At 54.5% G+C, this 115,343-nt stretch carries 112 protein-coding genes, 1 tRNA gene and 1 pseudogene (2 of these 114 running past the window's edge); 69 read left to right on the top strand and 45 right to left on the bottom strand.

Annotated features, from left to right (window positions below; all coding sequences use genetic code 11):
• The 3 genes in view from V8G57_RS09260 to V8G57_RS09250 are tightly spaced (at most 52 nt apart) and all read right to left on the bottom strand, a layout consistent with a single transcriptional unit that may run on beyond the window.
• Positions 1-1,098, bottom strand: partial view of a PhoH family protein gene (locus V8G57_RS09260; RefSeq protein ID WP_342829123.1) — the 5' portion only. It extends 54 nt beyond the left edge of the window; the window shows 1,098 of its 1,152 coding nt (coding positions 1-1,098); the start codon lies at positions 1,096-1,098; its stop codon lies off the left edge, out of view.
• 52 nt (positions 1,099-1,150) lie between these two features.
• The gene (miaB, locus tag V8G57_RS09255; RefSeq protein ID WP_342829122.1) at positions 1,151-2,491 is read right to left on the bottom strand and encodes a tRNA (N6-isopentenyl adenosine(37)-C2)-methylthiotransferase MiaB; all 1,341 of its coding nucleotides are present in this window, start codon (positions 2,489-2,491) and stop codon (positions 1,151-1,153) included.
• A 33-nt stretch (positions 2,492-2,524) separates the two neighbouring features.
• Positions 2,525-2,875, bottom strand: coding sequence for a hypothetical protein (locus V8G57_RS09250; RefSeq protein ID WP_342829121.1), 351 nt, complete (start codon positions 2,873-2,875; stop codon positions 2,525-2,527).
• A gap of 330 nt (positions 2,876-3,205) precedes the next feature.
• Between V8G57_RS09250 and V8G57_RS09245 the strand changes: the two genes are divergently transcribed.
• From V8G57_RS09245 to V8G57_RS09220, 6 genes are read left to right on the top strand one after another with little or no spacing between them, the layout of a single operon-like run.
• The gene (locus V8G57_RS09245; protein ID WP_342829120.1) at positions 3,206-3,838 is read left to right on the top strand and encodes a GspH/FimT family pseudopilin; all 633 of its coding nucleotides are present in this window, start codon (positions 3,206-3,208) and stop codon (positions 3,836-3,838) included.
• Between the two features lie 23 nt (positions 3,839-3,861).
• The gene (gene pilV / locus V8G57_RS09240) at positions 3,862-4,401 is read left to right on the top strand and encodes a type IV pilus modification protein PilV (RefSeq protein WP_342829119.1); all 540 of its coding nucleotides are present in this window, start codon (positions 3,862-3,864) and stop codon (positions 4,399-4,401) included.
• Positions 4,398-5,264: a PilW family protein gene (locus tag V8G57_RS09235; protein WP_342829118.1), complete on the top strand. Its 867-nt coding sequence runs from the start codon at positions 4,398-4,400 to the stop codon at positions 5,262-5,264. Before pilV ends, V8G57_RS09235 begins: the two co-directional genes overlap by 4 nt.
• Before the next feature lie 28 nt (positions 5,265-5,292).
• Positions 5,293-5,781 carry a pilus assembly PilX family protein gene (locus V8G57_RS09230; RefSeq protein WP_342829117.1) on the top strand — a complete coding sequence of 163 codons (489 nt, stop codon included), beginning with the start codon at positions 5,293-5,295 and terminating at the stop codon, positions 5,779-5,781.
• Positions 5,782-5,801: 20 nt separating this feature from the next.
• Positions 5,802-9,221: a pilus assembly protein gene (locus V8G57_RS09225; protein ID WP_342829116.1), complete on the top strand. Its 3,420-nt coding sequence runs from the start codon at positions 5,802-5,804 to the stop codon at positions 9,219-9,221.
• A gap of 36 nt (positions 9,222-9,257) precedes the next feature.
• Positions 9,258-9,680: a type IV pilin protein gene (locus V8G57_RS09220; RefSeq protein ID WP_342829115.1), complete on the top strand. Its 423-nt coding sequence runs from the start codon at positions 9,258-9,260 to the stop codon at positions 9,678-9,680.
• 196 nt (positions 9,681-9,876) lie between these two features.
• On the opposite strand, the gene V8G57_RS09215 is transcribed toward V8G57_RS09220, so the two are convergent.
• The 3 genes from V8G57_RS09215 to V8G57_RS09205 all read right to left on the bottom strand — a co-directional run bounded on the left by V8G57_RS09215 (position 9,877) and on the right by V8G57_RS09205 (position 11,802).
• Positions 9,877-10,110: an alpha/beta fold hydrolase gene (locus tag V8G57_RS09215; RefSeq protein WP_342829114.1), complete on the bottom strand. Its 234-nt coding sequence runs from the start codon at positions 10,108-10,110 to the stop codon at positions 9,877-9,879.
• Positions 10,111-10,221: 111 nt separating this feature from the next.
• The gene (locus V8G57_RS09210) at positions 10,222-10,638 is read right to left on the bottom strand and encodes an organic hydroperoxide resistance protein (protein WP_342829113.1); all 417 of its coding nucleotides are present in this window, start codon (positions 10,636-10,638) and stop codon (positions 10,222-10,224) included.
• A 114-nt stretch (positions 10,639-10,752) separates the two neighbouring features.
• Positions 10,753-11,802, bottom strand: a complete 1,050-nt coding sequence (locus tag V8G57_RS09205) for an alpha/beta fold hydrolase (protein WP_342829112.1) — start codon at positions 11,800-11,802, stop codon at positions 10,753-10,755.
• Positions 11,803-11,980: 178 nt separating this feature from the next.
• On the opposite strand from V8G57_RS09205, the gene V8G57_RS09200 reads away from it, so the two are divergent.
• Both V8G57_RS09200 and V8G57_RS09195 read left to right on the top strand, forming a co-directional pair.
• Positions 11,981-12,451, top strand: a complete 471-nt coding sequence (locus V8G57_RS09200; RefSeq protein ID WP_342829111.1) for a MarR family winged helix-turn-helix transcriptional regulator — start codon at positions 11,981-11,983, stop codon at positions 12,449-12,451.
• A 170-nt stretch (positions 12,452-12,621) separates the two neighbouring features.
• On the top strand, positions 12,622-13,074 hold the full coding sequence (locus V8G57_RS09195; protein ID WP_342829110.1) for a YagK/YfjJ domain-containing protein: 453 nt from the start codon (positions 12,622-12,624) through the stop codon (positions 13,072-13,074).
• Between the two features lie 43 nt (positions 13,075-13,117).
• Here the strand turns inward: V8G57_RS09195 and V8G57_RS09190 are convergent, their stop codons facing one another.
• The 6 genes from V8G57_RS09190 to V8G57_RS09165 all read right to left on the bottom strand — a co-directional run bounded on the left by V8G57_RS09190 (position 13,118) and on the right by V8G57_RS09165 (position 18,228).
• Positions 13,118-13,336 carry a hypothetical protein gene (locus V8G57_RS09190; RefSeq protein ID WP_342829109.1) on the bottom strand — a complete coding sequence of 73 codons (219 nt, stop codon included), beginning with the start codon at positions 13,334-13,336 and terminating at the stop codon, positions 13,118-13,120.
• Between the two features lie 170 nt (positions 13,337-13,506).
• Positions 13,507-14,100, bottom strand: coding sequence for a DUF308 domain-containing protein (locus V8G57_RS09185; RefSeq protein ID WP_342829108.1), 594 nt, complete (start codon positions 14,098-14,100; stop codon positions 13,507-13,509).
• Between the two features lie 237 nt (positions 14,101-14,337).
• Positions 14,338-15,114, bottom strand: coding sequence for a molybdopterin-binding protein (locus V8G57_RS09180; protein ID WP_342829107.1), 777 nt, complete (start codon positions 15,112-15,114; stop codon positions 14,338-14,340).
• Positions 15,111-15,971, bottom strand: coding sequence for a cytochrome b/b6 domain-containing protein (locus V8G57_RS09175; protein ID WP_342829105.1), 861 nt, complete (start codon positions 15,969-15,971; stop codon positions 15,111-15,113). The genes V8G57_RS09180 and V8G57_RS09175 overlap by 4 nt, the downstream gene beginning before the upstream one ends.
• Before the next feature lie 46 nt (positions 15,972-16,017).
• Positions 16,018-16,659, bottom strand: a complete 642-nt coding sequence (locus tag V8G57_RS09170) for a hypothetical protein (RefSeq protein WP_342829104.1) — start codon at positions 16,657-16,659, stop codon at positions 16,018-16,020.
• Positions 16,660-17,412: 753 nt separating this feature from the next.
• Positions 17,413-18,228 (bottom strand): SDR family NAD(P)-dependent oxidoreductase, encoded by an 816-nt coding sequence (locus V8G57_RS09165; protein WP_342829103.1) that lies wholly within the window; start codon positions 18,226-18,228, stop codon positions 17,413-17,415.
• 224 nt (positions 18,229-18,452) lie between these two features.
• On the opposite strand from V8G57_RS09165, the gene V8G57_RS09160 reads away from it, so the two are divergent.
• Entirely contained in the window at positions 18,453-18,614 is a 162-nt protein-coding gene (locus V8G57_RS09160; protein WP_342829102.1) for a hypothetical protein, read from the top strand.
• A gap of 138 nt (positions 18,615-18,752) precedes the next feature.
• The gene (locus V8G57_RS09155; protein WP_342829101.1) at positions 18,753-19,721 is read left to right on the top strand and encodes a LysR family transcriptional regulator; all 969 of its coding nucleotides are present in this window, start codon (positions 18,753-18,755) and stop codon (positions 19,719-19,721) included.
• A 162-nt stretch (positions 19,722-19,883) separates the two neighbouring features.
• Here the strand turns inward: V8G57_RS09155 and V8G57_RS09150 are convergent.
• The 3 genes and pseudogenes from V8G57_RS09150 to V8G57_RS09140 all read right to left on the bottom strand — a co-directional run.
• Positions 19,884-20,186: pseudogene (locus tag V8G57_RS09150) on the bottom strand (ATP-binding protein); the annotation flags it as partial.
• A 13-nt stretch (positions 20,187-20,199) separates the two neighbouring features.
• Entirely contained in the window at positions 20,200-21,009 is an 810-nt protein-coding gene (locus tag V8G57_RS09145; protein ID WP_342829100.1) for an SDR family oxidoreductase, read from the bottom strand.
• A complete protein-coding gene (locus V8G57_RS09140) occupies positions 21,006-21,335 on the bottom strand; it encodes a nuclear transport factor 2 family protein (RefSeq protein WP_342829098.1) in 330 nt (109 codons plus the stop codon). The genes V8G57_RS09145 and V8G57_RS09140 overlap by 4 nt, the downstream gene beginning before the upstream one ends.
• Positions 21,336-21,442: 107 nt before the next feature.
• Here V8G57_RS09140 and V8G57_RS09135 point away from each other — a divergent pair, with 107 nt between their 5' ends.
• On the top strand, positions 21,443-21,937 hold the full coding sequence (locus V8G57_RS09135; RefSeq protein WP_342829097.1) for a LysR family transcriptional regulator: 495 nt from the start codon (positions 21,443-21,445) through the stop codon (positions 21,935-21,937).
• A gap of 173 nt (positions 21,938-22,110) precedes the next feature.
• Here V8G57_RS09135 and V8G57_RS26245 read toward each other — a convergent pair whose 3' ends face one another.
• Positions 22,111-22,236, bottom strand: coding sequence for a helix-turn-helix domain-containing protein (locus V8G57_RS26245; protein WP_425458259.1), 126 nt, complete (start codon positions 22,234-22,236; stop codon positions 22,111-22,113).
• A gap of 67 nt (positions 22,237-22,303) precedes the next feature.
• On the opposite strand from V8G57_RS26245, the gene V8G57_RS09130 reads away from it, so the two are divergent.
• From V8G57_RS09130 to V8G57_RS09105, 6 genes are all read left to right on the top strand, one after another.
• A complete protein-coding gene (locus V8G57_RS09130) occupies positions 22,304-22,627 on the top strand; it encodes a hypothetical protein (protein WP_342829096.1) in 324 nt (107 codons plus the stop codon).
• 10 nt (positions 22,628-22,637) lie between these two features.
• Positions 22,638-22,823 (top strand): hypothetical protein, encoded by a 186-nt coding sequence (locus V8G57_RS09125; RefSeq protein WP_342829094.1) that lies wholly within the window; start codon positions 22,638-22,640, stop codon positions 22,821-22,823.
• Positions 22,824-23,072: 249 nt separating this feature from the next.
• Positions 23,073-23,954, top strand: a complete 882-nt coding sequence (locus V8G57_RS09120) for a restriction endonuclease (protein ID WP_342829227.1) — start codon at positions 23,073-23,075, stop codon at positions 23,952-23,954.
• Positions 23,955-23,992: 38 nt separating this feature from the next.
• Positions 23,993-24,376: a Rap1a/Tai family immunity protein gene (locus V8G57_RS09115; protein ID WP_342829093.1), complete on the top strand. Its 384-nt coding sequence runs from the start codon at positions 23,993-23,995 to the stop codon at positions 24,374-24,376.
• 31 nt (positions 24,377-24,407) lie between these two features.
• The gene (locus V8G57_RS09110; RefSeq protein WP_342829092.1) at positions 24,408-24,611 is read left to right on the top strand and encodes a hypothetical protein; all 204 of its coding nucleotides are present in this window, start codon (positions 24,408-24,410) and stop codon (positions 24,609-24,611) included.
• 88 nt (positions 24,612-24,699) lie between these two features.
• Positions 24,700-25,278 carry a hypothetical protein gene (locus V8G57_RS09105; protein WP_342829091.1) on the top strand — a complete coding sequence of 193 codons (579 nt, stop codon included), beginning with the start codon at positions 24,700-24,702 and terminating at the stop codon, positions 25,276-25,278.
• 44 nt (positions 25,279-25,322) lie between these two features.
• Here the strand turns inward: V8G57_RS09105 and V8G57_RS09100 are convergent, their stop codons facing one another.
• Both V8G57_RS09100 and V8G57_RS09095 read right to left on the bottom strand, forming a co-directional pair.
• Positions 25,323-25,529, bottom strand: coding sequence for a hypothetical protein (locus tag V8G57_RS09100; RefSeq protein ID WP_342829090.1), 207 nt, complete (start codon positions 25,527-25,529; stop codon positions 25,323-25,325).
• Between the two features lie 6 nt (positions 25,530-25,535).
• Positions 25,536-26,585: a tyrosine-type recombinase/integrase gene (locus V8G57_RS09095; protein WP_342829089.1), complete on the bottom strand. Its 1,050-nt coding sequence runs from the start codon at positions 26,583-26,585 to the stop codon at positions 25,536-25,538.
• Between the two features lie 535 nt (positions 26,586-27,120).
• Between V8G57_RS09095 and V8G57_RS09090 the strand changes: the two genes are divergently transcribed.
• A complete protein-coding gene (locus V8G57_RS09090; protein ID WP_342829088.1) occupies positions 27,121-28,434 on the top strand; it encodes an ankyrin repeat domain-containing protein in 1,314 nt (437 codons plus the stop codon).
• Between the two features lie 650 nt (positions 28,435-29,084).
• Here V8G57_RS09090 and V8G57_RS09085 read toward each other — a convergent pair.
• From V8G57_RS09085 to V8G57_RS09040, 10 genes are all read right to left on the bottom strand, one after another.
• The gene (locus V8G57_RS09085) at positions 29,085-30,110 is read right to left on the bottom strand and encodes an AraC family transcriptional regulator (RefSeq protein ID WP_342829087.1); all 1,026 of its coding nucleotides are present in this window, start codon (positions 30,108-30,110) and stop codon (positions 29,085-29,087) included.
• 9 nt (positions 30,111-30,119) lie between these two features.
• The gene (locus tag V8G57_RS09080) at positions 30,120-30,956 is read right to left on the bottom strand and encodes an oxidoreductase (RefSeq protein ID WP_342829086.1); all 837 of its coding nucleotides are present in this window, start codon (positions 30,954-30,956) and stop codon (positions 30,120-30,122) included.
• Between the two features lie 1,149 nt (positions 30,957-32,105).
• A complete protein-coding gene (locus V8G57_RS09075) occupies positions 32,106-33,062 on the bottom strand; it encodes a hypothetical protein (RefSeq protein WP_342829085.1) in 957 nt (318 codons plus the stop codon).
• A 281-nt stretch (positions 33,063-33,343) separates the two neighbouring features.
• Entirely contained in the window at positions 33,344-33,916 is a 573-nt protein-coding gene (locus V8G57_RS09070) for a hypothetical protein (protein WP_342829084.1), read from the bottom strand.
• A 119-nt stretch (positions 33,917-34,035) separates the two neighbouring features.
• Positions 34,036-34,254 carry a DUF6434 domain-containing protein gene (locus V8G57_RS09065; protein WP_342829083.1) on the bottom strand — a complete coding sequence of 73 codons (219 nt, stop codon included), beginning with the start codon at positions 34,252-34,254 and terminating at the stop codon, positions 34,036-34,038.
• Positions 34,255-34,339: 85 nt separating this feature from the next.
• Positions 34,340-34,744 (bottom strand): hypothetical protein, encoded by a 405-nt coding sequence (locus tag V8G57_RS09060; protein ID WP_342829082.1) that lies wholly within the window; start codon positions 34,742-34,744, stop codon positions 34,340-34,342.
• Between the two features lie 76 nt (positions 34,745-34,820).
• Positions 34,821-35,204, bottom strand: a complete 384-nt coding sequence (locus V8G57_RS09055; protein ID WP_342829081.1) for a VOC family protein — start codon at positions 35,202-35,204, stop codon at positions 34,821-34,823.
• Between the two features lie 66 nt (positions 35,205-35,270).
• Complete coding sequence (locus V8G57_RS09050; protein WP_342829080.1) at positions 35,271-35,759, bottom strand: YcxB family protein; 489 nt, start codon at positions 35,757-35,759, stop codon at positions 35,271-35,273.
• A gap of 286 nt (positions 35,760-36,045) precedes the next feature.
• Complete coding sequence (locus tag V8G57_RS09045; protein WP_342829078.1) at positions 36,046-36,399, bottom strand: hypothetical protein; 354 nt, start codon at positions 36,397-36,399, stop codon at positions 36,046-36,048.
• A gap of 148 nt (positions 36,400-36,547) precedes the next feature.
• Positions 36,548-37,021 (bottom strand): DUF6985 domain-containing protein, encoded by a 474-nt coding sequence (locus V8G57_RS09040; RefSeq protein ID WP_342829077.1) that lies wholly within the window; start codon positions 37,019-37,021, stop codon positions 36,548-36,550.
• Between the two features lie 241 nt (positions 37,022-37,262).
• On the opposite strand from V8G57_RS09040, the gene V8G57_RS09035 reads away from it, so the two are divergent.
• The 30 genes from V8G57_RS09035 to V8G57_RS08890 all read left to right on the top strand — a co-directional run bounded on the left by V8G57_RS09035 (position 37,263) and on the right by V8G57_RS08890 (position 71,661).
• Positions 37,263-37,877, top strand: coding sequence for a tyrosine-type recombinase/integrase (locus V8G57_RS09035; RefSeq protein WP_342829076.1), 615 nt, complete (start codon positions 37,263-37,265; stop codon positions 37,875-37,877).
• A gap of 47 nt (positions 37,878-37,924) precedes the next feature.
• Entirely contained in the window at positions 37,925-38,464 is a 540-nt protein-coding gene (locus V8G57_RS09030) for a hypothetical protein (RefSeq protein ID WP_342829075.1), read from the top strand.
• Positions 38,465-39,174: 710 nt separating this feature from the next.
• Positions 39,175-39,579: a hypothetical protein gene (locus tag V8G57_RS09025; protein WP_342829074.1), complete on the top strand. Its 405-nt coding sequence runs from the start codon at positions 39,175-39,177 to the stop codon at positions 39,577-39,579.
• Positions 39,580-39,722: 143 nt separating this feature from the next.
• Positions 39,723-40,118: a hypothetical protein gene (locus tag V8G57_RS09020; protein ID WP_342829072.1), complete on the top strand. Its 396-nt coding sequence runs from the start codon at positions 39,723-39,725 to the stop codon at positions 40,116-40,118.
• Between the two features lie 988 nt (positions 40,119-41,106).
• Positions 41,107-41,757, top strand: a complete 651-nt coding sequence (locus tag V8G57_RS09015; protein WP_342829071.1) for a lysozyme inhibitor LprI family protein — start codon at positions 41,107-41,109, stop codon at positions 41,755-41,757.
• A gap of 118 nt (positions 41,758-41,875) precedes the next feature.
• The gene (locus V8G57_RS09010; RefSeq protein ID WP_342829070.1) at positions 41,876-42,940 is read left to right on the top strand and encodes an alpha/beta hydrolase; all 1,065 of its coding nucleotides are present in this window, start codon (positions 41,876-41,878) and stop codon (positions 42,938-42,940) included.
• 236 nt (positions 42,941-43,176) lie between these two features.
• Positions 43,177-43,611, top strand: a complete 435-nt coding sequence (locus V8G57_RS09005) for an SgcJ/EcaC family oxidoreductase (protein WP_342829069.1) — start codon at positions 43,177-43,179, stop codon at positions 43,609-43,611.
• 230 nt (positions 43,612-43,841) lie between these two features.
• Complete coding sequence (locus V8G57_RS09000) at positions 43,842-44,204, top strand: hypothetical protein (RefSeq protein WP_342829068.1); 363 nt, start codon at positions 43,842-43,844, stop codon at positions 44,202-44,204.
• Between the two features lie 55 nt (positions 44,205-44,259).
• The gene (locus V8G57_RS08995) at positions 44,260-44,718 is read left to right on the top strand and encodes a hypothetical protein (protein ID WP_342829067.1); all 459 of its coding nucleotides are present in this window, start codon (positions 44,260-44,262) and stop codon (positions 44,716-44,718) included.
• A gap of 228 nt (positions 44,719-44,946) precedes the next feature.
• Positions 44,947-45,231 (top strand): hypothetical protein, encoded by a 285-nt coding sequence (locus V8G57_RS08990; RefSeq protein ID WP_342829065.1) that lies wholly within the window; start codon positions 44,947-44,949, stop codon positions 45,229-45,231.
• Between the two features lie 71 nt (positions 45,232-45,302).
• A complete protein-coding gene (locus V8G57_RS08985) occupies positions 45,303-46,127 on the top strand; it encodes a hypothetical protein (RefSeq protein ID WP_342829064.1) in 825 nt (274 codons plus the stop codon).
• Positions 46,128-46,181: 54 nt separating this feature from the next.
• Complete coding sequence (locus V8G57_RS08980) at positions 46,182-46,475, top strand: hypothetical protein (protein ID WP_342829063.1); 294 nt, start codon at positions 46,182-46,184, stop codon at positions 46,473-46,475.
• A 137-nt stretch (positions 46,476-46,612) separates the two neighbouring features.
• A complete protein-coding gene (locus V8G57_RS08975; RefSeq protein ID WP_342829062.1) occupies positions 46,613-47,119 on the top strand; it encodes a hypothetical protein in 507 nt (168 codons plus the stop codon).
• A 59-nt stretch (positions 47,120-47,178) separates the two neighbouring features.
• Complete coding sequence (locus tag V8G57_RS08970; protein ID WP_342829061.1) at positions 47,179-47,649, top strand: hypothetical protein; 471 nt, start codon at positions 47,179-47,181, stop codon at positions 47,647-47,649.
• A gap of 5 nt (positions 47,650-47,654) precedes the next feature.
• On the top strand, positions 47,655-47,993 hold the full coding sequence (locus tag V8G57_RS08965; RefSeq protein ID WP_342829060.1) for a hypothetical protein: 339 nt from the start codon (positions 47,655-47,657) through the stop codon (positions 47,991-47,993).
• 46 nt (positions 47,994-48,039) lie between these two features.
• Entirely contained in the window at positions 48,040-48,453 is a 414-nt protein-coding gene (locus V8G57_RS08960; protein ID WP_342829059.1) for a DUF5071 domain-containing protein, read from the top strand.
• Positions 48,454-48,701: 248 nt separating this feature from the next.
• Positions 48,702-49,001 carry a hypothetical protein gene (locus V8G57_RS08955; RefSeq protein WP_342829058.1) on the top strand — a complete coding sequence of 100 codons (300 nt, stop codon included), beginning with the start codon at positions 48,702-48,704 and terminating at the stop codon, positions 48,999-49,001.
• A 122-nt stretch (positions 49,002-49,123) separates the two neighbouring features.
• Positions 49,124-49,534 carry a DUF4279 domain-containing protein gene (locus tag V8G57_RS08950; protein WP_342829057.1) on the top strand — a complete coding sequence of 137 codons (411 nt, stop codon included), beginning with the start codon at positions 49,124-49,126 and terminating at the stop codon, positions 49,532-49,534.
• 144 nt (positions 49,535-49,678) lie between these two features.
• Positions 49,679-50,188 carry a hypothetical protein gene (locus tag V8G57_RS08945; protein WP_342829056.1) on the top strand — a complete coding sequence of 170 codons (510 nt, stop codon included), beginning with the start codon at positions 49,679-49,681 and terminating at the stop codon, positions 50,186-50,188.
• The gene (locus V8G57_RS08940; protein ID WP_342829055.1) at positions 50,157-50,681 is read left to right on the top strand and encodes a hypothetical protein; all 525 of its coding nucleotides are present in this window, start codon (positions 50,157-50,159) and stop codon (positions 50,679-50,681) included. The genes V8G57_RS08945 and V8G57_RS08940 overlap by 32 nt, the downstream gene beginning before the upstream one ends.
• Positions 50,682-50,919: 238 nt before the next feature.
• Positions 50,920-51,699: a hypothetical protein gene (locus V8G57_RS08935; RefSeq protein WP_342829054.1), complete on the top strand. Its 780-nt coding sequence runs from the start codon at positions 50,920-50,922 to the stop codon at positions 51,697-51,699.
• A 255-nt stretch (positions 51,700-51,954) separates the two neighbouring features.
• A complete protein-coding gene (locus V8G57_RS08930; protein WP_342829053.1) occupies positions 51,955-52,296 on the top strand; it encodes an EF-Tu C-terminal domain-related protein in 342 nt (113 codons plus the stop codon).
• A gap of 123 nt (positions 52,297-52,419) precedes the next feature.
• Complete coding sequence (locus V8G57_RS08925; RefSeq protein WP_342829052.1) at positions 52,420-53,247, top strand: hypothetical protein; 828 nt, start codon at positions 52,420-52,422, stop codon at positions 53,245-53,247.
• A gap of 767 nt (positions 53,248-54,014) precedes the next feature.
• Positions 54,015-54,443 carry a hypothetical protein gene (locus V8G57_RS08920; protein WP_342829051.1) on the top strand — a complete coding sequence of 143 codons (429 nt, stop codon included), beginning with the start codon at positions 54,015-54,017 and terminating at the stop codon, positions 54,441-54,443.
• A 1,057-nt stretch (positions 54,444-55,500) separates the two neighbouring features.
• Positions 55,501-56,058: a hypothetical protein gene (locus V8G57_RS08915; protein ID WP_342829050.1), complete on the top strand. Its 558-nt coding sequence runs from the start codon at positions 55,501-55,503 to the stop codon at positions 56,056-56,058.
• A gap of 546 nt (positions 56,059-56,604) precedes the next feature.
• A complete protein-coding gene (locus tag V8G57_RS08910) occupies positions 56,605-57,072 on the top strand; it encodes a GNAT family N-acetyltransferase (protein WP_342829049.1) in 468 nt (155 codons plus the stop codon).
• A 604-nt stretch (positions 57,073-57,676) separates the two neighbouring features.
• Positions 57,677-59,488 (top strand): ShlB/FhaC/HecB family hemolysin secretion/activation protein, encoded by a 1,812-nt coding sequence (locus V8G57_RS08905; protein WP_342829048.1) that lies wholly within the window; start codon positions 57,677-57,679, stop codon positions 59,486-59,488.
• Between the two features lie 37 nt (positions 59,489-59,525).
• Positions 59,526-69,062 (top strand): hemagglutinin repeat-containing protein, encoded by a 9,537-nt coding sequence (locus V8G57_RS08900; RefSeq protein WP_342829047.1) that lies wholly within the window; start codon positions 59,526-59,528, stop codon positions 69,060-69,062.
• Between the two features lie 444 nt (positions 69,063-69,506).
• The gene (locus tag V8G57_RS08895; protein ID WP_342829045.1) at positions 69,507-70,430 is read left to right on the top strand and encodes an FkbM family methyltransferase; all 924 of its coding nucleotides are present in this window, start codon (positions 69,507-69,509) and stop codon (positions 70,428-70,430) included.
• A 637-nt stretch (positions 70,431-71,067) separates the two neighbouring features.
• Positions 71,068-71,661: a hypothetical protein gene (locus tag V8G57_RS08890; protein WP_342829044.1), complete on the top strand. Its 594-nt coding sequence runs from the start codon at positions 71,068-71,070 to the stop codon at positions 71,659-71,661.
• Positions 71,662-72,145: 484 nt separating this feature from the next.
• Here the strand turns inward: V8G57_RS08890 and V8G57_RS08885 are convergent, their stop codons facing one another.
• Both V8G57_RS08885 and V8G57_RS08880 read right to left on the bottom strand, forming a co-directional pair.
• Positions 72,146-74,641, bottom strand: coding sequence for a hypothetical protein (locus V8G57_RS08885; protein ID WP_342829043.1), 2,496 nt, complete (start codon positions 74,639-74,641; stop codon positions 72,146-72,148).
• Between the two features lie 60 nt (positions 74,642-74,701).
• A complete protein-coding gene (locus V8G57_RS08880; RefSeq protein ID WP_342829042.1) occupies positions 74,702-75,001 on the bottom strand; it encodes a hypothetical protein in 300 nt (99 codons plus the stop codon).
• 652 nt (positions 75,002-75,653) lie between these two features.
• Here V8G57_RS08880 and V8G57_RS08875 point away from each other — a divergent pair.
• Entirely contained in the window at positions 75,654-75,944 is a 291-nt protein-coding gene (locus V8G57_RS08875; protein WP_342829041.1) for a hypothetical protein, read from the top strand.
• Between the two features lie 278 nt (positions 75,945-76,222).
• Positions 76,223-77,260, top strand: a complete 1,038-nt coding sequence (locus V8G57_RS08870) for a hypothetical protein (protein WP_342829040.1) — start codon at positions 76,223-76,225, stop codon at positions 77,258-77,260.
• A 209-nt stretch (positions 77,261-77,469) separates the two neighbouring features.
• On the opposite strand, the gene V8G57_RS08865 is transcribed toward V8G57_RS08870, so the two are convergent.
• From V8G57_RS08865 to V8G57_RS08855, 3 genes are all read right to left on the bottom strand, one after another.
• Entirely contained in the window at positions 77,470-78,090 is a 621-nt protein-coding gene (locus V8G57_RS08865) for a hypothetical protein (RefSeq protein WP_342829039.1), read from the bottom strand.
• A gap of 510 nt (positions 78,091-78,600) precedes the next feature.
• Complete coding sequence (locus V8G57_RS08860; protein ID WP_342829038.1) at positions 78,601-79,401, bottom strand: phage antirepressor KilAC domain-containing protein; 801 nt, start codon at positions 79,399-79,401, stop codon at positions 78,601-78,603.
• Position 79,402: 1 nt separating this feature from the next.
• Entirely contained in the window at positions 79,403-79,591 is a 189-nt protein-coding gene (locus V8G57_RS08855; RefSeq protein ID WP_342829037.1) for a helix-turn-helix transcriptional regulator, read from the bottom strand.
• A 327-nt stretch (positions 79,592-79,918) separates the two neighbouring features.
• On the opposite strand from V8G57_RS08855, the gene V8G57_RS08850 reads away from it, so the two are divergent.
• Entirely contained in the window at positions 79,919-84,988 is a 5,070-nt protein-coding gene (locus V8G57_RS08850; protein WP_342829036.1) for a HEAT repeat domain-containing protein, read from the top strand.
• Between the two features lie 324 nt (positions 84,989-85,312).
• Here V8G57_RS08850 and V8G57_RS08845 read toward each other — a convergent pair whose 3' ends face one another.
• The 6 genes from V8G57_RS08845 to mutL all read right to left on the bottom strand — a co-directional run bounded on the left by V8G57_RS08845 (position 85,313) and on the right by mutL (position 90,786).
• On the bottom strand, positions 85,313-85,900 hold the full coding sequence (locus V8G57_RS08845) for a hypothetical protein (RefSeq protein ID WP_342829035.1): 588 nt from the start codon (positions 85,898-85,900) through the stop codon (positions 85,313-85,315).
• On the bottom strand, positions 85,900-87,159 hold the full coding sequence (locus tag V8G57_RS08840) for a tyrosine-type recombinase/integrase (protein ID WP_342829034.1): 1,260 nt from the start codon (positions 87,157-87,159) through the stop codon (positions 85,900-85,902). Before V8G57_RS08840 ends, V8G57_RS08845 begins: the two co-directional genes overlap by 1 nt.
• Positions 87,160-87,161: 2 nt before the next feature.
• The gene (locus V8G57_RS08835) at positions 87,162-87,614 is read right to left on the bottom strand and encodes an Arm DNA-binding domain-containing protein (protein WP_342829033.1); all 453 of its coding nucleotides are present in this window, start codon (positions 87,612-87,614) and stop codon (positions 87,162-87,164) included.
• A gap of 166 nt (positions 87,615-87,780) precedes the next feature.
• Positions 87,781-87,857, bottom strand: a tRNA-Met gene (locus V8G57_RS08830).
• Between the two features lie 86 nt (positions 87,858-87,943).
• On the bottom strand, positions 87,944-88,915 hold the full coding sequence (gene miaA / locus V8G57_RS08825) for a tRNA (adenosine(37)-N6)-dimethylallyltransferase MiaA (RefSeq protein ID WP_342829032.1): 972 nt from the start codon (positions 88,913-88,915) through the stop codon (positions 87,944-87,946).
• A 5-nt stretch (positions 88,916-88,920) separates the two neighbouring features.
• A complete protein-coding gene (gene mutL / locus V8G57_RS08820; protein WP_342829031.1) occupies positions 88,921-90,786 on the bottom strand; it encodes a DNA mismatch repair endonuclease MutL in 1,866 nt (621 codons plus the stop codon).
• 238 nt (positions 90,787-91,024) lie between these two features.
• On the opposite strand from mutL, the gene V8G57_RS08815 reads away from it, so the two are divergent.
• A complete protein-coding gene (locus V8G57_RS08815) occupies positions 91,025-91,669 on the top strand; it encodes a VTT domain-containing protein (protein WP_092397336.1) in 645 nt (214 codons plus the stop codon).
• A gap of 79 nt (positions 91,670-91,748) precedes the next feature.
• Here V8G57_RS08815 and V8G57_RS08810 read toward each other — a convergent pair whose 3' ends face one another.
• Positions 91,749-93,095 carry an N-acetylmuramoyl-L-alanine amidase gene (locus tag V8G57_RS08810; RefSeq protein WP_342829030.1) on the bottom strand — a complete coding sequence of 449 codons (1,347 nt, stop codon included), beginning with the start codon at positions 93,093-93,095 and terminating at the stop codon, positions 91,749-91,751.
• Complete coding sequence (gene tsaE / locus V8G57_RS08805) at positions 93,059-93,553, bottom strand: tRNA (adenosine(37)-N6)-threonylcarbamoyltransferase complex ATPase subunit type 1 TsaE (protein WP_342829029.1); 495 nt, start codon at positions 93,551-93,553, stop codon at positions 93,059-93,061. Before tsaE ends, V8G57_RS08810 begins: the two co-directional genes overlap by 37 nt.
• Positions 93,554-93,624: 71 nt before the next feature.
• Between tsaE and queG the strand changes: the two genes are divergently transcribed.
• Positions 93,625-94,731, top strand: a complete 1,107-nt coding sequence (gene queG / locus V8G57_RS08800; protein WP_342829028.1) for a tRNA epoxyqueuosine(34) reductase QueG — start codon at positions 93,625-93,627, stop codon at positions 94,729-94,731.
• A 2-nt stretch (positions 94,732-94,733) separates the two neighbouring features.
• Here the strand turns inward: queG and V8G57_RS08795 are convergent, their stop codons facing one another.
• Complete coding sequence (locus V8G57_RS08795) at positions 94,734-95,627, bottom strand: AEC family transporter (RefSeq protein ID WP_342829027.1); 894 nt, start codon at positions 95,625-95,627, stop codon at positions 94,734-94,736.
• A gap of 519 nt (positions 95,628-96,146) precedes the next feature.
• Between V8G57_RS08795 and V8G57_RS08790 the strand changes: the two genes are divergently transcribed.
• The 9 genes from V8G57_RS08790 (at position 96,147) to lpdA (ending at position 106,311) form a co-directional block, all read left to right on the top strand.
• A complete protein-coding gene (locus V8G57_RS08790) occupies positions 96,147-96,677 on the top strand; it encodes a methylated-DNA--[protein]-cysteine S-methyltransferase (RefSeq protein WP_092397346.1) in 531 nt (176 codons plus the stop codon).
• Positions 96,674-97,612: a site-specific tyrosine recombinase XerD gene (gene xerD, locus V8G57_RS08785; RefSeq protein WP_342829026.1), complete on the top strand. Its 939-nt coding sequence runs from the start codon at positions 96,674-96,676 to the stop codon at positions 97,610-97,612. Before V8G57_RS08790 ends, xerD begins: the two co-directional genes overlap by 4 nt.
• A gap of 150 nt (positions 97,613-97,762) precedes the next feature.
• Positions 97,763-97,948: a hypothetical protein gene (locus V8G57_RS08780; RefSeq protein WP_092397350.1), complete on the top strand. Its 186-nt coding sequence runs from the start codon at positions 97,763-97,765 to the stop codon at positions 97,946-97,948.
• Between the two features lie 114 nt (positions 97,949-98,062).
• On the top strand, positions 98,063-98,548 hold the full coding sequence (gene ybaK, locus V8G57_RS08775; RefSeq protein WP_342829025.1) for a Cys-tRNA(Pro) deacylase: 486 nt from the start codon (positions 98,063-98,065) through the stop codon (positions 98,546-98,548).
• Positions 98,549-98,585: 37 nt separating this feature from the next.
• Positions 98,586-99,206 (top strand): glycerol-3-phosphate 1-O-acyltransferase PlsY, encoded by a 621-nt coding sequence (plsY, locus tag V8G57_RS08770; RefSeq protein ID WP_092397354.1) that lies wholly within the window; start codon positions 98,586-98,588, stop codon positions 99,204-99,206.
• A gap of 400 nt (positions 99,207-99,606) precedes the next feature.
• A complete protein-coding gene (gene aceE, locus V8G57_RS08765; protein ID WP_144738950.1) occupies positions 99,607-102,303 on the top strand; it encodes a pyruvate dehydrogenase (acetyl-transferring), homodimeric type in 2,697 nt (898 codons plus the stop codon).
• A gap of 163 nt (positions 102,304-102,466) precedes the next feature.
• A complete protein-coding gene (aceF, locus tag V8G57_RS08760; RefSeq protein WP_342829024.1) occupies positions 102,467-103,801 on the top strand; it encodes a dihydrolipoyllysine-residue acetyltransferase in 1,335 nt (444 codons plus the stop codon).
• An 82-nt stretch (positions 103,802-103,883) separates the two neighbouring features.
• Positions 103,884-104,477 (top strand): Ntn hydrolase family protein, encoded by a 594-nt coding sequence (locus tag V8G57_RS08755; protein WP_092397360.1) that lies wholly within the window; start codon positions 103,884-103,886, stop codon positions 104,475-104,477.
• 67 nt (positions 104,478-104,544) lie between these two features.
• Entirely contained in the window at positions 104,545-106,311 is a 1,767-nt protein-coding gene (lpdA, locus tag V8G57_RS08750; RefSeq protein ID WP_342829023.1) for a dihydrolipoyl dehydrogenase, read from the top strand.
• 85 nt (positions 106,312-106,396) lie between these two features.
• On the opposite strand, the gene V8G57_RS08745 is transcribed toward lpdA, so the two are convergent.
• Together V8G57_RS08745 and V8G57_RS08740 are read right to left on the bottom strand one after the other, a co-directional pair.
• Positions 106,397-106,879: a C40 family peptidase gene (locus V8G57_RS08745; RefSeq protein WP_342829022.1), complete on the bottom strand. Its 483-nt coding sequence runs from the start codon at positions 106,877-106,879 to the stop codon at positions 106,397-106,399.
• Between the two features lie 34 nt (positions 106,880-106,913).
• Positions 106,914-108,116 (bottom strand): acetylornithine transaminase, encoded by a 1,203-nt coding sequence (locus tag V8G57_RS08740; RefSeq protein ID WP_342829226.1) that lies wholly within the window; start codon positions 108,114-108,116, stop codon positions 106,914-106,916.
• A gap of 415 nt (positions 108,117-108,531) precedes the next feature.
• Here V8G57_RS08740 and V8G57_RS08735 point away from each other — a divergent pair, with 415 nt between their 5' ends.
• Together V8G57_RS08735 and V8G57_RS08730 are read left to right on the top strand one after the other, a co-directional pair.
• Positions 108,532-109,599, top strand: a complete 1,068-nt coding sequence (locus V8G57_RS08735; RefSeq protein ID WP_139220040.1) for a hypothetical protein — start codon at positions 108,532-108,534, stop codon at positions 109,597-109,599.
• Entirely contained in the window at positions 109,596-110,150 is a 555-nt protein-coding gene (locus V8G57_RS08730) for a hypothetical protein (RefSeq protein WP_342829021.1), read from the top strand. Before V8G57_RS08735 ends, V8G57_RS08730 begins: the two co-directional genes overlap by 4 nt.
• A gap of 21 nt (positions 110,151-110,171) precedes the next feature.
• Here the strand turns inward: V8G57_RS08730 and V8G57_RS08725 are convergent, their stop codons facing one another.
• Entirely contained in the window at positions 110,172-111,197 is a 1,026-nt protein-coding gene (locus V8G57_RS08725; protein ID WP_092397368.1) for a CDP-6-deoxy-delta-3,4-glucoseen reductase, read from the bottom strand.
• 11 nt (positions 111,198-111,208) lie between these two features.
• Between V8G57_RS08725 and V8G57_RS08720 the strand changes: the two genes are divergently transcribed.
• The 5 genes from V8G57_RS08720 to V8G57_RS08700 form a co-directional block, all read left to right on the top strand.
• Positions 111,209-112,126 (top strand): SDR family oxidoreductase, encoded by a 918-nt coding sequence (locus V8G57_RS08720; RefSeq protein ID WP_342829020.1) that lies wholly within the window; start codon positions 111,209-111,211, stop codon positions 112,124-112,126.
• 172 nt (positions 112,127-112,298) lie between these two features.
• Positions 112,299-113,072, top strand: coding sequence for an ABC transporter ATP-binding protein (locus tag V8G57_RS08715; protein ID WP_342829019.1), 774 nt, complete (start codon positions 112,299-112,301; stop codon positions 113,070-113,072).
• Between the two features lie 8 nt (positions 113,073-113,080).
• Positions 113,081-114,076, top strand: coding sequence for an ABC transporter substrate-binding protein (locus tag V8G57_RS08710; protein WP_342829225.1), 996 nt, complete (start codon positions 113,081-113,083; stop codon positions 114,074-114,076).
• A gap of 61 nt (positions 114,077-114,137) precedes the next feature.
• Complete coding sequence (locus tag V8G57_RS08705) at positions 114,138-114,911, top strand: ABC transporter permease (protein ID WP_092397376.1); 774 nt, start codon at positions 114,138-114,140, stop codon at positions 114,909-114,911.
• Between the two features lie 9 nt (positions 114,912-114,920).
• Positions 114,921-115,343: the 5' portion of a type 2 periplasmic-binding domain-containing protein gene (locus V8G57_RS08700; protein ID WP_342829018.1), read on the top strand. 393 nt of this gene lie beyond the right edge of the window; only the first 423 of its 816 coding nucleotides appear in the window; the start codon lies at positions 114,921-114,923; its stop codon lies beyond the right edge, outside the window.

Here is a 115,343-nt window from a genome sequence, read left to right as displayed (position 1 = left end):
TTTGGCTGCTTGCGGCGTGGCGGCTTCGATGACGCCATGGGTGGACGCTACCGGCGCCGCCTGGGCTGCCGACTCATAGGCATCGACAATGCGCGCCACCAGCGGATGGCGCACCACGTCGCTGCTGTTGAAGCGGGTGAAGGCAATGCCGCGCACGTCTTTCAGGATGTTCATGGCATCGATCAGGCCGCTCTTCTGGCCGCGCTGCAAGTCGATCTGGGTAACGTCGCCGGTGACCACGGCCTTGCTGCCGAAGCCGATCCGGGTCAGGAACATCTTCATCTGTTCCGGCGTGGTGTTCTGCGCCTCGTCCAGGATGATGAACGCATGGTTCAGCGTGCGGCCGCGCATGTAAGCCAGCGGCGCGATCTCGATCGCCTGCTTCTCGAACATTTTCTGGGTGCGGTCAAATCCCAGCAAGTCATACAGCGCGTCATACAGAGGGCGCAGGTAGGGATCGACTTTCTGCGCCAGGTCGCCGGGCAGGAAACCCAGGCGCTCGCCGGCTTCCACCGCAGGCCGCGTCAGCACGATGCGCTTGACGGCGTCGCGCTCCAGGGCGTCAACCGCGCAGGCAACCGCCAGGTAGGTCTTGCCGGTGCCGGCCGGCCCAATACCCAGCGTCACGTCGTGTTCCAGGATCGATCGGATGTACTGGCTTTGATGCGGCGTGCGGCCGCGCAGGTCGCTGCGGCGGGTTTTCAGGACCGGGCTTTCGATGTCCGTCTCGGTCAGCTCTGCTTCGGCAGGATCGGCATCCGCAGCAGCGCCGGATGCGCCGGCAGCCTTGCCGTTGCCCTTGGCCGCTTTCGGCTTCATGCCCAGCTTGGCGCGCTGCTCCACCAGCGCCAGCTGGATTTCATCTACCGAAATCACCTTGTTGGCGATGGCGTAAAACTGGTCGAGGATTTCCACCGCGCGTTCCGCATTGCTGCCGGCGGCGATGAATTTGTCGCCGCGCCGGAAAATCGACACGTCTAGCGCCGCCGAAATCTGCCGCAGGTTTTCATCCAGCGGGCCGCACAGGTGCGCCAGCCGCGTATTGTCTAGCGGCTGCGGGATGAAATAATGCGGCTGGGTAGGTGTTTTAGTTTTCAAACTATGGTGTGTTTATCTGGTGTGCGTGGTTGGCGGGCGCTGTATCGGCGGGCTAGTCTGCCAGCACGATCTCGCCGCGCAGGGTGTAGGTATAAGTGTCTGTAATCTTTACATCTATCAGCTGCCCGACCAGGCGCGCGCCGTCAGGGCCGGCATCGAAATTGACTACGCGGTTGTTCTCGGTGCGCCCCTGCAGGTCGGCCGGGTTTTTCTTGGACGGCCCTTCGACCAGGATGCGCTGCACGCTGCCGACCATGGCGGCGCTGATCTTGCCGATATTTTCTTCCACCGCCGCTTGCAGCCGATGCAGCCGTTTCAGCTTGACTTCGTGCGGCGTGTCGTCCTGCAGGTTGGCCGCAGGCGTGCCCGGCCGCGGGCTGAAGATGAAGCTGAAGCTGTTGTCGTAGCCGATGTCGGCGATCAGTTTCATCAGCGCCTCGAAGTCGGCGTCGGTCTCGCCCGGGAAACCGACGATGAAGTCGCTGGAAATCGTGATGTTGGGCCGCACCTGGCGTAGGCGGCGGATCACCGATTTGTATTCCAGCACGGTATAGCCGCGTTTCATGGCCGACAGGATGCGGTCCGAACCGTGCTGCGCCGGCAGGTATAAATGGTCGACCAGCTTCGGCACCTTGGCGTAGGTATCGATCAGGCGCTGCGTGAATTCCTTGGGATGGCTGGTGACGAAACGGATCCGTTCGATGCCGGGGATCTCGGCGATGTACTCGATCAGCAGCGCGAAATCGGCAATCTCGCCATCCGCCATGGCGCCGCGGAAGGCGTTGACATTTTGCCCCAGCAGCGTGATTTCCTTGACGCCTTGCTCGGCCAGTCCGGCCACTTCGGTCAGCACGTCTTCAAACCGGCGCGAGACTTCTTCGCCGCGGGTGTAGGGCACTACGCAGTAGCTGCAATATTTGCTGCAGCCTTCCATGATCGACACGAATGCAGTCGTGCCTTCAACCTTGGCCGGCGGCATGTGGTCGAATTTCTCGATTTCGGGAAAGCTGATGTCGACTTGCGAATGGCCGGTGGCGCGCCGCTGGCTGATCATCTCCGGCAAGCGGTGCAGGGTCTGCGGGCCGAACACCATGTCGACATATGGCGCCCGCTTGACGATCGCCGCGCCTTCTTGCGACGCCACGCAGCCGCCGACGCCGATCAGCAGGTCAGGATTGTTGCGCTTCAGTTCGCGCAGGCGGCCGAGGTCGGAAAACACTTTCTCCTGCGCCTTTTCGCGCACCGAACAGGTATTGAGCAGGATCACGTCGGCATCCTCCGGGCGATCAGTCTTGATCAAGCCGTCGGACGCGTTCAGGACGTCGGCCATCTTGTCCGAGTCGTATTCGTTCATCTGGCACCCGAAGGTCTTGATGAATACTTTCTTTTGCATCGTTTTTTCCATGGCTGCTAATTGACTGCTCTTCTATCGTTTCATGCCGTTGCGCTGCGCTTCGATCTTCTGGCTGGCTTCATCGGTAGTCAGGATCCAGACGCGGTCGATGTCGCCTTGAATGTTCAAGGTGTAGTTCACCTGGTAAGTATCGGCGCCAAGCGAGTTGGGGATCTGGGTCAGCTGCTGGGTATTCCAGATGCGCGAGCCGGGCGACAGCCGCAGCGCCTGGCCATTGACGGTGACGTTCGGGTAGTCGGTGATGGTCAGCTTGCCGCGCAGGGCCGAGGCGGGGAAATCGCGGTCTACCGCCATCGCGGAAAAGGCTAGCGTGGCCAGCAGGAAGATCATGAGCAGGCGGACTGGCCGCATTGTTGCCGACATAGCAAACTCCATTCGATGAAAACCATGGCGTATTTGCGCATGGTGTTGAAAACACTGGTTCAGGCTGGTCCATAGAGGCCAGCATTGCCGGACTGCGCAAGCACAATTCGTTTGTTGCTTCAGTGCCGGGCCGCATTCCGGGAAGACTATCGGCCCGTTTGCGGGAAGCGCGGATTATAGCATTTGAAGGGCGAGTCCATGGCAGTCGAGGCTTGTCGATACTAGATGCCTAAGCAGAATTTAAGAGCGATAAGACCTAATTGTTTTTTTGCCATTCATTGCTGACGAGTGGTATTCGAGCGGCGATGGGCGGAAGGCGAAACGGTTTCTTTGTGGAAACGTAAAACCTATAATTCAGCATTGCTTAAAAATTGCGTTTCTAGGGAGCTTAGTGTGCGTGGAAATGCCAAAAATCAAATGCGGTTTCGGAAAAATGACAAAGCCGTCGCGGACATTGTCTTCCGTAAGGGTTTTACGGTGATTGAATTGATGATCACGATTACCGTACTGGCTATCCTGCTGGCGATAGCCGTCCCGTCAATGCAAAGCTTTATCGCTCAAAATCGTTTGTCGGGGAACGTCAACGAATTCATTGCCGGGACCATGCTGGCTCGTTCCGAGGCAATTAAAAGAAGCGGGGCTGTCACCATCTGCCGCAGCGTCAATGCCGAGGTCTCTACTACCAATTCCTGCGATGCGACAAGCAGCGATTGGAAAACGGGGTGGCTGGTAGTGGTGGTGAACACGGCCGACAGCACCAAGAACGAGGTCTTGGCGCGCCAAGGAGCATTAACCACCGGCACCACGATAACCCCTGATTCCACCGCGACAACGCCGGCTTCCATTGTCTACAACGCCTTGGGCGCCCCGACGCAAGCGCCGCCAAAGAATTTTGCATTTGCCTTCAACAACCAGACGCGCTCGGTTTGCTTTGACCCCAGCGGGCGTGCCAGAGCTTGTTAAATCCGGCAAGAGAGATGAGAGATATGGCTTTTATCAAAAATAGATTGCCGTCAAGCCGAAACCGGCAGCGTGGCGTTGGCATGATCGAGGTGCTGATTTCGATCACCATCGCCTCGTTTGCCTTGCTTGGCCTCGCGGGCTTGCAGGTAACGTCCCTGAAATACCAGAAGACGGCGCAATTCCGCTCCTTGGCGAGCCAGTACAGCGCGGACATGGCTGATCGGATGCGGGCCAATGTCGCCGGGGCTAAATTGGGCAGTTACGTGACAACCGATACATATGGCGCCTTGCCCGCAAGCCTGCCGAACTGCGCCAGTGCAGCCTGTACTCCGGACAAGGTCGCGCAGGCAGATCTTTACAACTGGCGACAGGCCTTGAGCCAGGCGGTTGCGGGCGGCTGGGGCGAGGTGTCGGGAACCCTGACCGGCGGTTTCGTCGTCACCGTGTATTTCAACGAGCCGGGCGACGGCAGCGCCGCCGGTGCAAATTGCCGTGCCGCTGCTTTTGCCTCGGGTACGGACAAATCAAACATTCGCTGTTTTTCGACAACTTTCTTGCCATGAACAATCTTCTCAGTCCGCAGGCCGGCGCTGTCAATCGCCGTGGCATATCCGGCTTTACCCTGGTCGAATTGATGGTGTCGATCGTGATCGGCATGGTCCTGATCATATTCATCAGCAGCCTGTACCTGAACAGCAAGGCCAGCTTCCGTTTGAACGACGATAATGCGCGCCTGCAGGAAGACGGCAACTATGCCTTGACCTTGATCGGCAGGAATCTGATGCAGGCAGGTTATGGCGCAATGAGAACCGTGAGCACCACCAGCTTTACCGGCAAGGGTTTGGTTGCTTGCGACAACGGCTTTGCTTCCCCGCTTGCCGCGACGCCCAGTTTTACTTGTTCAGGCACAGCCGGCGAACCGGGATTTACGGTCTCTTACTCAGTTGATGCCTATGACAGCACCAACAGCCCGATTTCCGGCATTGGAGCGGATTGCAATGGCAACAATGCCGGCGGCACCGCGGTCAATAGTTTCTTTATTGCGACCAAGAGCGGTGAGACTTCATCGTCGTTGTTTTGCAACGGCAACGGCAACACGGTTTCGCAGCCGATATTGAACAATGTCGATCACATGGTGCTTACCTACGGCGTCGATACCACCGGCGTTTATGCCGCCTCGCAATTCCTGTCAACCGCCAGCGCGGTCTCTGCCTTGCCTCTCAATGCCGCGAACAAGGGAGGCTGGAATCAGCTGGTCAGCATCACGGTATGCCTGGAAGTCCACAGTGAAAATATTGTGACAACCGCAGCGCAGACCTACCAGAATTGCGCAGGCGCCAGCACCACGGCTACGGATAAAAAACTGCATGCAACCTTGACGCGCACGTTTACCTTGCGAAACCGCGCGGCACCCAGCTTGACATAGCCCAAAGCGCGAACTTATTGAAGCCATCATGATAAAGAAAAAATTTCCGCAAACAGGTGTTGCGCTACCGATCGTCCTCATCTTTGTGGTGGTCATGCTGCTGATCGGCATCACCGCCATACGCAATGTCACGCTGGGTGAAAAGATGGCCGGCAACACGCGCAACCAGGAACTGGCTTTTCAGGCTGCGGAGCAGGCGTTGCGTTTCTGTGAAAACGCCATGCTCACCAATTCCGCTAGCAAGCCGACCATCTTGACGCCGTCGACCACGACAAATTTGTGGGATGACGTGACGAACTGGCAAGGCTCCAACTCGATTGCCATTGCCGGCGCACTGCCTGCTGGCGGCGTGAATACATTGCCGAGATGCATGGTGGAAGATGTAAAGGGCACCCTCAGGCTGGATCCGACACAGCTGAAGAAAGACGACGGAATCCAGGTGTACCGGATTACGGCGCGCGGTACAGGGGCTAGCAACAATGCAGTCGTACTCCTGCAAAGCTACTTAAAATTTTGATTGAGATAGGAAGAGTCTCCATGCCACGAACTATTTTTTCAGGCCATGCGACAGGCGGCCAGCTGCACAGATTCCAGGCGCGTTGCATCTGCATGCTGATGGCGCTGGCCTCGGGCCTGGCTTCAGCTGCGGTATCGCAGACACCGCTGTTCGTGGTGCAGCCTCCCAACCCTAATATCATGTACACGCTTGATAATTCGGGCAGCATGGTGTGGGGATCGGTGACCGGAACCGACGCCACGGCTGAATTTAATTCAGCAAAAACTCTGCGCGCGTATTATGCCAGCGCCTATAACGGCATCTATTACAATCCGGCGACAACATACACCCCGGGGGTGTTATATGACGGGACAAAGATGGCTACTTCCGTGGCCAGCGCCCGGATCGACCCGTATCCTACCGCAGGGGGAACGACCAGCACGCTTAACGTCGCTGCGCAGTGTTTTATCAAACCGGGTGTCGCGATCACATTGCCGCTCTACGATCCAAGTAGCTTCAGCGCATACTTTAAGCCGTCGGGCAGAGGAGCAACTCCCAACTGCAATCCTGCGGATAATACATATACGCAGGCCATTGCACAATACGCTTTCTATTACACATGGGTGGGCAGCGGAGCACCTGACGGCAGCAGTGGCCAGGACACTGCTACCAACTACACCAGAACGGATATCATTTCGTCGGTAGCGACTTATCCGAAAGCGTCAACACGGACCGACTGCGGCACTGGCACAACCTGCACATATGCCCAGGAAATACAGAATTTCGCCAACTGGTTTTCCTATGCCCGTACCCGGATCTTGATGACTAAGACGGCCCTGGGGCTGGCTTTTTCCGGCATCGATCCGGTGGTTTCCCCAGTCAATCCTCCTAAATTCCGGGTAGGCTTCAATACCATCAACTCGATTGGCTCAGACGGCTCTGTCGGCTACAACAACACCGACGTTACGGATGGTCCCGACTGGCTGACGATCCGTGATTTTAATTCGACCCAAAAGCAGTCGTTTTACGCCAAGTTGTATGCGATCAGTCCGAATCAAGGTACGCCGCTGCGTACGCAAATGAACCGGATCGGACAGCTTTACCAAGGTACTCTCAGCGGTTTCGATTATACGAATAACGATCCTTATCGGAATACCGCGACCGATTCAACTTTAGTCAGTTGCCGCGCCAGCTATCACATCATGTCGACCGACGGCTTCTGGAATGACAGTTCCGGCGACACCAATTTCCCGGCCTCGTCCGTTGGCACCTATCTTGCGGATATAACCAACTATTATTACACCAATGATTTGCGGACAACGCTTACCAACAACGTCAAACCGACCAATACCACCGATACCGCGACCTGGCAGCATATGACGACATTCACCATCGGCCTGGGAGCCAATGGATCACTCACGTATACCCCCAATTCGGTACCGACCTCCTGGCCTACTCCAGTGGCCAACACCAACACTACCATCGACGATCTGTGGCATGCGGCAGTCAACGGGCGCGGGAGTTATTTCAGCGCCCGCAATCCTACCGATCTTGAAAGCGGCCTGACCAGCGTGTTGAACAATATCTCCAAGCAGCCAGGCGCGGCCTCCGCCGTCTCGGTAAGCCTTGGAAAAGTGAGCAGCAGCAGCCTGATATACGTTCCAGGTTTTGAATCGGGCACATGGATCGGGCACCTGAAGGCATATAGCCTGAATGCCGACGGCACCACGGGAGCCCAGGCATGGGGAGGGAAAGATGCGGCAGATTTGCTGCCGGCTCCAGCCAGCCGTAATATCGTGACCTGGAATCCGTCGGCAACGACGCCCGCCGCAGTAGCCTTTACCTGGACTAATTTGACAACCGCACAGCAGACGGCCTTGTCGGCATCGACGGTCCTGGATTACTTGCGTGGCGATGGCAGCAACGAACAAACGGCCGGCGGGGCAGGTCCAGGGGTCTATCGTTATCGTGCCAATAAATTGGGCGATATCGTTAACTCGTCGCCGTTGTATGTCCAGTCTTCTGACTTTGGCTATTATTTTTCAAGTTTCGCCGGGGGCGGAGCGACCTATAACACCTTCGTAAGCGGCAAGTCGTCGCGTACGCCAATGCTGTATGTAGGCGCCAATGACGGCATGCTGCATGCATTCAATGCCAGTACCGGCGTCGAGACATTTGCTTACGTCCCGAATGCGATATACAGCAAACTGAAGACGCTTAGCAGCCCCAGCAATTCGCACCAGTATTACGTCGATGGCCCCCTGTCTGAAGGAGATGCGTATTTTGGAACGGGTTCCGCCGCGGCCTGGAAAACCTATGTGGTCGGCTCCACCGGCGCCGGCGCGCCTAGCGTGTTTGCCCTGGATGTCACCAGCCCGGGTTCCCTTGGCACAGCCAGTGTGAAATGGGAAAAAAGTTCTGCTGATACCGGTTTCGCCAATTTGGGCCTTGTGCTGGGCCAATCGACCATCGTCCGTTTGACCACTGGTCAATGGGGTGTGGTATTCGGCAACGGTTATGACAGCGCAACCGGCGTGGCTTCCCTTTTTGTCGTCAATTTGGCAGATGGCAGCGTAATCAAGGAGTTTGCCCTGGGCGGTACGGCGAACGGCTTGTCGGCGCCAGCCCTGGTTTTTAACGACAATCGCGAACTGATTGGCGCCTACGCCGGCGATCTTGCCGGAAACCTGTGGAGATTCAATCTGAGCGATACCTCTGCAGCGAACTGGACCAGCAGCACATTATTTACAGCGAAGGATGCGGCATCGCCAGCCGTGGTGCAGCCTATCGTGCAAAAACCCGTCGTGGCTGCGCATCCTTTAGGTGGGTACCTGGTTACGATCGGCACAGGTAAGTATCTGGCGGCGACCGATAAGGCGGTTACCCAGGTACAGAGCTTGTATGGCATCTGGGATAGTTCTACTTCGACCACGACCGCAGCCAAGGTCACGGGACGCTCGGCCTTGCAGGTGCAAACCTTGACGGACCAGCTTGATGCCAATGGCGTGCTCCTTGGCCGCACGCTGACAAATACACCGGTTGACTGGAGCGCAAAGTTCGGCTGGTACGTCGATTTCCCTGCGAGCGGGGAGCGTGTAGTGGGCGATTTGCAGATTCTGGATAACATCGTCCTGCTGACAACGACTCTGGCGCCCGTCGGTGATATCTGCGTCAGCGGCGGCGTTTCGCAAACCTTGGCTTCCGATTACCTGACGGGCGGCGCATCGCCCAACACCAAGATATATAAAAACGGGATTTTGGCGGTATCTGTGAACGGCACGCTTTTGAGCTCGGTAACCATGAAAGCCACCAATACCAACACATCTTCCGCCTCTCTCGGTAACGGCGACTGGGCCCAGAAAGGCAATCCGCTGGATGGCGGGACGCCTGACGAACTCAAGATTCACACGGGATATGGAGCGGTTCGTACCTGGCACCAGTTGCCAATCAAGCCGAATTAATTATTGCAGTTACTTGTCGTGGCCAAGGGAGTATTGATGACATACGGAAAATCTAGCAAGCGGCGTGGCTTCACTCTGATCGAATTGATGATTGTGGTTGCCGTCATTGCCGTGCTTGCTGCAATCGCCATTCCAAGCTACCGCCAGTATGTACAGCGAGGCGATCGCGCTGCTGCGATGGCGGCATTATTGCAGAATGCCAACTGGATGCAGCAGCAGTTCACGGTCAACAACAGCTATCCGATCGCAGGCGCAGCGTTGTATGTGCCTAAGTCGCCACTGAGCGGAACTACGAAGTACAACCTGAGCATCAGTGCCGGCGCCGGAACTACATATACGTTGTCGGCAATCCCGGCTGGGACCGCTGACAAGTGCGGTACTTTTACATTGGACAATACCGGCCTTCGGAATGTGACTGGTGCTACTGCTACGTCTGCGGATTGCTGGGCTGGACGATAGGCCGGGAAGCCAGATTTCAGAGGAGTCTTTGAAACGCCGTAAGGCGTTTGGCTGCTCAAGGCAATATCTCTGCGCCGGTAATTTGTACCAATTAGAACTGGCGAGAAAATAAACAAAAACCCGCATCGGCACTGAGCTGAATGCGGGTTTTTTTATGTAACTACAGGTCTTTTTGAGGCATTTTTGGATTAACGACTTACTTGTTGCCGGCGGCTTCTTCAATCACCTTGGCCACTGCATCCGGCCGGGAGACCATGAGTACGTGAGAAGCGCCTTTCACTTCGACGACATCCTTCGCGCTGGCGCGCTTGGCCATAAAGCGCAGAGCCTCGACAGGAATGTTCTTGTCGGCAGTGCCATACACAAAATAAGAGGGCAGCTGCTTCCAGGCAGTACCGTTCGATGCCTCATAGAGTGCAGCGACAGTCACCGGACGCTGGCCGGCGGCAGGACGGCAGCAAACGATGCGGAAGCGGCAATGGAGATCAATAGTTTCTTGGCAATCATGTTGGGTTCCTTATCGGGATAGGTCGACATTGCCTCAGGCCAGGACGACACTCACGTCGATGTTGCCGCGAGTCATTTTCGAGTATGGGCAGATCTGATGTGCGGCATCGATCAAGTCTTGTGCAGCATCGCCTGACAGGCCGGGCAGACTTACTTTGAGGCGTGCCTGCAAGAGGAAGCCATCGTTTCCGGTGCCGAGGTCGACTTCGGCATCGACGGCGGTGCCAGCCGGCAGGGAGAGATTCTTGTCCTTGGCGGCCCGCCCCATGGCGCCTATGAAGCAGGCCGACCAGCCGGCGGCGAAGAGCTGCTCAGGGTTGGTACCCGCGCCGTGGCTGCCGGGAGGGGACAACGTGATGTCGAGACGGCCATCGTCGCTTTGCGCGGCGCCGTCGCGGCCGCCGGTGGTGCGTGTCTTACCGGTATAGAGAACTTTGTCGATCCTGTTCATGATGTTTCCTTTCAAGTGATTGAGTGATGCAAAACTGCAATGACATGCTGCGGATGAACGGGTGAATGCCAATGAGCGCTGGCACCTGCAGGCGGGATGCCATCCAGATCATCATCAGAAATGATCGACTTCGATCACGGCATCGGCAAATGCGCGTGGAGCTTCTTGCGGCAGGTTATGGCCGATGCCGCCGGTGACAAGCTCATGCTTGTACTTCCCGGTGAAACGCTTGGCGTATGCGGCGGCCTCAGGGTGAGGCGCACCGTTGGCATCGCCTTCCATGGTGATGGCCGGCACCGCAATGGACGGGAACTTCGCCAACCGTGCTTCCAGTTCGTTGTATTTCGCTTCGCCATTTGCCAGGCCGAGGCGCCAGCGATAATTGTGGATGGTTACTGCTACATGGTCAGGATTTTCCAGGTTCGCGGCACTGCGGTCGAAAGTGGCATCGTCGAAGTGCCATTGCGGCGACGCCGTTTGCCAGATGAGCTTGGCGAAATCGTGGCGGTTCTTTTCATAGCCGGCGCGGCCTCGCTCAGTAGCGAAATAAAACTGGTACCACCATTGCTGCTCGGCGTTCGGCGGCAAGACTTGCTTGCCGGCTTCCTGGCTGCCGATCAAATAGCCGCTGACGGAAACCAGGCCCTTGACGCGTTGCGGCCACAGCGCAGCAACGATATCGGCCGTGCGAGCGCCCCAGTCGTAACCGGCGAGGACGGCCTTGTCTATCTTCAGCGCATCCATCAGCGCGACGACGTCGGAGGCAAGCGCCGCCGGCTGGCCGTTGCGCACTGCATTGGGGTCGAGGAAACGCGTGGTGCCGTAGCCGCGCAGGTGCGGCACGATCACACGATAGCCGGCGTTGGTCAGCAGGGGCACGACGTCGATAAAGCTGTTGATGTCATACGGCCAGCCGTGCAGCAGGATGACTACCGGGCCGTTGGCCGGGCCTTCGTCAACGTAGCCGACGTTGAGGTCGCCGGCGTTGATCTGCTTGATGGACTTGAAGCTAACCAGCCCGTGGCTTGCCGTTGCAGTCACGCTCGCCACTGCGCTTGCGGATTGGGCTTTGGCTGTTCCTGGCAATGCAAACTGAGCGCCGGCAAGGGCGAACGCGACAGTGGCAAGGACGAGGCGGCGATGGTTGTTGAGGTATTGGCGCATTTGCTTTCTCCGGTGATGGTGGGGTGGTTTTCAGGTTCTTGCTGCAATCGATACGGCGTGGCCAGCAGCAATAATTAATTATCGTCATAATTATTATGAAGGTAAATATATCCGAGCTCGCTGCAATTTTCAAGTACGATAATCATTACTTCGATAAATAATTTTTGGAAGATATTAAATGAGCAACAAATCTAACCCCAGCAAAGACATTGCCAGGCTCGGCGACTTCATGTGCTTTGCCGTCTATTCGACCAACCTCGCTTATTCGCGCGTCTATAAGCCCGTGCTGGAAAAACTCGGGCTCACTTACCCGCAATACGTCACCATCATTTGCCTTTGGGAAGAGGACAACCAGACCGTCAAGGGGCTGAGCGAAAAGCTGTTCCTGGAACCGAGCACGATGACGCCCATGCTGAAACGGCTGGAAGCGATGGGCTATGTGCGCCGCGAGCGCGACAGCGAGGACGAGCGCAGCGTGCTCGTGTCGCTTACTGAAACGGGGAGGGAGCTGAGGGAAAAGGCCTTCGCCTTCCGCGAGGTGACGGCCAAGGCATCCGGCCTGGCGCCCGAGGAATTCCGCGTGCTGCAAAAAGCCATCGTCAACCTGCGTACCAATTTGATGAACGCCTCCAGCCAGAACTCCACCTAAGGTATAGCAAGCATTGACCCTCATTCTTGCTCTGGAGATGTTTCTCGGTGCGCTTGTTCGTACTCCGACCAACCGAAGCTCGGCGGCCCACTGTCCAAACGTTGTGATTGCTTCCTTGCATTCCTGAAGCATCATGTCCCTGCTGCCGCGGCATTGACATTCTGCGAAATGTGGCGGGTAAGGACCTCGACCGTCTGCTCAACAACACCCGCAGCAACAAACTCTTCAAAGGGCTTGTAGGCCACATCTGGAAGCTGGAGAACGGTGTTGAAAAAGGGCGCCATTTCCACTGCATCTTGTTCTTCGCTGGTTCGAAGGTTTGGCATGATCCTTATCTGGCCGATCTGATCGGTAAATACTGGGTGGAGCGTATCACTGCTGGTCGTGGCACGTTTCACAACTGCAATGCAGACAAAGGTAAATATAAATACCTGGGCATCGGCATGATCAGCCATGGCGATGACGAGTTGCGCGCTAACTTGTTGAAAGTGGTGAAGTATCTGACGAAGAAGGATCAATACCTGCGGAAGAAAGTGTCGAATCGCCGTCGCGTGTTTGGTCGCGGTGAGATGCCTGGTGTCCGTCGTAGTAAGGCTGGACGTCCGCGTAAGCTGCCAAATTAAAATGGAGTGCGTAGGAGGCCAGCACGATAGCGAGCCTCCTACGTCAGTGTTGGTGCAGCCTCAAATTGCTGGTGCGTATTCCGGCAGCATGACCGACCATTCCAGGAGCGTGACCGCTGATTCCTGAGATACCCGGCAGCAAGGCCAGTTGCGCATCGCCGATCGCCGCCACTGTGGCATAGCCGGCCTGGATGTCTTCGTAGGTGTCGAATGTGACGTGGTCGCGCAACTTCACGGTGATGTCTTGAGTTGCATTATTCATGGAATGCCCCCAGGAGCAAACCAAGCATCAAGCTTGCCAAGATGACTGCCGACAAGAATGTTGTAATCAGTCCCGGGCAAGGAAGATTCAAGTGTTTGATCAGCAGAAACATCATGCAACCAATGCCCAAATAACCAATGCCAAAATGTGCGGCGATCCTCCGCATCGGATCAATCCCTGATGAAAGCTGCTTTGCGGCGCCTTGCGTCCGATATCGTCAGCCAGATGGCAGATACGAGAAAATAGAAGGCGCCAAAGGCCGCATAGGGGGCGATGGCGGTGATGCTGGGCGCGTTCGAGCCGTTTGCTTGCTTAATGAAGATGACGCCCGCGAGCGCGGACTGCCCGCCGCTGAGGATCATCACCCATTGCGCGCCATAGTTTCTCCAGCGGCGCACAGCGGTCGCAAGTTGAAAGAGCCCCGCCAAAGCCGCCCAAATCCCGAACACGACGAGCACCGCATTCATGCTCATTCCGAGCGCAACCGCGACCGCAACCGTCGTCATTGCGCTAACGGCCACATTGAGAGCCTGCGTCGGATTTCTCTTCAGCCCCCCGTTGCGCTTTGCGTCCATCAAGTTTGCCACAGCGTCCCAAGCGGGATAGAGAAGAAGCAAAGCTGCAGAGACCGCAGGCACGCTTTTGCCCACCGTGAACGCGGCGGCGACCCAGACGACTGAGAATGCCGCCCGGGAAAAATAATAGGGTTTCAGCCACTGGTTTCCCTGCGGGAAAGTCTGCTGCTCGAGGTTGGTATCGGTCATGTGTTTCTCCTATTTGTTTAACTAGAAAAGTGGATAGCTGCCTCGCCTTGATGGCGTATGGGCTTGAGTGAGTTATTTGATGTAGGGCACCGCTGTAGGCGCAAAGAGTCGAGTGGCGTTTCAATCGCGGGCAGTCCGGCGGCCATCGCTGACACCAGCAGCGGGCGTCGGTCACCCGCCGTAGATCCATGAGCTGCATCGGAAATAGGTATGTGAGTCATTAAGAAATCCTTGTGATCAAATTCCGGCGTACCACTCATAGCCACGATCCTCCCAGTAACCGCCCTTGCCGCCAAACTGTGCGCTGAATGCATCGACGACTTCGATGCGCATCAAATATTTCGCGTGCTTGTAGCCCAACTGGCGCTCGACTCGTAGTCGCAGCGGTGCACCGTGCGGAACCGGCAGAGCCTCCCCATTCATGCCATACGCGAGAATCGTCTGTGGGTGGTAGGCATCTAGCAGATCGATGCTCTCGTAGTAGCGGCCACTGCCGTCGAGCGCCTTCTCCAGTTCATCGGCGCAATGGAGCACCACATAGCGGGCGCCTGGCTTCAGGCCTGCCGCATCGAGCACATGTGCGAGGGGAACCCCTTGCCACTTGCCGATAGCGCTCCATCCCTCGACACAGTCGTGCCGCGTGATCTGGGTCCGCGAAGGGAAGCGTTTCAGTTCTGCTAGCGACAGGCTTTGTGGTCGCTGCACGAGCCCGTCTACCTGCAGCCGCCAGTCTGCGAACTCGCGTTCCAGCAAATGGGCGTATTCCTCTGAGTCAGGCATCTGGGTGCCATTGGCCCGGAATACTGGCGAGAGATCGGTTTCGGCGTATTCGCGCGCCAAGCGCTGACGAGGAAGTAGAGCACGCTGGCTACCCATCGTCAGCTTTTCGGTGTTGCGCAGTACTGCATCCACATCGGCGTTCTGGGCCAGGCGGTCGCAGCCGGCGAGGGCGAGCACCCCAGCCCCTGAGGCGAGGCCAGCCAAAAATCTGCGGCGTGAAAAGTGCGGTGTCATCGTGCGGCTCCTTCGTCATTGATGGCGTAGCGTCCACTGAGCATCGACCGCAGGTTGTTCCACAGTCCCGATACGATCACCATCACTACATGGACGACGACGAACAACACCAGCAGGAACGCGCTGATGAAGTGTAGCGTGCGCGCGGAAGGGCGTCCGCCGAACAAATCAGGCAGGAAGTGAAGTGCTGCGTCAAGCCCGGGCGACATCGTCAATCCGGTCAACACCATCAACGGAAGCAGTCCAAATATCACTACCAAATAGCTGAGCTTCTGCAGGGCGTTATAGCGACGCGCAGCTTCGCCGCGAGCAAAGCGCAGGCGCGCATGGTCAAAAATCTCCTGCCACAAGTGCTGGGGTGTCAGCTGACCTTCGCTCGGCAAAAGGTCGCGGCGAAAATGCCCGCGCCAAACCCCGTGCGCCAAGTAAATCAAGCCGTTGAAAACGAGCAGCCAAGCGAAGAAAAAGTGCCAGTGTCGGCCGGCCCCAAGGTCGTGATACGAGGGGATGGTAAGCCAGACGGGAAACGCCCGCGCAGTGGCGCTACCGCCTTCCTCGGAGACACCGAGAAACCCTGTGGTTGGAATGCTTAGCGGACCGATCTGAAAGAAGCCCTGCAGCACATTGCCACTTTGCGTCGCACTTATTGCGATGAAGGCTTGATCTGCATCGGCACCGTATTGTCCCCAGTACAGGCGCGGATGCGCATTGAATATCTGCAATCCGCTTAAAAGCAGGAACGAGAAGCACACCACGTTGAGCCAGTGAGTGATGCGCACAGTTGCCGAATGTCGTCGAATGAATTGTCGACGTGCCGCAGATGGCGTCACTACTGGAGTAGAGTTTGTAATTGTCATAAAGAGATATCACTTGGCTGGTGCGAGCCAGCCAAGCAAGTCTTTCTTACATTGGCGGCACAACGCCGTTTTTGCCGACAACGATCTGCATTGCCGAGAGCTTCCCGTTGGTGCCCTTTTCGGCATTGATGAAGACGACGGCTCCTGGCTTGACATCCTCAGCCGTGGCCGGGGCCAGGGTGACAATCGGAGTGCGCTCGGAGATCGAGATCTTCTTCTCCTTGCCGTGATAGCTCACCGTGACGGTGCTGCCACTGACCGTCTTGACGGCGTCAGCCACCGTTGCGTTGGTCATCGTGCTGTTCGGCTTCAAGTCATATCCGTAGCTACCCTCTCCCGCGCCCTTGAGTTGGGGTGGCAGGATGAGCACCTCGAGCGCGCCATCACCGCCTTCCGATTTCGGCAGGGACGCGATGCCCACATAGTCGCCGGGCTTGATGTCGCTGATGCTCGCCTTGGCCACTCCCGAGGCAGCCCAGCCGGCTTTGAGCGTCACGGTGATGGCACTTCCGTCGCGCGATTTAACTTGCAACTGGTCGCCTGTCAGCGCCACGACGGTGCCGCGCACACGCACTTGGTCGCCCGGACCGGCAGCGAGCGCTGTCGGCAAGGCGTTGATCGTCAACATTGCGCTTGTCACGATGATGGCCAAAAGCTTGGAAAGTTTAGAAAGTTTGGGTGGATGCATAAAATTTTCCTATGCGACACGGGGGTCGCGAGTGATGGGCGCTTTGGAATGAAAGTCGGTAAAAGCTGCGCCGCAAGAGCTTTCGAGACTGATGAGGTGGAGCTGACTAACTGGTAGAGTAAAAAAAATGACGACAGGAAACAGTGGGGCAAGCTGGTCCGGAACCAGCCGAGTCCAGTGAGCCGACCCACGCCTGCTTGCACGGTCGCGGGCAAGACCTTCGGATCGTCATAGGCAGCATCGTTTTGCATTGGCAGTTAGGCGGGTTCATCATCCAGAAGACCTCAACCTTAAAGGCCGCGACGCCTGCGCACTAGCCCGCCACAGGCACTTTCACTACTAAGCTAAACTTATAAATTCCGGAATGAAGATTCCGATCGATGAAACGGGCATACCTGATGCAGACGAAAACTCGCACCTCTTGAAGGGATACTTCGAAGATTTGACGACTCCAGGTCGCCTGCCTCGTACCAAGGCCCCTGACACTGTCATTGGATCGACGCCTGCCTCCCCAAACCCTCTTGGCCTATGCGGCGAACGATCACGGCCTGGAGCTGCCCCATTTGATCAAACGATCAAATCATTTTTTCGACGTAAGACGCGCGTCTTGTCTGACTTTCGGCGTCAAGTCATTGAATTTTCCACCGGGATCTCATCGAGCTGGGCGATGCCTCGTCTAGTGGACCGGATCGACGACCGGATGGAGGCATACCATAACGGCTCTCGCTTTTGGCAGGTCTCCAAGTTGACGGCTTACAGACCTGGCCAAAGGCCACCATCGACCCGCAAATTGACGCCCGTGATGTATCCGGCAATAGGGCTGACCAGAAAGGCGACCGCGCTTGCAATTTCTTCGAGCCTTCCGACCCGCGCCATTGGAACCTGCGCAAACATGGGAAGTACGTTGCGCTCGACATCCTGCCAGGGCGCGTCCGAAATCGCTAAGCCGCGTTCTCGTGCAACTTCGCGGAAACGGCTATCCAGAGCCGCGCTGTGAATCGTTCCAGGTGAGACTGCGTTGACGGTGACGCCAAACGCTGCCACAGCCTTCGCCATCGATGAAGTCATTGCGTTCATGGCCGCCTTGCTCGCGGAATAGTCGGGCGCCGACGCAGGTGGCATTGCGGCTGCCAAGCTGGAGATATTCACGACTCGTCCCCACCCGGCTTGCTGCATTTGGGGCAACAGGCGTGTCGTCACCCGCAGGGCCGCCAATACGTTTCTGTCGTAAGCCGAGGCCCAAGAAGAGGCAGTTGTGTCGATCCAGCCTTCTTTGCTCCCCCCCGAGCCACCTGCGTTGTTGACCACGATGTCGATCGCGCCGGCGACTTGCTCGGCTTCGTGGATGAGGCGATCCACCTCGGCTTCGCTCGTCAAATCTCCAATTACCACGTACGCTCGCCCGCCGTTGGCGATGATTTTGCTGGCTACCTCTGCCGCGAGTTCTCGGTCGCGGCCGTGAACGACGACAGTCGCGCGTTCTGCAGCCAGCGCAATCGCTATGGCCTCTCCGATTCCCTTGCTGCTTCCCGTGACGAGTGCTGTCTTACCATCCAGTTTTAAATCCATCGTGCAAATCCTCTTATGTGTGGTCTCAATCAATGAAGCGTGAAGTGCATCCATGATGGAGACAAACACGCCCTTTAAAAATACCGCTGCAGCTGGCAAACGGCTCGCGCCGCGACGGACTTGGTCGCTCGATGGCCAGGTCGGTTGAACTTGTTGCCAAACTTGAACCACCCGACAATGAAGAGCGCCTGGATTAATTGGCCAAAGGTCTCGGAACAATGCGCATGCTCGATCTTGAAGCAACAACAGAGAAGGTTGCCGAGATGGCTAGACTGGCTGCGATGCACAGCATTGCGGCAATCGACGACTTAGCCATGGCCCTCGGACTGGGCGAAGTGCCTGCAACACTGAAGAAGACGCCACCGATGAGGTCGTTTGACATGTGAGTTTCCAGTAAGTGGTTGGTGTGAACCTTTCGTGATCCAGTCTAAGTTGAGACCGCAACTTTAACGACCGCCGCGCCTGCGCACTAGCCCGCCACAGGCATTTTCACTAATAAGCTAAACTTAAGAATCTAAGACTCCATGACTAAGAAAAATATGTCTAATTTGCGTGGCATCGAAACCTTCGTCCGGGCGGTGGAAGGCGGCAGCATCGCCGCTGCGGCACGGCAGTTGGGCATTAGTGCTGCAGCCGCCAGCCAGAACCTGGGCCGACTGGAAAAGGAACTCGGCACGCGGCTGCTCACGCGCACCACCCGCTCGCAGGCTCTGACGGCAGCTGGTGAGGTGTACTTTGCTCATGTCAGCCCCTTGCTCGATGGACTGGCCTACGCCAAATCCGAACTCTCGGCGCTGCAGGATGCCGTGCAGGGGCGGCTCAAGCTCTCCTGCTCCGTTGCTTTTGGCCGCCACGTGGTGGCACCACTCATACCGGCTTTTTTGGCGCGCTATCCCCAGGTGAACCTGGAAATGCTGATGGTCGATCGCAGCGTAGACCACGTGAAAGAGGAAGTGGATGCCAGCATCCGTTACCGCGATGTGCTGGAGCCCGGCCTGGTGGCGCGGCGGATCGGCACTTCACCCATTCTGCTATGCGCGGCACCTGGCTATCTCCAGCAACATGGCCGCCCCACCACGCCCGAAGATCTGGCAGCACATTCCTGCTTGACCTTTCGCAGGCCACTGGACGGGCGCGTTGTGCAGTGGCCGTTTCTGCGCGACGGTATGCGTTTCGCGCCCACACTCCGCATCGCTACGGTTTGCAACGACATCGACACCCTGGCAGCCTTGGCCGTGGCCAGTGCAGGGGTGACCCGACTCAGCACCTTCATTGCCAACCCTTTGATTGAGGCCGGCCTGTTGGAGCCGTTGTTTCTGGCCGCCGACGGACCAGTGCAGACGCTTGCTGACCCGGAGCCCTTGGAATACTTCGTCTGCTTCCGCGACCGCAAGCATCTGCCCGGCCCGGTGCGCGCATTCGTCGACTTCATCGCCGAAGCTTTGAAGGATCACCCACTGCTTCAAGCTCCAGTGTGGCCCGCGCCAGCCTAAAGGTTTTGAAAATGGGGCGCGCACAGAATTCGGAAAAAATCGTACGTTAAGGGGGGCGTGGTCATCGCCCACCGGCCGGGTTCGATCCCAGTCACTGCCGGAAAGGGCTGCGTTAGATTTGACCTGACATATTCCGCCAGGTCAAGTTCGAGCTAGCGCATCTTATCCGCTTTCACCGTCACTCCGGATTTGCCCTCCGCTCCTGCACATCTTCTCCCTCGCCTTGACTCGCCCCTTAGTAGCCATGCTGCTGTGCTGGAATCGGTAGGACTCGTTCCCCGTCTCCAGGATATAGCAGTGGTGGGTTATGCGATCAAGCAACGCCGTCGTCATCTTGGCGTCACCGAACACATTTGACCATTCGGCGAAGCTCAGGTTGGTGGTAATAATGACGCTGGTGTGCTCGTACAGCTTTGACAGCAGATGGAACAGCAAGGCGCCGCCAGCCTGGCTAAAGGGGAGATAGATGACCCGGTGCTTACACCGTTGGTATCGTCCCACCGTCGATCACATACTCGCTGCCTGTAATTGATGCCGAGCGTTCGGAAACGAGAAAGGCGACCAACTCTGCCACTTCCTCCGGGCGTCCCGGACGTCCGAGCGGGATGCCCCCCAACGAATCCATCAGCATCGTCAACGCTACCGCTTCGCTGGTACCCGAAGTTTCGGCCAAACGTTGAATCAGTTCGGTGGCCGCAGTGGTCTCGATAAATCCGGGTGCTACGGTATTGATGCGGATGCCTTTCGGGCTAAATTCGTTCGACAGCCCTTTGCTGTAATTGCTGAGCGCTGCCTTGGCCGCAGCATAGGCGAGCGTCGCTTCAAACAAGGGAAGGCGGCGTTGGATCGACGAAATGTGTACGATGACGCCTGAACCTTGTGCCACCATCGACGGCAGCAGGACGCGGTCCAGGCGCACTGCCGCAAACAGGTTAGTCTCGAAAGCGTACTGCCAGTCGTCGTCGCTCAAGGCCAGCGCACCCCCTCCCGGCGCCGACGATCCGCCCACGTTACTGACAAGAATATCGATGCCGCCGAGATGCTCCAGAACGTGACGCGCCACCGTAGCACTGCCCTCGGGAGTACTCAGATCGGCCGCAACGAAGTCGGCGTCGTTCGCCAACCCCACAGGCCGGTGACGTGCCGTGGTGACGACATGTGCGCCTCCCTTGCGTAACCTCTCGACAATGGCTTCGCCCATGCCCTTGGTGCCGCCCGTGACTAGCACCCGCTTACCGGCAAATTCGGTTGGATCAACAGATATCGTTTTGCTATTGGCAGTGTTCATGATGTAATCTCCAATGCCGAAATGCCCGTGTCTCCAAGCACAAAATGAAAGCGCAATGGCAACGGGCTGCCCGGAAAAGTGCCGGCGACCTGCGCGACAACGCTCAATTGGCTGGCCGAGCCTGTCGCCTCGAGCGGCGTCATAACGGCTGCGTACTTCTTTTGGTTTTCGTCATTCCACGCCAAGATGGCTGCACGGCCGCGCATATCGCGTCCCTCATCATGAACAACGGCGTCTTCCGCAAAACACTGCGCAACACTATCTGAATTGCCGCTGTTAGCGGCCTTGAAGTAAGCCGCAACTGCGGTCGGTAAGTTAAGAGACATGCTGACTCTCCAATGGTGGATGGAGATTTCATCATAGTGAAGCCGACTATAGAGAAAAAGATGATTCTGGTATATTGGGCTTGTCCTGCAAGTTCACAATCAAAACCATGGCCGATACCTCCTTCGATGGACTGAAAGCCTTCCTGACTGTCGCCGAGCTGAAAAGCTTCACAGCAGCGGCCACGCGCCTCGACGTCACCACTACCGCCGTCAGTAAGGCGGTCAAGTTACTGGAACTGCGCCACGACGTAGTGCTATTCCAACGGACCACCCGCCACGTGGCCTTGACTGAAGCCGGCGCAACCTTGTTCGCCAGCCTGCGCACAGCCGTTGACCAGATCGACGATGCGTTCTCAGCCTTGCACGCCTCACGCGGCCGGCCGAGCGGCACGTTGCGCCTGACCATGCCACGCGCCTTGGGAGCGCTGCTGATCAAGCCGCTTACCGTGCAATATCGACGCATGTGCCCCGATGTCGCAATCGACATTTCGCTCGACGACAGCGCAGTGGACCTGGTAGCCAGCGGCTTCGATGCGGGCATCCGGCTGGGCGAGGCGGTAGCACAGGATATGGTCGCCGTCCGCCTGACGCCGGATCGTTAAGCCTGTCGAACTGCGCCAACACGCATTCGCCTTTCTGGAAGGATGTGGCTCACCGCTGTTTCAGGTTGGTCATGTAGTAAAGGCGCATAGGCAGGCATCCTACGAGTGTGGTTAGATCGGATGGGAAAAAGCCGGCAGCACTGCACGGCCATGTCGGTGTGATCGTGGCCTGTTTAGGGGCGGCGTCCCAAGTAATTGTATAGGCTGTTTCGGCTGATCCCGAGGTCTCTGGCGATCTGCGCTTTCTGGTCGCCACGCTCTACGCGGGCTTTTAATTCAGCCGCTTCTTGCTCGGTCAGTTGCTGTCTGCGAAGCGATAAAAAATAAAGCGCAACGGCACGCTATTTTGCCGAATAGGGGAAGAAAATGAAAAAAATACTTTTATTGCTGGCGGTCGCTTCCAGTTCAGCGTCGGCATTTGCTGAGGATGTTTATGTTCCTGGCTACGTGCGCAACAATGGGACCTATGTGCAGCCCTACCATCGTACCGCACCGGATAACACCACCCTGAATAATTACAGCACTCAGGGCAATGTGAACCCTTATACGGGTCAGCAGGGCCACGTTCAGCCCAATCAATACAATTCGCCCAGCCTCTACCAGGCGCCAGCGCCTACCCTCTATCAGCAGCCTCAGCAATACAGGCAGCCTCAACCAACCCAAAATTGCCTATATGGGCAGCGCTGCTAGGGGCACAGGTATGAGCTTCAAAACTGGCATTCAAGCACTTGCAAAAGTTGGAAGGTGGGTATCTGCGGCAATCGCCGCACTCGCAATTTATGGCGCTACTCAATCTATTGATCCATCCAACTCCTTGATCATAGGAGCAATATTTGTCATCCCAATTTTGGTAGTTAGCTGGCTTCTTGATAAATTTGTAGAGTAAAGCTAGAGGGCTACGCTTAAAAATCCCGCCCATCTCAACCGCTTCGGCGGTTTTTTACGCCCTGTGGATAACTAGACGCACATTCTGTTTATGGCATACAAAATCACGATTATTTAATACGACTACCGTATTCATTGGGTTTTCAGCCGATCACTAGCTTCTGTATTGAAGTCAGGTGGGTTTGTAATGAGTTGAGGAAAGGAAGCTATGGCGCGCCGACGGTCAAATGCAGGGTTGATAGACGTCTTGGTGAAACTCCCTGCGTGGGTGAGTTTGCTCGTGGGATGTATAGCCTTCACGGGGATGCGCTGGATACTGCCAGCGATGTGGGCCGGCAATCTCTACCTGAAGGGTATCGCCACAGGACTGCAAGCGATAGCTTGGATGCCGCTGTTGTTCTTCGGCTTTCTAGGACTCATTGCCTTTGCCACTACTAAGGTCGGCAATACTGTCCACAACATTGATACGAGCAAACGATCGCGATTCAGGCGCGAACCGTCAAATCTGCCGTCCGCTTCTACTCTAGATAACCGCTGGGGCGCTTCCAACCAAACCATCGATGAAGTTACAAGAGATAAAGGTAGATTCGATACCTGGAGCGTGGAAGCGCTACGTGCCCTGGAATGGAAGCGGTTCGAATTATTGTGCGCGAAGTACTACGACGCTGTCGGCTTCAAATCCGAAACGATACGCTGCGGCGCCGATGGTGGAATTGACGTGAAATTGTTCAAGCACGATCCTGCCAAGCCGCTGGCAGTCGTGCAGTGCAAAGCCTGGAATGCCCAGTTGGTTGGCGTCAAAGAGGTGCGTGAGCTTCTAGGCGTGATGACCTCTGAGAAGGTTTCACGCGGCGTGTTCATTACCACTGGCTCATACAGCAAAGATGCAGTGGCATTCGGCGGCGCCAATCCTATGCAATTGTTGGACGGACCAGGCTTTGTAAAGAAGATCCAAGAGTTATCGGCTGAACGCCAAACCGAACTTCTCAAGTTCGCGTTCGAGGGTGATTACGCCACCCCTACGTGTGCGTCGTGCGGGATCAAGATGGTAAAACGAGACAGCAAGCGCGGGCTGTTTTGGGGCTGTCGCAATTTTCCGCGTTGTAAAAGCACATTCGTAATCAGAGAGTAATAGTGCGTAGCGACACAACCATATTGCCGGACGGGGAAATGAAAAGAATAATTTCAGCACTGCTGCTTATATTTCCCCTGATTGTAGGAATGTTCCCGCAGCTTTCTTCTGCTCAGGAAGCTCAAAACGCTGCGGAGGCAGTGAACGTCACGGGAAATCAAATAATGGCTGGCTGTCAGATTGTTCCGAGCGATGTAGATTTTTGCAGAACGCTATTTCTTGCGGTGACTAATAAGGCTCTCTTAACAATGGGAAACGATGGGCTTCCATTGATTTGCCCTCCACCTGGCGCGACTTTACTTCAAGCAGTTGCTATAGTCGAAAAAGACATGATTGACCATCCTACGGCATTGCATTTTCCGGCAGTTGAATTGGCAGTCGTGTCACTTTTCAATGCATTCCCATGCCGTAAGCATTTCTAAATTTTATGGGCCGTACGGAGGTCGCCTCGAAATGACAAAATCCATCTTCATCGCATTGTTGGTTATTAGTTTTGCTGCGTGCGGCGAGTCATACCACGACCCGTTTGGCAACGAGATCAGTAAAGAGGAGCATGAGCGTCGCGTGGCCAACGACGCAGCGCGTGACGCTTTAGTCAATTTGATGGCCGAATGTCGCAATCATCCGCAGCCAGGTTGCCCCGTCCAAGAAAAATGAGCTCATTCCAAGTGAGCGATGAGGCGCGGTAATTTTTGATATGAGTTGGTGCAAGAAGTACGGCTTGCCAAAAGAGAGCGAACGCATAATGACAAATCAGTCCGACAAGCCAACTGCACATGTAATTAAATTTAGTGTGTTGAAAACCCCGTTGCCAACAGACCCTCCTGGGGCGAACGACTTCTATCATCAACTCGGAATACTTATGGTTGCATGGGGCAGGCTTGAGGGGCATTTCACCCTTACGTTACTAAATTTGATGCGTTTAGCGGGCGCTCAAGAAGTCAGTCATAAATTGCCGGCCCAATGGGAGAGTAGAAAGAAATTGTGGGAACGTGCGCTCAAAGTAATTCCGAGCTTGGCTTATTTGGAATTAGATGCAAGTAAGTTGCTAGACGAAATTATAGATACTGCGCAAGATCGGAATCTCCTAGTTCACGGGATGTGGGGAGAATTTCAAAAAGACATTCCGGTCAAGATAGAGGTTGCATCTATTAAATATCAGAAATCGACACCTGACGGCCTTCTATTCGGGAGGCACGATATTACTGTCGACATACTAAAAACAATCACTGGTCGTATTAATGATCACAATAAATTGCTGCACCCGATAAGCGTCGTTATTGCTTCTATCGAATCAACTCCACAAGATGCTCAAATAATATGACTGCGGATTTCTACCTTCGTGATACCAAATGATCTACAGCAGCGTCAAGCCGTCGTCTCGAATTTTCCAGCTATGACTTTGCCGCGGGCCGCCGAGTACAAGTAATCCGCGTACTGCTGCATCATCACCTTGCGCTCATCAAGGAATAGCGCGCGATCGTATGCCTCGCTGTAGGTGTCACCAGACGCGTGGGACAGTTGGCGGTCTACGACCTCATGACGGTAGCCCAGGCGTTCTTTGATGACGCCCATCGCCAATTATCGGAACCCGTGGCCAGTCATCTTACCGCTATAGCCCATGCGCTTCACTGCAGCCAATATGCCGTAGTTAGTCGCCGGCTCGCTTGGATTGCGCAGGTTGGGGAAGAGATGCTTGCTGTTGCCGGTGTGTTCCTTGAGCTCTCTGAGTAGTTCCCAACCCTGGCTCGGTAGAAATACGTGGTGATCGACTTTGCGCGGGTTCAGTTTCTTCTTGCCCATTTTCATACGCTGCCAAGGAATTACCCAGTCCTCATTTTCGATGTCGATCTCAGACCATTCCGTTGTCGTCAATTCGCTGGTGCGCACGAAGGTCAACATCATCAACCGGAACATGATGCGCGTGGGGGTGTACATGCGCCCCTCGATCTTTTCAAAGGCGCGGAGGAAGTCGGGTAGTTCATCCGGTGTGATCGCCGCGTGATGCCCCTTGGACGTTTGCTTGAGTGCGCCGCGTAGGCTGGGCACTGGATCGATCTCTGCTTTGCCGGCGGCAATCGCATAGCGGAAAATCTGGCCGCATACCTGACCTTGTCGCTTGGCCATCTCCAGGGCGCCACGTTTCTCGATCTGGCGCAGCACGTCCAACATGACGGGAGCTCTGATGTCTGCAATAGGCTGTTTGCCTATTAATGGGAAAACGTCCTTTTCGAGCCGGAGCAGAATATTTCTCGCTGTACCTGGTTGCCAGGTGTCGAGTTTGTTTGTGTGCCACTCGCGCGCCACGGCCTCGAAGGTGTTGGCATTGGCTGTCGCTTTGTTTTGTTTTTCTATTCGCTTGGCTTGGGCGGGGTCATTTCCTGCTGCTTTAAGCTTTTTTGCATCCATGCGCTTATTGCGTGCATCCAAGAGGGACACTTCAGGGTAGGCGCCGAATGTGAGGCGGGTGTTTTTGCCGTTCGCCTGGCGATAACTCATGCGCCATATCTTCGACCCGGTCGGCATGACCTCAAGATACATACCGCCACCGTCGGCCAGCGTGTAGGGTTTGTCCCTCGGTTTTGCGCTTTTTACCTGTATATCTGTGAGCGGAGTGGCCAGTTTAGGCATTTTGCATCCAAGCTGTTCAGGGGTTTGCATCCATGGATGAAAGTATGGATGCAAAAAAGCCGGATGTAAATGGACAACGATGGACGCCATAAAACAAAAAACCCGCATCAGCACTAGGCTAGAGGCGGGTTTCTGTACGTGCGATAGGTGGAATTGAATAATTCTTGCAAACCCAATTACTAAAACGGTCTGTTCTCATCTTAAATTAAATGTACCCGCACTGATACCCGCAAAAATAATTCCTTATCTGCCCCATTAACTTCCGTGATTGGTCTCGTCACCAAGCCTTGAATAAAGCCGGCTGCCGCCGTCCGGCTTTTCATTTGTACCCACCACAAACACGCCTCAATTGATCATCTGTATTTGAACTTTAGAGTCAATGATTGTTGATACCCGACTACCTCGCCATTATCAAAAGATAAATCAACTGTAGTTGCGATGGAATACACATTTCTAATGCTCATACTGATAACATTGCCCAAAATAAATTAACTATTGGTGAGGAATTGTTGTTATGCAAAAAAATGGCAGATCTATGGCGAAGATTCTCAAGGCTGTTGTCTCAATTGCGGCGTGTCTGTTGATTTTCGTAGCGCCGGGGATTTCAACCGCAGCAACGAAAGAGTCGGTGGCGCAAAGCAAACAAGACGTCAAAGCGGCTGGTAAGTTACTTGACTCTTGGCACGGGGAAGGGCAACTTCTGGAGCAGGCGCAACAGAAACTTGCCGAAGCGATAAAGCTAGACCCTCAAAATTACTTCGCGTTTAAGGAACTGGCTCGCCTTCAAGTAATGGCTGGCTATATCAATGGGCGTAACGTAAGGAATGGAATATATCTCTACATGGTTGGAAATTATTCGCCAGGAACGCTTGATGCGGCGGAAGCGCTGGTTCGTGAATCGATTCGGATCAATCCGGGCTTTGCAGAGGGTTATGTTTATCTTGGATATATTCAGATGGAGCAGACCAAGCTTGATGACGCTGCGAAGTCATTGACTCAAGCGGAGGCACTTGGAACCGATGATCCATGGCTGCAACTGAACTGGGCCTCCCTGAATAATGCCCGAGGAGAGTTTTCGACTGCCACCGCGCGGTGGCAGCGCGTTCTGAAAAGCGGTACATCCAACAAAAAGGCGTTGTCGTCGGCATATGGCTTTTTAATCGATAGTTACAAACAGACTGGAGACACCGACAAGGTTCTCGCGCTTTATAAGGAGCGAATCAAACTCCGCCCAACCAATGCTTGGTTACTTGGGGATTACGCTGAATATTTGGGGGCAACTCTCGGCCGAAATGACGAGGCAATCGAGCAAGCCAATGCGGCACTGAAGATTATGGATTACGGTGTGGGGCGACGTATTCTTGCGTATGCACTCTATCGGAAGTGGGCGGATATGGTTGCACAAGATGCTGGGAACGACGCTGAAAAATATTTTCAATCAGCCTTGGCGATTGATCCTCGACTCGAACAGATCATGGCATATGGCGGTTCTGAGCCGGCAGGCGCGCCGCTGGCAAAAGCACTTAGCACAAGGAAGGGAGTATCCATTGATTCGCGTGGTGAAGACGGATCGACTGCTCTTCTCTTAGCGACGAATCTTAACCGAGTTAAATTGGTTCAAGCCTTGCTCGACCTAAATGCCAATCCAAACGTCCTTGATAGGAACGGTTGGACACCACTCCTCAGTGCGGCCGACGAAGGTAATGCTGAAATTGTCAGTATGTTACTTGCAAAGGGAGCCGATGTTCGGGCCAAGAAAGGAGGCTGGGATGCAGCAGCTTTCGCGGAACGAAAAGGCAATTCTGAACTTGCTGCACTGCTTAAGAAACGGGCCGAGGACACAAAGTAACCGATCCGAGACTGGATTAATCTTGTGCATTCCATGTGCATTTACGGGAGCGATGTAACTGCTAGAGCCCAATCAGGGCAGACTGCCTCGGAGCTAGCCCGAGGCATAGGCTGGCAAAAAATAGCCGAATATCTCGATGGGACAGCCAAAGCCACTCCATAGTCTAGTTGACCGTCCGTACTGGAAAGGCTGTATCGGCCGGATTTTTTGGTCGAAATTTGCTTGTCCCGACAGGCACAAAACGGCCCGTTGCGGCCGGTCGAGCGTCTCCGGCTGACCGGCTGCTTAAAACTAGTTGCGGTCAATGGGCTTCGATGGAACGTCAAACGGTTCCATGCAAAATGCGTTCTCCGGCTACATTGGAACGAACGGCGGCTTAGGCGGGTAGACCGGCCGTTGACGGAAAATTCTCAACGAGTGACTGGTTTTCGAAAATCTGGCAGACGGCTTCCGACCCTGAACAGCCATTCGATACGCCGAATTCACTTCACTAAAGCTGACGTCCGCAAAGTTTTCCACCGCCCCAAAGCCGCCCAATGCAATTCATATTGGTCGTGTCCGCTTGCCTGGCACGGTTGTCGTTTGCTTTGATGGATTGTAGGCCTGAGCACGGTCATGATGCTGGTCAGGTGTTGAACACATAACTTGGATCAATCCACATCCGTGTGGCAAGTGGACGCTTCCGAGGTACGTGAGCGATACTCCCCCGGTGTTATTCCCGTCCATCCCTTGAATGCTCGGTTGAAGGAATTGCCATCCTGAAAACCCAGCAGCCAGGCGATTTCTCCCGGCGAAATGGACGAACGGGCGAGATAGTGCCGGGCCAATTCCTTGCGTGTAGCGTTCAGCACGTCCTGGTAGCCGGTCGACTCTTCGCTCAAGTACCGTTGCAGGGAACGTTTGGTCATCGCCAATCGAGTGGCTACCTGTTCAATGGTGCTCTGGCCGCCTGGCAACATTTCGAGCAGGGCACTCCGTACCCGCTGACTCATGGTGGCTTCGGCATCCAAATCGGACAGTCGCTTTTTCAGACCACTTTCAAAAAACGACCACATCCCTGCATTTTCGGTTAAGAACGGATGTTGCGCATCCTGAGCAGAAAAAGCGATCTGGTTGCGGTCGCTTTGGCGAAGCGGATGACCGAAATAGGTCTCATACGGAGTCAGATTCTCCGGTAGTTGGGTCAACGACAAATCAATCGGCACTATCCTTTGCCGCGTTGCCAATCGCGCCAATTGGGTAAAGAACACCAGTTCGGAAGCCGCGAGGCTGCGCGGAATCGGTCTCAGATCGTCGTAGCAATCGAGCGTGGCTGTGGTTCGCTCAGCGTCAATGTTGACGGCCAGAGTAAGCGGGCCGATCAGCATCTTGAATTGCGATAAGCGCTGGAGCGCGGTATTCAGGTTCGGACTGCACAGGCTGGCAAAGATGGGGGGATCGAAGGTTTCCACAGAAATTACTTGGCCGATTTTCAGTGGCAACGCTTCGGACCCAGCTGCCCGTTCCAGCCCTTGCCAGAAGTTGAAATACTCCAGCGGCGTCAAGCTGGCGTCCTTGCGCGCAAACAGGTCGGCCGGTAGCTCCGCCAATCTGAGTACATCAGCCGGGTTGATACCCATGTCGCGTATCAACAGCTTCCAGCCGCTCTGAACGCTAAATCGATTCGCGTGCATCATCGGCCTTCCTCACTTCACGATCGATAACACGATTTTGTCGAAAATGCGGTCGCCGAACCACTTGCGGATAAACATCAGCGGCATAGCATATTTACCGGCGACGTACCGGGTCTTCGGTTTTTTTGCGCGTATCGCCTGCAGGATGAGATTGACAATGACCTGGGGGCTGGAAGCGCCACCGAGTTCATATGATGCCCGGGTGGCCGATGCGACCGCGTTTGCCATTTTGCTGTAAGGACCGTTGCCGGAACGCTTGAGCATGGGAGCTACCAACACATCGCCGAATTCGGTGGCAATCGCGCCCGGCTCAATGATCACCACGTCGATGCCGAACGGCGCCAGTTCAAGACGCAGACAATCCGACCAGCCCTCGACCGCATGCTTGGTGGCGTGATACCAACTGCCCAGAGGAGTGTATATCTTGCCGCCCATCGAGGATATGTTGACGATCTTCCCGGTGCCCTTGTTACGCATCGCCGGCAGCAGCAGCTGGGTAAGCCGCGCCATGCCAAACAGATTGACTTCGAATTGGTAGCGTGCGTCTTCAATCGTAGTGTCTTCCATCGCGCCGTACATGCCAAAGCCGGCATTGTTGATCAGGACATCGACGCCTCCATGATCCTGCGTGATGCACTGAACGGCGGCTTGCAGATCGGATTCGCTGGTAACATCCATCTTCAGCGTAATGGCGCCAAGCCGCGCCAGATCCGCCATCTGATCCACACGCCGTGCCGCCGCATAGACCACCATGCCTTCGGACAACAGCGCTTTCGCAAAGTCCATGCCCATGCCCGACGAGGCACCTGTGACCAAGGCTACTTTCTTGCTTGTCGTGCTGGAAACCATCTCTTGCTCCTGTTTATGAAACGATATGTTTCGATAGGGATGATGGTACGTATTGGCACTTGCCCCGTCACTAGCATATCGCGCCAATTAAAATTCCAAATGCGCCACGACGAATTCATTGGACGCCACACAGGCGTTGTATAGGATAAGAAGCTATTGCCGTCGCAGTGGTGGGATATCCGTCATCATGGAAAGATTTCCTATGCTTGTATTGTCTGCTGATGACCGATAGCGCACTTCATGCTGCAATATTGCATGTCTACCAGCGGACGTTCGCGAACGACCGCAAGTGGACGTTTTGAGCCAGCCGCAACGGCTTGATTTCGACCCAAAGGCGACCTACGATTGTCTCCGAAGCCACTGTTCAACGTTTGACATGTACAACACACGACAGCATGTGAAGACTGATGCCGAACGTCCGTTCGATGAGAATTATGGGCCTGATTGTGGGACGGTTCATCGACGGTTGTTAGCTTCCCTCGTACTATGGTGACACCCAGTGAGCCTTGTTAATGGTCTTTCCCTCCACGTTAAACTCGACTGACCATGCCTCAACGCCTTTGAGTACGGGATGCTCCCACCACAGCCGTTCAGTACACGGCGTCTCACAAGAATTTGCGGCATACCTCAAGAAGCGATTGGCATTGCTCTCATGGGCGCTAGGACTGCCGAAACGCTCCACGACAAGGCTCGCTGCGTCACCGACATTAGTTATGGCGAAGGCTTTTTCATACTTTGACACCGTATGCATACGGGCGGCAATACTGAGGCAGATCCCTCCCACAGCAAACCATAGGACCAATCGAGCGGCACGATTCATAGCGCCTACCGTAAAATTGACTGCCGCACGGCGTCAGTTTTGAATGATAAGGTGAATTGCACAGCGGCTCCAAATTGAAAGAATATTCAAAGTCACTAAAAAATTAAATGATATTAATTACTTATAATGGACCGCTCCTGGCCGTTTTCAGGCGGTCGCGATAGGCCGAGTTCGACCCTTCGGCGACATTCGCTGCCCGGATCGAGTCGCCACAAAGCCGCCGCTCGGACCCATGCAAAGCCACTCGAAGGAGCCCCGCACTGCTCGGCGCGATGTTCAGCATGGCTGGCCTTCGCACCTTCGAGAGGCTCAAGGGCGTCGCGAAGTGATCAACCCTTCTGGCACTTCGCCAGGAACCACTTCAGGATCACATCTGCCACTCCGTTTGGGCTGAGCAACACGTCGCCCACCTTGTTCGTTTGTTTCCATGCTGGCCGTCCGTCTTCGGTGAGGTCTGGCGCAAATGTGATGCTCGCGCCCTCCACCGGCTTTTCCCAGTGCGTGACCCCTGGATACGGTGGGTGACCCTTCCAAAACGTGGCCTTCAACTTCGAGTCACGCATGACGTTTGCATACTCAGGGCGCCAGTTCACGGACATGCCAGTTGGGTCCGAAAGGAAAATGATCGCACCACCGGACTCGCCATTGTGCTTCTCATGAAGGTTGATCGCTGGCAACGTTTTCTGAATGGTTGCCACACCCTCAATCAACTTCTCGCGGACTTCATCGAACGACAGGCGTTGCGCTTGCACGCCCTCGTGACTGTTCAAGTGCTTCTGTCGGCGCTCTTCATACCCAATCGCCTCAGCAACCTTCGCTGCCATCTCCGCAACGGACTCTTCGTGAATCTCACCGCCCAGTTCGCTGAACCGAGCCTCGATCACGGCACAAGCAGCCTCGATGCCCCATCGCTCAAGCCCGATGTACAGCCGATTCTTCGGCACCCACGCAGGGACCTTTTGCTTCTCGCTATCATCCATCGGGATGAACACAGCAAAGTCGTAGCCCTCGCTATACGCACGGTTCCGAATGGCTGTTTCCTCAAACCGTGTGAATGGGGTGTGGCCCCATGCTTCGCGATACAGGATCACTACCAACTTGGCCGTCTTGCCGAACACCTCGTTGAACTTTGCCTCGCCGTCCGTGCCGGCAAGCTTCTCCTGCTCCTTCGAGTACAGGAACAACTTCAGACGCCCTTCGAGCAGCGAGTGAAGCTTGTTCGCGAACGGTTCGTCCTTGTAGCCGAACGAGATGGCTACGTCGTAGTCGTACTTTGGTATTGTCATCGCGACCTCCTGCCGCCATTGTTGGCCCATAAGTTTCGCACACCGCGCGGTCATCGTCCGAGAGGGCAAGGAAGCCAAGGACCGATCGGCGATGTTCAGTCGGGCTACGACATCAGCCCCCGCGGCCTCGCTCCGTGACTGTCGTGCCGTCGCATAGCGGACTGTGGTGGCCGGCCGGTTGTGGCCGACTGCGGCCTATGCACTGGCGGCTGAAATTCTTAATTAGATACCTGACGCAGCTTGCTCGAGAGCCATCTCAATATTTTGTGATATCAGCGCGGTCATACAATTCGAATATTTGAAACTGGTGCCCCAGGTGCGATAGTTGCCCAACCAGCGGTAGCTGTCGAGTTTCCTATCTTCTCGAAAAGCTCCAACACTCCCTCTAAACGAGTTCTTTGCTTCTCATCGACAGTATGGCTTAGCATGTCCCTAGCTGACGAGGCTAGGGAAGCCAGCAAAGTTGGCGGAAGCTGAATTTCGTGACAAGCACCAAAGGTGTCGAAAGAAGCACTGAATCCCCTTGAGAATGATTCGAGAGATGCTTCTCCGCCTCGCCCGAGCAAAATGCTACCAAGCTGAGAAAAATGATACGGTGTACCCCATGCTTGAACCGCCCATTCTGAATCAGCGAGAAAAAGGTGCTCGAGCAAGCTCAGCGGCGCCTGATCTGGATTTGCTACGCATTGACTAACCACCGCCCAGCGGAACTCCTGGTTTGCGTCGACAAATTCGCCGGCATGTTTTCCATTCCATGAAAACTCTATTCTTTTCCGATTTGAATCGGTGTATTGCTCGATGAATTCAGAGGTATCGATCACAGGATCATTCCGAAAAGAAATTTCTAGAGCCATCGTCCGTATCTTGCGTATCGTCGGCTGAAAAATTCAGCATATCAGGTTGCCCAGCTGAATAATACCCGCTTTGTCACCCGAGCAGCCAACGGCAGCTCATGGCCGGAATGAGTCATTTTCTAGTCTGGCGCCATTGTACGTCGACGCGTCCACTCGTCCACAACGTCACCCATGTTCTTCTCAACACCGTTTCGTATCCATGCCATCAGATCGCGATCAAATTTGAACTCCGGTCCACACTGATGTGAAAGAAAGCGCCGAACGTTCTGCGTATTTTTGTAGGCAGAATCGACTAACGTTGTCCGCGAAATTACTCCGCCGTGCCAATCAAATTTCATGATCAAATTCCTCCAACATCGTCATCAGTTTAGCGAACGTCTTCGACCGTCCGATTTTGGCCGATTGCGGGCTTAGATGATTTTTTTAGCAGACACGAGGTACGCCCGGTCGCCTATCATTTGGCGCCTCCCCGGCAGCAACCAATGCCAAGACCATGTCGAAGTCGTCGGCGAGTTTTGCGCTCTTCTTAACCTGAGGAAGATATTCAGAACGGCTTCGAATTGTGCCGGCCGCACTCAGAATGGCCGCCAAGAATTGCTTCGACACGACATATTCGGACTTTAGCTCTTCGGCCATATAGCAAATATAGGAGTACAAATCGGCAAACGCTGCTTCATCGAACACATCGGCCGTCAAGAGACGGCCTGTCGCCTTCTCCTCTAAATCCTTCAATTTCATATCGAACAAACTATTCTGATTCATTCCAACATCCTTGTGATTTTTGGACGGCCGCTTCTGGCCGTTTTGAGCCGATTGTGACAGGCTCAATTCGCTCCATTGCTATCGGTCGCATCAACACGAATCGGCCATTCAATACGCACGCCCACCTCATCCTGCCGGCGATCTACTCGCTGCTCCCATAAGGTCGAGTAATGACCTCAAGGAGATGACCATCCGGGTCCTCAAAATACACCCCGCGGCCACCGTCGTTCCGATTGATTTCTCCAGTCCGGTGCTTGCCAGGGTCCGCCCAATACTGCAGCCCTCGATCATGGATGCGGGCAAAGGTTTGATCGAAGTCGTCTTCTCCTATCAAGAAGGCATAATGCTGAGACGAAATCTGGCCATCGTTCTCGTAGAAGTCGAGTGAAACGTTATTGTTGAGCTGAACAACCAGCATTGGTCCGAATCGGGTGGCGGATTGTAGGCCTAGCACTTCCGTGAAAAATTTTGCTGATTTCTGCTTGTCGCGGCACCAGACGATAGTATGGTTTAGCTGCACGCTCACGTTGCGCCTCCTTTTATTACAATATGTCTGGTGATGTAAGGGCCGGAAGAGCGAGTTGCTGTCCGCTTAGACTGGACTGCCAACATGTTGAGTCAATCGATTAATCAACAAAGATACGTCAAAGCCGTCAGATACGACTGATTTTGGCACGATATGATAGAGCCTAGGCATCGGATAGATGAGAATGTAATTGTCATTCTGACGCCACTTCACCAAGTGGTTCCAGATGAGTTTTCCATCCGCATTCGGAGAAATAAAACGGACGCCATCTTGGAGTAGTTCAACGGCGAACTCCTCATGAATGGCTTTGTATTTTCTATAGTGTCGACGAGCCATTATGGGGGCAATGATGTATCGTCCCAGCACCGTCACAATCAGCCCTCCCGCAAGTCCACCGATTGCACCGGCTTTGACAACTAGCGAACCAAACACAGCAAGCGCCATTAGGACCAGTGCTAACGCTGCATAAATGAAAATTTGGTGTCGAGTTAGCTTAACAAACAGCTTCATCGTGTTCACGTAGTCTTCTTCTGAAATTCGATACTTAGCTTGCATGCTCTCCCAATCGGACGCCTGTTTAGATGGGGCATAAATACTACGTGGACCGACACGCATATGCGTCGATATTGAACAACTTAATCGTGGCGGAATAATTGTTACCGTATGTTGCCACCTGGAACTTAACAAAGCAATATCGTTTTGGTGAAGTGCGTCAAAGTCAGCTTTTGACCGTTTCGAGTCCGTCGCAATAGATTGATTTCGATCCATTGCTGCCTGTCGGAATGCTGGATAGCACACGTTTGTGAATGGCAATCTAACATCCTACAGCCTTGCTGTGTCATTAACTCAGACGTGCTCCGCAACCGGAACATCGTTTTGGATTAATCGCGATACCTTCATCATAGCCAATTGAAGGGCTAAGCAAGATCCCACCGTCCATGGGAATGGCATCGCAGATCGGGCAACGATAATTAGCCCGGACGATATAAATGACTCGTACGGAGGAAATGCCCGCAATAATAAAGAAAAAAATACTCGCTCCAAACCTCACTGGAGACGAATTAGAATCCACGTCGGCAAGTAAAACGGTGCCAATAATTCCACAGGCTATTGCAGCGAGCCATAGCTTGGCACGGTCCCATGTTACTTTTCGCCGGTGCCGAAATTCCTCCACTGTCACCAAATCATCGGACATAGTGTTCCTTACTTATCTTCGTGGCGCATGCCACAATTATTTTCGTCCACGGTAAGCCATAATTTACGGCACCAACGCTGCCGGATGTGATTGTCCGCTCTTGGCCGAACTGCGTCATTTTTCCCAAGAGATTGGGTGAGCAATGACGCTAAGCTGGCACTGTGCTTCCACATAGCTCAAAAAATTTTCCAGCTTGAAATCGTACACCAATCAAATGTTCTTCATCCCATTCGGCTTCATAGCCGAGTTCAGTCGTCATTCTCCCGCCTATTGGGCCGATAGCGACAAATTGTAGTTTTGTCCTGGTCAACACATCCTTTGGCGATTTAATGTTCTGCAGATTTGAAACAGGATATTCACCCGCTGCTAATGCCTCGAAATATGGCTCAAAGTGTTCAAAGAGCGCCTGCTCAATAATCGGCTGCCACTCCGGAAATAGTGAAACAACTTGGTGAGCTTCAGCAAGTGCACTAGTATCCGGACCATCTTTGGGACCTGCGACTGCCAATGGAACGTCCGCGCATGAACCAAGTTTTATTGTGCTCCTCCAGAAACCGCTCGACCGGGAGAGTTCTCCGAAATGAGTATCAGAAATTTTTCGCGATTTAAATAAACCGAACATTAGACAATTTCCCCTGAAATTTCCCGGTCTCGGCTTACGCCTACCGACACGCATGAATGGCTGTATAGAGTCTAAGCCAGGTTGCCAATTGAATTGTAATATTGGGCGGCAGCTCCTGGCCGATTGTACGCATTTGACATCAATCCAGAAAGCGGCCATCAGGGAATTTGTCCCCGAGGTGGCATGCTGACATAGATAAAGCAACAAAATCAGACTTCGACTAACCACGAAGGAGTCTGACATGGAATCAACTCACACTCGGGAACCCTGGAACAAAGGCAAACTGATCGGGCAAAAGCCGCCACTCAAGCTAAAGGATATCTGGGCAATCCGAATTCACCTCCAAAACGGCCAGCAGATTCGAGGCCTGGCGATGTTCAACCTCGCAATCGATAGCAAGTTGCGCGGTTGCGACCTCCTCAATTTAAGTGTTCGCGATGTCACGCATGGCAATCAGATTTTAACCCCGACGATGGTCGTACAGCGAAAGACCCAACGGCCAGTGCAATTTGAATTGACGGAACCAACCAGAACCGCAGTCGCAGCTTGGATCGACAAGGCGAACTTGATGCCGGCGCAGCACCTATTTCCAAGCCGTCTCAAGAAGTCACCTCATGTTTCAACACGGCAGTACGCCCGGATCGTGCATCAGTGGATTTCAGCCATCGGTCTCGATTCAACAATCTATGGCACGCACACCATGCGGCGAACCAAAGCGACATTGATCTACAGACGCACAAAAAATTTACGTGCCGTCCAGCTTTTGCTTGGCCACACGAAACTGGAAAGCACAGTTCGTTATCTGGGTATTGAAGTAGATGACGCTCTGGAAATTTCCGAACAGACCGAGATCTAGCACACGGTCTATGCTGGCCACACGGCCGTCGTTTCGCGCGAAGCTGTATGGCCGCTTTCTACCTTGATGCTGAACGCGTACAATCGGCCAGAAGCAGCCATTTAAGAGATTTCCTGAAAGCGGCCATTCAGTATGCCAAAATCCTTCCTCTAACTATGCAATTACTTTCTTCGTCGTCGACCTATTTCTATAAATTCATACTGCCAGTATTGTTGGCGGTGGTAGCTTGCGTTATATATTTTCGGGTGCTAATTGAGGATAGATATAACGCACCGCTGGTTCTATTTGTCTCTGGTGTCATTTTATTTTTTGAGTACTGGTTCTTCGGTCGAGCAAAGAAAATCTCACTCGACGGAACGAATTTGGTGATATCAAATTTTCGGCAGGAAGTTCGGGTCCCGCTATCAAATCTCGAAAAAGCATCTGGTAGTCTCGGAATGAGGCCCGATGTGGTTTGGTTATATTTTCGACAGGCCACACCCTTCGGAAAAAAAATACTTTTTGTGCCAACTGAAAGGGAATTTCCGGGTTTTAACCAGCATCCTATTGTTGCCATGCTTAACGCAAAGGCTAGAACTCACCAATAACCAATCAACCGGCTGCAGCCGGCCAGATGCGGACCTTCAAGATCGCATCCAATCTGATGTTTCATTGGTAATTTTTGGGTGGCAGCCGAGTGTCATCCGCTTACTTGTTACGACCTATTTTGACGCGACAATTTACTCGATCGTAAAATTTAAACTATGCGAGAACCGAACGATTGGCGACTTACTAATCAGGCAACCTACCTCAAAAATGTTGCATTGATTTGGCGTCAATATGCGCCGACAAATTCAAATAATGATCACGATCATTGCGAGTTTTGTTTCGCCAAATTTATAGATGACGATAGTCCGGACACGTTATATGAAGGCTACTCAACACACGATGGATACAGATGGGTGTGTGTGTCGTGTTTCAATGATTTTTTTGATCTGTTCAACTGGGCGCCACAGTGAGTGCTCCCGCAATCATTAGGCGCCAAGTGAAAGCCAAACAAGCATTTGATGATAAGGTCGTTTGGCGTACAGGCGCTTTGATCGCCTTGAATTTGCTGTTGGTGACAGTCTATCCAGTGCTTTGGACACTGGCGGTCGCGTATGATTTCGCGCGCCATGGATTATAAGATTGCAGCTAACAACGGTCAGTGGAGCGCCCCAAATGATGCTCGCCCCTCCCGTAGAGCAGACGTGCGGCATCAGGCTTCGTCGCTATTGGCTGACGATCAAATTTCTTCATTGTAGACATCGCCTTTCAAATGAATAGAACTAGAATTGTACTTGCAGCGTTCCTTGCCCCTTGGGCAGCTCCAATCTCGATTGTGTTGGGTGCCACAATAATGGCAGGGGAGTGGCCATTTCATTATGAACTTCCCTTGCTAGTTATGGTCTCGGTTGTTTTTTCCTACGCCGGTCTTTTCTTATTTGGTTTTCCAATAATGTACGGGTTACGCCGATTCGGGCTTATTAACGTCTTTACAGTTTCGGTGGCAGGGGCGTTGCTTGGACTGATCGTGTTTGGCGCATTTCTGATTTTATTCTCGTTGGCGCTTGGTTCACCGGTAAAGATCCAAGCTCTGTTTTCCGATAGCTTGTGGGGATTAGGGCTCGGCTTTGTCGTGTCATTGAGTTACGCAAAAATCGCAGGTTTAACTTGGCGTTAAACACCGCCCACACGGGCGCAGTTTAGCGCTGCGTTGGAGGCTTTTTTACCGGAATCCGCTCAGGCTCGAATTTATCCTTTCACAACCGGCTCGAAACGGCCAGAAGCGGGCAAAAGAATTAAAAACGTTGCCATCAACATTATATGAAAAAAGTTACAGCACAACCTTTAGAGTCCAGTTCTATATTCACTCATGGGACAGAAATCGGACGGATAGAGTACCACTGCCAGGATGGGCTAAAAATCTATGTTAACGACGTGCAAGGCGAATCAGGATGCCTTGTGACTTTCGAAAATGCGCTTGGCTTTAGAGTTGTCGATGAGCGTGACCTTATGGAGTATTGGCCAGTGTGTTCAACGCCAACGGGATGGCTGTTCAATATCCGAGGAGGTGGCTGGTTAGACCAGGAGCGAGCACGTTCTGGAAGCTTGATGCTCGAAATGTACCCGGATGTGAAAGAATATCTGGTCACTGGGATTAATGAATGCGTGTCCGTATTTAGCGTTGAGGGACCTACATTGCTCGATTATCGGCCGTAGTGCCTGTTTCATCCGACGGCCAGTATGCCAAACAATATTTTTCCCGATGGATGTGTTCGGAAATAAGGCAATGAGTATTCAATTAGATTTCGAAAGCTTGTTTAAACAAGCTTTAGCAGATTGGCCTAAAGAGCTTGATTTAAGTGAACTTCAGCAAGTTGCCCCAGAGCTTACCCACTAAAACGATGGTCCACGTAACTATGCTAACGTTGGATCTTTTTTAGGAAACTCGGATGGGCCCGGAAATTTTTATCACTCCACTCGCAATATTTGGTGCATTACTCTGCATTTTTCTTTGTTATCGTGCCTACAGACGAGACTCTCGACCCTTCGCGTTGCCAACGCTAGTTGCCTCGCTGTTGTGGTCTTACTACTCCGCAGTGGAGTTTAAGAAACCAGATTACTTCTGGACTTATTACTTCCTTAGCTTTGTAGGTGCAGCATTGATCTTTGGTCTGCACGCACACGGAATCAAATGGCTTCTTGGTCGCTCTCTCAACAAGGCGAGCAATGAGGATAGGTAACGGTAGCCACCCTCATCGTTGAGCGTCTGCTTTGAAGAAAATAGAATGTCGCTTTTGGGTCGAAATCAAGCTGTTGCGGCTGGCTCGAAACGGCCACAAACGGTCACTGACGACGATTCCCCAAAGCAGTCAGTCAAAGTCTGTGGCCCTGTAAATTGGTAGTGCTATACGAGTGCAGCTCAAAGAGAATATTTTCAAATTGATGAGATATAGGCGAATTACTAATTGGCCACTAATGGCTCCATAAGAACTGTCTATCGAGAATGGCATTGATGGCGCACCTACGTAAATTTATATATTGTGTCTTGCTCTTCATGTTTCCTGTTGGCGTCCACGCCGAAGATCTTTGTACAAGTCAGAAGCAAACAGCTACGGAGCGGATGATTTGTGCCAGCCCAGGGCTAGTTTGGGATGATCGTTCTCTAAATGCGCTTTACCGACTCGCACGCGTAATCGAACCCCTCATGAAATCTAAGATTGTTGCCGATCAAAAGCACTGGCTAATCGAAACTCGAAATCGTTGTGAGAACACAGAGTGCTTGGTTGGGGCCTATCAATCGCGCAACACCGCTTTACGTAGATACATAAATTCTATTGCGGAACCAATGTCAGCCGCCTCGAAATGGACTCGGTCATTTGCTCCCGTCCCAAATCCTGGAAACTGCGGGGACTCGTTCGAAGTGAATTTTGCGCGCCAGAATAGCGGACAAGTAATCGGCATTTGGGAAGCAACAATTTTTTGCGGAACGTTCATCAACGGGGGTATGGTGGATGTCCATGAAGACGGAAGGATTTTTGATGTTCGTATCCTTGGTGGGCGCGGTCCGAGTCATCACGTTGGAGTTGCTCTTCTTGCGCGAAAAGGTAAACGGCTGTATGTCGTAAACATGTTTGACCGTTCGAGTATAGGCGCGCAGGGCGATTACGAGTTTTTTGACGATAATGTTCTCCGAGGCGCGTCATCCAATGAATCCATCATGCGCAACGACTACGGTAGTACGTCAGTTGATGATCTGAAATCCGCGTGGTATGAAACAGTGCAAGCAGCTCTGAGTCAGAATATATGTACGCCAGGCCAGGATCCGGACATATGCATTCGCAAAAACAGACCGTGAAGGCAGCCCTCTGGTGAAATGCCCATCTTGGAAGGCAGAAGACGGCCAGAAGCGGCCATCAACGAGGATTTCACTTTGATAAGTGGGTAGGCATACCCTATCAAAAAGAGGATAAGACATGCGGTTCATTCATACTACGGTGCTAGGATTTTTCTTCTGCATATCTTTGGCTCACCTTGCCGGTGCAGCCGAAATCGACGTTGTTAACAGCCCGGTGCCGGTGGTGCTGCAAGACCGCCTGAACGTGCAAACGGCAAGTGGCGTAGGCGACGTACCAATACGCGTCTCGCGTAACTGGAAATTTGAGCAACCCGATATAACGAGAGCCGTTATCATCATTCATGGTTGGCCGCGTCGCGACATTGACGCAGACGAAGATCTGCAACAGCGCGCCATCACCTTGGCCGCAGACACGCTCTTCGTCACTCCGCAATTCCTTACGGAAGTTGATGTCGAGGCACATCACCTGTCTCCTATGACATTGCGCTGGCAAGAACGTGACTGGCTGCAGGGCTACGACGCCAGATCGCCTGCCCCAATCAGTGCGTTTTCAGTGATAGACCAGATTTTTACGCGGCTTGCCGACCGAAGGATCTTTCCTCATCTAAAAGATATTGTGTTGGCGGGCCACTCTGCTGGGGGCCAGTTCGTGCAGCGCTATGCAGTGGTAGGCCATGCCTCGCAGGAGATCGTCGCTTCCCATATCCATGTCCGTTACGTCGTTGCGAATCCTGCGGCTTATTTGTACTTCGACGACAGGCGACCGCAAGCGGACGGTAGCTTTGCTGATGTTAGCGCGCATTGCCCCACTGCGGGAACATGGAACAATGGTCTTTCCGCCAGACTGCCTGCTTACGTGCAGCAACCAGTGGTGCCCGCCATGCTTGAAAAAGGCTATTTGCAGCGTGACGTCGTCTACTTGCTTGGCACCGCCGACAATGATCCCAACGCAGACGCTGTCGGTCAGTCCTGCACGTATAAAAGCCAGGGCGCAACACGCCTAGAACGCGGGCACGCATACTTCCGCTACATGACGGCCGCCGCCGAAGCTGCTCATCTGCCACAACGGCATCGTTTGTTCGAAGTGCCAGGTGTGGCGCATCGTGCATTCGCCATGTATCACTCGGCATGCGGCCTGGCGGCGGTGTTCGACAAATCCAGTTGTGAGGACACGCTGCATTAAATGCCGACGGGAGTTCGGAAGATAGTCGCGCAACAGGCAAGCGGATTTTTTTCAACGAATCTTAATCCAACTGCAAGGAGGCGCTCGAGACGTGGATTACAGTTTGGGGCTATTTAACGTCCGTAACCGGCCAGGAGCGGACATTCCGTGGTTGAACAGGATTTGCCTTGACCGCCCGACCGTAAGCTCCAAAACAGACGTTGGGTACTTTCATATAGACGCTTATGAGGATCCACATGATTCAAATGAAACAACCCGAAGACGCACCTCACGCGTTTCAAGCCGCCTGGAACAATCACGACATGCGATCCTTCGGAGCACTGTTCCATGAGGATGCGACGTTCGTGAATCGGTTCGGGCACTATGTGCGCGGTGTCGATGAGATCGTCAAGCTGCATGCGCCCATCCACGCAACCATCTACAGCGATTCCATGCTTGAGAATGAGCTAATCGATGTAGTCGCGATCGGCGACGACGCTGCGGTCATGCACTTCTGGAGCCGCCTCGCGGTCGGAGCGGCTCATCCAGTGGGGCCACACGCTGTCGACACGGTGATCCTTGCCGTGCTGACGCGGCAGGCAGCCAAGTGGCGAATCAAGGCGCTCGAGAACGTAACTCTGACGAATCCACGCACGGGAGAATTCGTGTTGAGAGACGAACGGGATTCATGATCGAGCGGAAAAATTTTTTCCACACAGCACAGGGTCATAGCGGATACCCGCTTCGAATCGGAAGTGGTCGCCTTCTGTCGGCCAATATTGGATCTTCAGTTGCGCAGTCAATTCGATGTTTCTTTGTTGATTTTTTGTATGGCAGGATAAAGTAATTATTCCACTGCGTTTGCATTCAATAGACCATCGTTCTTCTCGCCAAATAATTAAAAAATCTTCTAAATTTGCATATGCCATTATCCCAATTCGTTCCCATGGGCTTTATTTTCGAAGGCTTCTTGCTTGCAGCTTCTATTTCAGAACGGTCTCTTCGCGGAGTTGATGAAACTTTACAGGGACGCTTACTTAAGGGAACGTCGTCGTTAAGAAAAATTCATTTAGGAGGAATTCTAATTGTCCTTCTATTTTCATATTTTTTCCCTGCTGTGTTTTGGCCCGGCCTTGTGGGTTATTTTGCTGTTGCCACTTTTATGATCGCCAATCGATTGAGTACATTGGATCTACCGGAGAAGCTTAAGCGATGGCAAGTTGCTTCGGTAGCGACTATTTCCATTGCTGCGAGTTTGGGTTGGCTGTCCTCATGGCTACTTTGACTAGCCAAGAACAAATCAACTTTGAATAGCTGTTCTGCACAATAAGGATATGGTAATGAAAAAACAGGCGCTTATTAGTTCTCTTATTGTTTTTTTTGCGGTTGCTTGCGGACTTTCTTTTTGGTTGGGAAAGGAAATTGCAGAAAAAGAAAAAAATAAATTTATAGAAAATTTATCATTGAATGCACTTGGGAATACATTACTGGTGCTTCGCTATTTTGATGAAAACCAACAGGGCGAAGCACAGCATCTTTTGCAAGCAGAGATGAGCGGGTTGTTAAGTTGGTTGATTGAGCTTGATCAAACTAATAGCACACCTGAATTTCTTAAACAACGCTGCAAAGTATTGAATACTCTTAAGCAGTATCGTGAGAAACATCAGTTATCCACATCAAATGATTGGGTGGAATTATCAACGCAGCCTGAAGCAAAAGAGGAAGAGGCAAAAAGGACAAAATATTTGAATGATCTTGCATGTGGCAAAGATATTTTCTTCAAAACTCTGCCAAAATAATTTGTTGTTGGTGTCGACGGTTGACCACAGTGAAGTTATAGAAAAAATGTCACGATTGTCGAAAACATGGAAGCAAGGAGCTGGTGGCTGCTCGATAAAAATTGATAGCGGTGCCCGTTTTCGGCCAGTTGCGGTCAATGGACGGAAGTGCAAAAGTGGTATTGTGCAGACAACTAAATCAAAACAAGATGTTCGCGCGGTCCGATTTTCCCTATGCAGGAAGCAGCTATGTCCGAAAATATATCTGAAGAGAAGTTGCTGGCTCATGCTCTGTACCATATCCGCCTTCTTCTATCGGGGTTCCTCGGAAGTCAAAATCAGGGACCGCTTGAAGTTCGCGTAGCTGCCCATCTTGCATACGCATTGCACAACGAGGCACTCGCTGTAATTGAAGGTAAACGCTTTGATGTTCCAAGTGCGTTGAAAAATATTGAACACATAGATCAAATTCTCAGCATCGAAGACGGCAAAAAATTTACCCATTTCGTATCAGACAATGGACGAACTAGTTAACTATTCGAGAATGTAGCCGATAGTCAGTTATCGGCGGAACCAGACATCCGTCATTGCTGAGGAATAACGCTTTGAATCAATGCACCTACCGCCAACTACATGACGCGCTGCTAGACTACCAGGGGGACCGTGCGTATGCCGATATGCTGTTACCTTGGCTGCAGGCGAATACAGATCGACATCTGTGGTTGCGTTCCATTAATCAACGCGAGGGCAAGCCGATTCCCTCCGTTAAAGAGGGCGAATTATGTGATCTCTATGCATTGAGCCGAGTCTTTGATCTCTTGCTTTTGGGATTTCAAGACGGAGGAGCAGAGGCAGACTGGGATGGTCCACATATTTCTACGGATGAATTCACGGAGTTCACAAAGGCCTTTGGTCTAACCATAGTGACGCCTATTTCCTATTCGGCTTTCTATCACGAGGTTGTGAAAGTTGAGTTATCCGACAAGCCATCTTGCGCTCCAGCGATCAAGGCGTACCGATGGCCATGCGTGATGCTTGGAAACCTGCTGATCTTGCGGGGCGGGGTGGAATTGACCTCAGGAGCTAACATTCTCAGTCCGGACGTAGCTCAGAACTCGACCCTTTACTGGACGTATCGCCGAAAGGGACGTCCACATCAAGACCTGTCGCACGGATGGGGGAGTAACTCGCAGTGGCGAACGGCTTTTCGCCGAGACTATGTAATTGGGAATGTCCAATATTTTAACGTCGACGGCAAACAAGACCTGCAAGCGAAGGGTGAAGAGTTGACGCGGATACTAGAATCAGACCCTGAGCTGACATTGGAAGAGCGCGTCGAGTTGCTAACGAATCGTTGCTTTGTAAAATGCGCAAAACCGCATGATGAATTATGGCCTTACGATGATCGCTTTCAAATAGCGCTCAGCTAAAGTCCGCCACCGGCCAGGAGAAGTCGTTCTACGATGACCGCAAGAGAGTGATTTATGAGTAATTTCGAGCTTCTAGGACAATGGGAAATTACGGAGGCATGGCTGCGCGAAGCCAGCTCGTGGATAGTCGTGAATTCCGATTCTGCCAAGAATGGTTTAAACAACTTTAAAGAGTATCTTTCTCATAATGAGTTAGAACTAGCCCTAGATGAGTTAGCTGAAGTCGCAATGAATTTCCCACAGAGTCATCGATTTTGGGACTCCATGTGTCAGGCAGCCGCATCGATGAAGCTTGACGAGCGGAGCAATGCGTTTGCCACTCAATGGGCAGCAACTCGAGGAGTATGAGTTGCGGACTGAAGTCCGCCAGTAGCAGTCATTGACGAAATCAGCCCAAAGCGGACATCTGGGCGTCATGGTCGCACGTAAATGTAGGCACGGCCCGTCCTTTAGGTACGTCCTTGACTACTCGGAGATAAAGATTCATGGACCATATTCTCAACGACGAAACAGGCCAGATCGATTTTGATACTTATTTGAGATATTTAAACTCAATTCAGGATCGTTTACCAATTCACGTATATTCCTTCGCATCGGATTCACGGCACTTTGATCTACGTTCTCGGAGCTCGTTGCATGATGCTTGGCTCAATGCGATTACAGTCAGCGAGATGGTGAGCGGAGATCGCAGCGAGGTGCGAAGGATTGCGATACATATTTGTTTGCTTGGATCGTATCATGATAGAAAAATTCACCTGCATTACAACGATGTAGAACGGTATCAACTTGACACGCCAACTCGCCATGGTGATCCACGATTCACTCACATAGGTCATGGGGACTTGCTTACTCACGAAGTTCGTTTAGGGGAGCAGGGTCTTTTGATACATGAACTGAAATTTGAGCGAGGGGCGACAATACTAATCGAGTGTGCAGATTTTCGGCACTCGGAAGAAATAACGGACGTGAAATCTGGTAGCAACGGCGGCTGATCTCCAATCGAGGATGGATTTATCCATCAGAAGTTGGAAATTACATCCATATTTTAATTATGAAAAACAAGTCAAAAACAAAACTGGACGCGATCATTGATACCTACGAAGAGCTCGCAGTGGAGTACCGAGCTCTTGGTGACCAAAAATTGATAGACCTGTTCGAGTCTTTTATACCGTTCATCCACGAAGCGAAAAACAATCTCCAAACCAAGCGCTCTGCGCTTGTTACTGGATGCGAACAGGGCTTAAGAGAAGCGCCGCTATTCCTCACTAGTTTTAAGCTGCCACAAGATATCCAGAGTACGGCGCTTAAATTTTTTTATAGAGTAGTGGAGACTCATATGCCAGCTTTTTTCGAGAAAGAACGACAGAAGCGAGAGAAAATAGTCAGCCGTGGGAAGATCGGAGGGGAAGGCGAGTGGCACCTACTCCGAAATCGAGTGGACGAGATTGAGGGGGATGTTGTTCATGAAGTGGAGTTACTTGAACTCTACAGGATGCTGGATGATTACGAAAGTGCCACATAGCCGCCATGGATGCAAGCGACATACTCGATCTGGAAGATTTCTACTATCTTGAATCTCGGGCACATTGGGACGAATGGGAGACTGTGCATGATGGTCAGCATGCAAAGCTCAACGTCATTTCGAGAATGCTAACGACACACATCGGTACGCCTGAGGTGATCGTTCTGGTTCACGTTGATCCTCTTTGCGGTGCGCTATTACCGCAGGCTGATGCAGCTATATATATTGGAAGCCACCTTCTCGAAGGTGATATTCAAATTTCGGATCTCCATTTCAAGTCGTTCGTATTCGTTAGCCGCAATGGTGTTGCGATGGGATGGCAACGAGATATGCCGGAACTGTGACGGTCATGTATCGCCTTTTGCGTACTTGAGTTTTGATGATAATTTTATGACACCGACGACAGATCTAGCTGCGCTCATTCCCATCACAAAGCATGAAACGGAGAAGGCCTCTGCATTGGTGCGGCTCGGTTTCCCAGCAGCTGAACCAGTTATGCCCCAAATTCTTGAGTGGCTGCAAGACCTAAATTGGCCAGTCGGCTTTATATTTCGACCGTTTCTCATCCGCATTGGACAACCGCTTGCGCCCTACATTCGAACCATCCTAGCTGGTCAAGACGATGGTTGGAAATATAGCTTGCTAGTTGCAGTCGTTGCTCCGTCAATCGAACTCGCGCAAACTCTGCGACCTGAGCTTGAGCATTTGGCAACCAGTCCAAGCGCAGGAGAATCGAAAGAGGAAGTTGATTTAATAGCGGTTGAAATACTTGATGCACTTAGAAAGTACGCACCTGAAGCCTAGTGGAAAATGACAAAAATCGACTGTGGATTCAACCGGTGGATGCTACACACTACTATAAACTACTCAAACAGTGGGAGTGTTGCATCCACCAGTTGAATCCACAACCAATTACGGACAGTCGACGGTGTCTGGAAAATTGATGGCGATTCAGTGACTTGATATGGATGTACTCAGAAAAATTGTAGAGGGCTGGTGTTTAGAAACTGAAATTGTGTTTCAACCGGCTCTAGAAATTCCGGAATCCTTATATGACTAAAATGGCTGGCGGTTGTTTGTCAAAGCTGTATTTGGAAATTGATCATCATGCCCAACGTATTGATCGAGCGGTACTATGCTTGGGCGACAGCAATTGGATTGAGTTAACTGCAATTGTCACAAATGGCCAAAGTGGTTTTACCGTGCCTATGCCGTTTGGATGCGAATGTACTGTGACTGATATAACGGATCGTCAATGGGGTAACGCGAACTACGAAGTGGAATTCGCCTCATCGTATTCCAGAGATGGGGTTTTCTGGGCCAAGGGTTTTCGTGAAGTCGCGGGCATTTAGTGTCATGAGCAAGACCGGCAGTTGGACGATATATCTCGTGTTCTAACTAACAAGGCAGCAATGAGCCGGCAGCAAGCGGCCAATGGCAGCCATTCAGAATGCTCATATAACGTAGGAAAAAAATGACAAGTGCAGGCGAAATATACTTGAGTCTATATGGCGATAATTTCGAACCCAACAATGTAAGTCAGCACATCGGTCTCGTTGCCACTGCTGTTCTACGAAAGGGCGCACGAAATCCGGATGTACCTCTTCCTCGAGTTTCAGCATGGGAATTTTCGACTGGGAAAATTGAAGACGATGTAATTGACGTCTACGAGATGTCCGAGCGCCTGGTTGAGAAACTTGCACCATTTGCCATGAAGATAGCAGAGGCGAAAGAGTTTTTTAATCTTACTTGTGTTCTTCAGGTGGTTTTATGGATTGACCAAGATGACACGAAGTCAATGCCTGCTATCGGTTTCGAGCGTAGCGTAATCGATTTCTTGAAAGTGATTGGCGGAACTATCGATATCGACACATATCGCAACTGACTTTTTTTTCAAATTGTGATTCGCTGCATCCAATGATGGCGCCTGTCGGCCAAAACCGGTCAATGAAGAAACTGCTCCAAAGCAGCCGGACTTGTTATTCAATGCTGACACGCAAGTGCTCAGGGTAACGCGGAGTCAAACATTATGCGTGCAGGCTTTCAATCTGGCTATTGGGTTGTGGAGTGGACTGAGGGCCAGGATCCTTCTCTTAAGGACCTAATTGATCGCTTTCCAGAAATAGTTGTGGGACGATATGCAGCTATCGCATCTTGCGATAGCGGATCATACAGACCGACAGACGCCGAGATAAAAACCGGATGGCACGACCAACACGGAATGGCGATTAGCCCACAGATTTCAGAGGTTTCCCAATTGCCCATGCCGGGTTTTGACGAATGGTACGTGTACGATAGTTCTGGAGCAATCGGCCACTGTCGCGCATTTGTAAATCACTTTGGATTTGCACCGCTCGACGCAAGCAACGACTTAACAAATGCGTTCTGGATACAAGTGGAAGCCTGCCAACCACTACATGTGCTTGGTGCCGGAACACCGACAATGTTTTTTGTAACGCGCGACGAAGCTCTGTTTAAGATGGTAACGTCTCTCGATAATTTAAATAATGATCTATACAAACGTTGTGACTTCCTATGACAATCCAGTATCGCTGACTGGGCGACTGGTGCGTGCATTTGTTGCAGAATACAGTTTCGTAGCACTTCTTCTTGATACAGATGAAGTAGTTAATTTTGCGACGGATGAGGTTGTCGTAGGGAAGTGGTTCGAAGTCTTCCCCATCAGGCTATATGAACTTCCACCAGATTATAAGGTTGCCTGGAACGAGTTTGACGAACCAATTGAAGTGATTGGCAGTATGCAGGTCTGGCGGGAAGAATGGCGGGAGTCGGTCGTGAATGATGGTCAATTCATGGGTGCGGGACCGAACTTCGTACAATTTTCAGCGGCGTTGGGCGGGTCACCAAAAACAGTCGAAAGTGTCGTAAAAGTCCATGCAGGAGTAAAGTTACTTGGACACGATGGGCGTTGTTTAGTCGTGTGTAGCTCCCACAATACTCCTTTTAAAATTGACTTGGCAACCGACGAGCAAGACGTTGAACAAATTATGAAAAACCATACCTGTCAGTAAATTATCGACCGCATGTGTACGGCGACGGTAAGAATTCGACGTTGCACATTGGAACCATCCTTGTACTAGGAATGACCCGCAACGGGCAGCAGCCAATGGTGCTTCCGCTATGAACCGAACGCTCGCGACGATTACGATAAGCAAGCGTACAACGTCTTCTGCTTAATATGTTACAAGGTGAGATATTGAAATATTCATGCTCCGTGTCATGCCAACTCTAAATTGCGAGCTATAAAAAATGACCTTGGTCACAAAATTGATTTCAATATGCTTTATAGTTTTGGGCCTTGCCTCGTTCGCGGGGACCGTGGCACTTTATTTTTCCGAATCTTTGCGGCTATATTTCCCAGGCATGGATAGCGCGAACCAATTTTTTGGTTTTCTCTGCGCGCTAACGTCGGCAATCGGTGGGGTTCAGGCTCTGAGAAATAGAATCAGCGCTATTCCGGTATTGCTGATATCGTGTTTATTCTATTTTCTGGGCGCCACTTATTCAGCATGGAATCAGTACGGAATCCAGGCGCTTTCGATGTTGATGAATGCCTTCTACTATTCGCTGGGAGGTAGAATAATCGGGACAGGAATAATCGCGACGCAATTGATTCGCTCGCACGCAACACATCACACCGGCAAGCCCCTCAATGACCAACCTTATCCGAATGAAAAAATAGCGCTTGTTTGCCTATTGTTATTAATCGGGCTGATAGAGGGAATTTACACACACCTGCAATTGCGCGGATATCCTGCACCTGCATGGCTGCAATTTGGCGCGGGCGCCGTGTTCCTCTTTCTTATTTTTGCCTGGTTTCACAATGACACAAAAGCGCATGCCTATAAGCGTTCAACATGGCTGGTCGGCGGCATCCTCTTTGTGTCGGTTGTAACCATCCCGTATTACCTGGTGCGTAGCCGAGGGAAAGGGGAAAAGGTAATGGCGCTCATACGACTATGCGGTTTCTTCATATTGATGCTTATATCGTCGCTGATTGGTGGCAGTGGAGCGCGCTTCCTTGGCTGACTTCAGCATCAGATTAAATTAAGGCCTAAGACCATGACGATTGGATGCGAAGGTAATTATTTCTTCTGCATCGACGTGCAATCGCCAGTTCAACGCTGCGTTGAAATTCCACCTGCAAAATTTACGAATGTCGGTTGTGGGGGAGCAAGTTGCAACTCATTATTAACCTCTACCGGCCAATTTCGATCGGTCGGGCCAGCTACGGCATTGAGTAGCGGCGGCACATTCACCAATGCTTGATAATTGGCTCAAATTATGATGAAAATTCCATACGATATCGAAGCGGAAATTTACTTTTTAACGCCTGCGGAAGGCGGAAGGAGTTCTCCTGCATTTGATGACTATCGGCCACAGTTTTACTACGATGGGCGTGATTGGGATGCTAGGCACATTTACCCTGACGTCAAACAAGCCAATCCCGGGGATACCGTCAGAGCTTTTTTGGGGTTCCTGAGCCCGGCAGAACACCTTGGGAAGATTTATCCAGATATGACGTTCGAAATTCGAGAGGGCGCACGAACCATCGGTAGAGGAAGAGTAACTCGAATTATTGAGCTAGAAGAGTCGGCAACTCGTTCTAGTCAAAAGAACCCGTGACGTCCGATATGAATGTCCCTTCGGAGAAACTCGATAGGCGGCTTAGGGGTGAAATCGACCCGTTGCGGCCGGCTCAAAACGGCCAGAATCAGACGTTCAATTTAATGAGCAATTAATACAGATATGGGCACCTCCAGCACCTCTCTTTTTGCGGACGACGTGGCGTCCGATGTACGCGACGAATTTACCGAGCTATTGGTCTGTGGCGCTAGCGCTGCCGACGCAACCCAGTCACTAGTGCAGTCTTGGTCTATCGCAATCAACGATGTTGATGACGGGCCGACGTTTTGGTTGGCCCTCGCCGCGACCCAGTGGAAGTATGGTTGCCTTGTGCAAGAAGTTCAGACTCGCGCCATTGATGTGATTGAGAGTGGGCGCGACCTCAATAAATGGAGTGGTGCCCCCGCTATACGTCGCAGCGCAGTTCTTTCGGCCCTAAAGGACAAGCTGCTTTCGCCGCAGTTACCTTCGCGCCGACCGCGTCGACGGAAAATTGTCGCGGTTCCCTCAATCAAAGTTCCGTCCCCTGACGGACGCGGGCTAGCCACGGCTTTTGAAATAACGCCAAGCTCGGCTCTCACTACTCCGCAAATGCAGGTATGGGCATACACGACGCGTCCCGGCGAGAGCGATTCAACGCTTACGGTGCTCAAGATTGAGCAGTATAAAGACCTTGGGCAAGTGATTCACGTCAGAATAGACGGAATCCGAATGCGTAATCCACTAAAGGGAAATATCGTCACGGACATACCGCATTTACCGTTTCGGAGCGCTGCTATACAGCGAAGCGTCACGAAGCTTTTACGCAGGTCATCGTCGGTGCCGAATTTCAAGGAAGGCTATGACACATGGAGAGAAGCCTACGATGCAGGAAAGGCCGGTGCGTTTGAAACCGATGTTGCCGCCACACTCAATGCCTTGCTCGGAGCTGCATGGGAGGAGAAAAAATGAAGTCAGGCATACTCTGGCTAACATCTTTCGCTTCACTGTTAACTGCACTTTACTGTGTTGCTGGAGTTCTTCAAGGAGCGATGCTCTTTACTGGTAGTCGCGCACGCAGTAACGTCGAGCTATGGGGGACGTTATTCGTTATATTTACCGTTATTTTTCTGGGCAGCACAGTTCTATTATGGCGGGGTCGAAAGAAATGACGTTTAGATCGGTTCTACGCTGGTTGTCGTCATAGGGGAGCCCGCTTACGTTGGCATTAGAAATCGACCAGCTTTCGCAGTAAGCAGCTTTATCAACTCTGGTTGCATGTACTCATAAACTTGTGGGAGAGGGGAGGAGCAGGAGCTGCCTTCCAAACGCCTGGCGTAGATTCAAACCGCAACACACCCAATTTCCCATTAAGACATCATGAGCTCATCCAACCTTGTGCCACTCGTAGCAACACAGCGCTGGAAGCTCTGGTTGTGCGCACTTTCAGCCACATTCGTTCTGACTTCGCAGTTCGCAAGAGCACGCATCGGTGTGTACTTAGGCATCGAAGCCTCAACCGCTCAACTCGGCGCGATAGCACTTGGTTTAATCACGCTGATTGCCGGCTCACTGGCCATTCGTTGTCCGGATTGCGGTTTGAGCCTTCTGTGGCACTCGTTATCCAAGAAAGCTATTGGCGGATGGCTAGTTTGGTTACTCGACGTCCAGTCGTGTCCACGCTGCGGTTTCACCCACGCACATGGGCCATCGCGACCGCACAAATGAGCCGCAACTGTATGACTACAGGTAGCCGCGTTTTTGATGAACGTATGCCCCCATTCATCCAAGTTCTGAACACCAATCGTCAGGAACAAAAAATAATGACTCCAACAACGCGAAACTTCAGCATGGCAGCCTCGTTTGTCGTGGTGATAGCTGGATTTTCAGCCTACCTATGGCTGTTGTACTCCGCTGGATGCGCGGGAGACGCTAAAGGCGGTTCATACGGAGACCCTGTGCGTGCACTGCAGCTAGAGAGTTATGCCCTCGTGCCATTTCTTTTCGCATTGTTTACAGGCACAGCACTTCCGCTTATGTTCGGCACGTATGGCCTTGCGGGCCGCTCGGTAGTCGCTGCCATATTCTTTGTGTTCGTGGGTGCGGCATTTATCTTTCTTGGCATTCAAATCGAGTTCTGGGGAATTGACGCATGTTTTAATTTGTAGACCATTTTGTTTGCAGTGTTAGCCACCTACCTTCCCGCAGAACGAACTACCGGATTGGGTCGGCAGACGACGTTCGCCAATGGTGAGGTCAGGCGACAAGGCACTCACGTATCCATTAAATTCAATATGATGCCTGCAATCAGGCCGGTAAAAAAATACGAAGAATGACATGAAAAACAAATACGCGATTCCCGTACCGGCGATTATTGCAATCGGATTTACCGTGCCAATAGTGTTGACCCTTGCGTTTTCATATTTTCTTTATTTGTTCGATATTCCCACGCCAGAACAATCGTGTAAAAAATATTGTGCAACGAAAAACCAGTCTGGTCAGCTAGTTTCGATTTTTACGCGAACTCAATCATCCAAAGGTGGGGGATCAACTAAATGTCAGTGCAATCCTTGACCGCCCGCAGTGGGTGGTGGATTCGGTCTTTCGCGAATGACCGAGTCCGGCCAGCTCCGGTCATTCGGTGATCTCTGTCGTCTGCCAACTGACCGTCAGCAACGCCTCAGGGTGCCGGCATTCTGCGTGGCGGCGTCAACTTAGCTGGGACAGGATCGAAATATCGTAGCGGGAATGATCGGAGGGGAGCATGATCTAAGCAAGGGCCGCAATCGGGCTGCGGACGGTTTAGGAGTGAATTGGCATGACAACTAGGATCACTGTAGCCGCTGACAACGTCAGGATCGGCGATATTATTTACAACGGACTTGTTGGCACTGGCAAACACCCAACCTACGCCTGGGAAGCTATCACCCAGGTCAATTCGGTGGATGGACTGATTCAGCTGATTACGGGCCGTCTCGACGGCCCCCACGGTGAATTCTGGTTCGAGCCGGACGAATCAGTTGTCGTGGTTCGCCACCCACCGGCAGAGCCCAAACCAGCTATCGCAGAGCCCCATAACAAGCGAGCTCACGGGCATTAGGACAGGCTTTATCCTTGGTGGTGGTGGCATGATGGTCCATTAGCGCCACAAAATACACGGGCTGCGACCGGTGTCGGCCAAAAGCAGACATAGAAATTTTTTTAATAAAATAAAAAGGTATTCGGATGGGGATAGGTGCTTCAGACTGGTCGAAGGCAGTGGCGGAAATAGAAGCGCGGTCGGATTTACCTGAGAGTATGGATTTTTTTTATTCGAAATGGAGCGTGTTATGGGACGTCGTGATATTCACCTCCCTAACGGTCGCCATGCTAGGACTTAATTTTCTGTGGCTTTGGTCTCCGGTAAAGCAGGCCAGTGATTCTTCGGCAGCAATTCTGTTAGGCGTAATATTTCTACCGTTCACAATATTTTTTGGATTAAAAGCGAAGAGTACAGCTGCGATATTAATAAATATTGAAGACCCGGCTGTGAAAATTTGCCGGGCAGGCTGTCAATATGCCAACCGGGTTTACCCTTGGGTTTCAATAGAAAGCATAAACACGACGGGATTTATGGCGCCGTTTCTTGTGGTTCGGCACACAGTAAAGAATGATGGGAAACAAGAAAAATTCACAGTAAATCTTTCTCTCTTAAGTCAGCGTCATTTGCCTGAGTACATGCGAAAGTATTGGTCGACTTTTGGCTCATTGGCAAAAATAGGCGATAACAAAATGCAGTACTGACCGCTCAACGAAATAGAAAATGACCGCTATGGGGCGGTCGCGACCGGCTCAATTCGGCCATAAGCGGCCGATGGACTTCCCAAGAAAAATGGCATCGGGAACCAGTAAAGTCTAAACGTTCATGAGGTTATTAAATGCGACTTACCCGCCTTTTTTTCACATACTGTGTGCTAAGCCTTGTATTGTTTCCGTTGAATTTACTCATGGGCTGGCCGGAGCTTCCCAAATCCGCGCTTGGTTGGATTGCATTAATTTTCTTACCAATTCCGCTTGAGATCGCTGGAGAATGGTTGTTTAAATATCGAGAGTTTAGATATTTAAGATCGATGGACAAGTTAGGTGAAAGAATCGACCAATCGAAGTACCGTTTGGCAATAATGGTTACGATCATGATTCTTGTATGTGGATTTTTTTATGGCGTTAGCTTCTTGAACGCACACTGGGAACGCTAATGGCAAAAAACGGCCAAAATCGGAAGTTCGTGTTACCTCCTAATCAGTCCACCGGCCAATACCGGACATCAGTTAACTTTTCTCTTTTATTCGAATGACATCTCTCACCATTATCGCTTTCGAATCACCCGATCAACCCGAAGTGATCGCCCTCATCGCCGATCTGGATGCTTACCAGGATACCCTTTACCCGCCAGAGAGCAGGCACGCCCTGGATCTGGCATCGTTGAAGCAACCCAATGTCCTGTTTGCCGTGGCGAGAGATAGTACCGGTCAGGCAATCGGCTGTGGGGCGATAGTCCTCTGCCCTGAATTTGGCGAACTCAAACGCATGTATGTTAGTCCTCGCGGCCGAGGGCAAGGCGTCGCCAAGAAACTCCTGGCCCTGCTCGAGTCACAGGCAATCGGTTCTGGCTGTAAGTTGCTCAAACTCGAAACCGGGCCGTATCAACATGAAGCGCTGGCTCTGTATGACTCAGCAGGCTATGAGCGCCGAGGACCGTTTGGCGATTACACGAACGACCCACTGAGCGTGTTTATGCAGAAATACATCGCAGCCTGAGATTTTATTTCGTAAGCCAATTCTTCGACGTTTCATTTCCTTAGCCCTTTGAACGTCCGGTATCGAGAATCGTCAGTGTCGCCTTAGGGTCGAGACCTACCTGTCGGGTGTTGGAAAACGAGCTACTCGTTGAGAAACTTTCGTCAACGGCCGGACTACCTGTCTCGCCTGTGCCATTAGGCTACCGTCGACGGCACAACGGCCCTTGTCACCGCGATGTTCTGCGGGCAAGGCAATTACTCCAACAGCTTCATGTCACAATCCAGTCCCCCCACGCCTGCGGTGGGGGTTAAATGCACTGCTTTTAACGCAAATTGGTAAAACGCCAAATCTTTAGGGTGCGCGGGGTTCGCGGGGAAATTGGCTGCATCAGCTTGACGCAAAATAACGCATTTTGTGCGGTATTCCCATGGACATCGAATCATCGATAGCATGTAGATATTATTTCCTTGCGGAAAAGTCGTTGTTTTGATGCAACTAAATAGCACGAATTTGGGGCACTAATGTCAACCTTTGCAAAATTTTATCGTTAGTTAACAAATAACATTCAAGTCCTCACTACACTTCTCCTTTCCGAACAAAAACAACAAAGAAAGCAAGGGAAATGGGGAAGCGTTTTAGACGTAAGGGGAACCTGTGCGATTTTGCCAAGGGCGTTAGCCTGGCTTTGCTATTGGTTGGCGCCATGCCCATCGCGCATGCACAATCAGTACAGACGCCGGACAGCGAAGAACAGCGCCGCCGCAGTCAGGCCGAAGCGCAGGAGAGGCAACGCCAGTTGCAGGCGCCGAATGTCAATTTGCAAAGTGCTGCGCCAGTGGAAGAGATAGACAGCCTTGCGCTGCCGACCGAATCCCCATGTTTCACTATTCATCAATTCGTCCTGGACGTGCCAGCGCAGTTATCGCCCGCGATTCGCGCTGCCGGCGCCAGCGATCTGCCGTTTGATCACTTCCGCTTCGCTCAAGATTACCTTCGCCGCTACGATGGCGCCTGTGTCGGCAAAAACGGTTTAGATCTGATCGTCAAACGCCTGACTGCCTTGATCTTGAGCAAAGGTTACAGCACGACCCGTATTGGTATTCCAGGGCAGGACATCGCTGGAGGTGTCCTGAAGCTGGTGCTTGTGCCTGGCGTGATCCGTGCCATCCGCTTTAGCGATCCAACCTTGTATGACACCTGGAAAACCGCTTTCCCGACCGGCCCCGGCAAGCTGCTCAATTTGCGCGATCTGGAGCAAGGGCTGGAGCAAATGAAACGGATTCCCAGTCAGGACGTGGACATGCAGATCTTCCCAGGCGAGACGCCGGGCGAAAGCGATGTCGTGATTTCCGTGAAACGCAGCAAGCCGTGGAAGCTGACCGGTACGCTGGACGATAGCGGCGCTAAGGGCACCGGCAAGCTGCAAGCCGGCTTGAATCTGGCGGTCGACAATCCGCTGGGATTGAACGACCTGTTCAACATTGGCGTGACAACCGACGCTGACCGCAAGGCAGGGCAGCGCGGTACGACCGGGAACAATGTGTACTACGCACTCCCGGTCGGCTACTGGAATTTTGCGGTTTCCGGCAGCACGTACGATTATCATCAAGAGGTCGCAGGAGCCAACCAGACCTTCGTTTCCAGCGGCAAGTCGCGCAATCTGGAACTCAAAATTGCGCAACTATTTCAGCGTGACCAGGTGCAAAAGAATAGCTGGCAATTCAAGGTCGGCAAGCGCTGGAGTCACTCCTATGTTGACGATACTGAAATCGCCGCACAAGACCGCAACACCACCTTTGCCGAACTGGCCTGGGTGCATACCCATTACTTCGGCAGCGCGCAGCTCGATCTGACGCTGGTCAACCGTTGGGGTGTCAGCTGGTTCAACGGCCAAACCTATGCCAAGGATATATTAGGCCAGGAAGACCCTAGCACAAACAATCTGCACTACACCTTGCAGACCATCGACGCCACCCTCAGTGTGCCGTTCAAGATCGCCAATCAATCCTTGACCTATATCGGCACGTTTCGCGGCCAACTCACGCGTTCGCAATTAAATCTGACAGATCAGTTCAGTATCGGCAACCGGTACACGGTGCGCGGTTTCGACGGGGAGCTGACCCTCGCTGCCGAACGCGGATTTTATTTGCGCAACGAATTGAATCTGCCAATTGTCAATAGCGGCCAGTCGGCTTATGTCGGCCTCGATTATGGGAAGGTCTACGGCCCCAGCGTGCGTGGCTGGCCGAAAACAGCTGACAGACCCGCTAACCAAGGTTTGCTCGGCAATAAGCTGGCTGGCGCCACCCTTGGTCTGCGCGGCGGTTTGTTCGGCCTGAGCTATGACGTGTTCTCCAGCTGGGCGCTATATAAGCCGCAAGGTTTTGGTACTGCCATGCCTGCTGTCGGTTTCAACCTGAGTTACCAATACTAATACCTGCGTTGTCTTTACCCTGAATCGGAACACCAAGATGAACAAGCAAAATTTCCGCGTCATTTTTAATAAAAACCGTGGCATGTTGATGGCGGTGGCGGAGAACGTAACCAGCCAGGGTAAAGGATCGGGAGCCGGCAGCACGTCGAGCGCGACTGGTGTCCCACTGATGCGCTTCGCACAGTTGGCGGTTGCCGTGGCGGCACTCTTTGGCGGTGTCGCGGTAGTGTCTGCACAGATTGTCGCGGATCCGAATGCGGGGAACCGTCGGCCGACTGTCACCCAAACCGCCAACGGCATTCCCTTGGTGAACATCGTGGCGCCAAGTAGCGCGGGCGTGTCACATAATCAGTACAACCAGTTCTCGGTCGGCAGCCAAGGCGCGGTGCTGAATAATTCTGCGACCAGCGTACAAACGCAACAGGCGGGCTGGATTTCTGGCAATGCGAATCTCACGCCTGGCAATTCGGCGCGGATTATCTTGAACGAAGTGACCGGCACAAGTCGCAGTCAACTGAATGGCTATATTGAAGTGGCCGGGCAGAAGGCGCAAGTGGTGATTGCCAACGTAAACGGTATTTCCTGCTCGGGATGCGGATTCATCAATACCTCGCGGGGTGTTTTGACAACCGGCACGCCGGTATTCGGCGGGGACGGCAGCCTGCAGGCATTTCGGGTAACACGCGGCGATATTCAGATCGGCGCAAACGGCTTGAATGGCAACAACCTGGATCAATTGGATCTGATTGCGCGTTCGGTGTCAGTGAATGGTCAGTTGTGGGCAAATAATCTCAATGTGGTAGCTGGTGCCAATACGGTCAATTACGCGGACCTAGGCGTGCAAGTGATCCAGGGCGATGACGGCAAGCCAACGGTCGGCATCGACGTGGCATCCATTGGTGGCATGTATGCCAATAAGATTAAGCTGGTCGGCACGGAAGCAGGTGTCGGTGTCGTCAGCCTCGGCAATATCGCCGCCCAAGCTGGGGATCTGAATATCGATAACCAGGGCGTAATTACCCTGAACGGCAAGACGACAGCCAGCGGCCAGGTGCGTATTGTCGGCAACGACGGTATCACGAATACTGGCACGTTATACGGGCAGCAGGCTGTGCAGCTCTATAGCGCAGGCCAGATTGCCAATAGCGGCACGGTCGCAGCGCAGAGTGACTTGGGCCTGTTCTCTGGCAGCATTAATTCGACTGGCGCATTAGGGGCGGGGGTAGATGCGACCGGGCATACCACGCAAGCAGGCAGTATCAGCCTGACAGCATCAGGCAACATCGCTGCCACCGGCCAGAATACGGCGAGTACCGATATTGAGATCGGCGGCGCCAGCATCAACCTCGCCCATGGACAAATCAACGCTGGACGCAATGTCGGTCTGACAGCACGCGCCGGCGACATCGATCAAACGGGCGGTACACTGCAAGCTGCGGGTACGGCGACAATCAATGCTACTGGCGCCCTCATCAATGACCAGGGCAGTATCAATGCCGCACAGGTGGGGATTAACGCAGGCAGCCTGTCCAATACTGGCGGCAGTATTTCGCAATCGGGCACTGGCGACACCAGCATTGTGACTGCCGGTGCATTGAACAACGCGGGCACCATCGCCACCAACGCCAATAATCTGTCGATCCAGTCGGGCAGCCTGAGCAATAACGGCGGTCAGATCAATCATGCGGGAACCGGCACGGCCAGGATACAGACAGGCACCTTCTCCAACGCCCAAGGAGCCATTGCGACCAACGGCGCGGCCAGCATTACGGCAGGTGCTGCCACCAACAACGGTTCTATCAGCGCACAGCAGACGCTGGATTTGACGGCAACCTCGCTGAACAATAACGGCGGCACACTGACATCAAACAGTGCCATGACGGTCAATGCCGGCACGCAGTTGAACAACAACGGCGGCGCCATTCAGGCGGGAACCACGACGAGCCCGAGAAGCGTTAAAGTCACTGCTGCCAATCTGGATAACAGCGGCGGGACCTTGGGGGCCGGCACGATCGATCTGGAAGCGACCAATCTGGTCAATGCCGCAGGCAAGATCATCCAGAACAACACCAATGGCACGGCCACGATCAACGTGTCGCAGCTGTTGAACAACAGCACAGGTATGATCGGTGTTGTTGCCAATAATGTGACCGTGGCGGCAGGGGCCATCAACAACGATCACGGCTCATTCGCCCATACGGGCGCTGGTGTCTTGACGGTGCAAACCGGCGCCCTGTCAAATAATGGCGGCGTACTGGGCACGAACGGCGCTGCTGCGATCACGGCCAGTTCCATTGCGAACCAGGGCGGCAAGCTGACAGCGGTCGGTAACGAATCGGTCACCAGCACAGGCAATGTCGACAACAGCCAGGGCGGTTATATCGGCGGTGCGGCGGTCGCTGTGAACGCAAATACCGGACAGATCAACAACCAGGGCGGCACGATAGAAGGGGCGACGGTAGGGGCGACGGTCAACGCCCAGGCACTCAATAACGCCGCCGGTAAAATCCAGAATCTCGGCACGAGCGCTGTTGCCGTGACGGTTGCTCAGGCGCTCGACAACGCCGCAGGCAGCATCAGCGGTAAAGGTGCCGTGACGGCGAATGCCGGCAGCATCAATAATGCCGCCGGTGCCATTGGCGCATTAGGTGACTTATCCGTGTCTTCCGCCAGTACGCTCGATAACACCAACGGTTCCACTGAGGCGATGGGCAATGTGACAGCGACTGCCCAGGGCGCGTTGACGAACGTCGGCGGCAAGATCGAGGCCCTGGGTACTACCGGTCAATTGCAGGTAGCCGGCAGCACGGTCGACAATACAAATGGCAAGATTATCAATGTCGGCACAGGTCAAACTACCGTTACAGGTAGCACCGGAATAACCAATACGAATCCGTCCGCGATTTCTGGCGCCGGTCTGATCGGCGGCGCTGGTGACGTGACCATTGCCACCCCAACCCTATCGAATACCCAAGGCGGGCAAGTGATCGCCGGTGGTGCTTTGAACTTGAACACGCCGAACAGCGTCAACAATACCGGCGGGCAGTTGATCGCCACCAACGCGCTGACACTCAATCAGGCCGGTGCGACGCTTAAAAATGTTGGCGGAGGTATCAGCGGCGGGAATGTCGCGCTGACCGCTGCCAGTATCGATAATACGAACGGCAGCATTGCCAACCCGGCAGGCATCGGCAGCATAGCGATCAACACTGGAACGCTGACCAATACCAACGGCGCTGTCGGCAGCGGCCAGGATTTGCAACTGGCAGTTACCACCCTGACGGGCGACGGCAAGATCGTTGCCGGTCGTGATGGCGTTGTCAACCTGCAGGAAGATTACACCAATGATGCTGGCAACCAGATCACTGCGAACCGCAACCTGACGCTATCCACTACCGGCAACCTAGTCAATACCGGCACCTTGGCCGCCGCCGGCAACCTCTCGCTCAATGCCGCCAATGTGTGGAACGCGGCCGGTGCTGATATTGCTTCGGGCAATCCAGGTGACACAACAACCGGCACGACAACTGTCAATGCCGGCGCCGGCGGCATCGTCAATGCTGGGCGCATTGAGGGCAACAACGTCAATACGACCAGCAACCAGCTTGGCAATACCGGCACGCTGATCGGCAACACCGTGACCGTGAATGCCAATACGATTACCAACGATGGCGCGGCGGCCATCATTGCCGGCGTCAACCAGGTCAATCTGTGGGTAGCCAACACGATCACCAACCAGAATGGTGCGACGCTCTATAGCTTGGGTGATCTAAATATCGCCGCCAATGGCGCCAAGGATGCGAACGGCTACCTGTTTAACCAGACCGGCACCATCAACAACCTGTCGTCGACCATCGAAGCCGACGGTACCTTGAACATTGCTGCGAACCAGATCAACAACGTCCGGCAGAACGTGTCGACCAATACCGTCACGACCTCGGATACCACGACGACGATGACGATGCCGTCCTGGTGGACCTCGCTGGCACCAGGCAGTTCCCCTACACGTAATCCGAATACGCAGCTCTATGATGCCTATTACCTCAATCCGGCATCCATTGTATCGGTGACGCCGGTGGTGACACCGGACGGGTATCTGGTCTATAAGGCCGTCGTGACGCTGTCGGTCAACGATTCGGCGTTTGGATTGATGAATAGCGGTTTGACCTATCTGTTGCCCAATGGCGCCGGTGATGTCCAGTATGGCAGCCAGTCACGCGTGACGCCGACGGCCGGCACGCAGGTCATCTACTTTACGAACCGCAGAGACAACCAGGTCAATCCCGACCAGGTCGCTGGCAACAGTGCCTGGTCCGATTACAGCAATTACATTTATCGCAATGTATTAGGGACGATTACCTATTCGAACCAGTACGGCAACTGCACCACCAATTGCGTACGCTTGCAGACCTATCAAGACTACACCGACCCGAGCAGCATCATTGGCATCGATACGCGGAAGGTGCAAGCCTATTTCCCGGGAAGTTATCCGGTCGAGGTGCAACGGATCGCGCACCAGGTGGTGACGGAAACGCAACTGGCCTCCACTACCGGCACGCCCGCCAAGATCACCTCCGGCGGTGCCATGCACATGGCTATCGGGACGCAGCTCAACAATGACAACGGCCAAATCGCTGCCGGCGGCAATTTGACCATCGACGGCGTGGCTTCAGCGGACGGCAGCAACAATACCAAGATCGTCAACACCAGCACGCAATTGACGCGCACTTATACGTCGACCAACCAGTCTGGATTCGGTACGTCAGATAGCTTGCCCGCGCCGCCAGTGCAATGGACAACCTGGAGTAATACGCCGATTACGCTGAATATTGGCGTGGCGGGCGGCACGATCACCAGCAATCAGGCCGTATCGATTTCGGGCGGTCAAGTCAGCAATAACAGTGTGGGCGCCTCAACGCGCCCTGTCGGTGCGAGTGCAGGATCGCTGGGCCTGGGTGATGGCATCGTGCCGCTTTCCCTGGTCGGTGGCGGTAATGTGGGCAGTATCCCAACCGTTGTCCCGGGTGCTGCGCGTGTTGTTGATGGCGCGCGCGCTGGCACTGTGAATACCGTGTTGCCGACTAACGGACTGTATTCGGTGCGGCCGCAGCCGAATCAACCGTATCTGATTGCCACCGATCCGCGCTTTACGCAATACGGCAATTTCATCTCCAGCGACTACATGCTCAATTTGCTAGGGATCAATCCGGCAGTGACACAAAAGAGATTAGGTGATGGCTTCTATGAAGAAAAACTGGTCACGGACCAGGTCACCAACCTGACCGGCAAGCGCTATTTGAATGGTTATGCCAACGCGGAAGAGGAATATAAATCGCTGATGACCAATGGCGCGCAGTACGCCAAGCAGTTCAATATGGTGCCGGGCCTGGCGCTGTCGGATGCACAGATGGCGGCGCTGACCACTGACATCGTTTGGTTAGTGAGTCAAACCGTGACTCTGCCGGACGGCAGTCAGCAAACGGTGCTGGTGCCGCAGGTGTACCTGGCGAAGAATATGGACTTGACGCCGACCGGCGCTTTGATTGCGGGCGATTCGGTCAGCATCCAGGGTAAGGACATCATCAATACAGGCGGTACGATCTCGGGCAAGCAGCAGCTCCTGCTGGCAGCCGATCACGACATCAGCAACATTGGCGGCACGCTTTCCGGCGGTAATGTCGGCCTGTTTGCGGGCAACAATATTCTCGATCAATCCGTGACCAACACGGCGATCAGCAACTTCGGCAACAACAGCTCGACGGTGACGGCAGTCGGTGCGGTCGGCAAGATCGCCGCGACGAACAATTTGGTCATGTCCGCCGGCCAGAATCTGACTTTGCAGGGTGCCCAGGTCGGCGCCGGTGGCAACGCGATGCTGACTGCAGGTAATGCGATCAATGTTGAAACTGTCGCAACAGGCACGCATTATGTGTCGCAGGCCGGGAGCACCACGACCGACCAGCAAGTCACGCATTCCGTCGGCAGCACGGTTGCAGCGGGCGGCAATCTGGGTCTGGTGAGCAAGGGTGACCTGACCGTGACAGCGGGCAATCTGTCGGCAGGCAAGGATATGCTGGTGGCCGCCGGCGGCAACGTCACTATTCAGAACGCGACGGACAACAACAGTTATCACTCGGAAGGCCAAGGCAAGGCCGGCCATACCGAAGGATCGCAGGTTCTTGACGAACATATGCAGAACGCCGTCGGCAGCAGTTTGACAGCGGGAGGCAATGCGACCGTGTTGGCCGGCGCCCAGCAAGATGCGGCTGGCAATGTAGTCTTGGTCAAAGGTGCAACTGCGAAGGATTTGACGCTCACCGCCAGCACGATCACGGCAGGAACGAATGCGGACGGTTTGGGTAATGCGACCTTGGGCGCTACGGGCAACGTCACCTTGGGTGAATCGATCTCGCATGCCGATTTCAGCCAGGAAGATCGCAGCCATAGCCATGGTCTGCTGTCCTCCAGCAGTAGTCATGATGTGATCACCAAGACCGAGAACACCGCACTGGGTAGCACGGTATCGGGTAACCAGGTCAACGTGACCGCCGGCAACGATGTGACGGTGCGCGGTAGCGGTATTGCGGCGACCAACGACCTGAACATTAATGCCGGCAACAACGTCAATATCGTGACGTCGCAAAGCAACCAAACGGAGACGGGCCTCCATGAAAAGTCGAAATCGGGGTTGATGGGTAGCGGCGGGATTGGTTTCACAGTTGGCAACCGTTCGCAGAACGGCACAGAAACGGCGACCTCCACGACCAATAACAGCAGTACCGTGGGCAGTATTGATGGCAACGTCAATATCAACGCCGGCAACACCTACAATCAGAGCGGCAGCAATGTGATTGCCATGAAAGGCGATATTGGTATTGCGGCGCAAAAGGTCAACATTGTTGGGGTCAAGGACACCAGCAGCGATACGCAGACCAGCGCATATACCCAGAGCGGTTTGACACTGGCGGTGTCGGCGCCGGTGATCACCGCCATCCAGGGCATCCAGCAGATGGGCAATGCGGCCAGTAAAACGGACGATACGCGCATGAAGGTGTTGGCCGGTGCGGCAGCCGGGTCGATGGCTTACAACGCTTACAACGGCGTCGCTCAAAATGCTGCTACCGATAAAAGTCAGGCCACCGGCTTTACGGTCAGCCTGACTGTGGGATCGTCCAGCAGCAATAGCCAGAGCACACAAAGCAGCAGCACGGTGGTCGGCTCTAACGTCAAAGCCGGCGGCAACCTCTCCATCAAGGCGACTGGGGCCGGTAAAGACAGCGACATCAATGTCATCGGCAGCAATGTCAACGCCGGACAGGATGCCTTATTAAAAGCCGATGGCGATATCAATCTGAAGGCGGCGCAAAGCACCAGTACCCAGCAATCGACCAGTTCCTCGAATAGCGGCGCAGTCGGGATTGCGGCAACGTATGGGAAGGACGGCTTTGCTTTCGGGATTACCGCCAGCGCTTCCGGCAGTCGGGGCAATGGCAACGGTACCGATGTCGTCAACGTGAACAGCAATGTGGGGGCGGGTAATACCCTCGTGCTGTCGTCGGGACATGACACCAATATCCAAGGTGCGGTAGCCAGCGGCAACCAGGTGTTTGCCAATGTCGGCACCAGCGGCCAGGGCAATCTGAACATCCAGAGTCTGCAAGACACCAGCACCTATAAGAGCAAGGATCAGGCTATCGGCGGTACTGTCACCATCGGTTATGGTGCGTCCGGCAGCATCAATGCCAGCCAGAGCAAGGTCGATGGCGATTACGCCAGCGTTACGCAGCAGTCGGGCATCAAGGCGGGTGACGGCGGCTTTGTGGTGAACGTCAACGGTAACACCGATCTGAAAGGCGGCGTGATTGCCAGCACGGCGACGCCGGATAACAACCTGCTGGTGACGCAAACACTGACGCAAAGCAATATCGAGAATACCAGCCACTACAGCGCCAGCGCTCAGAGCGTGGGCGGTGGTTATGGGGTCAGCGGCAGCAGCGGTGGCGGTGGCACGGCGCAGGGCGCCAATCTCTTGACGGTCCAGCAGGGCGGTCAAGGCAGTTCGTTGGGCGTGAGCAGCAAAGATGGTAGCAGCTCAGGCACCAGCTATGGCGGCGTCAGTGCAGGTACGGTGGTGATCACTGACGACAAGGCACAACAGGCGTTGACGGGACAGACGGCAGCGCAAGCGGTCGCTGCTGTGAACAACAATGTTGGCGTCACCAATGCCGGTTCGATCTCGAAGGACTGGAACGGCCAGCAACTCAACAACCAGGTGACCGCGAATGCCCAAATTGGTGCAGCATTTCTTCAGCAGGCTACGACCGACATCGGCAAGTATGCGGACACACAGAGGAATAAGCTGAATCTCCAGGCAAAGAGTCTCGATGAGACCGATCCTACGCAAGCCGCATCCTTGCGAGCAGAGGCCGCGACATGGGATGAGTCTGGAAGCAATCGCGTCGCCATGCATACCGCTGTCGGTTTGCTGGGAGGCGGTATTGGCGGGGCCGCTGGGGCATTCGTGTCGGCGGAGGCGATGGATACCATCGGCAAGGCCATTGAGAATATGGGCTTGCCGGATAGTGTTGCGAAGGGATTGGCGCAGGTAACAGCAACAGCGCTTGGCGCGGTCGTCGGTGGCAGCGCAGGAGCAGCATCCGGTCTGAATGTTGAGGCGAACAATCGGCAGTTGGATCAATCACAGTATGACTTAGCCAAGAAGTATGCGAGTTTGGTTGCTCAGAAACTTGGTATTTCGGTGGATGCCGCTGAAGGTCGAATTGTGGCCGAGGAGTTGCGTAATGTAAATGCGCAGACTTCCCAAGCTGAAGGAGGTATTCACGATTACCAGGTGATAAAGGTCATCGGTTGCCAGCTGTTGAGTTGTAACGCGTCAACCACCGATTTTAATTATTTGAATAATGCATTCAACTCGCAATACATCGCGCCAAATCAGCAGGAATATAATCTCGGCCTTGCGCAATCTAATACTGGACAAACCTATAGTCAGCTCGTCGCTGGTAACATCAAAAAGGATCCTGTCGGAGCAGCGCTCGCCGGTGGTGGAATGATAGGACTTGGTCTGGTGACAGCGGGGGGCGTGCCAGTGCTCGGTAGCATGGTGACAGGCGGGGCAATTGGAGGGACTGCAAATGCATCTATGCAAGCACTATTTAATAATGGAGCGATTACTCCCTTGGATGTCGGAATGGGAGCTTTGACAGGCGCCCTCACATTTGGAACGGGATTAGTGCCAGCGCTTTTGGTGAATACGGGAGGTGCTTTGGCCGGTTCCGGACTTAAAGGAGAAAATCCAAACCTCGGTATGAGTGGGGCTGCACTAGGAACAATAATTGGTTTTGGTCTAGGCACCGCTGCGGAAAAAGGCTTAAATAGCGTCTTAAATCCTTGGTATCGTCAACAATGGCAAGATCTGGGATATGGAATATCTGTGTTTGTTCCAAAAAATCCCCTTCCGTCAGTAACGGGAAATTCAATAGGAGCCGGTTTGCAGGAGGCAACTGGGAATACAACTAACGCGGTCGTTAACAGAAAACCAAATGGTGGTAAATAATGAAAATGCAGTTAAAGCGAGATATTGGTGCTTTTATATATATATTTCTACTATTGTTGATTGTGTATTTTTTGGCATTTTTATTTATTTGCTTAGGATATGTTCCATTTGTTCGTTGGATACAAACTAACGCCGCTTATTCACTACCAACTATCTCTGAGTTATTTCGCTACGGGAAGGCAGTTGTAATTTTGACGTTAATATCTTCGATTGGTTTATGGTTTTTTCAAAAAAAGCAGTCGCGCCGGTAATCTGACTAAGATTTAAACGTGGGCGAAATTTGGGCGAAAATGGAGACCATTCCAGCCCTCGCCAGACCGACTGGATTTTCTAATTTCTAGTGTTTACTAGACCTGGCGTGGTTTGGAGCGGATTGTAATGGTGGAGGCGGCGGGAATCAAATCCGCATCCCAGGTATAGCAAATCGAAATTACCGGAAATATATTGAAAAAATTCCTAAAATATCTTACGTCAGATGAGACCGGCCTGGTCCGCAACGTTGTATCAAATCTCGTACATGGCCGGAAGCTGTTTGACACGGGAGAAGTTGGTCAAGAGCGTCGCATCATGACCAGGATCGGCGATAAAAAATACAATATCTCATCGGATGACAATTATTTAAATCGGATAGGCAGGGTATTTGAGCCCGATATGGTGAAACTATTTGATTCATTGATTGAAGCTAACAATACTGTTTTCGATATTGGTGCAAATATCGGATGCACATCCATTCTGTTTGGCGATAAAGCGGAAAAAGTCTTTAGCTTCGAACCTTCTCCGACAACATTTCAATTTCTTCGAAAAAATATTTTTGCAGCAAAAATGAGCCATGTAACTCCTGTGAATTCTGGACTGGGAAAGACCGGAGGCGTCTACGAACTGGCGTTCTCCCCACAAAACCGGTCAGGAGGTTTTGTATTGAATAAAGCTCAGGTATCGCAAGGCCTTCACGTTGAATCTGTTCAGATTTTGCGTGGCGATTCCTATACCAAACAAGAGGGCATCGATAAAGTTGATTTCATTAAAATCGATGTTGAAGGTTTCGAGAGGGATGTAATTGAAGGACTGAGCCAAACCATCGCTGGCTCGAAACCCATTGTGGCTTTGGAACTTAACCACTGGTGCCTGAACGCCTTCCAACGCATCACGGTTCCTGATTTTTTCGATTTCCTACGTTCGATATTCCCTTATCTTTATGCCGTGGAAAAAAATGATATAGCTGACCTTCATAACGCCGACGAGGCATACCATGTGATGTTCAGTCACATCACCAAGGGGTTTAAGTATCCGAATTTGATTGGTGCTTTTGAACACCATCAACTCGCGAAATTTGGGAAGAAATATTCGCGAGCAATCTCTCCAAAATAGCACTGCAATAGCCTGCCATTGCGGTGCATTGGTCGATAAGATAACAAGGTGCTGAAATAATCGGCGTGGACCCTATAGCCAGTACTTGGCGGCTACCGAAACTGCGCCCGTAGAGCGAACCACTACTTCAGTCGTATTGGTATATAACGTACAAATCCTGCCCCCGCAACTAAATGTAAAAAAGCCCAATCATCAAACGATTGGGCTTTTTGTTGCCAGGGTGGCTACGCAGATAGCGCACAGGTAGCCACACGTTCTAAAGACTTAAAACGTGGGCGAAATTTGGGCGAAAACGGAGACCATTTGAGCCATCGTCAGACCTCGCAGTTTTTGTAACCACTAGTATTTACGAGGTCTGCGGTGGTCTGGTGTGGTTGTATTGGTGACCGATCATCGTTTGCTCAAGATGCCTTCATCGACTGAATGCCAAGGTTTCAACTTTTAATTTCGCGGGTATAAAAATTTGACGAAGCGGACGGTCTGGCGGACGTTTCCCTCCAGACTTTTGACTCCCCCTACCCCTTTGAGAGGTCCTTGGCGGGGTCAGCGTCGTCGTCCTGGGGTACCGAAGCCGCCCGTTGTCTTACGTGAAGACGGAGATTGAATACGTACTCTCGCTTGCACGGGGATATTCGATTTGCTCCAAGAACTGTTTTCTGTTCTTTGGGCAGAGCAGGTTACTTTATTTGACTTGGAGAAGGACAAAATACGGAAGCAAAGAAAGCTACCTTCATCATTTGCAGACATGGTCTTAAACGGCAAAACTGAGATTCGATCCGCAGCGTACATTGCCGAGAAATGGGCTCTACCTAATGAGGTTGCTGCCGAATACACCCGAATCGCCCCAATTTTTTCCGAACTGAGAAATTGGCGGGACCGAGTCATTCATAGCGGCGGAACGGTCGGTCACGTTTATACAGATGAGAGCGGTTTTATGATTGACGCGACCGACAAATTATTTTCCTGGGCAAATTGCTGGGCACCGGAGGAAGTAGGCGTCAACAATCTAGCCCCACTTGACCCCTGGCTGGCAAAAGTCGTGTTTGAGTCAATGAATGCATGCAATCGATTTGTGGAATCCTTCGCGCGCACTTTTTCCATGCCGGCGCCTATAGCACCCGGCCTGATGGTCTATTCAAGGAGTCCCATGAACGAGGCATTGCATCTCTTAAAAGATTTGCACGAGCTGCAAACAGCAAAACTGAACACAGCAAAAAACCCGAATTATTAACTCGGGAACCATTCCGGTAGGCTTTGGGTGTTTGTGCGTGCGACATACGAAAAAAGCCCCGACGAAACGAGGCTTTTTATAGGTGAGGGCTAATACCGTTCGCTGTGAGGCCTGCCGTAATGGCGAAAAAACTGCCGAAACACGACTTGCAAACTGCGAGTATAACTGTTGTCATAGAATATGTAGTATTCATTGTAGGTCCCTCCATAAGGTTGAAGATTGCGGTTGATATAGCACTGAAGTGATCAAAAGTGACCCCAAAAAACCAGCAACACAAAAACAAAATGGCAGACTTCAACAGCGGCGGATTCGAACCGCCCACACCTCCGAAGACGGGGAATTGGAAGTTCCAAAGAATGTAACAGATTTCGCCACTATTGTCAAGTAGCTCACATCCTGCAGACCAGCATTCATTTATATTGAGCCTATCCGATTGGGAGCGTGTTGACATTCACGATTGCCGCAGCGGCGGACCAGTCGTCGCCTACAGAAAACCAGACGGACCTTCATCCCACCCGCAAACGAACCCTCTCGCCTCAATCGACGGTGGTAATAACATACGAAGTTGTTTCACCTTTTGCTCCATCAGCCCACTGTCGCCTGATAAGGCGGCTAGGATCGCAGTGTCTGCCTGCAATTCGGTCACTGCAGCTGCCAGATCTGCTAAATCACTTTCCCGAATGAGATCGACGCGAACTTTTGCTTCACCGATCAACAACTTCCCATCAACAATGCAAACGACGTCCAATTCTCGGTCAGACTCGCGACTTGGGTTCTCCGGGTACGTTCGGAAAAGCATAGTTTGAGGCGAATAAATGAAGCTGTGACGCGACTCTTGGCGAAGAGCGCAAAGAGCCCAGGCGACGGTCAACGTATCGTGCTCACGCAAACATGTACTAAAAAATTCGTTTAAACGAAAGTCCAATTCAAGATCGATCGGAAGTTGATGCCCGTGGCGGCATACCTCACAAAGCATCTGCTCCTTCAATTCGGCAATACCAATCCAATTTCTGTGTGAACAGCGTCGACATGACCACTCATGACCTCGATAGAACGCTCCACACTCGAAAAGAAAACTCAGTGCACCCTCCAAATCTTCCGGAGCATCGGCAAGAATCTCGCTCTTTCGGGCGAGCATATGAGCGTCCGCATCGATTGCAGCCGTTAATTCATCCTCCCAATCAGCAAGCAACCACTCAAAATTCGTCGTCTCACGAGGAATACTTAGCTTTCGCGATTTTTGTATCACTCGTTCGGCTAATCGCAGCCACCCCGCGTCGTCGTTGATCACCAACTTGCCGTTCTTCGCCAAACGTGCCTTTAAGAAATCAATCACTTCAATATACTTATTTCGGGCGGGTGCCGCCATATTCAAGAATTGGGATCGCCAAAAGTGATTACTTAGAACGCGCTCAAAATTGTTCAGCGAACCGAACATATCCAAAGTCCCACTGAGGTACCGTCCTTTATCAGAAATTGCCGAATGTTCATATGGCGGTGGCAGGACCTTGCTTGCACGCATATCGCTTCGGAGATAACCTCCCGTTCCGCAAAGTATCGAATAGAACAAATTTTTTTCGTTGGGTTGTTTGACTTCGATGTGCGGCATACTTACATCTGTCCAAATCGAAGTAAATCCATTTCGTAATATTCGTGCTACTGAACTCGGATGAAGCATACGCGCTAGTTGCGAACGGTTCGGCAACATCCAAACGTCTCGCACGTTGTCAAATCGAGAGCAATCGTGCAAACGATCAACCTTCATATCTACAAGCCAAAACCCACGAGAAAAAATCGGATTCATGCCAGCGCAGTAGTTAAGTTGCAATGGGTTCGGGGCACTAACGAAAGTTGACGGATCCCGTATCTGTGCTTCCGCGATCGCTGGATTCGTCCTTCCCAATTCGTAAGAGCTATAAATTCGCGTCACATCAGGCGGACAACAGTCGTCAATCGAAACGATCACTTCGAACTCAACATTCGACATTCCAGTGGCCTGCACCTTCGCCATGAACTCTTGGACGTCTGCGGCAGTTAGAGAGCTTGACCTAACCGCGATTCTGGCTGATCCATTCTGCTGCCCGATCCAATTGGATTTGCGGAGAAAGTTCCCGATTTTTGAACCTATATCCCCTTGAAATCGGTTTGTAGCTGGAACGCGTAAGGTTTTGTAAGGTTGGCTTGTTGCACTGCCAAAAAGAAGCCCAGCATTCCAACATGACACCCGATCGGTGAACGAGTCGCCAATCACTAGGCAAAATTTTTCGTTCCACGGGTGATCCGGACGGTGTGGCTGGCAATTTAAATTTGATAGCTGGGACAGCGTTGTGACGCCACCGGACTGCAGCATGCGATCGAGAAGTTCGTAGCCATCCGTCAAATCTTCGGCGCCCATACTCCGAAAATGCCAACGATCATCCGGCGCATCCTTTGGGACCAAGTTTAGACCCCGCATGCCTATTTGCTCATGAATCGGAAAACCAACCAAACTGTCGTGTAGAGTGCCGAAATTATCCTTGATAAACCCGTCGTCCTTCCAGGCAGGATAGCAATCAAGTATCAGATCCGGCGCGCCTTGAAACGCGCTAGACCGCGCTTTCAGAAACGGTATCCATGAAATGGACGAAAGCCCATGCCTTTCGACTCCCACGCGCGGATTTTTCACCGGCTCGTCACGTTTGCGCGCCTGCTGAACAATCTCAGTGTCGGCAAGTAGTCCAACTAAAACTGAAGTGTACGCGTCGTTGTCATATGTCAGGACTACGACAACATCGGGATCCAAGATTCGTAACCATTCCTGATACCGATTCGAGATTGATCCATTGTCGGCCGGTACAACTAATGATTGTCGCCCTCCATCCCGGCCGAAACAATCAGCGAAGATGGCATCAAGCCACTGATGAACATCTGCCCCATCCTCAAGCAAATAGGCGATACGAACTGGCCGCGGGGTAGCTCGAATTCTCGGATCTGGCTTCATAGGCGCCACTAGTAGTTATCAATAAGTAATTGATAATACGCCAGTAACGTCTATGCCGCCTTAGTCTTTTTTTTTCTGGGCCGGCTCGATTAATGGAGTAGTCATTTTTTGCAATCGGCCATCGATCGCCAGTAGAGCAGCATAATCCACCTTATTCAAACCCTCCCAAATTTTGGCCTTGTTATCGTACAACGTCCTCTTCGGGATTTTGACGTGGTCAGCGATCGCTTGCACCTTGATGTCCCGTTCATAATAGGCACGCACGACCAGTTCACGTGCATTACGCAACGACAAACCTGTGAACAGCGATGTGGACCACTCCCTCAACGCAGCTATCGCCTCTTTGTACTCCTGAGTCATGTTGTTGTCGCTATTCCCACAGCATGAGCATTCGGCGAAGCGCGTCGAGTAGCGCGCAATGATACAAGCTCGGTGCAACGGCTCCGATCGTCCAACCTCGGCATGATGAAGCCCGCCTAGCCAGCGCCGTCGTGGGATACCAAACCCTTCCCGGCCCCGATGGCGCCCACATTCATCATCTTCGCCATCGGCGACAGAGCATACTGCTGCGATAAATAGCTGAATGCAAATGTCATCCGCTCAGGTGTCGATCCGCTTTATCACGATTTTGTGCGCACGCCGCAATTTGGTCTTCGGAGCCATAAGCTGACCTTTTGCAGGCATTATTTCATCTTGAGAATGTTAATGCTGTGGATGAACTTCATCGTACTTTCTAGGACAAAAAATAATTTCAGAGCGTTGCAAAATTGCCGCATGACAGACACAGGAAAGGTTTTAGTAGCGGGCTCGAGGCACGTCTTAAAGCTCAGTAGCGAGTCTGTGACAGACCTTGTTACTGAGTCTGTGATGACGTGGAAGCTAGCAAGGGGCTTGGTTGGGGGTAATAGGTCAACGTGTCAATAGTTGTTATAAATCTGTTAGATTGCTGTAGCGCATATCAAGAAGCCCAGCCGCGAGTGCGGTTTGTTAGTCAACGTAGAAAAGGGCACTCATGAACTCGACGATTATTCAAGCCATGAAACAACACGAGATATTGGAACTGCGTTATCACGGCTATTCCAGAGTTGTTGAGCCTCACGCCTATGGGCAAGATAAAGATGGTGACCAGATTCTTCGTTGTTATCAAACGTCAGGAGGAAGTGCGAGCGGTGAGCGCGCTGGGTGGAAGGTTCTGAAAGTGCGAGAGATACACTCTTTGCATTTGACTACTCATATTTTTTCAGCGCGACCGGACTATAAACGTGGGGATAAAATGATGGTCTACATTTTTGCGCAGCTTTAGACGACTTTCGCCTTTGCTCAATGCAGTTGATGAGAGGCACGTCGTTTGCTTTTCATCTTCGAATTTCGAGCTCAAACAAAGTCTTTACCGTCAAAACAGAGCACCTCACAACAGCCACATAAAACTGGAACATTGATCCCAATGGATTGGTTCTAAAAATTATGCTCCCTCACAAACCAAAATTGCTGAATGCGTTTAGGCTGCTTCGTATAGAGTTTGGACGACTACGGCGCGTTTACGATGCGTCTGTATATTCGTTTGCAACCACTCGGGAGCTATTGCAAAAACAGCTTGAGTCTGGCGAGATAACGGCGTCAACGAAAATATTGATTCCCAACACGGAACGGGTGTTGGCTTGGTCACCGCTAGAACTTCTCCAGCGCATGAATGAGACTTATCCAGAAATGTTGCGAGCGTCTCTTCTCATTCGAGCGGTTTCCCAAATGGAGAATTACTTGGTTGCGCTGTTAAGCGAGATCGCTGAACGGAGCCTTGTACCGTTCAAGTTACAAGACAAGATCGTTTCGTTCTCCCAGGCACAACTTCTGTCTTTCGAGACGGCAGAAAAATTGAAATCCCATCTAATTCAAGCCGAATGTCGTGGACTTAACGGGAAAGGCTTTCGCGATTTTGAAAAATACTACAAGAAGCGATTCAATATTGCGTTTTCCCAAAGTCCCGTTGCCGTTGAGGAGGTGGATGGTATCTACTCGAGAAGACATGTTCTTGTACACGCCGGTGGTGTAATTGACGATCAGTTTCGAAAGAGATTTTCACCAGATGCGCATCCGGGCCAACAACTGGAAATTTCTGAACAATACTTTCTCGAGGCTACGAAGAAACTCGAAGCGCTAGCGGAGTACTGCGCGCTGCGCGTAGGGACTCTATTTCCCAAAAATATAGAAATAGTCGCACCGCCGATCGCGCTTTTTATCGAAGAATTTTCCCAGTCGCTGTTTGATTTGAGAAACCAAGTGCGTGAACCTTCCGTTGCCGTTATACATTGGTTCGATGCTCAATTTCGTACACCGGAGCTTCTTAACGCGCATTTCTCAGAAAACAGTACTTTCAAAATTGGAGAACAGCCACATAAATTGGAACTGATTCTGGCCGGTAAAAAACGTACTGGTGAAAAGACTATTCAGTGGTTAGTATGTGGTGAAAAAAATATCGTTGGAGCATATATTGGATACCTCGCGTTTTTGTCGCGCCGAGGGATGCTTGAAGAGTTTGAGAAGCATCACATTATGCTTAAAAAGGGATTCATCAGTGAAGTCGGCAAGAAGCAAGTGACGACCAGTGCCAAGGATAATTAGCCATTCGATTGCTCGCTTGTGGCGTTACTGTTTATGAAATTTTGCCGCTCCCACTTCCTTCCCCCTTAACCCCTAAATTCAAACCCAAAAAGCAAACCCGAAAACCCTGTAACAAACCCCTATACATGGCAACATATATAGGAGTTCGAAATCCGAACAGGGAGATTAATTTTTGTGGGATTTGATGAAAATACTCGAAAGCCTTTTGTTTATGGCGCTTTCGAGCGATTTTCAAGCGATTTCCCCCTGTTCGATTTTCGAACTGGAAGAGAGTCGCTCTGTTTGAATTTCGAACTGGAATAATCGTGTTCCAGTTCGTTTTCCGAACTGGACGGGTTCGGATTTCGAACAGGGAGATTTTTTTTCGTCTGCTGCTTCTTTTTTCCTTCATCCTGCAATTCTGCAAATCTTTCAGCCAGCGCTCGCTCAGCATCGCGAACCGTATCGAACCGTAGATAGTCGTGTGAAGCCTTGTGCGATTGAACTCCCACCTTTGGTTGGTCAAATACTTCTAAGTCCGTGAAGCGGTACAGTGAAGGCATTCGACGTCCCTGTTTTAATCCACCTTCGATAGTCACAGCTATAAATCCCATTGCACGCAGTTCGTATAGGGCCTTTGCAAGTGTTGACGATGAAGTCCATCCCTTATGCTTGAGATCAGATAGCGTTGCACCTATATTGCCATTGTTCGTGCCGGTAATTTTTTCTCGCAGGTCGATGAATAGCGCTTTTGCAGCAAACCCGATAACCCGATAGGCCGGGCTGTTGAGCAAGGATCCGTAGACGCGAATGTGCCGCCCGTTAGGGTCTTGGTATTTAGGCTTAGCCATGTGCCGCCACGCTGTATTTACTGTGGATAGCGCAATCATGCAAGATGCGCTCCTTGGCTGCAGCGGAGAAGTCGTCGAGACGCGCTAAGGTTTCGGATATGCTCCATTCCAATTGTTTGCCACAAAATTCAATCAGAAACCAAGATTCGCTAGTAGGAAAGCAGAGCGCAACATTACCACCGCGATAGAACAGATTTCGGGGCGTTGAAGTGTGGATTGGGACAGGCGTGTTCGTGCTAGGCAAGTGAGCCTCCGTAGGTAGTTGGAGACCCGCTTCTCGCTCTCAAACGAGGGTGGCGGGCGCAAGGCAGGGTTGAGAGACCGGCACCTACAGCAACCGGCGTACCCGAAGGTACCCCCACCAAGGCCCGCCATTGGAGGCGCACGAAGGCAGTACGGACGAAAAAAAGCCGCTTGGAAGCGGTTGTCCGCTGTAGGATATTCTGGCTCTCACCCCAGGCCCCTTTTTTCTCAGGGACCTGATTAGAATACGCTTGGCGTAACTTATCGTCAAGAAATTTCATATTCAAGCCGGCCCCTCCCGTAACGTTTCGCCAGCCACTCTTGACCGCGCCCTGTAACCATCGTCGTGAACGTTGGATGCTCATTGCCGCTGGAATCTGTCCATGGTTTCTTTTCGATCACACGAAAATAGCCACGATCGATAAATTTTTGAAAGGGTAGATTGTTCTGCATCAACACCTCGTCAGTGCGTAAGCGTTCAATAAATCGATTCGGCCCCCATCCAATCGTTTTTGCGAATTGCCCCATCTTGCAAACCCCGGCCGTATTGCAGATGGTTTCTGCGAACTCGACCTTCGGCCCATCGGCGGCAATGCGGAGCGCCTGAGCCTCTATCTGCTCAGCCTGGGCTAGTGCCAAGCGCAACGCGCCAGCAAGCGTTGTCGGTGCCAAAATAGTGGCAGCAGCATCAAAGGTACGAATGACCTTCAGATGAAAAGTTGGGCTGATCCACATGGCGTAAGCGTAGACCAGCTCCTTGCAGACGTAAGTGCCAGGCGACGTCCCGCCGCGCATCGACTCTAAAGGGGCAAACTCCAATTCTGGTGTTAGCTCTGATACGAGAGCCTGAAATCCTTCGCTGCGGGTGAAGCGAAAAGGTGTATGGCGATCCTCACCGCCCGCGGCCCGATGCAAGTCATTCAGACAATAGCGCCCTTGTCGATCTTGATGAATAGCCACATTAAGGATTTTGATGGAGGAACTATCACCAGATACGACGCCGTTGAGATGTACGAGCGCCGCTTGTTTCAAAGTCGGAACTTTTGCTTTGGCAGTGGTTGCGTGCATATCAAACCCCTTGCTGAATCAAAGCACGGATGTCTTCAACCTTCCAGGCAGTGACGCGTTCAGATAGCTTTATGCCGGCCGGGTATTTGCCGGATTTGATGCCAGCCCACCAGGTGGATTTAGAGACGGGATAGACTTTGAGGACAACAGGCAAACGAACGTAGCCAGTGGTAGGTAGGGATTCAAACATAATGCACTCCATAGGATTAGTGTTAATCCGACGCGGTAGCCCCGTGTCGATGGAGAGCATCTTATTTTTTTGAGGCGGAAAAGAAAAAACGGGTTGATGGGATAAACGGTTTATTCCATCAAATGCGCTATCTCAAACTTGACCTGTTACGAAGTGTCAGGTCAAATCTAGTTCGGCGTGCCATACACTTGACTGGAATCGGCCAGCTTCGGTCGGTGGCCCGGGCTTTCAGTAAGACATTCGAACGTCGCATCCGGTCGGTAATCGCACCTTCGTGCAGCGGTTGTGTCCGTCGTACACACGCCCAAGATTTTCGGGAGAATTAGTATGTCAGGCGGGGAAACGGCGATACGTGGCTTTGACTATCAAGCCACTGTGATACTCGATGAGATAATGACCCACTTTGCGGCGTGGGGGGCGGACGGTTTTGTCCGACCCGAAGGCGAGGATGATCTTGATCTGTTCGAGGGGCTTGGGCCGATCCGAAACGTCGTGCATGTGCAAATCAAGAAGCCACGCCAAAACGCGACTGGTGAGCTTTCTCCTTCCGCATGGACGATAGCGGAGGCCGTAGGCGAACTGCTGCCGCAGTCCGTTGTGCGACTCGCACGCCCGTTTTGCCGCCAGGTTTGGATTCTCGGCGATAAGGTTTCCCCTGATCTCGCCTCTGTTATCGCACTCGGGAAGGCGGCACCCTCTCAGGCTTACCTGTCTTTGATACACCTTCTAGGACGCAACGAAGCCATACGGTACAAGGGACTAGGCAGCTCCCCTAGGAGGCGGATACAGATTTGGCGGCCGTCTCCTGTACCTGGTCTCACCATCGAAGAAAACATCCAGAAGATGATTGATGTCTTTCGTCTGTTCGCAGGTAGAGAAGGGCTGAACGCAACGGAGCTCCAGGACTATGAGGAAGCTATAGAGCGGTTGCAGACAAGTCTGCCTTCGTTACTAAGTCGCATCGAGATAAAGGTAAGTAACGGACTTGAGAGTGAGGTGGTTGAACGGGTTAACGCACGCCTCTCCGCACAATATCAACTGAGCCCGACTATTGTTGGGGACACGCTATTCCGAAATTTACGAGGGTTCGTCAACGATATCTCGAAACAGCACGGTCGAAGTTTCGGAAGCGGCGAGTTTGACTATGAAATCGCAACAGTATGGCCCGAGATGGTTCCAATCAAGATTCCTCCTGAGCTAGAGAAGGATCATGTTCATAGAAAGGACATCACTTCTGCCCTTCTGACCTCCGACTCGAAGATCGTCGAGGTCGTTGGTGTCTCAGGTTCCGGTAAATCAAGCCTCGCTGCGGAAGCCATTGAGCGTATCGAAAAGGAAAGCGAGCGGAACCTCTCCTACTACGTGGAGGTCCGAAAGACTACGCGATTCAGGGATGTGCTGGCTGGTCTCACGTTTCGCCTGCGCCGCTTTGGCGCTGACTTTGCATTCGACTCTGCTGTCGACGGTACCAGTTCGAACGAAGGCGCGGCCGTCAGAGTTGGTCGCGCCCTTTCAGACCTCAATCGGCCGGTATCCATATTTTTGGATCTCGTGGAGGGAAGTTGCGACTCGGAGTTCTCGCGTGACCTTTGTACATTCGTGCGTCAGATTGCAAAGGGGACAGCGAACTGTCGAGTTATTGCTTTGGGGCAGGAGCGAACGTTAAAGGAATTTTCGGAATTTGATCGGAAAGCAATCGGTGTGGTTCAGGTCGATGTGCGTGGATTCGAGTTCGATGAGTTGCTTCACCTCGCGACAGCGCGTCAGTCAAGTTTGTCCCGTGAATCACTGTGGGATCTGTTTGGGCGCGTCACAAAAGGGCGATCCGCCGGACTCGTTGCTGCTAGAGCGCGAAGTATTGCGGACATGTCCCAGAATCTCGCGCAACAGGTTCTAGATGGTGCATCGCCCGAAGAGATGATTGGAAGGGCGGACGTCGAACGCTTCGAGCGTATTTCCACCCTGGCCCTGAATGCGGCTAAGAAGCTCGTATGTTTCGTTTTACCTTTTTCCGCCACAGAGGCAGCGTCCGCCTTCCCTAACGACAATGTCCGGCACGCGATCGTCGAAATGCTCGACCTCGCACTGCTTCGACGTTATGACGAAACGTCCTTTGAGATGCATGAGACGGTTCGAGCCGCGCTGGAGAGCTATCTTCCGCTCAGTATCAGCAGAGCAGCTCATGCTGAGCTGGCAAGCTGGTACGTTCGGAGACAAGACGCTCCGGCTGTGATTTTTCATCTTGATGCAGCGGACCGCCATAGTGAAGCCTGTGCGGTGGCGAGGGATGAATTCCTTCATGGACGGTCATGGTCTGCGTTGCGAGACTACGCTGTGGCGCATCAGTTGATCTCCAAGCAGGAGGCAATTGGGCTGTTTGAGCACGGCAAAGAGAATGGTCAGAGCTATTTTTTACTCGAATTTTTTAGGGGTGGCGCGGGCCCGGACGTTACAGACGCTTTGATCGTGCAGTTGAGAACATCGTCCCCTCCTGAGCCAAGCGTTGATTTTTCCTGGACCTGCAACCTGATGCAGGCGATTCTATACAGTGATTCAGACAGATTACTGCAGCTTCTGGAATATTCGTTGGAGGTACCGGAGACTCAGGTCGGCCGGGATCAGAGATTTGGATATTTACAAATCGCCCTTTCACGTGTGGAAATTCAATTCCAGCAGGAGTGTGTAAATCTATTTAGCCGTGAAAGCGCCGACGCGAAGCATCGTATGTTACCGATCTTTGTCGCTAGTGGACGCCGAGATGTGATGCGAGTCGCCTTCGGGTTTCTCGAAAAAAATCCTGAATTGCTTATGCGTGGTCGAGGGGCGTCGCACAACATTCGCTTGAATGTGGTTGACGTGGCTAGAGTCAGGGAATTTCTTGCAGCGTTGCCGTCGCGGGATAACGCGCAGATGCTCGCGCGGAGATCCGCGCTGTTGGAACCGTTCCTCGGACCAATCTGGGCACAGCGTCATGCACTCAGGAAGTTCTGTGTTCAACTGCTGGAGGATTCCGATCCAGAGCCCACGGTCATGCAGGGTGCCGCGCGGGTATTAATAGCCCTAGGCGAGCCATCGCTACTTAAGCTTTGCGATGGCGCGAGGACATTGGACCAGTCAACCCGTACATTTTTTGAGTTCCTCCCGGCATTGGTTCCGTGGCTTGCCAATCGTGCTGAATACGAGAAAAAAATCCTCGATACCACCCTCGAGATAAAAGATAGGATGTCGGCAATTTTTCCCGTTCTGGCATTGGGCTCAGATATAGGAGTGTTGCTGGAGAAACTGAAACAGAGTGATTTAACCCAAGCGAATCTTTGGGAGTTCCTCATACTGCGCTCAGCGGTGTTCCGTCCGTTTAGCGCGGGGATATCGGCTGTGGCTCAGAAGATAAAGTCGGGCGATAAGGACGTGACACTTGGATCTCTCGTCGCCGGTTTTGGACGCCTCGGAGGCATAGAAGCTCGTCGTTTGTTGCTGGACGCCCTCGATCATTCCGACCCAAACGTTCGTGCGGCCGCCGTCATCACGTTGGCGCAAGTGCGAGACAGACATGCACTTCATGATCTTGTGGCTCGGCTTGGTGTAGAAACTGATGTGGCGATGGCACAAAATCTGATTGTCGCAATCGCTGCCAGTCATCCGGATGCGGAGGTGATGGAAAAAATTGATTGGTCTCGTGTTCCTTCCGCGCGAATCTGGCGAAGCATTATGGCAGGCCGATTGCGCAATGTGCGGGAGGTGGTCGAGATTGCAGATGTTGCCACGGATGTGAGCCAACGGTGGCAGGTTAGGCGTGCTGCAGTGCTTGCGGCTGGCCGGCTTGGCGACCAGCCGACACTCGAGAAAATTCGCGACTCTTTAAGTAAGGAGCGGTCTCCTTTTGACGGCGATAAAACATACAATCTGGTAGGGCATGAGCTAGCCCTGAATATGTTATCCAACGGGCTTCCGTTTTTGTTCGAAAAGTTTCTAGATGAGAAGGCACAATTTATCGACTTCGTGGCGGAGCAGTTCAATCACACCCTGCTTCACACTGTCCCGCAAGGCCAACTTCCGCCGGGGCAAGAGGTCGCCGCGTGGATGTACGACCAGCTGATAGCTCACAACTATCCCTCCTCCAAAGCGGGGGTGGATGCGTTCATCGACAGGCTGCAGATTCCCATCGTGCAGGCTGCCTTGTTGCGGTCGTTGCGCATGGCGAGTCGTTACGATCTTATCGAGGAAGAGGCGAGCACCGCATACAGTGCGTGGTACTTGATGCGTTGTGTTGTGGAACTCCGACATAACCAGCGCAACGATCCCCCTCTACGCGAGCGCGTTGATGCAATCATCGCGGCCTCCCCATGGGGATCAAACGGTTTGATGCAGAACCTGGTACCGGATACGTTTGGAATTGTCGTCTCGCAACCAATGGCAGGCCAGCCACCTACATCAACAACTACACCGGAAGTAGTGAGACGAAAATTTGTCGAAGTGACTGTTCGTGAGATTGAAGCGGCCCTTGATGGCTCGATAAAGCTTGATGAATCGCTACCTCTTCGCCTGTTCATCGAGTCCGAAGATCGGTACAAGGAACTCGTACGCGATCTGGACCCTGAGAATGACTATGTTCGTGATTCGACGCGAAAGCCTGCGTTTCTGCGTTTTACGGCGAGCGGCTATCTGGTCAATGACGGCCAACATAACCGCAAGGAGAATCGTGCGAATCTTAGAGCTTCCTTGCGTCCAGTAATTGCTGCCGTTAATCATTGGGACGTGCCGATTCCATGGCATAGCCGAATGCTCGAAGAAGATAGGTTTGACGCTTATGCCGGAAAATTCGTTGATTGTCTTGCGGTGTGCGGTGATCTGACCGTGTTTTACCGAGAGATGGAGAGGTACGAAGGTACCCTGATGCCGTCAATTTTGAGTTCGAAAATCCGTGCCGAGAACATCCAGCCGGTGGTGAACGAAAGCATGGTCCCGTTTCTGGCTCGATATCTGGGTTCAGGTCACGATGCATTCCTGGTGGGACTGTGCACCGTTGCGGGTCATATTAAATCTTCTGCTGTCGATGACGTTCTTGAGGGCCTGCTTGCTCGATGGCACGGTCGATTTAATCTGGCAGAACCAAGTCCGCAGCACAATGAGAATATCGATTTTTGGGTGGCATTCCATCGACTGTCGCGTCACCCTCGCTTCGATAACATTCGCGACTGGGACATCCGTTTGGAGGAGATATTGCGGGGCCTGATGGACGGTCACCAACGCGATGAGGTGCTCAATACGCTATGTCGAAGTTCACGCATGTATCGCACCATTGAGACTCAGCTGTTCCGGCGCTGGACGCTAACGCACTACCGCAATGATATCGTTGACATTTTGGAGAACGAGGCTGACCGGCTTTTCCGCACATAGTTGACGCTAGACATTCGCCGCCCATCTTGCCGCCTCAAATGCCAGGCTGGGGGGCGACTTTGCCCCTATGTTGGCTCCGCTAGGCTCAAATCAAGTGGTCCAAGAAAAACCACGATGTTCCAGCCACGACGATGAACGGTGCTCGCGTACGCAATCCCATTCACAACACCGCTCTCAAACCGTTAATCCTACACAAAGTTGGTGACTAGGGTTGCCTTGGCCGAACGATTTCATCAATCTGTTGCATCCATCGGTTGAGTCCACAGCCGTTTCCGGACGAGGATTCGTACAACTAATGTCAGGTCAAGTCTGAGCTAGTGCGCATCAAATGGTCAAAAGCAGTTCTGGATATTGAAGAACCCCGCGTGCTCGAACAAGCGCCGATCTTTGTAGTTCACTGAGGTCACCTAAGAGTTCAGAAGTAATCATTCCGTTCGACGCTCGTATGGAATTTTTTCCGGCGAAGCAATGTGCCCAATTTATCGTGTTTTTTGCCTCATGATATGTGCGTACAGTGTTTTCGGAGATGTCATATTTTTCTGCGATTTTTTTGATACCATCGCGCCGCGCCTTTTCCATTCGATGTCTGATGTCGATTACCTCCTCCCCGCGCTCGTCGGCGAGTTCTTCCGCGAAAATTAACACCTCTTCCGTTTGCAAATATAGGCCGAAAAGTGCTGTGCTAATGTCCTCTTTTTCTGTTGGGGACAGCACGTTGTTTTTCTTTCCTCTGAGGTCTGGAGGTTGCACCTTTCCTTCGATAAGAGCAGCTAGGTAGCTCCGAACAATTGGAGGGATTGGTTGATCTGTACGCAAGAGTGCGGCGAGGTCAGTAGCCCATCCCGCAAGCTGTAGCTCTACGAGCGCGCTCATCCATTCGTTCTCTTCTACTAATGGCGCTTTCTTGACCATTAAGCAGCCTTGCCAAATTTCCTGGTTATTACTTTGCCGCTGGCCGCCGAGTACAAGTAGTCCGCGTACTGCTGCATCATTGCTTTGCGCTCGTCAAGGAATAGGGCGCGATCATAGGCTTCGCCGTAGGTGTCCCCAGACGCGTGAGACAGTTGGCGATCGACTACCTCATGGCGATAGCCCAGGCGCTCTTTTATTACACCCATCGCTAACGAGCGGAAGCCGTGGCCAGTCATCTTGCCGCTGTAGCCCATGCGCTTTACCGCCGCTAAGATGCCGAAATTGGTTGCAGGTTGGCTGGGATCGCGCAGATTGGGGAAAAGGTACTTGTTGTTGCCTGTGTATTCCTGTAGCTCTTTCAGCAGCTCCCAGCCTTGGCTCGGCAAGAATACATGATGATCAACTTTGCGCGGGTTCAGTTTCTTCTTGCCCATTTTCATACGCTGCCAGGGAATTACCCAATGCTCGTTATCGAGATCGATCTCCGACCACTCTGTTGTTGTCAACTCGCTGGTACGCACGAAAGTCAGCATCATCAGTCGAAACATGATCCTGGTGGGTGCATACATCCGGCCCTCGATCTTTTCAAAGGCTCTGAGGAATTCTGGTAGTTCGTCTGGTGTGATCGCTGCGTGATGGCCCTTTGCAGTTTGTTTGAGTGCGCCCCGCAAGCTGGGTACTGGATCAAGCTCGGCCTTGCCGCAAGCAATCGCATAGCGAAATATCTGCCCACATACTTGTCCCTGCCGCTTCGCCATGTCCAGAGCGCCGCGTTTCTCGATCTGGCGCAGAACGTCTAGCATGACGGGAGCTTTGATGTCTGTAATAGGCTGTCTGCCGATTAACGGAAATACATCCTTCTCTAATCGATGCAAAATATTGGCTGCTGTACGCGATTGCCAGGTGTCGAGCTTGTTCGCGTGCCATTCACGAGCCACAGCCTCGAAGGTATTGGCGTTGGCAGTCGCTTTATTTAGCTTTTCTATTCGCTTGGCTTGCGCAGGATCTATACCGGCATTTATCTTGTCGCGCGCTGCCGCTCTCGATTTTCTGGCGTCAGCAAGTGAAATCTCAGGATATTTTCCAAACGCCAACAATCGTTGAGTTCCCGCGAAGCGATATGCCATGCGCCAATATTTAGTGCCATCGGGATTCACCAATAAGAACATCCCGCCACCATCAGACAGCTTATAGGGTTTGTCTTTTGGTTTTGCAGTGCGAGGCTGTATGTCAGTCAACGGGGTGGCAAGTTTAGGCATGGCTACTTCTCTACTATATCGACTGGAGTGGCTATCAGAAATGCTGTTAGTGCTTTTACCTGTGCAGGGCCTAGTGTCATGCGATTTATGTGATTTTCGATCACCAGCCCACCTTGTTCGTTCGTGGATAGGCGGAATCTTCGAAATTTCGGTCTTGAGGATTGTTCTTGCTGGCGCTGCTCACGCCTTTTTTCACTTGGGTCGATGCCATCGGCGATTAGGAGTTGAGCTTCCGTATGCCTTAGTCGCGCTTCTGATAGCAATATTTCGGGGTAAGTGCCTAACCGCAGGGAGGTTTCCGTGCCTTGGCGCTTGTAAACCATGTGCCAGCGTTTTATGCCCGTGGGCTCAATCAATAAACATAAGCCATGCCCATCACCAATTTTGTACCTTTTGGCGCGCGGTTTTAGCTCGGAAATCTGCGCTTCAGTCAGCGGCGTGGCTAGTTTAGGCATTTTTGTTGGTATGTGATTTTGATGAACTTTCTCATATCAACAAGGGTACCAACATAAACTTTGGATGGCAATGGACGCCAAAAACGCTCAGCAAACAAAAAACCCGCATCAGCACTAGGCTAGAGGCGGGTTTTTGTACGTTGCTGGACTTCCTGAAACGTGTTCTTGGTGGTGATAGGTGGACTTGAACCACCGACCCCAGCATTATGAGTGCTGTGCTCTAACCAACTGAGCTATATCACCAATGAAGCCCTAAATTATGAAGCATTTCTCCAAATGCTGTCAAGAAAAACAGGTCCGGGATGCTTCCCAAGGGTAATTTCGTGGCGTTACCGCTGCTTGAGGGCTGCTGTTACCGTCTCCAGCACCGTATCGGCAACACGGTCGCCGATGCAGTCAATCACGATCCGTTCCGGCATGGAACGCAGCCAGGTGAGCTGGCGCTTGGCCAGCTGGCGGGTGGCGGCGATGCCTTTTTCGCGCAGTTCCTGGTAGCCGTAGTGGCCGTCCAGGTATTCCCAGGTCTGGCGATAGCCGACGCAGCGCATGGACGGCAGGCCGAGATGCAGGTCGCCGCGGGCGCGCAGGGTTTCGACTTCGCCGATCAGGCCGCCGCTTTGCGGGTCCAGCATCAGGTCGAAACGCCGGGCGATCCGTTCGTGCAGCACGCTGCGGTCCGATGGTTCCAGGGCGATCGGCAGGATATCGAAGGGCAGCTCCGGCGCCGGCCGGTCGGTCAGCAGCGAGGACATGGTCTGGCCGCTGAGTTCGATGATTTCAAGGGCGCGCTGGATGCGCTGGCTGTCGTTGGGTTTCAGGCGGGCGGCGGTGGCCGGGTCGAGCTGGGCCAGCCGGGCATGCATGCCGGGCACGCCGATCAAGGCCGCTTCGGCGTCCAGCCTGGCGCGCAGGGCTGGGTCGGCTTGCGGCAAGTCGTCGAGGCCGTCGCGCAGGGCCTTGAAATACAGCATGGTGCCGCCGACCATCAGCACCAGCTTGCCGCGCGCGTGGATTTCAGCGGACAGGCGCAGCGCGTCGTCGCGGAATTGCATGGCCGAATAGGATTGCGTCGGCTCCATGATGTCGATCAGGTGGTGCGGCGCCGCGGCAAGCTCGTCGCGGCTGGGCTTGGCGGTGCCGATATCCATGCCGCGATACACCAGGGCCGAATCGACCGAAATGATTTCAGACGGAATGTGTCTCGCGATTTCCAGCGCGGCGGCGGTCTTGCCCGAGGCGGTGGGCCCCATGATGGCGATCACCAGCGGCTTCGCCGTGGTTGGTGCTGGCTGTGATGGCATACCGCTTACTGGCCGCGCAAGAATAGTTTGTCCAGGTCGGACAGCGCCAGCTGGCTCCAGGTGGGGCGGCCGTGGTTGCACTGGTCGGCGCGTTCGGTGGCTTCCATTTGCCGCAGCAAGGCGTTCATTTCCGGCGCTGTCAGGCTGCGGTTGGCGCGCACTGCGGTATGGCAGGCCAGGGTGCCGAGCAGCTCATTGCGGCGTTCGACCAGGACCCGCGAGCCGCCGAATTCGCGGACGTCGCGCAGCACATCGCGCGCCAGCGTCTGGGCGTCCGCGTTTTTCAGCAGGGCAGGGACCGAGCGCACGGCCAGCGTGGTGGGCGAAATCGCGGCGATGTCAAACCCTAGCGCATGCAGGGTTTCCTGGTTTTCTTCGGCGGTGCCGACTTCAACCGCGTCGGCAAAGAAGGTGACCGGGATCAGCAGCGGCTGGACCTGCATCGCATCTTCATCCAGCGCGCCTTTCAGCTGCTCGTACAGGATGCGTTCATGCGCCGCGTGCATGTCGACCAGCACCAGGCCCTTGGTGTTTTGCGCAAGGATATAGATGCCATGCAGCTGGGCCAGCGCGAAACCGAGCGGGAAGTCGTCGCTCGGCAGCGTCTGGCTGGCAAGCTGCTGCGGTGCCGCCGGATAGGTTGCAGCGCCGCCGGCAGGGTCATTGCCGGTAAACAGCGCGCCGTAATTGGCCATGGTTTGCGCCACGCCATTGGCGGCCGGCGCAAATTGCGGTCCGAATGAAGTCTGCTGCTGCGGCACTTGCGCGTTGGGTTGCAGGATCGCCTGCAGATGTTCTTGCGAGCCGCGGATCCACGGCATCGCGCCGCTGGGCGAGGGCAGCGGCGCCGGCGTCGCGCCGAACGAGGTGGCGGAGGTTTGCGCCAGCGCACGGCTGACTGCATGGAATACAAACTGGTGGACGGAGCGGCTGTCGCGGAAGCGCACTTCGATTTTCGATGGATGCACGTTGACGTCGACCAGCGCCGGGTCGAGGTCCAGTCCCAGCACATACGACGGGTAGCGGTCGCCATGCAGCACGTCCTGGTAGGCGGCGCGCACGGCGTGCACCAGCAGCTTGTCGCGCACGAAACGGCCGTTGACGTAGAAATACTGGGCGTCGGCGCGCGCCTTGGAGGCGGTCGGCAAGCCGACAAAACCGTGCAGGCGCAGCGGCCCGGCGCCTTCATCGAGCGCCAGGCGGGCGTTGGCGAATTCGTTGCCGAGGATGCTGGCGCTGCGTTTGGCGATTTCGGTGATGTTCCAGTGGTCGACGGTTTTGCCGTTATGCGTCAGCGAAAACGATACGTCCGGCCGCGCCAGCGCGATGCGCCGCACTACTTCGGCGCAGTGGCCGAATTCGGTCTGCTCCGATTTGAGGAACTTGCGCCTGGCCGGGGTATTGAAATACAAATCCTGGACGTCGACCGTGGTGCCTTGGGCGCCGGACGACGGCGTCACGGCCAGCGTGCTGCCGTCGATTTCCGAGGCGTGGCCGGCATCGGCGGTACGCGAGGTCAGGGTCAGCTGCGATACCGAGGCGATGGACGCCAGCGCTTCGCCGCGGAATCCCAGCGTGGCGACATTTTCCAGGTCGTGCAGCGAACTGATTTTTGAGGTGGCGTGGCGCGCCAGCGCCAGCGGCAATTGTTCCGGCGCAATGCCGCGGCCGTTGTCGGTGATGGCGATGCGTTTGACGCCGCCTTGTTCCAGCCGCACCGTGATTTGGGTGGCGCCTGCGTCCAGCGCGTTTTCCAGCAATTCCTTGACCACGGCGGACGGCCGTTCGACCACCTCGCCTGCCGCGATTTGCGAAATCAGGTTGTCGGGCAGCTGCTGGATGGCGCGGATAGGGGAGAGCGGTGGATTCATGCTGCGATTATACCGAAGCCGGAGCCAGCGGTTGTTTGCGCGCGCGCCGGCGCAGGCAATTGCCAAATCTAAGTTTGCGCTGTCTTTGGTAGTGTATTATTCCGGCGCTACCTGAGGAAAAGCGCCGCCGGGCTTCCTGGCGATGCTGTTGTCGAACGGGTGAACTTTATTCAACAAAGGAAAGTCAGTGTGCATAAGACTTTTCAATCATAAAGCGGTTAACTGAGGAACACGGACTATGGACTTCATGCAATTCATCGACATCATCCTGCATGTCGATAAATCCCTCGGCTTCTTGATCAAGGAATATGGCGCCTTGATCTACATGGTCCTGTTCCTGATAGTTTTTTGTGAAACCGGCCTGGTGGTCCTGCCGTTCCTGCCTGGCGATACGCTGTTATTCATCGGCGGCGCGTTTTGCGCCACCGGCGAGATGAACATCTGGGCCCTGATGGCTTTGCTGGTCATCGCCGCCACCACCGGCAACACGCTCAATTACTGGATAGGCAGCCTGATCGGGCACAAGGTCTACACCCATGACTATCGATGGCTGGACAAGAAGGCTTTGCAAAAGACCCACGCGTTCTATGAACACCATGGCGGCAAAACCATCATCCTGTCGCGCTTCGTGCCTATCGTGCGGACTTTCGCGCCGTTCGTGGCCGGGGTGTCGGAAATGACTTTCTCCAAATTCCAGTTCTTCAATATTACCGGCGCCCTGATCTGGGTGGTAGGCCTGGTGTCGGCCGGTTACTTCTTCGGTAATATTCCCGTCATCCGCGATCATTTGAACACCATCGTGCTGATCGGGGTCGGCGCGGCGGTAGTGCCGGTGGCGCTGGGCGGACTGTGGAAGTTCTACAAGAAAATGCGCGGCGCTTAAGCGCTGGCGACGCCGGATGAAAAAAGGGCGCGCTGCAAGTTTGCAGCGCGCCCTTTTTGTTTGGTACCGGCCCGGCAGCTTAGGTCAGGCGATTCCTTGCCAGCGGCGGGTTGTGGGCAAAGTACTTCTTGATCCCTTTCAAGACTGCGTCCGCCATCTGGTCCTGATAAGCATTGTCGGTCAGCCTGGCTTCTTCTTCCGGATTGGAAATGAAGGCGGTTTCAATCAGGATGCTTGGGATGTCCGGCGCTTTCAGCACGGCAAAACCGGCCTGTTCCACCGCGCCCTTGTGCAGCTTGTTGATGCCGCCGATCTCACTCAGCACTGCGCTGCCGAGCTTCATGCTGTCGTTGATCTGCGCCGTGGTCGACAGGTCCAGCAGCACGCTGGCTAGCTGGCGGTCGTGGCTCTTGATGTTGATGCCGCCGATCAGGTCGGCCGAGTTTTCCTTGTTGGCCAGCCAGCGCGCGGCAGTGGAGCTGGCGCCTTTCTCCGACAAGGCGAACACGGAGGAGCCGCGTGCGGTCGGCGTGACAAAGGCGTCGGCATGGATGGAGACGAACAGGTCGGCCTGTACTTTGCGGGCCTTTTGTACGCGCACGCCGAGCGGCACGAAAAAATCCGCGTCGCGCGTCAGCATCACGCGCATGTTCGGCTGCTGCTCGATCTTGGCCTTGAGCCGCTTGGCGATCGACAGCACTACGTCTTTTTCGCGATTGCCGCCGCGCCCGGTGGCGCCCGGATCTTCGCCGCCATGGCCGGGATCGAGGGCAATCGTGATCATGCGGGTCAGCGTCGGCGTCTTGTCCGGCTTCGGATCGGCCTTGGCGACTTGCGGCGGTTCAGGCTGCGGCTGCAGCGGCGGTTTTTGCTCCTGCGGTTTGGTTTGCGCCACCGGCGGCGTAATTTCGCCTGGCGTGGAGGAAGGCCATTCGCCTTTTTCAATCATCGCCTGGATCGGATCTGGCGGGTTGACCGGATACAGGTCGAACACTAGCCGATGCTGGTAGCCGCCCACCGGCGCCAGGGTGAACACCTGCGGTGTGACTTCTTCCTTGAGGTCGAACACCAGCCGCACCACATTCGGGCGGTTCTGGCCGACCCGGACTTGCTTGATGTAAGGATCGTTAGGCTGGATCTTGGCGACCAGTTCCTTCAAGGTCGGATTGAGTTCGATGCCTTCGATGTCGACCACCATGCGGTCCGGGTTCTGCACCAGGAAATGGGTGGTTTTCAGTTCAGCGTCGTTTTCCAGCGTGACGCGGGTGTAGTCTTCCGCCGGCCAGACCCGTACCGCGACAATTTGCGCGGCGCGCGCCGAGAGTGGCGCCAGGACTGAAATGAGCAAAGTGCCGCCGGCCTTGAGTATGGTGCGGCGGATTTTTGATTTTAGAGGTTTGGCGCAAATTTCAGTCGAGCGAGACATTGACTACCCTTATCAGATAACGCCTGCAATTCTACATCACGTCCCTTGTCGGAAACACGGGAAACGCTGAGTAATACACTGATGTCGGGCGGCGGCAACGCGCTATCGGCTTTTTCCGGCCATTCGACGATGCAGATGGTGTCGGGGTTGAAATATTCACGGAAGCCGGCTTCCAGGAATTCGTCCGGGCTGGCCATCCGGTACAAGTCGAAGTGCATCACTTCGACCGCCTGTTGGGCTATCTGGATCGTATAAGGTTCCACCAAGGTGTAAGTAGGGCTTTTGACGTGGCCCTGGTAGCCGGCGGCATGCAGCAAGGCGCGGGTCAGCGCGGTCTTGCCGGCGCCGAGGTCGCCGTGCAGATGGATCGCCAAGCCGGGCAGCAAGGCCCTGGCCAATGCGGCGCCGAGCGCGCCGGTTCCGGCCTCGTCATGCAGGTGGGTTGTAAAATGCTGCATCTCGTCACATAGTCCTTTGTATCAAGTCTTTCTTTCAAGTCTTTCTGAAGTCTTTTTGAAACGCACCAGCCATGGCAGTAATCGACCAGGATTTAACCGCGCTAGCCGCCACCATCAAAGCGTGGGGGCGGGAGCTTGGCTTCGCCGATATCCGCATCAGCGATGTCGACCTGGCGCAGCAAGAGGCGGGTTTCGAGGCTTGGCTTGCGCTCGGTTATCACGGTGACATGGATTATATGGCAGCGCACGGAATGAAGCGCGCCCGGCCTGCCGAACTAGTGCCCGGCGCGATCCGGGCCATCGCGGTGCGCATGGATTACCTGCCGCGCGCCTACCAGGACGACCAGGGCAGCTGGCGCCCGCGCGAGCAGGCGCGGCTGGCGCCGGCGGCCGCCGGCAGCGCCACCGTTTCGCTGTATGCGCGCGGCCGCGATTATCACAAGGTGCTGCGTTCGCGCCTGCAGCAGTTGGCCGATCGCATCAAGGGCGAGATCGGCGAATTCGGTTATCGCGTGTTTACCGATTCGGCGCCGGTGATGGAGGTGGCGCTGGCGCAGAAAGCCGGCCTGGGCTGGCGCGGCAAGCACACCTTGCTGCTTAATCGCGAGGCCGGCTCGTTTTTCTTCCTTGGCGAAATCCTGACTGACCTGCCGCTGCCGGTCGACCCGGCCATCAGTTCGCATTGCGGGCAATGCAGCGCCTGTATCGATGTCTGTCCGACCAAGGCGATTGTCGGCCCTTACCGGCTCGACGCCCGCCGTTGCATCTCTTACCTGACGATCGAATTGAAAGGCAGCATCCCGGTGGAGCTGCGGCCCCTGATCGGCAACCGCGTCTATGGCTGCGACGACTGCCAGCTGTTCTGTCCATGGAACAAGTTTGCGCAACCGTCGACGCTGGGCGATTTCGACGTCCGCAACGGCCTCGACCAGGCTACGCTGGTGGAGTTGTTCGGCTGGAGCGAGGAACAGTTCAACAGCCGCATGGAAGGCAGTCCGATCCGCCGCATCGGCTACCAGCGCTGGCTGCGCAACATGGCGGTCGGCCTCGGCAATACCGCGGCGGCGGGCGCCGCTACGCCGGAGATCGTCGCCGCTTTACAGCAGCGCAGCGACGATCCGTCCGAACTGGTGCGCGAGCATGTGGCGTGGGCATTGCAGCAGCACGGCATCGATTAACCTCAGTGCTGCAGCACCCACAGCCAGAACGGCAAGGTCAGCGCCGACAGCGTGGTGCCGGCGGAAATCATGAACGCCACCAGCGGACCGTTGCCGCCCATCCTGGCGGCCAGGATGTAAGCGCTGGAGGCGGTAGGCAGGGCGCAAAACAGCACCACCAGCTGCAATTGCGATGGCGCCAGTCCCAGCCACTGCCCCAGCAGCCAGGCTATGGTCGGCAGCGCCAACAGCTTGACCGCCAGGAAATATCCGGCCAGCGCCTTGGCCCGGTGCACGCCGCTCAGGCGCAGGCCCGCCCCCACCAGCAGCAAACCCAGCGCCAGTGCGGCGTTGCCGAGCCGCGACAGGACCGCTCCCGCCACTTCCGGCAGCGGCAGTCCGGACAGGCTGTACAAGAGGCCGCAAGCGGTGGCGATCAGCAGGGGATTGCGCGCCAGTTCCTTGAACAGGCCGCCGCTTTTGTGCGCCAAGGCATGCACCGCTGCCAGGTTGCACAGGGGCACGCCAAAGCCGATCAGCATCGCCATCATGCCGGTGGCCTGCTCGCCGCCCAGCCTGGCAGCCAGGGCCAGCGCCATGTACGAATTGAAACGATAGCCGGTTTGCATGCCGGATTCGTAATCCATGGGCGCCGCCTTGATCCACGGTTTGCCCAGCCAGGTGAGGAGGATGGCGCCGAGCAGCGCGCCCATGCCGACCATCAGCATCTTGCCGCTGGTGTCGAAGCTGAGCGGGGTGCGCGCGGTGGAGTAAAACAGCAGGGCGGGGAACAGCAGGAAATACACCAGCTTTTCCGCCCCGGTCCAGAACTCGGCGCCCCAATTGCTGATGCGGTGCAGCACGGCTCCTAGCAAGATTAGCGAAAAATCAGGAAACAACAGATTGACGATATACATGGAGTGGCGGATATTGTTAGAAAGCGGGCTGGATTGTCGACATGTTGGACATTCCTGAGTAATTCCCGGGGCCAGGCGTTGAAGTTGGTTTCCGCGTGGAAAATCTGCCGAAATTGCTGAGTATTAGTTTGATAAGGGTTTAGTGTAAACCTATGTTGTTTAGTCAAAATGATTCATATAAATTATTTGTTAAATCCGGGTAACACCTGTTACAGTGCGACCACAATAGAGATTGCAGCTTGCAAAAGCGGCAATTCCGCAGCGGGCTGAACTGGATTGCGGTTTCCGGCAAGCAGTTTTATGTGACACAGAATTTGGATCCGCGTCCGGCAAATGGATTTGCCAACGAGGTCGGATAAACAGAATTGTAGGTGGTGGTGCATAAGAACGGTATTGATACCGGGGATACTGAGGAGACCGTGCATTCCGAATGAAGCTGTCTAAACAGCCGGGAGTGCATAACGAAGTAATTTGAGGCGCATCGACACAGATGCGCCTTTTTTATTTTATGCTTGCGGTATGAATATAATTCCCGGCAGTCCCGTAAAGCGCACCGGCGGTCAGCTGCCCGCACAGCATTTCACTGCGGTGGTCGCCGCGCCGTTCGGTGCGATGGGCATACGCACCGAAGCCGGCCTGCTGCAGGAACTGGTCTATCTCCCTCCCTCTTTCCACGAAAAAGACGCCACCGATGCCCTGGCCGAACGTGCGGTCAAGCAGATCTGCCGTTACCTGGAACAACCGGATTTTCGCTTCGACCTGCCCCTGGCCCCGCTAGGCACCGCATTCCAGCACAAAGTGTGGAAGGCGATTGCGGCGATCCCGCGCGGGGAAGTGCTCACTTACGGCCAGGTTGCCAAGCTGGTGGAATCGGCGCCGCGCGCGGTTGGGCAAGCTTGCGGCTCCAACTGGTTTCCGCTGGTGATCCCTTGCCACCGGGTGACCGCGGCCGGCGGGATTGGCGGCTTTTCCCACCACGACGAGGCGGATGGCTTCCATCTGCGGGTCAAGCGCTGGCTGCTGGAGCACGAAGGCGTGGTCGGCCTGTGACAAGGTCCAAGGCCGGGAGTGAGGCCAAGCTGGCGCTTGGCGCCGAACATCAAACTGCAATCGACGAATTCTGCGACAGCTTGTGGCTGGAGGACGGCCTCGCCAAGAACTCGCTGGAGGCGTACCGGCGCGACATGACCCTGTTTGCGCTATGGCTGCAGGAACAGCCGGACGGCAAGTCCCTGTTTGCGGTCCATGCCGGCGACCTGAACGCCTATTTCCTGGCCAAGCATGACAGCAGCAAGGCCACTTCCTCGAATCGCCGCCTGGCGGTGCTGAAGCGCTTCTACCTGCTGGCCTTGCGGCAAAACCGGATCAGCGCCGATCCCTGCCTGCACCTGCGTTCGGCCAAGCAGGCGCCGCGCTTTCCCAAGATATTGTCTGAAATCCAGGTGGAAGCGCTGCTGGCGGCGCCCGACGTCGCCACGCCGCTGGGCCTGCGCGACCGCACCATGCTGGAGCTGATGTACGCCAGCGGTTTGCGGGTATCCGAGCTGGTGCTGCTGAAATCGCTGGAAGTCGGCATGAACGAAGGCGTGCTGCGGATTACCGGCAAGGGCAGCAAGACCCGCTTGCTGCCGTTCGGCGAAGAGGCGCGCAACTGGATCGTGCGTTACCTGAAAGACGCGCGCGGCCAGATCATGAACGGCCAGATGGACGACGCCTTGTTCGTGACGGCGCGCGGCGGCGCCATGACGCGCCAGATGTTCTGGACCCTGATCAAGAAGTACGCCGCCAAGGCAGCCATCAACGCGCCCTTGTCGCCGCATACCTTGCGCCATGCGTTCGCCACCCACCTGCTGAACCACGGCGCCGATTTGCGTGTAGTGCAGCTGCTGCTGGGGCACGCTGACATATCGACCACCCAGATTTATACCCATGTGGCGCGCGAGCGCCTGAAGGCCCTGCATGCGGCGCATCATCCGCGCGGCTGAAATCCTGGGGCTGGATGAAGGGTGGAGGTTGTTGAGCCTGTTCTATTTTATTGCCATATTGCAATTTTCTTCAGATTGAATTCTGCATCCTTCCAATTATTCTCCTGTATCCTGTAGTACATCATTCAAGAGTCTATTTAGGGGGCGCAATTGGCAAAAACGAATTTTCAGTATGAAAAACGGCAGAAAGAATTAGAAAAGAAAAAGAAGAAGGAAGAAAAACTGAAGCGCAAGCTGGAGAAGGGTTCTTCCACCGAAGTTGAGACAGAGGATACGGCCGACTCCGAACTGCCGGCGAGCGGCGAACCTGCTTCCGATGAGCCTAAGCAGCCTTAAGCGCTGCCAGTCCGCTCAGCGCAGATCAGCGGCAAGGATTGTCGCTGCATCGGGCCTGGCGAAAACATGATGTGCAAGCAGGCGCTCCGGCCCGCTGCATTCAAGTAACCCGGTATGACAAAACATATTTCAGAGACCCCGGCGACGCAGTTCTTGCGCAAGCACGGCGCGGTCTTTTCAGAGCATCCCTATGCATATGAGGAACATGGCGGCACCACGGTATCGGCGCGCGCGCTGGGCGTGGACGAGCACCATGTGGTGAAGACGCTGGTGATGCAGGACGAGGCGGCCAAGCCGCTGATCATCCTGATGCATGGCGACCGCAAGGTGTCGACCAAGAACCTGGCGCGGCAGATCGGCTGCAAATCGGTGGAACCCTGCAAGCCTGAGGTGGCGAACCGCCATTCGGGCTACCTGATCGGCGGCACGTCGCCGTTCGCTACCCGCAAGGCGCTGCCGGTGTATATCGAAGAGAGCATCCTGGCCCTGCAGAAGATATATATTAACGGTGGCCGGCGCGGCTACCTGATCGGCATGGCGCCGCAAGACGCGGCCGGCCTGCTGCATGCAAAAGCAGTCCGCTGCGCGCTGGACGAATAGGTCCTGGACCAATCAAATACAAAAGAAAGAGACACGCATGTATACATTGTTATTCGCGATTGCCGCCTACCTGATCGGTTCGGTGTCGTTCGGCATCATCACCAGCAAATTGTTCGGGCTGGGAGATCCGCGCACCTACGGTTCGAATAACCCCGGCGCCACCAATGTCCTGCGCAGCGGGAACAAGACCGCGGCTGCGCTGACCCTGCTCGGCGACGGTTTCAAGGGCTGGCTGGCGGTATGGCTGACGCAAAGATACGGGCCGCAGTTCGGCCTCGAAGATGGCGCGGTGGCGCTGGCTGCGGTGGCGGTCTTCCTGGGTCATCTATGGCCGGTATTTTTCCGTTTTGCCGGCGGCAAGGGCGTGGCGACCTTGTTCGGCATTTTGTTCGGCATCAGCCTCTGGCTGGGCCTGGCGACTATCGCGACCTGGCTGATCGTGGCCTATGCGTTCCGTTATTCCTCGCTGGCGGCCCTGGTCGCCAGCGTCTTCGCGCCTTTCTTCTATGCACTGATGGAAGGGCCGGACATGATCCTGCTGGCGATCGTGGTGATGAGCGCCTTGCTGATCTATCGCCATGCCAAGAATATCGGCAATCTGCTGGCCGGCAAGGAAAGCCGCATCGGCGCCAAGAAAAAGGGTGGCAAGGCGGCTTAAGCGACATCGGGAACCGATTCTCCTGGCATAAAAAAGCGCTAACCCATTCTGGTTTAGCGCTTTTTTACTTAGATTTCCGCTGGTTCTTATATCGAATTAGCTATAAGTCGAATTTTAATAGTGTTTATATGCAATTATTGTTGCGTTGCGCCATGCAAAATGTGTCCGAGATTCATGTTTTCGACTCCATGACGCCGGAAAATGAAGGCGCTGTTTTATGCTAATTTGCCTTGCTATGCAGCATATTTTCATATCGTGAAATCGAATATCGCTATTTGGAAATCAAAAAAACTCCTGTTAGAATTTGGCACCCGTCTACATAGAGTGACGTAGATGCTTGCGACCCAACCCGCAAGTCCGGTGTCAGACCGGACAAGCGCACATATTCAGGAGACTCAGCATGTCAGCCCAGCTCGACCAGGTTTTGGCCCAGGCCGCCAACGATCCAGATGTCATTGAAACCCAAGAATGGCTTGATGCGCTAGAAGCTGTCATTGAAACCGAGGGCCCTGAGCGCGCCCATTACCTGATGGAAAGAATGGTCGACCTGGCCCGCCGCCGCGGCGCCCAGATCCCGTTTTCCAGCAATACCGCATACGTCAACACCATTCCTGCCCACATGGGCGAGCATTGCCCGGGCGACCTCGAGATCGAAGAACGCCTGCGCTCCTGGATGCGCTGGAATGCGATGGCGATGGTGGTCAAGGCCAACCGCCTTGACGGCGACCTCGGCGGCCACCTCTCCAGCTTTGCCTCGCTGGCCAACATGCTGGGCATCGGCTTCAACCATTTCTGGCATGCGCCTTCTGAAAACCACGGTGGCGACCTGCTGTACATCCAGGGCCACTCGTCGCCAGGCGTCTACGCCCGCGCTTTCCTCGAAGGCCGCCTGACGGAAGAACAGCTGCTGCACTTCCGCCGCGAAGTCGACGGCAAAGGCCTGTCCTCTTACCCGCATCCGAAACTGATGCCGGATTTCTGGCAATTCCCTACCGTATCGATGGGCCTGGGCCCGCTGATGGCGATCTACCAGGCGCGTTTCCTGAAGTACCTGCATGCACGCAGCATCGCCGATACCGCCAACCGCAAGGTCTGGGCTTTCTGCGGCGACGGCGAGATGGACGAACCGGAATCGATGGGCGCCATCGGCATGGCCGGCCGCGAACGCCTGGACAACCTGGTGATGGTGGTCAACTGCAACCTGCAGCGCCTGGACGGTCCGGTGCGCGGCAACGGCAAGATCATCCAGGAACTGGAAAGCGATTTCCGCGGCGCCGGCTGGAACGTGGTCAAGGTGATCTGGGGCGCCGGCTGGGACGACCTGCTGGCGCGCGACAAGGAAGGCATCCTGCAGCGCGTGATGATGGAAACCGTCGACGGCGAATACCAGAACTACAAGGCCAAGGACGGCGCATTCGTGCGCAAGCATTTCTTCGGCAAGCATCCGAAACTGCTGGAACTGGTCAGCAAGATGTCGGACGACGACATCTGGCACCTGACCCGCGGCGGCCACGATCCGCACAAGATCTACGCTGCCTTCAAGGTAGCGCAGGAACACAAGGGCCAGCCTACCGTCTTGCTGGTCAAGAGCATCAAGGGCTACGGCTTCGGCAAATCGGGCGAAGCGCGCAACACCGCGCACAACACCAAGAAGCTCGACGACGAAGCCATCAAGGCCATGCGCGACCGCTTCCAGCTGCCGATTTCCGACGACCAGCTGCCTGACGTGCCGTTCTTCAAGCCGTCCGACGACACCCCGGAAATGCAATACCTGCACGCCCGCCGCAAAGCGCTGGGCGGCTACCTGCCGCAGCGCCGCCAGAAAGCCGACGAAGTGCTGGTGGTGCCGGAACTGTCCGCATTCAAGGGCGCGCTGGAACCGACCGCGGAAGGCCGCGAGATTTCCACCACCCAGGCTTACGTGCGCATCCTGAACACGCTGCTGCGCGACCCGAGCCTGGGTCAGCGCGTCGTGCCTATCATGGTCGACGAATCGCGTACTTTCGGCATGGAAGGCTTGTTCCGCCAGATCGGCATTTTCAGCCAGGTCGGCCAGCTGTACGAGCCGGTCGATAAAGACCAGGTGATGTACTACCGTGAAGACAAGGCCGGCCAGATCCTGCAGGAAGGCATCAACGAAGCCGGCGGCATGAGCTCGTGGATTGCCGCGGCAACTTCGTACTCGACCAACAACCGGGTCATGATCCCGTTCTACACGTATTACTCGATGTTCGGCCTGCAGCGTATCGGCGACCTGGCGTGGGCAGCCGGCGACATGCGCGCCCGCGGCTTCCTGCTGGGCGGCACCGCCGGCCGCACCACGCTCAACGGCGAAGGCTTGCAGCACGAAGACGGCCACAGCCACGTGCTGGCATCGACCATCCCGAACTGCGTGCCTTACGATCCGACCTTCTCGCACGAAGTGGCGGTCATCATGCATGACGGCCTGCGCCGCATGGTCACCAACCAGGAAGACGTGTTCTACTACCTGACCCTGATGAACGAGAACTACAGCCATCCAGGCCTGAAGGAAGGCCAGGAAGAGGGCATCATCAAGGGCCTCTACCTGCTGCAGGAAGGCGGCAAGAAGAACAAGCAGCGCGTGCAGCTGATGGGTTCCGGCACCATCCTGCGCGAAGTCATCGAAGGCGCAGCCTTGCTGGCCAGCGACTGGGGCGTGGACGCCGATGTCTGGTCGGCGCCGTCGTTCACCCTGCTGGCGCGCGACGGCCAGGACGTGGAACGCTGGAACATGCTGCACCCGACGGACGCTCCGCGCGTGGCGCACATCACCCAGTGCCTGAAAGACACCGCCGGTCCGATCATCGTTTCCACCGACTACATGCGTACTTTTGCTGAGCAAGCGCGTGCTTTCATTCCTGCCGGCCGTACTTACAAGGTGCTGGGCACGGACGGCTTCGGCCGTTCCGACACACGCGCCAAGCTGCGTGAATTCTTTGAAGTCAACCGTTATTATGTAGCGGTGGCGGCATTGAAGGCATTGGCCGACGAGGGCAAGATCAAAGCCTCGGTTGTCGCCGATGCCATTACCAAGTATGGTATCAATCCGGAGAAGCCGAATCCGGTCACGCAATAAGGTACTGGTCTTGATATCTGGATAACAAGCAGCAATACGCAAGATACGTAAGAGTAACCAAGCCAGTATTAAAATTTCCACGGCTGTCATGCGCGGGCCTGAATTTTCTGAAAGGAAACTCAGGCCCGCGATGTGCAGCGGGCAGAATGAATGGAGCTAAGCGATGAGTATGGTGGAAGTCAAAGTCCCGGATATCGGCGACGTCAGTGAAGTTGAAGTCATTGAATTGATGGTGAAAGTCGGTGACACGGTAAAGGTAGACCAGTCGTTGATCACCGTCGAATCCGACAAGGCCAGCATGGAAATCCCGTCCAGCCATGCGGGCGTGATCAAGGAATTGAAAGTCAAGCTGGGCGACAAGGTCAAGGAAGGCACGCTGGTGCTGGTGCTGGAAGCCGATGCGGCGGCCGGCGCTCCTGCCAGCGCCCCGGCTGCGGCAGCGCCGGCGCCGGCCGCGGCAGCTCCGGCCCCAACCCCTGCGCCAGCAGCGGCAGAAAACAAACCGACTCCGGCAGCTGCGCCCGCTCCGGCGGCGCCAGCACCGGCGCACGCCAGCGGCGGCATCCCGCATGCATCGCCGTCGGTGCGCAAGTTCGCGCGTGAACTGGGCGTTGACCTGAGCAAGGTCGCCGGCACCGGCATCAAGGCCCGCATCACCCATGAAGATGTGCAGAATTACGTCAAGGGCGTGATCTCCGGCGCGGCCAGCGGCAGCGCTGCCGCTGCGGGCAGCAAGGGCGGCAGCGGCGTCGGCCTGGACCTGCTGGCATGGCCGTCGCTGGACTTCAGCAAGCAGGGGCCGACCGAGTTGCTGCCGCTGTCGCGCATCAAGAAGCTCAGCGGCCCGAACCTGCATCGCAACTGGGTCATGATCCCGCACGTCACGCAATTCGACGAAGCCGACATCACCGAGCTGGAAGAATTCCGCAAGCAAGCCAACGACAGCTTCGCCAAGGCCAAGTCGCCGGTCAAACTGACCATGCTGGCGTTCGTGATCAAGGCCAGCGTCGCGGCGCTGAAGAAATTCCCGGCATTCAACGCCTCGCTCGACGGCAAGGGTGAAAACCTGATCCTCAAGCAGTACTACAACATCGGTTTTGCTGCCGATACGCCGAATGGCCTGGTGGTGCCGGTGATCAAGGATGCCGACAAGAAAGGCATCAGCCAGATTGCCCTGGAAATGGGCGAACTGTCCGCACAGGCGCGCGAAGGCAAGCTGAAGCCGGCCGACATGCAAGGCGCGACCTTCACGATTTCGTCGCTGGGCGGCATCGGCGGCACGGCATTTACGCCGATCATCAATGCGCCTGAAGTCGCCATCCTGGGCTTGTCGAAAGCGTCGATGAAACCGGTATGGGACGGCAAGCAGTTCGTGCCGCGCCTGATGATGCCGACCTCCCTGTCCTATGACCACCGCGTGGTCGACGGCGCCATGGGTGCGCGTTTCAGCGTCTACCTGGCTGAAGTGCTGGCCGACATGCGCAAGACACTGTTGTGATGCCAGGCGGCGTCGGCTGAAAGAGCAGCGTGTTTCAGCCGGCGCCGCTTGCGGTCAATTGGCATACAGATGGAGAGCAATTATGACTACCTGCGTTGTCGTCAAAAAAAATGGGCAGATCGCGATTGCATCGGACTCGCTGGTGACTTTCGGCGATACCCGCTTGTCGCATGCCTATGAGGTCAACAACAAGATATTCCAGATCGGCGAATCGTATATCACGCTGGCCGGCACCGCCGCGCATTTTCCCGTGATGCGCAAGCTGCTGACGGGGATGGGCGAAGAGTGCAAGCTGAATAGCCGCGATGAGGTGTTCGATACCTTTTCCAAGGTGCACACCATCCTCAAGGACCAGTATTTCCTGAACACCAAAGAGGATGAAGACGACCCTTACGAGTCGTCGCAGATTACCGCCCTGGTTGCCAATCCTTACGGCATCTTCGGCGTGTATTCGTATCGCGAGGTATTCAGTTTCGACCGTTTCTGGGGCATAGGCAGCGGCCGCAATTTCGCCCTGGGCGCAATGTATGCGGTGTATGACAAGGACGTCAGCGCGCAGCATATCGCCGAGGTAGGGATTCATGCCGGCGTTGAATTCGATAAAAGTTCTGCCATGCCCTTGCGCATCCACAGTTTTGAAATGAAATTGCCGCCTGGCGCGTCGCCGGACGCGTAAGCGGCGCGCAGCATACAACATCACACATTTTTCCTCCCGACGGAGGAGCGAGCATGGAGCAAACGCTATGAGCATGGTTGAAGTCAAGGTGCCGGATATCGGCGATGTCAAGGATGTCGATGTCATCGAACTGATGGTCAAGGCCGGCGACAGCGTCAAGGTCGACCAGTCGCTGATCACGGTCGAATCGGACAAGGCAAGCATGGAAATTCCTTCCAGCCACGCCGGCGTGATCAAGGAAGTCAAGGTCAAGGTGGGCGACAAGGTCAGCGAAGGTTCGCTGGTGCTGGTGCTGGAAACTACCGGCGCCACTGCCGCCGCGCCGGCTGTGGCGCCTTCTGCTCCGGCAGCCGCGCCTGCGGCGCCTGCCGTGGCCGCTCCCGCCGCCGTCAGTTTCGCCGGCAAGGTCGATATCGAATGCGACACCATGGTGCTGGGCGCCGGTCCCGGCGGTTATACCGCGGCTTTCCGCGCCGCCGACCTTGGCCAGAGCGTGGTGATGATCGAGCGCTATCCTAGCCTGGGCGGGGTTTGCCTGAACGTCGGCTGTATCCCGTCCAAGGCATTGCTGCATGCAGCCAAGGTGATTACCGAAGCCGAGGAGATGGCGCATTTCGGCGTCAAGATGTCGGCGCCGGAAATCGATATCGACGCCTTGCGCGGCTGGAAGGAAAGCGTCATCAAGAAACTGACCGGCGGCTTGTCCGGCCTGTCCAAGGCGCGCAAAGTGCAGGTGCTGACCGGCAAGGGCGAATTCAGCTCGACCAATACGATTACCGTGGCCACTGCCGAGGGGCCGAAAGTGGTCGGCTTCAAGAATGCGATCATCGCCGCCGGTTCCTCGGTTGCCCGCATTCCCGGTTTCCCGTACGACGATCCGCGCCTGATCGATTCCACCGGCGCGCTGGAACTGCGCCAGATCCCGAAGAAGCTGCTGGTCATCGGCGGCGGCATCATCGGCCTCGAAATGGCTTGCGTCTATGACGCGCTCGGCTCCAAGGTAACCGTGGTCGAATTTGCCGACGGCCTGATTCCGGCGGCCGACCGCGATGTCGTCAAGCCGCTGCAGAAACGCATCGAAAAACGCTACGAAGCGATTTACCTGAAAACCAAGGTGACCAAGCTGGAAGCCCTGAAAGAAGGCTTGCGCGCAACGTTTGAAGGCGCCGACAGCAGCTCTCCCGCAGCACCGGAACCGCAGCTGTACGACATGGTGCTGGTGGCAGTAGGCCGCCGTCCCAACGGCAAGGAAATCGCCGCCGAAAAAGCCGGCGTGATCGTCAACGAGCGCGGTTTCATCCCGGCCAGCAAGCAGCAGCGCACCAACGTGCCGCATATCTTCGCCATCGGCGATATCTGCGGCGATCCGATGCTGGCCCACAAAGCCACCAACGAAGCCAAGGTTGCCGCCGAAGTGATCGCCGGCCACAAGGTCGAGTTCGATGCGATGACGATTCCTTCGGTGGCCTACACCGATCCGGAAATCGCATGGATGGGCTTGACCGAAACCGAAGCCAAGGCCAAGGGCATTCCTTTCGAAAAAGCCAATTTCCCGTGGGCGGCAAGCGGCCGCGCGCTGGCGATGGGACGCGACGACGGCATGACCAAGCTGTTGTGGGATCCGGCTACCAAGCGCATCATCGGCGCCGGCATTGTCGGCGTGAATGCCGGCGAACTGCTGGCGGAAACCGTGCTGGCGATGGAAATGGGCGCCGACCTGGAAGACCTGGCGCTAACCATCCATGCGCATCCGACCTTGTCGGAAACGCCGATGTTTGCGGCAGAGATGGGCCTGGGTACGATTACCGACCTGTTCATTCCGAAGAAAAAATAAGTCGGACGCTGTCCGCATGTAAAAAAAGCCGTTCCGGTTGATTCCGGAACGGCTTTTTTATTTGCGCCGGCAATCAGTTGCAAGCCTAATCGAAATACCGGCGCACTGCCTCGAAGCGTGTTGCGTAATAGCGGTTGTCGAGACGGTCTATGCGCACCTTGCCGTTGGTCGAAGGCGCGTTGATGAAACGGCCGTCGCCGATATAAATGCCGACATGGGAAAAAGCCCGGTTCATCGTATTGAAGAAAACCAGGTCCCCGGGGCGCAGCTCAGCCCTGGAGATGGCTCGGCCTTGGCGCGCAATGTCTGCCGCGCTGCCGGTGACCTTGAGTCCAGCCGCCTGCCTGTACACGTAACTGACCATGCCGCTGCAATCGAGCCCGGCTTCCGGATTCTTGCCGCCGAAACGGTAGTTGGTGTCGATCAGGCCCAGCGAATAGATGACGATGTCGTTGCCTTTATCGCTGACCGGTGTGTCGTCGGCCGAGCCCGGGCGTACCGAGCCGGTTCCGCCGCAGGCTGCCAGCAACAGCGCCAGGCAACAAATAAGAAGGTTTTTTATCGTCATCAGGTACATCGCTCCAGACAGGTTTGACCGGGTCTCATTTCTCCAGCTTGCTTAACACGTCCGACAGCATGGCGATCATCTGGTCGATTTCGGCGATCGTCACATTCAGCGCCGGCATGAAACGCAGCAGGTTAGGGCGCGGCGAATTGAGCAGCAAGCCTACCGGATTCATGTCGCGTGCGATATCGACGATCTGCGGTCCGATATCCTTGCCCAGCTTCAGCGCCCGCAGCAAACCTTCGCCCCGCTCGCCTTCGAGTCCGTGTTTCGCAGTTAGTTTCAGCAGCTCGCTGCGCAGGTAGGCGCCCTTGTCTTTCACCGATTGCAGGAAACCCGGCGCCAGCAAGGCCTTGATCACCGCGACGCCGACTGCCGTCATCAGCGGATTGCCATTGTAAGTGCCGCCCTGGTCGCCGGCTTCGAAGCAGGCGATCTCTTCGCGCGCCAGCAGCGCCGCCAGCGGCACGCCGCCGCCTATGCCTTTGCCCAGGGTCATGATGTCCGGCGTGATGCCCGACAGCTGGTAAGCGAACAGTTCGCCGGTGCGGCCCATGCCGGATTGCACTTCATCGACGATCAGCAGGATGCCGCGCTGCTTGGTCAGTTCGCGCAAGCCTTGCATGAATTCGCGGCTGGCCGGGATCACGCCGCTTTCGCCTTGCACCGGCTCCAGCATGACGGCCACGGTCTTGTCGTTGATCAGGCTCTCGACGCTGGCCAGGTCATTCAGTTCCGCTTTCGGGAAACCCGGCACTTGCGGTGCAAAAATGGTGTCCCAGCCCGGCTTGCCGCTGGCCGACATGGTCGCCAGCGTGCGGCCGTGGAAGCTGTGGTTGAAAGTGATGATCTCGAAGCGATGCTGGCCCGCCTGGTTCGGATTCTTCTTGCCCCATTTGCGCGCCAGCTTGATCGCGCCTTCATTGGCTTCCGCGCCGCTATTGGTGAAGAACACACGGTCGAAACAGGAATTGGCGGTCAGCAGGCCGGCCAGTTCGATCGACGGTGCGTTGTAGAAAGCAGGCGAAGGATTGAGGATCTTTTTCGACTGCGCCAGCAGCGCATCCTGGATGCATTGCGGCGAGTGGCCCAGCGCATTGACGGCCCAGCCCTGCAGATAATCCAGGTAGCGTTTGCCGGTGTGATCCGTCATCCACATGCCGTCGCCTTCGGTAAACACCAGGGGCGGGCGGTTGGTGATGTACATCAGGTCGTTAACCGGGTATTCGCTGAATTCCACGCTGTGTTCCATATGGCTACTCCAAATAAGGGCAAAAAAAAACCACAGGCAGCGCCTGTGGCTTCGTGATCAATCGACGGTCACGCGCACGGCTTACCTGGCAGAGGCAATGGGTTACGGCGTCGCAACAATGTTCGGATCATGTTCATGACGCAAATATTAGGACTTTTTGTGTGGTGCGTCAAAAAAAATTTGCACTGCTGTGGCCGCCGGCCAAGGGCGATATCCCGTCGTCTGCCCGCGGCAGGCCGCAACGGCCGGGGCCTGGTAACGAAATGATTAAAATAGTTCTCAAAAAGCAATTAAATCTGATATCTTCCACAATCATGCTTTTGAGCAATCCAATGCCGTAATGCCTGGCGCGGGGCGGAGGTTGAAATCGCTGCCGTCCTGGCCACCCCCGAGGAGGTGCATTGTGCCATTTCCCCCTAGCAAATCATTCAAGCCATCGCAACCGCTGGTGATGCATCACCTCATGCTGCTGCAAGGGGGGCAGCTTACCTGGATAGGCCGTTCGGCGTTCGACCGTGGGCGCAATGTCTGGAGCGGCGCGCTGAAAGGGAATCCCGATGCGCTGCCTGATCCTCTGTCCGCCGCTGCCGATCTGTTCGAGCGCACGCCGCGCGGCCGCATAAAATTCGCCGACAAGCTGACCGTGCTGCTCGGTTATCCCTATGTGCGGCACGCGGTGCTGCCGTGGCGAGCGGGGCTGGCGCGGACGGCAGACTGGCAAGGTTATGCCAATGCCGTATTTGACGAGCAGGACGGCAGCGCCTATCCGGGCCGCCAGGTGGTGGTCGATCCCGCACCGTCCGGCCAGCCGCGGCTGGCGGCGGCAACCGATGCCGCGCTTGTGCAGGGTTTGCAGGCGCTGGCCAAGATGCACGGGCTGCGCCTGGTTTCTTGCATGTCGTTGCTGACAGCCGCCGTGCAGCGCCACTGGAACATGCTGGAAGACGATTGCGTGCTGAGCCTGCCGCAGCACGATGCGCTCGAATGCCTGTTCAGGAAACAAGGGATATGGCAGGGCGTGTGCGGCATGCCGGTGGCGCGGGATGCGGCGTTGGTGGACTGTATCGCCGCTGCCGCATTGCTGGCCCGGGCTGGCGACGATGCCGGTCCGGTGCTGGCGGTAACGCCATTTTCCAGCAGCCCGCGCCAGGCGCAAGATAGTTCCTCCTCGGTACGCTGGCTGGCAGCGGCGCACCCGTGGCTGCAAAGCAGCCAATATCACCCTGACGGCTCCAGCCGCACCTATGCCCGCGGCCCGGCGTTTGCCGCGCCGGCCAGCCGGCCCCAATCGCCGGCGGCTCGCTATAAGTGGGGATACTGGGCCGCGGACAATCTGGTGGCGGAGCAGTCCGGGCGCTATGGCGCATGGGGCAACCTGGCATGGCGCCAGCCCTTGCGCTGTTCCTCCCATGGCGTCGCTTATGCCAGGCCAGGCTTGCCATTCGGACCCTGGCTAGAGAGGCAGCCATGAGCGATGTGCGCCAGCGAGTCAAGCTGAGGACAGCGGACGACAGTCCGGTGCTGGATTTTGTGAGTCCGCAAACGCATTCCGGCATACCCTTGATGTTGCTGGGAATCCTGATGGCAGGGGTACTTGCATTTTTGGGACTTAGGCACTGGCAGCAAGCGGATGTACCCGGAGCCGCCACGCTTGAACCGCCTGCGAAGATACTGGCTGTGAAGAATGCCGAAGCTGAGGGAAAAATCCAGCTCCAGCCCATCGCGGCTGCAGCCGATCAGGCAAGCGGCGGCAGGACGGACGAGCCTGTCGCCAGCGGCAGGTTGCCGGCAAGGGATGACAAGGGAAAGGCTGGTTCCAAGACGCTGCCGAAGCAGCGCCGGCCGTTACCGCATCCGCCATCGCGGATGCTGGCCGCAAGCGTGAACAAGCCTGTCAGCCAGGTGATGCCGGAAGCCATGGTTGCGAGATCGGAGCAGCCCGATCCCGGCCAGCAGCGGATAGTCATGCATGAAGTGACGCTCACGCGCCACGTGCGCCTGACGGCCGGCACCCTCAACTAGGTTGAGGGCGAGCAGCCCAGTTCAGGAAGCCAGGTCGGCTTCCGAGGTAAACGAATCTGCATAAAACTCATCGGCCGGCAGTTTGCACAGGGCGACAAAATCGCGCTGGGCCGATTCCACCACGATCGGCGCGCCGCAGGCATACACCTGGTAGGCAGACAGGTCAGGCAGGTCGTCGATCACCGCCTGGTGCACGAAGCCGTTGCGGCCTTGCCACTGGTCTTCCGGCTGCGCATTTGAAATGACGGGCACGAACTTGAAGTTCGGCAGCGTATTCGCCCATTCTTCGCACAGCGCCATCATGTACAAATCTTGCGGTCGCCGGCCGCCCCAGTACAAAGTGATCGGCCGCTGCGATCCGGTATGGGCGCATTGTTCGACCAGCGCCTTGATCGGCGCAAAGCCGGTGCCCGAAGCCAGCAGCACCATCGGCTTGTCCGAATCCTCGCGCAGGAAAAACGTGCCGAGCGGCCCTTCCAGGCGCAGGATGTCGCGCTCTTTCATGGTGCTGAACACCTGGTCGGTAAACAGGCCGCCAGGCATGTGGCGGATATGCAGCGTCAGGTATTCGTCCTTGTGCGGCGCGTTGGCCATGCTATAGCTGCGCCGTTTGCCGTCGCGCAGCATGAATTCGATATACTGGCCTGCCAGGAACTGCAGCCGTTCGTTAGCCGGCAATTGCAATGACAGCACAACCACGTCGTCGGCCACCTTGTCGATCTTGGCGATACGGGTCGGCATCTTGCGCACCGGGAAATCGCCGATGCCCGCTACTTCGCGGACCTCGATGGTGACGTCGGAATGCGGCGTGGCGCAGCAGAACAGGGCGAAGCCCTGTTGTTCTTCCTTGACCGGCAGCGCTTTTTCCTGATGCGCGCCATGGCTGATTTCGCCGTCCAGCAGCTTGCCTTTGCATGAACTGCAAGCGCCGTTTTTACAGCCGTAAGGCAGGCCGACGCCGGCGCGTACGGCGGCATTGAGAATGGTCTCGCCTTCGTCGCAGCTGAATTGACGACCGCTAGGCTGAACAGTTATCTGAAAACTCATACAATCCTGTAATGAAAAATATAAAACAAAACCCTGGCGGCAAGCTGGGCAAGCCGCGCCTGCTGATCCTCGGCTGCGGCGACGTGGGATTACGCGTGCTGGCGCTGCTGAAACAGCGCTTTCGCGTGTTTGCGGTCACCAGCCGGCCGGACCGCTGTGCCGAATTGCGCGCCGCCGGTGCAATCCCGCTGGTGGCGGATCTTGACCAGCCGGCAACATTGGCGCGGCTGGCGCGCCTGGCGCAGGTTGCCATCCACCTGGCGCCGCCGCAGTCGGCGGGAGAAAAAGACCGGCGCAGCCGAAACCTGGCCGCCATTCTACCCGAGCGGGCCACACTTGTTTACATTAGCACCACCGGCGTCTATGGCGACTGCGGCGGCGCCCTGATAGACGAAACCCGAATCCTGGCGCCGCACAATGGCCGCGCCAAGCGCCGTGTCGATGCCGAACAGGTGCTGCGCGCCTGGGCCAGGCGCCGCAACGGGCGCCTGGCGATTTTGCGGGTGCCGGGGATTTACGCCGCCGACCGCCTGCCGCTGGCGCGCCTGAAGCAGGCGACGCCGGCCCTGGTTGCCGCCGACGACGTCTACACCAACCATATCCATGCCGATGACCTGGCGTGCATCATTGTGGCCGCGGTCGACAAGGCAGCGCCGTTGCGCATCTACCATGCCAGCGACGATTCGCAGCTGAAGATGGCGGAGTATTTCGACCTGGTCGCCCAAGCGTTCGGCCTGCCGCTGCCGCCCCGGCTGCCGCGCGCCGAACTGGAGCGGGTGGTGTCGCCCATGCTACTGTCCTTCATGTCGGAGTCGCGCCGTTTGCAAAACCGGCGCATCAAGCTGGAGCTGGGGGTGCGATTGCGCTACCCGGATGTGCCGGGTGCCTTATCGGCGATGGGCAGGGCGGGACTGAAGCAGGTGCAGTGATCGTTGCATGGCAAGCTTCTATATTTGTTATTTGCATAAGCATAGAAGTTATAAGTTGTTGTAAGGCGGAAAGTTGACCGATAAAGTGAAAAGCAAATAAAAAATCCACTTTATATACGCTTGCCGACTTAGGCCCGGCGTTGTAATGCAACGCATAGGCCGCCATCTCCCCATGAAGTTATCTTTCCAGCACATCAGCAAGCAGTTCTCCGGCTTGCCTGTAATCGCCGATTTCAGTCGTGAAATCAAAGAAGGCGAACTGGTTGCCCTGGTCGGTCCTTCCGGCTGCGGCAAGTCGACCCTGCTGCACCTGGCCGCGGGCCTCGGCGCACCGACCAGCGGCGTACTGCTGGCGGACGGCCAGGCGATCAAGGGTCCGCATCCCGAACGCATGCTGATGTTCCAGGAAAACGCGCTGTATCCATGGCTGACGCTGGAAGCGAATGTGGCGCTGGCGCTGGAGCTGCAAAAAGCCGGCAAGGCCGATGCCCGCCGGCAGGCGCGCGACTGGCTGTCCAAAGTCAGCCTGCAAGGTTTCGAAGCTTATTATCCGCACCAGGTCTCGGGCGGCATGCGGCAGCGCGCAGCGCTGGCGCGCGCCTTCATCACCAAACCCAAGGTGCTGCTGCTGGACGAGCCGTTTGGCGCGCTCGACGCGCTGACCCGCATGACCTTGCAGGACTCCCTGCGCCAGCTGATCCGGGAAGAACGTCCGACCGTGCTGCTGGTGACGCACGATGTCGACGAAGCCCTGTTCCTGGCCGACCGCATCCTGGTGTTCAGCCCGCGCCCGGCCAAGGTGCTGCGCGAATTCAACCTGAACCACCACGAGAAAACCCACGACCTGTCCGAATTTGCCGCCATCCGGCGGGAGATTCTCTGCCTGCTCGGGATCCACGCAGAGCAGGACGCATTCGCAAAAAAACTTGAGGGAATCGCCGCATGATATTTAACATCAAACTAAAACGGCTGTTCATCCTGCCGGCGCTTCTGCTGACGTTGGCGGGACACGCCGGCGCCGCCGAGAAATTCAAGATCGGTTACCTGCGGGTCATGGACGATGCGCAGGCGATCGCTGCTTTTGAAGGCGGTTTCTACAAGAAACACGGGCTGGAGGTCGAACTGGTCGAGTTCAAGTCGGGCACCGACCTGATCAAGGCCATCGTCGGCGGCCAGCTCGACAGCGGCGTGCTGGGTTTCACCAATGCCGCGGCCTGGGCTTCCAAAGGCGCCGACCTCAAGGTGGTGGCCGGCGCCCAGCATGGCTATCACGCGATAGTCGTGCGCGAGGATAGCGGCATCAAGGACGTGGCTGGATTGAAGGGGCGCACCCTGGCGTCGCAGGCCGAGGGCAGCACCGCCGACACCGTGCTCAAAGGCGTGACGCTCAAGAACGCCGGCCTCAAGGCCGACGACGTCAACATCCTCGGCGTCAGCCCGCAGGTGGCGGTGCAATCGCTGGCAGGCAAGCGGGTCGACGCCGCTTTCCTGTTCGAACCGCAAGCCAGCATCGCCAAGCTGGTGGCGCCGGTGAAGCAGATTTATGAAGTCGGCGAAGTCTGGCCCTTCCCCTGCATGGTGGTGATCACTTCCGGTGAAACGCTGGCGAAGCGCCGCGACGCGGTCTGGAAATCGCTGGATGCGCAGCGTGAAGCCATCGAACTCTTGCAAAAGGATCCGGCCGCGGCGTCGAAGCTGGTCGCCGGCTATTTCATCGCCGAGCCCACCCTGAAGACCCTGAAGCAGGGCGACCTGCCGCGTGAAACCGTGATCCGCGACGCCATCAAGAGCCAGACCTTCAGCGCCGTGCTGACCGCCAAGGAACTGGCGCGCATGCAGGAACTGGCCAATATCCTGCAAGACCAGGGTTCGCTCAAGACGCGCGACGGCAAGCCGTTCAACGTCAACGCCATCATCGATCTCGACTGGCAAAAGGAGCGCAAGCTCTGATCGTCCGGCAGCTGTTTTTTTCAATGCACAAGAATTTTTTTGACTTATTTTTCCCTTATCCATGAGCACTCAAAGCCGGCTGGTCGGTTATCGCAAAAAACTTGCCATGCTGCTGGCCATCCTGTTGATTTTCCTGTTGTGGCAGGTTGCCGCCTGGTCCTTGCCCGACTTCCTGATGCCGGGCGTGCTGCCGGTGCTGGGGCGTTTGTGGCATGAAGCGCTGACGCCGGAATTCCGTACCGCCCTGTGGGGCAGCCTGACCCGGCTCGGCGGCGGTTATGCGGCGGCGATGCTGTTCGGCATCGGTTTCGGCCTGGTCGGCGCGGTCCTGTTTTTCTTCCGCGAAGTGCTGAAGTCGGCCATCATCATCCTGCAATCGATCCCGTCGATCGCCTGGGTGCCCTTGTTCCTGATCCTGATGGGCTTCGGCAACATGCCGATCATGGTGGTGGTGGCGATGGCGGCTTTTTTTCCGGCCGCGCTGAGCGTCATGAATGCGACGGAAAGCGTACAGCAGGTGCATGTTTCGGCGGCGCGGGTGATGGGCGCCACGCGCTGGGACATGCTGAAACGCGTGTACCTGCCCGCCGTCATGCCGGAGCTGATAACCGGCGCCCAGCTGGCGTTCGGCAATGCCTGGCGCGCGCTGATTTCGGCGGAAATGCTGATCGGCTTCGGCAAGGGACTGGGACGGACCCTGGCTTACGCCGGGGAAACCGCCGACATGGTCGGCGTGATGACCAACATCCTCGCCATTGCAATCCTGGCGGCCCTGATCGACCAGTTCATCCTGGAAAACCTGAAGCACCGGGTGCTGCGCTACCAGTACGTCTGATCCGACACCATGAAGCCGCCGCATTTCCTCCTCCGGTTTTTGCTGTTGCTGCCGGCCTGCGCGCTGCCGCTCGGCGCCGCGGCGGCCAGCGTGCAGCAGATTCAGCAGCGCGGCCAGCTGGTGGTCGGCGTCAGCTACGTCGCTCCGGCGCATGTCGCCGGCGCAAAATACCGGACTGCGGAAAGTTTCGACACGACTGTCGCCGCCGACCTGGCGCAACGCCTCGGGGTCAGGCTGGTCACGATAAAAGTGACGGCGCAGGACCGGCTGCAGTTGCTGGCGCGAGGCAAGGCAGACCTGCTGCTGCTGAACCTGAAGCCGGCCGATGCCGACGCGCTGCGTGCGAGCGCAAGGCTGCTGCCGACGGCTTACCAGGCGCGTCCCAAGCTGATCATGCGCAACGATACCGGCATCAGGCGTCCGGCGCAGCTG

The organism is Collimonas rhizosphaerae (assembly GCF_038896935.1).
Classification (GTDB): domain Bacteria; phylum Pseudomonadota; class Gammaproteobacteria; order Burkholderiales; family Burkholderiaceae_D; genus Collimonas; species Collimonas rhizosphaerae.
The sequence above is the reverse complement of the archived record's forward strand: the minus strand, read 5'-3'. Positions and strand labels throughout refer to the sequence as shown.

What these genes read in the sequence shown, in the direction of transcription:
- miaB (WP_342829122.1), bottom strand. Translation starts at nt 2,491, where the DNA reads ATGCAAAAGAAAGTATTCATCAAGACCTTCGGGTGCCAGATGAACGAA.
- V8G57_RS09250 (WP_342829121.1), bottom strand. Translation starts at nt 2,875, where the DNA reads ATGTCGGCAACAATGCGGCCAGTCCGCCTGCTCATGATCTTCCTGCTG.
- pilV (WP_342829119.1), top strand. Translation starts at nt 3,862, where the DNA reads ATGGCTTTTATCAAAAATAGATTGCCGTCAAGCCGAAACCGGCAGCGT.
- V8G57_RS09235 (WP_342829118.1), top strand. Translation starts at nt 4,398, where the DNA reads ATGAACAATCTTCTCAGTCCGCAGGCCGGCGCTGTCAATCGCCGTGGC.
- V8G57_RS09230 (WP_342829117.1), top strand. Translation starts at nt 5,293, where the DNA reads ATGATAAAGAAAAAATTTCCGCAAACAGGTGTTGCGCTACCGATCGTC.
- V8G57_RS09225 (WP_342829116.1), top strand. Translation starts at nt 5,802, where the DNA reads ATGCCACGAACTATTTTTTCAGGCCATGCGACAGGCGGCCAGCTGCAC.
- V8G57_RS09220 (WP_342829115.1), top strand. Translation starts at nt 9,258, where the DNA reads ATGACATACGGAAAATCTAGCAAGCGGCGTGGCTTCACTCTGATCGAA.
- V8G57_RS09210 (WP_342829113.1), bottom strand. Translation starts at nt 10,638, where the DNA reads ATGAACAGGATCGACAAAGTTCTCTATACCGGTAAGACACGCACCACC.
- V8G57_RS09205 (WP_342829112.1), bottom strand. Translation starts at nt 11,802, where the DNA reads ATGCGCCAATACCTCAACAACCATCGCCGCCTCGTCCTTGCCACTGTC.
- V8G57_RS09200 (WP_342829111.1), top strand. Translation starts at nt 11,981, where the DNA reads ATGAGCAACAAATCTAACCCCAGCAAAGACATTGCCAGGCTCGGCGAC.
- V8G57_RS09190 (WP_342829109.1), bottom strand. Translation starts at nt 13,336, where the DNA reads ATGAATAATGCAACTCAAGACATCACCGTGAAGTTGCGCGACCACGTC.
- V8G57_RS09185 (WP_342829108.1), bottom strand. Translation starts at nt 14,100, where the DNA reads ATGACCGATACCAACCTCGAGCAGCAGACTTTCCCGCAGGGAAACCAG.
- V8G57_RS09180 (WP_342829107.1), bottom strand. Translation starts at nt 15,114, where the DNA reads ATGACACCGCACTTTTCACGCCGCAGATTTTTGGCTGGCCTCGCCTCA.
- V8G57_RS09175 (WP_342829105.1), bottom strand. Translation starts at nt 15,971, where the DNA reads ATGACAATTACAAACTCTACTCCAGTAGTGACGCCATCTGCGGCACGT.
- V8G57_RS09170 (WP_342829104.1), bottom strand. Translation starts at nt 16,659, where the DNA reads ATGCATCCACCCAAACTTTCTAAACTTTCCAAGCTTTTGGCCATCATC.
- V8G57_RS09165 (WP_342829103.1), bottom strand. Translation starts at nt 18,228, where the DNA reads ATGGATTTAAAACTGGATGGTAAGACAGCACTCGTCACGGGAAGCAGC.
- V8G57_RS09160 (WP_342829102.1), top strand. Translation starts at nt 18,453, where the DNA reads ATGCTCGATCTTGAAGCAACAACAGAGAAGGTTGCCGAGATGGCTAGA.
- V8G57_RS09155 (WP_342829101.1), top strand. Translation starts at nt 18,753, where the DNA reads ATGACTAAGAAAAATATGTCTAATTTGCGTGGCATCGAAACCTTCGTC.
- V8G57_RS09145 (WP_342829100.1), bottom strand. Translation starts at nt 21,009, where the DNA reads ATGAACACTGCCAATAGCAAAACGATATCTGTTGATCCAACCGAATTT.
- V8G57_RS09140 (WP_342829098.1), bottom strand. Translation starts at nt 21,335, where the DNA reads ATGTCTCTTAACTTACCGACCGCAGTTGCGGCTTACTTCAAGGCCGCT.
- V8G57_RS09135 (WP_342829097.1), top strand. Translation starts at nt 21,443, where the DNA reads ATGGCCGATACCTCCTTCGATGGACTGAAAGCCTTCCTGACTGTCGCC.
- V8G57_RS09130 (WP_342829096.1), top strand. Translation starts at nt 22,304, where the DNA reads ATGAAAAAAATACTTTTATTGCTGGCGGTCGCTTCCAGTTCAGCGTCG.
- V8G57_RS09125 (WP_342829094.1), top strand. Translation starts at nt 22,638, where the DNA reads ATGAGCTTCAAAACTGGCATTCAAGCACTTGCAAAAGTTGGAAGGTGG.
- V8G57_RS09115 (WP_342829093.1), top strand. Translation starts at nt 23,993, where the DNA reads ATGAAAAGAATAATTTCAGCACTGCTGCTTATATTTCCCCTGATTGTA.
- V8G57_RS09110 (WP_342829092.1), top strand. Translation starts at nt 24,408, where the DNA reads ATGACAAAATCCATCTTCATCGCATTGTTGGTTATTAGTTTTGCTGCG.
- V8G57_RS09105 (WP_342829091.1), top strand. Translation starts at nt 24,700, where the DNA reads ATGACAAATCAGTCCGACAAGCCAACTGCACATGTAATTAAATTTAGT.
- V8G57_RS09100 (WP_342829090.1), bottom strand. Translation starts at nt 25,529, where the DNA reads ATGGGCGTCATCAAAGAACGCCTGGGCTACCGTCATGAGGTCGTAGAC.
- V8G57_RS09095 (WP_342829089.1), bottom strand. Translation starts at nt 26,585, where the DNA reads ATGCCTAAACTGGCCACTCCGCTCACAGATATACAGGTAAAAAGCGCA.
- V8G57_RS09090 (WP_342829088.1), top strand. Translation starts at nt 27,121, where the DNA reads ATGGCGAAGATTCTCAAGGCTGTTGTCTCAATTGCGGCGTGTCTGTTG.
- V8G57_RS09085 (WP_342829087.1), bottom strand. Translation starts at nt 30,110, where the DNA reads ATGATGCACGCGAATCGATTTAGCGTTCAGAGCGGCTGGAAGCTGTTG.
- V8G57_RS09080 (WP_342829086.1), bottom strand. Translation starts at nt 30,956, where the DNA reads ATGGTTTCCAGCACGACAAGCAAGAAAGTAGCCTTGGTCACAGGTGCC.
- V8G57_RS09075 (WP_342829085.1), bottom strand. Translation starts at nt 33,062, where the DNA reads ATGACAATACCAAAGTACGACTACGACGTAGCCATCTCGTTCGGCTAC.
- V8G57_RS09070 (WP_342829084.1), bottom strand. Translation starts at nt 33,916, where the DNA reads ATGGCTCTAGAAATTTCTTTTCGGAATGATCCTGTGATCGATACCTCT.
- V8G57_RS09065 (WP_342829083.1), bottom strand. Translation starts at nt 34,254, where the DNA reads ATGAAATTTGATTGGCACGGCGGAGTAATTTCGCGGACAACGTTAGTC.
- V8G57_RS09050 (WP_342829080.1), bottom strand. Translation starts at nt 35,759, where the DNA reads ATGCAAGCTAAGTATCGAATTTCAGAAGAAGACTACGTGAACACGATG.
- V8G57_RS09045 (WP_342829078.1), bottom strand. Translation starts at nt 36,399, where the DNA reads ATGTCCGATGATTTGGTGACAGTGGAGGAATTTCGGCACCGGCGAAAA.
- V8G57_RS09040 (WP_342829077.1), bottom strand. Translation starts at nt 37,021, where the DNA reads ATGTTCGGTTTATTTAAATCGCGAAAAATTTCTGATACTCATTTCGGA.
- V8G57_RS09035 (WP_342829076.1), top strand. Translation starts at nt 37,263, where the DNA reads ATGGAATCAACTCACACTCGGGAACCCTGGAACAAAGGCAAACTGATC.
- V8G57_RS09030 (WP_342829075.1), top strand. Translation starts at nt 37,925, where the DNA reads ATGGCCGCTTTCTACCTTGATGCTGAACGCGTACAATCGGCCAGAAGC.
- V8G57_RS09025 (WP_342829074.1), top strand. Translation starts at nt 39,175, where the DNA reads ATGAATAGAACTAGAATTGTACTTGCAGCGTTCCTTGCCCCTTGGGCA.
- V8G57_RS09020 (WP_342829072.1), top strand. Translation starts at nt 39,723, where the DNA reads ATGAAAAAAGTTACAGCACAACCTTTAGAGTCCAGTTCTATATTCACT.
- V8G57_RS09015 (WP_342829071.1), top strand. Translation starts at nt 41,107, where the DNA reads ATGAAATCTAAGATTGTTGCCGATCAAAAGCACTGGCTAATCGAAACT.
- V8G57_RS09010 (WP_342829070.1), top strand. Translation starts at nt 41,876, where the DNA reads ATGCGGTTCATTCATACTACGGTGCTAGGATTTTTCTTCTGCATATCT.
- V8G57_RS09005 (WP_342829069.1), top strand. Translation starts at nt 43,177, where the DNA reads ATGATTCAAATGAAACAACCCGAAGACGCACCTCACGCGTTTCAAGCC.
- V8G57_RS09000 (WP_342829068.1), top strand. Translation starts at nt 43,842, where the DNA reads ATGCCATTATCCCAATTCGTTCCCATGGGCTTTATTTTCGAAGGCTTC.
- V8G57_RS08995 (WP_342829067.1), top strand. Translation starts at nt 44,260, where the DNA reads ATGAAAAAACAGGCGCTTATTAGTTCTCTTATTGTTTTTTTTGCGGTT.
- V8G57_RS08990 (WP_342829065.1), top strand. Translation starts at nt 44,947, where the DNA reads ATGTCCGAAAATATATCTGAAGAGAAGTTGCTGGCTCATGCTCTGTAC.
- V8G57_RS08980 (WP_342829063.1), top strand. Translation starts at nt 46,182, where the DNA reads ATGAGTAATTTCGAGCTTCTAGGACAATGGGAAATTACGGAGGCATGG.
- V8G57_RS08975 (WP_342829062.1), top strand. Translation starts at nt 46,613, where the DNA reads ATGGACCATATTCTCAACGACGAAACAGGCCAGATCGATTTTGATACT.
- V8G57_RS08970 (WP_342829061.1), top strand. Translation starts at nt 47,179, where the DNA reads ATGAAAAACAAGTCAAAAACAAAACTGGACGCGATCATTGATACCTAC.
- V8G57_RS08965 (WP_342829060.1), top strand. Translation starts at nt 47,655, where the DNA reads ATGGATGCAAGCGACATACTCGATCTGGAAGATTTCTACTATCTTGAA.
- V8G57_RS08960 (WP_342829059.1), top strand. Translation starts at nt 48,040, where the DNA reads ATGACACCGACGACAGATCTAGCTGCGCTCATTCCCATCACAAAGCAT.
- V8G57_RS08955 (WP_342829058.1), top strand. Translation starts at nt 48,702, where the DNA reads ATGACTAAAATGGCTGGCGGTTGTTTGTCAAAGCTGTATTTGGAAATT.
- V8G57_RS08950 (WP_342829057.1), top strand. Translation starts at nt 49,124, where the DNA reads ATGACAAGTGCAGGCGAAATATACTTGAGTCTATATGGCGATAATTTC.
- V8G57_RS08945 (WP_342829056.1), top strand. Translation starts at nt 49,679, where the DNA reads ATGCGTGCAGGCTTTCAATCTGGCTATTGGGTTGTGGAGTGGACTGAG.
- V8G57_RS08940 (WP_342829055.1), top strand. Translation starts at nt 50,157, where the DNA reads ATGATCTATACAAACGTTGTGACTTCCTATGACAATCCAGTATCGCTG.
- V8G57_RS08935 (WP_342829054.1), top strand. Translation starts at nt 50,920, where the DNA reads ATGACCTTGGTCACAAAATTGATTTCAATATGCTTTATAGTTTTGGGC.
- V8G57_RS08930 (WP_342829053.1), top strand. Translation starts at nt 51,955, where the DNA reads ATGATGAAAATTCCATACGATATCGAAGCGGAAATTTACTTTTTAACG.
- V8G57_RS08925 (WP_342829052.1), top strand. Translation starts at nt 52,420, where the DNA reads ATGGGCACCTCCAGCACCTCTCTTTTTGCGGACGACGTGGCGTCCGAT.
- V8G57_RS08920 (WP_342829051.1), top strand. Translation starts at nt 54,015, where the DNA reads ATGACTACAGGTAGCCGCGTTTTTGATGAACGTATGCCCCCATTCATC.
- V8G57_RS08915 (WP_342829050.1), top strand. Translation starts at nt 55,501, where the DNA reads ATGGGGATAGGTGCTTCAGACTGGTCGAAGGCAGTGGCGGAAATAGAA.
- V8G57_RS08910 (WP_342829049.1), top strand. Translation starts at nt 56,605, where the DNA reads ATGACATCTCTCACCATTATCGCTTTCGAATCACCCGATCAACCCGAA.
- V8G57_RS08905 (WP_342829048.1), top strand. Translation starts at nt 57,677, where the DNA reads ATGGGGAAGCGTTTTAGACGTAAGGGGAACCTGTGCGATTTTGCCAAG.
- V8G57_RS08900 (WP_342829047.1), top strand. Translation starts at nt 59,526, where the DNA reads ATGAACAAGCAAAATTTCCGCGTCATTTTTAATAAAAACCGTGGCATG.
- V8G57_RS08885 (WP_342829043.1), bottom strand. Translation starts at nt 74,641, where the DNA reads ATGAAGCCAGATCCGAGAATTCGAGCTACCCCGCGGCCAGTTCGTATC.
- V8G57_RS08880 (WP_342829042.1), bottom strand. Translation starts at nt 75,001, where the DNA reads ATGACTCAGGAGTACAAAGAGGCGATAGCTGCGTTGAGGGAGTGGTCC.
- V8G57_RS08875 (WP_342829041.1), top strand. Translation starts at nt 75,654, where the DNA reads ATGAACTCGACGATTATTCAAGCCATGAAACAACACGAGATATTGGAA.
- V8G57_RS08865 (WP_342829039.1), bottom strand. Translation starts at nt 78,090, where the DNA reads ATGGCTAAGCCTAAATACCAAGACCCTAACGGGCGGCACATTCGCGTC.
- V8G57_RS08860 (WP_342829038.1), bottom strand. Translation starts at nt 79,401, where the DNA reads ATGCACGCAACCACTGCCAAAGCAAAAGTTCCGACTTTGAAACAAGCG.
- V8G57_RS08855 (WP_342829037.1), bottom strand. Translation starts at nt 79,591, where the DNA reads ATGTTTGAATCCCTACCTACCACTGGCTACGTTCGTTTGCCTGTTGTC.
- V8G57_RS08850 (WP_342829036.1), top strand. Translation starts at nt 79,919, where the DNA reads ATGTCAGGCGGGGAAACGGCGATACGTGGCTTTGACTATCAAGCCACT.
- V8G57_RS08845 (WP_342829035.1), bottom strand. Translation starts at nt 85,900, where the DNA reads ATGGTCAAGAAAGCGCCATTAGTAGAAGAGAACGAATGGATGAGCGCG.
- V8G57_RS08840 (WP_342829034.1), bottom strand. Translation starts at nt 87,159, where the DNA reads ATGCCTAAACTTGCCACCCCGTTGACTGACATACAGCCTCGCACTGCA.
- V8G57_RS08835 (WP_342829033.1), bottom strand. Translation starts at nt 87,614, where the DNA reads ATGCCTAAACTAGCCACGCCGCTGACTGAAGCGCAGATTTCCGAGCTA.
- miaA (WP_342829032.1), bottom strand. Translation starts at nt 88,915, where the DNA reads ATGCCATCACAGCCAGCACCAACCACGGCGAAGCCGCTGGTGATCGCC.
- mutL (WP_342829031.1), bottom strand. Translation starts at nt 90,786, where the DNA reads ATGAATCCACCGCTCTCCCCTATCCGCGCCATCCAGCAGCTGCCCGAC.
- V8G57_RS08815 (WP_092397336.1), top strand. Translation starts at nt 91,025, where the DNA reads ATGGACTTCATGCAATTCATCGACATCATCCTGCATGTCGATAAATCC.
- V8G57_RS08810 (WP_342829030.1), bottom strand. Translation starts at nt 93,095, where the DNA reads ATGTCTCGCTCGACTGAAATTTGCGCCAAACCTCTAAAATCAAAAATC.
- tsaE (WP_342829029.1), bottom strand. Translation starts at nt 93,553, where the DNA reads ATGCAGCATTTTACAACCCACCTGCATGACGAGGCCGGAACCGGCGCG.
- queG (WP_342829028.1), top strand. Translation starts at nt 93,625, where the DNA reads ATGGCAGTAATCGACCAGGATTTAACCGCGCTAGCCGCCACCATCAAA.
- V8G57_RS08795 (WP_342829027.1), bottom strand. Translation starts at nt 95,627, where the DNA reads ATGTATATCGTCAATCTGTTGTTTCCTGATTTTTCGCTAATCTTGCTA.
- V8G57_RS08790 (WP_092397346.1), top strand. Translation starts at nt 96,147, where the DNA reads ATGAATATAATTCCCGGCAGTCCCGTAAAGCGCACCGGCGGTCAGCTG.
- ybaK (WP_342829025.1), top strand. Translation starts at nt 98,063, where the DNA reads ATGACAAAACATATTTCAGAGACCCCGGCGACGCAGTTCTTGCGCAAG.
- plsY (WP_092397354.1), top strand. Translation starts at nt 98,586, where the DNA reads ATGTATACATTGTTATTCGCGATTGCCGCCTACCTGATCGGTTCGGTG.
- aceE (WP_144738950.1), top strand. Translation starts at nt 99,607, where the DNA reads ATGTCAGCCCAGCTCGACCAGGTTTTGGCCCAGGCCGCCAACGATCCA.
- aceF (WP_342829024.1), top strand. Translation starts at nt 102,467, where the DNA reads ATGAGTATGGTGGAAGTCAAAGTCCCGGATATCGGCGACGTCAGTGAA.
- V8G57_RS08755 (WP_092397360.1), top strand. Translation starts at nt 103,884, where the DNA reads ATGACTACCTGCGTTGTCGTCAAAAAAAATGGGCAGATCGCGATTGCA.
- lpdA (WP_342829023.1), top strand. Translation starts at nt 104,545, where the DNA reads ATGAGCATGGTTGAAGTCAAGGTGCCGGATATCGGCGATGTCAAGGAT.
- V8G57_RS08745 (WP_342829022.1), bottom strand. Translation starts at nt 106,879, where the DNA reads ATGACGATAAAAAACCTTCTTATTTGTTGCCTGGCGCTGTTGCTGGCA.
- V8G57_RS08730 (WP_342829021.1), top strand. Translation starts at nt 109,596, where the DNA reads ATGAGCGATGTGCGCCAGCGAGTCAAGCTGAGGACAGCGGACGACAGT.
- V8G57_RS08725 (WP_092397368.1), bottom strand. Translation starts at nt 111,197, where the DNA reads ATGAGTTTTCAGATAACTGTTCAGCCTAGCGGTCGTCAATTCAGCTGC.
- V8G57_RS08720 (WP_342829020.1), top strand. Translation starts at nt 111,209, where the DNA reads ATGAAAAATATAAAACAAAACCCTGGCGGCAAGCTGGGCAAGCCGCGC.
- V8G57_RS08715 (WP_342829019.1), top strand. Translation starts at nt 112,299, where the DNA reads ATGAAGTTATCTTTCCAGCACATCAGCAAGCAGTTCTCCGGCTTGCCT.
- V8G57_RS08705 (WP_092397376.1), top strand. Translation starts at nt 114,138, where the DNA reads ATGAGCACTCAAAGCCGGCTGGTCGGTTATCGCAAAAAACTTGCCATG.